The organism is Paraburkholderia sp. BL6665CI2N2, assembly GCF_004366535.1.
Taxonomy (GTDB): domain Bacteria; phylum Pseudomonadota; class Gammaproteobacteria; order Burkholderiales; family Burkholderiaceae; genus Paraburkholderia.
Window position 1 is genome coordinate 7867288 of record NZ_SORC01000001.1, and the last position, 114743, is coordinate 7982030.

At 64.1% G+C, this 114743-nt stretch carries 106 protein-coding genes and 3 pseudogenes (2 of these 109 only partly in view); 49 read left to right on the forward strand and 60 right to left on the reverse strand.

Features of this window, described 5'->3' with window-relative positions:
* The 7 genes in view from B0G81_RS35285 to dhaK are tightly spaced (at most 14 nt apart) and all read left to right on the forward strand, a layout consistent with a single transcriptional unit that may run on beyond the window.
* Nucleotides 1-807 carry the 3' portion of a sugar ABC transporter permease gene (locus tag B0G81_RS35285; RefSeq protein ID WP_106281371.1) on the forward strand. Its footprint begins 150 nt before the window's first position, so only the last 807 of its 957 coding nucleotides appear in the window; the start codon falls outside the window, past its left edge; the stop codon is at nt 805-807.
* Entirely contained in the window at nt 804-1757 is a 954-nt protein-coding gene (locus tag B0G81_RS35290; RefSeq protein ID WP_106281373.1) for a carbohydrate ABC transporter permease, read from the forward strand. The genes B0G81_RS35285 and B0G81_RS35290 overlap by 4 nt, the downstream gene beginning before the upstream one ends.
* Nucleotides 1754-1948 (forward strand): hypothetical protein, encoded by a 195-nt coding sequence (locus B0G81_RS35295; RefSeq protein ID WP_106281375.1) that lies wholly within the window; start codon nt 1754-1756, stop codon nt 1946-1948. Before B0G81_RS35290 ends, B0G81_RS35295 begins: the two co-directional genes overlap by 4 nt.
* A 4-nt stretch (nt 1949-1952) precedes the next feature.
* Nucleotides 1953-3056: an ABC transporter ATP-binding protein gene (locus B0G81_RS35300; protein ID WP_116117042.1), complete on the forward strand. Its 1104-nt coding sequence runs from the start codon at nt 1953-1955 to the stop codon at nt 3054-3056.
* Complete coding sequence (locus B0G81_RS35305; protein WP_116117043.1) at nt 3049-4086, forward strand: ABC transporter ATP-binding protein; 1038 nt, start codon at nt 3049-3051, stop codon at nt 4084-4086. The genes B0G81_RS35300 and B0G81_RS35305 overlap by 8 nt, the downstream gene beginning before the upstream one ends.
* A complete protein-coding gene (dhaL, locus tag B0G81_RS35310) occupies nt 4083-4715 on the forward strand; it encodes a dihydroxyacetone kinase subunit DhaL (protein ID WP_134142028.1) in 633 nt (210 codons plus the stop codon). Before B0G81_RS35305 ends, dhaL begins: the two co-directional genes overlap by 4 nt.
* Before the next feature lie 14 nt (nt 4716-4729).
* Nucleotides 4730-5719 carry a dihydroxyacetone kinase subunit DhaK gene (gene dhaK / locus B0G81_RS35315; protein WP_106281383.1) on the forward strand — a complete coding sequence of 330 codons (990 nt, stop codon included), beginning with the start codon at nt 4730-4732 and terminating at the stop codon, nt 5717-5719.
* Between the two features lie 13 nt (nt 5720-5732).
* Here the strand turns inward: dhaK and B0G81_RS35320 are convergent, their stop codons facing one another.
* On the reverse strand, nt 5733-6671 hold the full coding sequence (locus B0G81_RS35320; RefSeq protein WP_134142029.1) for a LysR family transcriptional regulator: 939 nt from the start codon (nt 6669-6671) through the stop codon (nt 5733-5735).
* A 131-nt stretch (nt 6672-6802) separates the two neighbouring features.
* On the opposite strand from B0G81_RS35320, the gene B0G81_RS35325 reads away from it, so the two are divergent.
* Genes B0G81_RS35325 through B0G81_RS35335 form a run of 3 tightly spaced genes read left to right on the forward strand, consistent with a single transcriptional unit; the run spans nt 6803 to nt 9043 of the window.
* Nucleotides 6803-7654 carry a class I SAM-dependent methyltransferase gene (locus B0G81_RS35325; protein ID WP_134142031.1) on the forward strand — a complete coding sequence of 284 codons (852 nt, stop codon included), beginning with the start codon at nt 6803-6805 and terminating at the stop codon, nt 7652-7654.
* Nucleotides 7654-8484, forward strand: a complete 831-nt coding sequence (locus B0G81_RS35330) for an MFS transporter (RefSeq protein ID WP_134142033.1) — start codon at nt 7654-7656, stop codon at nt 8482-8484. The genes B0G81_RS35325 and B0G81_RS35330 overlap by 1 nt, the downstream gene beginning before the upstream one ends.
* A 49-nt stretch (nt 8485-8533) precedes the next feature.
* Complete coding sequence (locus B0G81_RS35335; protein ID WP_134142034.1) at nt 8534-9043, forward strand: hypothetical protein; 510 nt, start codon at nt 8534-8536, stop codon at nt 9041-9043.
* On the opposite strand, the gene B0G81_RS35340 is transcribed toward B0G81_RS35335, so the two are convergent.
* Nucleotides 9028-9411, reverse strand: coding sequence for a nuclear transport factor 2 family protein (locus B0G81_RS35340; protein WP_106281391.1), 384 nt, complete (start codon nt 9409-9411; stop codon nt 9028-9030). The two genes, B0G81_RS35335 and B0G81_RS35340, sit on opposite strands and share 16 nt — an antisense overlap.
* A gap of 29 nt (nt 9412-9440) precedes the next feature.
* Nucleotides 9441-10382: an aldo/keto reductase gene (locus B0G81_RS35345; protein WP_134142036.1), complete on the reverse strand. Its 942-nt coding sequence runs from the start codon at nt 10380-10382 to the stop codon at nt 9441-9443.
* Between the two features lie 605 nt (nt 10383-10987).
* Between B0G81_RS35345 and B0G81_RS35350 the strand changes: the two are divergent.
* From B0G81_RS35350 to B0G81_RS35370, 5 genes and pseudogenes are all read left to right on the forward strand, one after another.
* Nucleotides 10988-11077 (forward strand): annotated as a pseudogene (locus tag B0G81_RS35350) (SDR family oxidoreductase); the annotation flags it as partial.
* 564 nt (nt 11078-11641) lie between these two features.
* Nucleotides 11642-13114 (forward strand): MFS transporter, encoded by a 1473-nt coding sequence (locus B0G81_RS35355; RefSeq protein WP_134143302.1) that lies wholly within the window; start codon nt 11642-11644, stop codon nt 13112-13114.
* Between the two features lie 12 nt (nt 13115-13126).
* The gene (locus tag B0G81_RS35360) at nt 13127-14203 is read left to right on the forward strand and encodes an HlyD family secretion protein (protein ID WP_134142038.1); all 1077 of its coding nucleotides are present in this window, start codon (nt 13127-13129) and stop codon (nt 14201-14203) included.
* Nucleotides 14200-15738 (forward strand): efflux transporter outer membrane subunit, encoded by a 1539-nt coding sequence (locus B0G81_RS35365; RefSeq protein ID WP_134142040.1) that lies wholly within the window; start codon nt 14200-14202, stop codon nt 15736-15738. Before B0G81_RS35360 ends, B0G81_RS35365 begins: the two co-directional genes overlap by 4 nt.
* A 258-nt stretch (nt 15739-15996) precedes the next feature.
* Nucleotides 15997-16878, forward strand: a complete 882-nt coding sequence (locus B0G81_RS35370) for a fructose bisphosphate aldolase (RefSeq protein ID WP_347877474.1) — start codon at nt 15997-15999, stop codon at nt 16876-16878.
* Nucleotides 16879-17145: 267 nt separating this feature from the next.
* On the opposite strand, the gene B0G81_RS35375 is transcribed toward B0G81_RS35370, so the two are convergent.
* Entirely contained in the window at nt 17146-17805 is a 660-nt protein-coding gene (locus tag B0G81_RS35375) for an NADPH-dependent F420 reductase (protein ID WP_134142051.1), read from the reverse strand.
* Nucleotides 17806-17939: 134 nt separating this feature from the next.
* Here B0G81_RS35375 and B0G81_RS35380 point away from each other — a divergent pair, with 134 nt between their 5' ends.
* The 4 genes from B0G81_RS35380 to B0G81_RS35395 all read left to right on the forward strand — a co-directional run bounded on the left by B0G81_RS35380 (nt 17940) and on the right by B0G81_RS35395 (nt 24466).
* Complete coding sequence (locus B0G81_RS35380) at nt 17940-18836, forward strand: LysR family transcriptional regulator (protein WP_134142055.1); 897 nt, start codon at nt 17940-17942, stop codon at nt 18834-18836.
* A gap of 319 nt (nt 18837-19155) precedes the next feature.
* The gene (locus B0G81_RS35385; RefSeq protein WP_134142060.1) at nt 19156-19725 is read left to right on the forward strand and encodes a DUF2760 domain-containing protein; all 570 of its coding nucleotides are present in this window, start codon (nt 19156-19158) and stop codon (nt 19723-19725) included.
* Nucleotides 19722-21581 (forward strand): Hsp70 family protein, encoded by a 1860-nt coding sequence (locus B0G81_RS35390; RefSeq protein ID WP_134142063.1) that lies wholly within the window; start codon nt 19722-19724, stop codon nt 21579-21581. The genes B0G81_RS35385 and B0G81_RS35390 overlap by 4 nt, the downstream gene beginning before the upstream one ends.
* Nucleotides 21578-24466 carry an Hsp70 family protein gene (locus B0G81_RS35395; protein ID WP_208328582.1) on the forward strand — a complete coding sequence of 963 codons (2889 nt, stop codon included), beginning with the start codon at nt 21578-21580 and terminating at the stop codon, nt 24464-24466. Before B0G81_RS35390 ends, B0G81_RS35395 begins: the two co-directional genes overlap by 4 nt.
* On the opposite strand, the gene B0G81_RS35400 is transcribed toward B0G81_RS35395, so the two are convergent.
* Complete coding sequence (locus B0G81_RS35400) at nt 24463-24732, reverse strand: hypothetical protein (protein WP_243856700.1); 270 nt, start codon at nt 24730-24732, stop codon at nt 24463-24465. The genes B0G81_RS35395 and B0G81_RS35400 overlap by 4 nt on opposite strands.
* A gap of 307 nt (nt 24733-25039) precedes the next feature.
* Complete coding sequence (locus B0G81_RS35405) at nt 25040-25822, reverse strand: glucose 1-dehydrogenase (RefSeq protein WP_134142066.1); 783 nt, start codon at nt 25820-25822, stop codon at nt 25040-25042.
* Between the two features lie 131 nt (nt 25823-25953).
* Here B0G81_RS35405 and B0G81_RS35410 point away from each other — a divergent pair, with 131 nt between their 5' ends.
* Nucleotides 25954-26862 (forward strand): LysR family transcriptional regulator, encoded by a 909-nt coding sequence (locus B0G81_RS35410; protein ID WP_134142068.1) that lies wholly within the window; start codon nt 25954-25956, stop codon nt 26860-26862.
* A gap of 13 nt (nt 26863-26875) precedes the next feature.
* On the opposite strand, the gene B0G81_RS35415 is transcribed toward B0G81_RS35410, so the two are convergent.
* On the reverse strand, nt 26876-27907 hold the full coding sequence (locus B0G81_RS35415) for a sensor domain-containing diguanylate cyclase (RefSeq protein WP_243856702.1): 1032 nt from the start codon (nt 27905-27907) through the stop codon (nt 26876-26878).
* 236 nt (nt 27908-28143) lie between these two features.
* Here B0G81_RS35415 and B0G81_RS35420 point away from each other — a divergent pair, with 236 nt between their 5' ends.
* Nucleotides 28144-29040, forward strand: coding sequence for a LysR family transcriptional regulator (locus B0G81_RS35420; RefSeq protein ID WP_106284379.1), 897 nt, complete (start codon nt 28144-28146; stop codon nt 29038-29040).
* A 39-nt stretch (nt 29041-29079) separates the two neighbouring features.
* Here B0G81_RS35420 and phnX read toward each other — a convergent pair whose 3' ends face one another.
* The gene (gene phnX / locus B0G81_RS35425) at nt 29080-29883 is read right to left on the reverse strand and encodes a phosphonoacetaldehyde hydrolase (RefSeq protein ID WP_134142070.1); all 804 of its coding nucleotides are present in this window, start codon (nt 29881-29883) and stop codon (nt 29080-29082) included.
* A gap of 56 nt (nt 29884-29939) precedes the next feature.
* A complete protein-coding gene (locus tag B0G81_RS35430; RefSeq protein ID WP_134142072.1) occupies nt 29940-31172 on the reverse strand; it encodes a 2-aminoethylphosphonate--pyruvate transaminase in 1233 nt (410 codons plus the stop codon).
* A 117-nt stretch (nt 31173-31289) separates the two neighbouring features.
* On the opposite strand from B0G81_RS35430, the gene B0G81_RS35435 reads away from it, so the two are divergent.
* The gene (locus B0G81_RS35435; RefSeq protein ID WP_134142075.1) at nt 31290-32180 is read left to right on the forward strand and encodes a LysR substrate-binding domain-containing protein; all 891 of its coding nucleotides are present in this window, start codon (nt 31290-31292) and stop codon (nt 32178-32180) included.
* Between the two features lie 142 nt (nt 32181-32322).
* On the opposite strand, the gene B0G81_RS35440 is transcribed toward B0G81_RS35435, so the two are convergent.
* The gene (locus tag B0G81_RS35440; protein ID WP_134142078.1) at nt 32323-33069 is read right to left on the reverse strand and encodes a glucose 1-dehydrogenase; all 747 of its coding nucleotides are present in this window, start codon (nt 33067-33069) and stop codon (nt 32323-32325) included.
* Nucleotides 33070-33503: 434 nt separating this feature from the next.
* Complete coding sequence (locus B0G81_RS35445) at nt 33504-34253, reverse strand: sulfite exporter TauE/SafE family protein (RefSeq protein ID WP_243856703.1); 750 nt, start codon at nt 34251-34253, stop codon at nt 33504-33506.
* 147 nt (nt 34254-34400) lie between these two features.
* On the opposite strand from B0G81_RS35445, the gene B0G81_RS35450 reads away from it, so the two are divergent.
* Nucleotides 34401-35285: a LysR family transcriptional regulator gene (locus B0G81_RS35450; RefSeq protein WP_134142081.1), complete on the forward strand. Its 885-nt coding sequence runs from the start codon at nt 34401-34403 to the stop codon at nt 35283-35285.
* A gap of 170 nt (nt 35286-35455) precedes the next feature.
* A complete protein-coding gene (locus tag B0G81_RS35455; RefSeq protein WP_134142085.1) occupies nt 35456-36433 on the forward strand; it encodes a PDR/VanB family oxidoreductase in 978 nt (325 codons plus the stop codon).
* Nucleotides 36434-36482: 49 nt separating this feature from the next.
* On the opposite strand, the gene catC is transcribed toward B0G81_RS35455, so the two are convergent.
* The 3 genes from catC to B0G81_RS35470 all read right to left on the reverse strand — a co-directional run bounded on the left by catC (nt 36483) and on the right by B0G81_RS35470 (nt 39043).
* Entirely contained in the window at nt 36483-36773 is a 291-nt protein-coding gene (gene catC / locus B0G81_RS35460) for a muconolactone Delta-isomerase (protein WP_106284372.1), read from the reverse strand.
* A gap of 140 nt (nt 36774-36913) precedes the next feature.
* The gene (gene catA, locus B0G81_RS35465) at nt 36914-37822 is read right to left on the reverse strand and encodes a catechol 1,2-dioxygenase (protein ID WP_134142089.1); all 909 of its coding nucleotides are present in this window, start codon (nt 37820-37822) and stop codon (nt 36914-36916) included.
* 63 nt (nt 37823-37885) lie between these two features.
* Complete coding sequence (locus B0G81_RS35470) at nt 37886-39043, reverse strand: muconate/chloromuconate family cycloisomerase (protein WP_134142095.1); 1158 nt, start codon at nt 39041-39043, stop codon at nt 37886-37888.
* Between the two features lie 103 nt (nt 39044-39146).
* On the opposite strand from B0G81_RS35470, the gene B0G81_RS35475 reads away from it, so the two are divergent.
* Nucleotides 39147-40034, forward strand: a complete 888-nt coding sequence (locus B0G81_RS35475; RefSeq protein ID WP_134142101.1) for a LysR family transcriptional regulator — start codon at nt 39147-39149, stop codon at nt 40032-40034.
* Nucleotides 40035-40055: 21 nt separating this feature from the next.
* Here B0G81_RS35475 and B0G81_RS35480 read toward each other — a convergent pair whose 3' ends face one another.
* Nucleotides 40056-40976 (reverse strand): LysR family transcriptional regulator, encoded by a 921-nt coding sequence (locus tag B0G81_RS35480; RefSeq protein ID WP_134142106.1) that lies wholly within the window; start codon nt 40974-40976, stop codon nt 40056-40058.
* A gap of 105 nt (nt 40977-41081) precedes the next feature.
* Between B0G81_RS35480 and B0G81_RS35485 the strand changes: the two are divergent.
* From B0G81_RS35485 to B0G81_RS35500, 4 genes and pseudogenes are all read left to right on the forward strand, one after another.
* A pseudogene (locus B0G81_RS35485) lies at nt 41082-42366 on the forward strand (aromatic ring-hydroxylating dioxygenase subunit alpha).
* A pseudogene (locus B0G81_RS35490) lies at nt 42363-42864 on the forward strand (aromatic-ring-hydroxylating dioxygenase subunit beta). The pseudogenes B0G81_RS35485 and B0G81_RS35490 overlap by 4 nt, the downstream one beginning before the upstream one ends.
* Before the next feature lie 40 nt (nt 42865-42904).
* Entirely contained in the window at nt 42905-43288 is a 384-nt protein-coding gene (locus B0G81_RS35495; protein ID WP_134142111.1) for a tautomerase family protein, read from the forward strand.
* Between the two features lie 40 nt (nt 43289-43328).
* A complete protein-coding gene (locus B0G81_RS35500; protein WP_134142113.1) occupies nt 43329-44645 on the forward strand; it encodes an MFS transporter in 1317 nt (438 codons plus the stop codon).
* A gap of 10 nt (nt 44646-44655) precedes the next feature.
* Here the strand turns inward: B0G81_RS35500 and B0G81_RS35505 are convergent, their stop codons facing one another.
* Nucleotides 44656-46152, reverse strand: coding sequence for an ATP-binding protein (locus tag B0G81_RS35505; protein ID WP_134142115.1), 1497 nt, complete (start codon nt 46150-46152; stop codon nt 44656-44658).
* 236 nt (nt 46153-46388) lie between these two features.
* Here B0G81_RS35505 and B0G81_RS35510 point away from each other — a divergent pair, with 236 nt between their 5' ends.
* The 5 genes from B0G81_RS35510 (at nt 46389) to B0G81_RS35530 (ending at nt 50463) form a co-directional block, all read left to right on the forward strand.
* A complete protein-coding gene (locus B0G81_RS35510) occupies nt 46389-47567 on the forward strand; it encodes an acyl-CoA dehydrogenase family protein (RefSeq protein WP_134142117.1) in 1179 nt (392 codons plus the stop codon).
* 56 nt (nt 47568-47623) lie between these two features.
* Nucleotides 47624-48001, forward strand: a complete 378-nt coding sequence (locus B0G81_RS35515) for a hypothetical protein (RefSeq protein ID WP_106284362.1) — start codon at nt 47624-47626, stop codon at nt 47999-48001.
* A gap of 20 nt (nt 48002-48021) precedes the next feature.
* Nucleotides 48022-48537, forward strand: a complete 516-nt coding sequence (locus B0G81_RS35520) for a nuclear transport factor 2 family protein (protein ID WP_134142119.1) — start codon at nt 48022-48024, stop codon at nt 48535-48537.
* Nucleotides 48534-49658: an amidase gene (locus B0G81_RS35525; protein ID WP_134142121.1), complete on the forward strand. Its 1125-nt coding sequence runs from the start codon at nt 48534-48536 to the stop codon at nt 49656-49658. The genes B0G81_RS35520 and B0G81_RS35525 overlap by 4 nt, the downstream gene beginning before the upstream one ends.
* A 61-nt stretch (nt 49659-49719) precedes the next feature.
* On the forward strand, nt 49720-50463 hold the full coding sequence (locus tag B0G81_RS35530) for an SDR family oxidoreductase (RefSeq protein ID WP_134142123.1): 744 nt from the start codon (nt 49720-49722) through the stop codon (nt 50461-50463).
* Nucleotides 50464-50530: 67 nt separating this feature from the next.
* Here the strand turns inward: B0G81_RS35530 and B0G81_RS35535 are convergent, their stop codons facing one another.
* Nucleotides 50531-51193, reverse strand: coding sequence for a response regulator (locus B0G81_RS35535; protein WP_134142126.1), 663 nt, complete (start codon nt 51191-51193; stop codon nt 50531-50533).
* 259 nt (nt 51194-51452) lie between these two features.
* Here B0G81_RS35535 and hpaC point away from each other — a divergent pair, with 259 nt between their 5' ends.
* Entirely contained in the window at nt 51453-51992 is a 540-nt protein-coding gene (gene hpaC, locus B0G81_RS35540) for a 4-hydroxyphenylacetate 3-monooxygenase, reductase component (RefSeq protein ID WP_134142128.1), read from the forward strand.
* Nucleotides 51993-52020: 28 nt separating this feature from the next.
* Here hpaC and B0G81_RS44190 read toward each other — a convergent pair whose 3' ends face one another.
* The 19 genes from B0G81_RS44190 to B0G81_RS35635 all read right to left on the reverse strand — a co-directional run bounded on the left by B0G81_RS44190 (nt 52021) and on the right by B0G81_RS35635 (nt 69691).
* Nucleotides 52021-52218, reverse strand: a complete 198-nt coding sequence (locus tag B0G81_RS44190) for a hypothetical protein (protein ID WP_208328583.1) — start codon at nt 52216-52218, stop codon at nt 52021-52023.
* Between the two features lie 66 nt (nt 52219-52284).
* On the reverse strand, nt 52285-53208 hold the full coding sequence (hypB, locus tag B0G81_RS35550) for a hydrogenase nickel incorporation protein HypB (protein ID WP_134142131.1): 924 nt from the start codon (nt 53206-53208) through the stop codon (nt 52285-52287).
* Entirely contained in the window at nt 53208-53537 is a 330-nt protein-coding gene (gene hypA / locus B0G81_RS35555; RefSeq protein WP_116117079.1) for a hydrogenase maturation nickel metallochaperone HypA, read from the reverse strand. Before hypA ends, hypB begins: the two co-directional genes overlap by 1 nt.
* A 20-nt stretch (nt 53538-53557) precedes the next feature.
* Entirely contained in the window at nt 53558-54640 is a 1083-nt protein-coding gene (gene hypE / locus B0G81_RS35560; RefSeq protein WP_134142135.1) for a hydrogenase expression/formation protein HypE, read from the reverse strand.
* Nucleotides 54637-55890: a hydrogenase formation protein HypD gene (gene hypD, locus B0G81_RS35565; protein WP_134142137.1), complete on the reverse strand. Its 1254-nt coding sequence runs from the start codon at nt 55888-55890 to the stop codon at nt 54637-54639. Before hypD ends, hypE begins: the two co-directional genes overlap by 4 nt.
* Nucleotides 55887-56594 (reverse strand): SIS domain-containing protein, encoded by a 708-nt coding sequence (locus B0G81_RS35570; protein ID WP_116141571.1) that lies wholly within the window; start codon nt 56592-56594, stop codon nt 55887-55889. Before B0G81_RS35570 ends, hypD begins: the two co-directional genes overlap by 4 nt.
* A 31-nt stretch (nt 56595-56625) precedes the next feature.
* Entirely contained in the window at nt 56626-56901 is a 276-nt protein-coding gene (locus B0G81_RS35575; RefSeq protein ID WP_116117083.1) for a HypC/HybG/HupF family hydrogenase formation chaperone, read from the reverse strand.
* A 30-nt stretch (nt 56902-56931) separates the two neighbouring features.
* Nucleotides 56932-59343, reverse strand: a complete 2412-nt coding sequence (gene hypF / locus B0G81_RS35580; protein WP_134142141.1) for a carbamoyltransferase HypF — start codon at nt 59341-59343, stop codon at nt 56932-56934.
* A gap of 186 nt (nt 59344-59529) precedes the next feature.
* Nucleotides 59530-60081 (reverse strand): hydrogenase maturation protease, encoded by a 552-nt coding sequence (locus B0G81_RS35585; RefSeq protein WP_134142145.1) that lies wholly within the window; start codon nt 60079-60081, stop codon nt 59530-59532.
* Nucleotides 60078-61490, reverse strand: a complete 1413-nt coding sequence (locus B0G81_RS35590) for a hypothetical protein (RefSeq protein WP_134142147.1) — start codon at nt 61488-61490, stop codon at nt 60078-60080. Before B0G81_RS35590 ends, B0G81_RS35585 begins: the two co-directional genes overlap by 4 nt.
* Nucleotides 61487-62146 carry a DUF6084 family protein gene (locus B0G81_RS35595; RefSeq protein WP_116117087.1) on the reverse strand — a complete coding sequence of 220 codons (660 nt, stop codon included), beginning with the start codon at nt 62144-62146 and terminating at the stop codon, nt 61487-61489. Before B0G81_RS35595 ends, B0G81_RS35590 begins: the two co-directional genes overlap by 4 nt.
* Nucleotides 62139-62777 carry a DUF5947 family protein gene (locus tag B0G81_RS35600; protein WP_134142149.1) on the reverse strand — a complete coding sequence of 213 codons (639 nt, stop codon included), beginning with the start codon at nt 62775-62777 and terminating at the stop codon, nt 62139-62141. Before B0G81_RS35600 ends, B0G81_RS35595 begins: the two co-directional genes overlap by 8 nt.
* The gene (locus B0G81_RS35605; protein ID WP_166679107.1) at nt 62774-63367 is read right to left on the reverse strand and encodes a NifU family protein; all 594 of its coding nucleotides are present in this window, start codon (nt 63365-63367) and stop codon (nt 62774-62776) included. The genes B0G81_RS35600 and B0G81_RS35605 overlap by 4 nt, the downstream gene beginning before the upstream one ends.
* Nucleotides 63364-65178, reverse strand: a complete 1815-nt coding sequence (locus B0G81_RS35610; protein ID WP_134142157.1) for a nickel-dependent hydrogenase large subunit — start codon at nt 65176-65178, stop codon at nt 63364-63366. The genes B0G81_RS35605 and B0G81_RS35610 overlap by 4 nt, the downstream gene beginning before the upstream one ends.
* Nucleotides 65179-65231: 53 nt before the next feature.
* Nucleotides 65232-66290 carry a hydrogenase expression protein HypE gene (locus tag B0G81_RS35615; RefSeq protein WP_116117091.1) on the reverse strand — a complete coding sequence of 353 codons (1059 nt, stop codon included), beginning with the start codon at nt 66288-66290 and terminating at the stop codon, nt 65232-65234.
* A gap of 335 nt (nt 66291-66625) precedes the next feature.
* The gene (locus B0G81_RS35620; protein WP_134142160.1) at nt 66626-67681 is read right to left on the reverse strand and encodes a HoxN/HupN/NixA family nickel/cobalt transporter; all 1056 of its coding nucleotides are present in this window, start codon (nt 67679-67681) and stop codon (nt 66626-66628) included.
* Nucleotides 67682-67815: 134 nt separating this feature from the next.
* Nucleotides 67816-68208 carry a copper resistance protein CopC gene (locus B0G81_RS35625; protein WP_116117093.1) on the reverse strand — a complete coding sequence of 131 codons (393 nt, stop codon included), beginning with the start codon at nt 68206-68208 and terminating at the stop codon, nt 67816-67818.
* A 15-nt stretch (nt 68209-68223) separates the two neighbouring features.
* Nucleotides 68224-69129 (reverse strand): hypothetical protein, encoded by a 906-nt coding sequence (locus tag B0G81_RS35630; RefSeq protein WP_134142165.1) that lies wholly within the window; start codon nt 69127-69129, stop codon nt 68224-68226.
* Between the two features lie 106 nt (nt 69130-69235).
* A complete protein-coding gene (locus tag B0G81_RS35635; RefSeq protein WP_166679162.1) occupies nt 69236-69691 on the reverse strand; it encodes a DUF2946 domain-containing protein in 456 nt (151 codons plus the stop codon).
* Nucleotides 69692-69817: 126 nt separating this feature from the next.
* Between B0G81_RS35635 and B0G81_RS35640 the strand changes: the two genes are divergently transcribed.
* Nucleotides 69818-71170, forward strand: a complete 1353-nt coding sequence (locus tag B0G81_RS35640) for a TAXI family TRAP transporter solute-binding subunit (RefSeq protein WP_134142174.1) — start codon at nt 69818-69820, stop codon at nt 71168-71170.
* A gap of 15 nt (nt 71171-71185) precedes the next feature.
* On the opposite strand, the gene B0G81_RS35645 is transcribed toward B0G81_RS35640, so the two are convergent.
* Nucleotides 71186-72007, reverse strand: a complete 822-nt coding sequence (locus B0G81_RS35645) for a ProQ/FinO family protein (protein ID WP_134142176.1) — start codon at nt 72005-72007, stop codon at nt 71186-71188.
* 201 nt (nt 72008-72208) lie between these two features.
* Here B0G81_RS35645 and B0G81_RS35650 point away from each other — a divergent pair, with 201 nt between their 5' ends.
* Entirely contained in the window at nt 72209-73132 is a 924-nt protein-coding gene (locus B0G81_RS35650) for a LysR family transcriptional regulator (RefSeq protein ID WP_134142180.1), read from the forward strand.
* On the opposite strand, the gene B0G81_RS35655 is transcribed toward B0G81_RS35650, so the two are convergent.
* The 9 genes from B0G81_RS35655 to B0G81_RS35695 form a co-directional block, all read right to left on the reverse strand.
* The gene (locus tag B0G81_RS35655) at nt 73129-74505 is read right to left on the reverse strand and encodes an MFS transporter (protein WP_134142193.1); all 1377 of its coding nucleotides are present in this window, start codon (nt 74503-74505) and stop codon (nt 73129-73131) included. The genes B0G81_RS35650 and B0G81_RS35655 overlap by 4 nt on opposite strands.
* Nucleotides 74506-74599: 94 nt before the next feature.
* Nucleotides 74600-76333, reverse strand: a complete 1734-nt coding sequence (locus B0G81_RS35660) for a GMC family oxidoreductase N-terminal domain-containing protein (protein WP_134142194.1) — start codon at nt 76331-76333, stop codon at nt 74600-74602.
* A 96-nt stretch (nt 76334-76429) separates the two neighbouring features.
* Nucleotides 76430-77236, reverse strand: a complete 807-nt coding sequence (locus tag B0G81_RS35665; protein ID WP_106284350.1) for an enoyl-CoA hydratase-related protein — start codon at nt 77234-77236, stop codon at nt 76430-76432.
* Between the two features lie 4 nt (nt 77237-77240).
* Nucleotides 77241-78818 (reverse strand): AMP-binding protein, encoded by a 1578-nt coding sequence (locus tag B0G81_RS35670; RefSeq protein ID WP_134142197.1) that lies wholly within the window; start codon nt 78816-78818, stop codon nt 77241-77243.
* Nucleotides 78811-79368 carry a (2Fe-2S)-binding protein gene (locus tag B0G81_RS35675; RefSeq protein ID WP_134142201.1) on the reverse strand — a complete coding sequence of 186 codons (558 nt, stop codon included), beginning with the start codon at nt 79366-79368 and terminating at the stop codon, nt 78811-78813. The genes B0G81_RS35670 and B0G81_RS35675 overlap by 8 nt, the downstream gene beginning before the upstream one ends.
* Entirely contained in the window at nt 79365-80186 is an 822-nt protein-coding gene (locus B0G81_RS35680) for an FAD binding domain-containing protein (RefSeq protein ID WP_134142206.1), read from the reverse strand. The genes B0G81_RS35675 and B0G81_RS35680 overlap by 4 nt, the downstream gene beginning before the upstream one ends.
* The gene (locus tag B0G81_RS35685; protein WP_134142209.1) at nt 80183-83221 is read right to left on the reverse strand and encodes a molybdopterin cofactor-binding domain-containing protein; all 3039 of its coding nucleotides are present in this window, start codon (nt 83219-83221) and stop codon (nt 80183-80185) included. The genes B0G81_RS35680 and B0G81_RS35685 overlap by 4 nt, the downstream gene beginning before the upstream one ends.
* Nucleotides 83218-83844, reverse strand: a complete 627-nt coding sequence (locus tag B0G81_RS35690) for a UbiX family flavin prenyltransferase (protein WP_106284395.1) — start codon at nt 83842-83844, stop codon at nt 83218-83220. Before B0G81_RS35690 ends, B0G81_RS35685 begins: the two co-directional genes overlap by 4 nt.
* A complete protein-coding gene (locus tag B0G81_RS35695) occupies nt 83837-85321 on the reverse strand; it encodes a UbiD family decarboxylase (protein WP_134142214.1) in 1485 nt (494 codons plus the stop codon). The genes B0G81_RS35690 and B0G81_RS35695 overlap by 8 nt, the downstream gene beginning before the upstream one ends.
* Nucleotides 85322-85628: 307 nt before the next feature.
* On the opposite strand from B0G81_RS35695, the gene B0G81_RS35700 reads away from it, so the two are divergent.
* Nucleotides 85629-86618 carry a LysR family transcriptional regulator gene (locus B0G81_RS35700; RefSeq protein WP_134142218.1) on the forward strand — a complete coding sequence of 330 codons (990 nt, stop codon included), beginning with the start codon at nt 85629-85631 and terminating at the stop codon, nt 86616-86618.
* 25 nt (nt 86619-86643) lie between these two features.
* On the opposite strand, the gene B0G81_RS35705 is transcribed toward B0G81_RS35700, so the two are convergent.
* Nucleotides 86644-88008 (reverse strand): ATP-binding protein, encoded by a 1365-nt coding sequence (locus B0G81_RS35705; RefSeq protein ID WP_134142221.1) that lies wholly within the window; start codon nt 88006-88008, stop codon nt 86644-86646.
* The gene (locus tag B0G81_RS35710; protein WP_134142223.1) at nt 88008-88667 is read right to left on the reverse strand and encodes a response regulator; all 660 of its coding nucleotides are present in this window, start codon (nt 88665-88667) and stop codon (nt 88008-88010) included. Before B0G81_RS35710 ends, B0G81_RS35705 begins: the two co-directional genes overlap by 1 nt.
* Before the next feature lie 218 nt (nt 88668-88885).
* On the opposite strand from B0G81_RS35710, the gene B0G81_RS35715 reads away from it, so the two are divergent.
* From B0G81_RS35715 to B0G81_RS35725, 3 genes are read left to right on the forward strand one after another with little or no spacing between them, the layout of a single operon-like run.
* Nucleotides 88886-90361 carry a TolC family protein gene (locus tag B0G81_RS35715; RefSeq protein WP_243856705.1) on the forward strand — a complete coding sequence of 492 codons (1476 nt, stop codon included), beginning with the start codon at nt 88886-88888 and terminating at the stop codon, nt 90359-90361.
* Nucleotides 90351-91469, forward strand: a complete 1119-nt coding sequence (locus B0G81_RS35720) for an efflux RND transporter periplasmic adaptor subunit (protein ID WP_134142224.1) — start codon at nt 90351-90353, stop codon at nt 91467-91469. Before B0G81_RS35715 ends, B0G81_RS35720 begins: the two co-directional genes overlap by 11 nt.
* Entirely contained in the window at nt 91466-94516 is a 3051-nt protein-coding gene (locus tag B0G81_RS35725) for an efflux RND transporter permease subunit (protein ID WP_134142227.1), read from the forward strand. Before B0G81_RS35720 ends, B0G81_RS35725 begins: the two co-directional genes overlap by 4 nt.
* Nucleotides 94517-94610: 94 nt before the next feature.
* On the opposite strand, the gene hpnK is transcribed toward B0G81_RS35725, so the two are convergent.
* Genes hpnK through B0G81_RS35740 form a run of 3 tightly spaced genes read right to left on the reverse strand, consistent with a single transcriptional unit; the run spans nt 94611 to nt 97062 of the window.
* Nucleotides 94611-95435, reverse strand: coding sequence for a hopanoid biosynthesis-associated protein HpnK (gene hpnK / locus B0G81_RS35730; RefSeq protein WP_134142229.1), 825 nt, complete (start codon nt 95433-95435; stop codon nt 94611-94613).
* Nucleotides 95425-96699, reverse strand: coding sequence for a bacteriohopanetetrol glucosamine biosynthesis glycosyltransferase HpnI (gene hpnI / locus B0G81_RS35735; protein ID WP_134142231.1), 1275 nt, complete (start codon nt 96697-96699; stop codon nt 95425-95427). The genes hpnK and hpnI (B0G81_RS35735) overlap by 11 nt, the downstream gene beginning before the upstream one ends.
* Nucleotides 96700-96711: 12 nt before the next feature.
* Nucleotides 96712-97062, reverse strand: coding sequence for a hypothetical protein (locus tag B0G81_RS35740; RefSeq protein ID WP_134142235.1), 351 nt, complete (start codon nt 97060-97062; stop codon nt 96712-96714).
* A 179-nt stretch (nt 97063-97241) separates the two neighbouring features.
* Between B0G81_RS35740 and B0G81_RS35745 the strand changes: the two genes are divergently transcribed.
* Together B0G81_RS35745 and B0G81_RS35750 are read left to right on the forward strand one after the other, a co-directional pair.
* A complete protein-coding gene (locus tag B0G81_RS35745) occupies nt 97242-97901 on the forward strand; it encodes a response regulator transcription factor (RefSeq protein ID WP_106284334.1) in 660 nt (219 codons plus the stop codon).
* The gene (locus B0G81_RS35750; protein WP_134142239.1) at nt 97898-99301 is read left to right on the forward strand and encodes an ATP-binding protein; all 1404 of its coding nucleotides are present in this window, start codon (nt 97898-97900) and stop codon (nt 99299-99301) included. Before B0G81_RS35745 ends, B0G81_RS35750 begins: the two co-directional genes overlap by 4 nt.
* 144 nt (nt 99302-99445) lie before the next feature.
* On the opposite strand, the gene B0G81_RS35755 is transcribed toward B0G81_RS35750, so the two are convergent.
* From B0G81_RS35755 to B0G81_RS35770, 4 genes are all read right to left on the reverse strand, one after another.
* A complete protein-coding gene (locus B0G81_RS35755) occupies nt 99446-100441 on the reverse strand; it encodes a flippase-like domain-containing protein (protein ID WP_134142243.1) in 996 nt (331 codons plus the stop codon).
* Between the two features lie 96 nt (nt 100442-100537).
* Entirely contained in the window at nt 100538-101698 is a 1161-nt protein-coding gene (hpnI, locus tag B0G81_RS35760; protein WP_134142246.1) for a bacteriohopanetetrol glucosamine biosynthesis glycosyltransferase HpnI, read from the reverse strand.
* Complete coding sequence (hpnJ, locus tag B0G81_RS35765; protein WP_134142248.1) at nt 101695-103116, reverse strand: hopanoid biosynthesis associated radical SAM protein HpnJ; 1422 nt, start codon at nt 103114-103116, stop codon at nt 101695-101697. The genes hpnI (B0G81_RS35760) and hpnJ overlap by 4 nt, the downstream gene beginning before the upstream one ends.
* A 330-nt stretch (nt 103117-103446) precedes the next feature.
* On the reverse strand, nt 103447-103650 hold the full coding sequence (locus tag B0G81_RS35770; RefSeq protein WP_007181784.1) for a cold-shock protein: 204 nt from the start codon (nt 103648-103650) through the stop codon (nt 103447-103449).
* 318 nt (nt 103651-103968) lie between these two features.
* Between B0G81_RS35770 and B0G81_RS35775 the strand changes: the two genes are divergently transcribed.
* Nucleotides 103969-105414, forward strand: coding sequence for an NAD-dependent succinate-semialdehyde dehydrogenase (locus B0G81_RS35775; RefSeq protein ID WP_134142250.1), 1446 nt, complete (start codon nt 103969-103971; stop codon nt 105412-105414).
* Nucleotides 105415-105673: 259 nt separating this feature from the next.
* Here the strand turns inward: B0G81_RS35775 and kdgT are convergent, their stop codons facing one another.
* Complete coding sequence (kdgT, locus tag B0G81_RS35785; RefSeq protein ID WP_134142253.1) at nt 105674-106699, reverse strand: 2-keto-3-deoxygluconate transporter; 1026 nt, start codon at nt 106697-106699, stop codon at nt 105674-105676.
* A gap of 270 nt (nt 106700-106969) precedes the next feature.
* Between kdgT and kduI the strand changes: the two genes are divergently transcribed.
* The 3 genes from kduI (at nt 106970) to kdgR (ending at nt 109604) form a co-directional block, all read left to right on the forward strand.
* Nucleotides 106970-107806, forward strand: coding sequence for a 5-dehydro-4-deoxy-D-glucuronate isomerase (kduI, locus tag B0G81_RS35790; RefSeq protein ID WP_134142256.1), 837 nt, complete (start codon nt 106970-106972; stop codon nt 107804-107806).
* 40 nt (nt 107807-107846) lie between these two features.
* Complete coding sequence (gene kduD / locus B0G81_RS35795; RefSeq protein WP_134142261.1) at nt 107847-108617, forward strand: 2-dehydro-3-deoxy-D-gluconate 5-dehydrogenase KduD; 771 nt, start codon at nt 107847-107849, stop codon at nt 108615-108617.
* Nucleotides 108618-108731: 114 nt separating this feature from the next.
* The gene (kdgR, locus tag B0G81_RS35800) at nt 108732-109604 is read left to right on the forward strand and encodes a DNA-binding transcriptional regulator KdgR (protein ID WP_121308073.1); all 873 of its coding nucleotides are present in this window, start codon (nt 108732-108734) and stop codon (nt 109602-109604) included.
* 19 nt (nt 109605-109623) lie between these two features.
* On the opposite strand, the gene B0G81_RS35805 is transcribed toward kdgR, so the two are convergent.
* Nucleotides 109624-110565: a TauD/TfdA family dioxygenase gene (locus B0G81_RS35805; RefSeq protein WP_134142267.1), complete on the reverse strand. Its 942-nt coding sequence runs from the start codon at nt 110563-110565 to the stop codon at nt 109624-109626.
* A gap of 813 nt (nt 110566-111378) precedes the next feature.
* Between B0G81_RS35805 and B0G81_RS35810 the strand changes: the two genes are divergently transcribed.
* Together B0G81_RS35810 and B0G81_RS35815 are read left to right on the forward strand one after the other, a co-directional pair.
* Nucleotides 111379-111783 (forward strand): hypothetical protein, encoded by a 405-nt coding sequence (locus B0G81_RS35810; RefSeq protein WP_106284323.1) that lies wholly within the window; start codon nt 111379-111381, stop codon nt 111781-111783.
* A gap of 78 nt (nt 111784-111861) precedes the next feature.
* Nucleotides 111862-112110, forward strand: coding sequence for a hypothetical protein (locus tag B0G81_RS35815; RefSeq protein WP_134142269.1), 249 nt, complete (start codon nt 111862-111864; stop codon nt 112108-112110).
* 57 nt (nt 112111-112167) lie between these two features.
* Here the strand turns inward: B0G81_RS35815 and B0G81_RS35820 are convergent, their stop codons facing one another.
* The 3 genes from B0G81_RS35820 to B0G81_RS35830 all read right to left on the reverse strand — a co-directional run.
* Nucleotides 112168-112410 carry a hypothetical protein gene (locus tag B0G81_RS35820; protein ID WP_106284322.1) on the reverse strand — a complete coding sequence of 81 codons (243 nt, stop codon included), beginning with the start codon at nt 112408-112410 and terminating at the stop codon, nt 112168-112170.
* Between the two features lie 325 nt (nt 112411-112735).
* Complete coding sequence (locus tag B0G81_RS35825) at nt 112736-113983, reverse strand: enolase C-terminal domain-like protein (protein ID WP_134142271.1); 1248 nt, start codon at nt 113981-113983, stop codon at nt 112736-112738.
* A 38-nt stretch (nt 113984-114021) separates the two neighbouring features.
* Nucleotides 114022-114743, reverse strand: the 3' portion of a protein-coding gene (locus B0G81_RS35830) for an MFS transporter (protein WP_134142273.1). The gene runs 577 nt beyond the window's last position; 722 of the gene's 1299 nt are visible here — the last part of the coding sequence; its start codon lies beyond the right edge, outside the window; it ends in the stop codon at nt 114022-114024.

Sequence of the window (114743 nt, forward strand, 5' to 3'; positions counted from 1 at the left end):
CCGTTGATCTGGGCGCTACGTCTGTCGTTCACGAACTTCAAGTCGAATATGCCGAGCGTGCCGGCGCGCTTTGTCGGTATCGACAACTACGTCGACATTCTCACCGACGAAGACATCTGGTACGCCATGCAGGTGACGGCGCGTTTCGTATTCTGGTCGGTCGGGCTCGAGGTTCTACTGGGTTTCGGCCTAGCGTTGCTGATCAACCGGCAGTTTCGCGGTCATAGTTTCTGGACCACGCTGATCCTGCTGCCGATGATGCTGTCGCCGGCGGTCGTGGGCAACTTCTGGACCTTTCTGCTGCAACCGCAAACGGGCCTCTTCAACGATATCGTCGGCTACTTCACCGGCATTGCGCCCGGCTCGTTCCAGATGATCGGCGATGTGTCACTCGCGCCGTGGACCATCGTGATGGTCGATACATGGATGTGGACCCCTTACGTGATGCTCATCTGCCTCGCCGGCCTGCGGTCGATTCCCGACTACATCTACGAAGCGGCCGAAGTGGATCGCGCCACGCCGTGGCGGCAGTTCTGGTCGATCACCTTGCCGATGACCTTGCCGTTCCTGATGCTCGCCGTGCTGTTTCGCGGCATCGAGAACTTCAAGATGTTCGACATGGTGAATCTGCTGACTTCGGGCGGCCCGGGTTCGGTTACCGAAACCGTGTCGATCACCTTAAAACGTGCCGCGTTCGAGAAATGGCAGACGGGCTATTCCTCGGCCCTGGCGATCATTCTGTTCGTGACGGTGTTCGGTGCGGCGAACATCTACGTCAAGGCGTTGAACCGGGTGAAACAGCGATGAGACCGACAGCTACCCAACACTCGGTGGTGGCGTCGTCGCCGCGCGGCAAGCGCTTCGCGGCGGCGGTTGTCATCACTTACGCGCTGCTTGCAACCTTGCCGATGGTATGGATCTTCCTGACGAGCTTCAAGACGCAGGAAGACGCGATTGCCTATCCGCCTGTCGTGCTGTTTCAGCCGTCGATGGAAGGCTATGTGAACCTGTTCACGATCCGTTCGCGGCAGACACCTGAGTTCATCGCCAGTCTGCCGCCCGCGCGCACCTGGTATGAGCGTGATGTGCGCAAGCGCGGCATGGTCATCGCGGGACCGTCGAAGGTCCTGCCGCGGTTCGTGAATTCGCTCGTGATCGGTTTCGGTTCGACCTTTCTCGCCGTGTTTCTCGGCACGCTGGCGGCGTATGCGTTCTCGCGCTTCAAGGTGCCGCTCGCCGACGACCTGCTCTTCTTCATCCTGTCGACCCGCATGATGCCGCCGATCGCGGTCGCCATTCCGATCTACCTGATGTACCGGGCACTGGGCTTGAGCGACAGCTATGTCGGCATGATCGTGCTGTATACGGCGGTGAATGTGTCGCTGGCGGTATGGTTGCTGAAGGGGTTCATGGACGAGATTCCGCGCGAATACGAGGAGGCGGCGCTCGTCGACGGGTACACGCGCCTGCAGGCTTTCGTCAAAGTGGTGCTGCCGCAGGCGATCACCGGTATCGCCGCGACCGCGATTTTCTGCCTGATCTTCGCGTGGAACGAGTACGCGTTCGCGTCACTGCTCACAAGCGGCGATGCGCAAACCATGCCGCCGTTCATTCCGTTCATCATCGGCGAAGGTGGCCAGGACTGGCCGGCCGTCGCGGCGGCGACGACGCTTTTCGTGCTGCCTATCCTTATCTTCACTGTGGTGCTGCGCAAGCATTTATTGCGCGGCATCACCTTCGGCGCGGTGCGTAAATGAAACGTGACTCCGTTTTTCCGCAAAGACACTCGCTGCGTCGCGGCTACGGCGAAGCAGCGTCGACTGCGCTGATTGGTTTCGGCATGGTGATGCTAGTGCAGCCGTTTTCACTGACGGCGTTCACATGGTCGTTTCCGGTCATCCTGGTAGGTGCGCTCGCATTTGTCGTGACCAGCCATTTCCCGGACTGACGCCATGTCCACGATCGTTCTTGCCAACCTTCACAAGCGCTTCGACGACTTCGTCGCGGTACGCGACACCAGTCTGACGATCGGCGCCGGGCGCTTTGTCGTATTGCTCGGTCCATCGGGTTGCGGCAAGACCACCACGTTGCGGATGATTGCCGGTCTGGAGTTGCCGACCTCCGGCCAGATTTTAATAGACGGCGAGGACGTGACGGCGTTGCGCGCGCGTCAGCGCGATATCGCGTTCGTCTTCCAGATGTTCGCGCTATATCCCCATATGACGGTGCGCAATAACATCGCCTTCCCGCTGAAAAACGAGCATGCGTCGCGCAAGGAGATTGCGGCACGAGTGGATGCGGCCGCGCACATGCTGCGTATCGAGAACATTCTCGATCGCAAAACCGGCGGGCTGTCAGGCGGCGATCGGCAGCGCGTGGCGCTGGGTCGCGCGATCGTGCGTCAGCCGAAGGCGTTTCTCATGGACGAACCGCTCGGCACGCTCGATGCGGATTTCCGCGAACTGATGTGTCTCGAGTTGCGCAAGCTGCACAACGCGCTCGCCGCCACGACGGTCTACGTTACGCACGATCAGAGCGAAGCGATGGCAATGGCTGACGACATCGTCGTGATGAACAAGGGTGAGTTGCTGCAGGCCGGCCCGCCGCACGAGATCTATCACTTTCCGGCCACGGTGTTCGTCGGCAACTTCATCGGCAGTCCGCCGATGAATTTCCTGCCAGTCGATGGCGGCGTGGACGTGGGCCACGAAGAAGTCCGCCTGCACGGCGCGCGGGTCCCGGTGTCCCACTGCGAAGCCGCCGCTGAACGCGTGCTGCTAGGCATTCGTCCCGAGCATGTGGCGATCGATCAACACGGCCCGCTGCGCGGCAAGGTAATTGCCGATGAATACCTCGGTTCGCATCAGGTGCTGGTGGTCGAGACCGCATTGGGCGTGGTGAGGGTACGGGTGGGAAAAGACGACGGCCTGCCTGCCGGATCACCGGTCGGTTTGTCGTTTCGCAAGGAGCGCACGCTGCTTTACGACGCGCAGAGCGGCCGGCTGTTGCCAGGTGCCGCTCACACGATTCCTGCACACGGAGAAGCTCATGGCTGAAATCCAGTTGCGCAATGTGTCGAAACGATTTGGCGATATCGTCGCGGTCGACGATCTGTCGATCGATGTGATGGACTGCGAGTTCGTGGTGCTGCTCGGGCCGAGCGGGGCAGGCAAGACCACGACGCTGCGTCTGATCGCCGGGCTGGAGCAGCCGGATGCGGGCGACGTGCTGATCGACGGAGCGATCGCGACCGGCGTGCATCCGTCCGAGCGCGACGTGGCGTTTATCTTCCAGCAATATTCGCTGTACCCGCATCTGACCGTGTTCGGCAACCTGGCGTTTCCGTTGCGCTCGCCAAGAAGGCGTAGTAGCGAGGCGGACGTGCGTGCGCGCGTTCACGCGGTCGCGGAGATGCTGCATATGGAATCAAAGCTCGACAACATGGCGACGCATCTGTCCGGGGGCGAAATGCAGCGCGTGGCGATCGGGCGCGCGCTCGTGCGGCAACCCAAGGTGTTTCTGATGGACGAGCCGCTGTCGTCGCTCGATGCGAAGCTGCGCGAAGAGTTGCGCATCGAACTCAAGCGCCTGCATCGTACGATCGGCGCGACGATCATCTACGTCACGCACGATCAGGTCGAAGCGACCACGCTCGCGGATCGAATCGGCATTCTCGATCATGGGCGTCTCGTGCAGATCGGCACGCCGCGCGAGGTGTACGGAAATCCGGTGTCGCTGAGCGCCGCGCAGCGGCTCGGCTCTCCGCCCATCAACCTGCTGCCGCCCACGCTGTTCGATTCGGCTCACATGCCGGCGGGAACGGCAACTGTCGCCATCCGTCCCGAGGATATCGTGCTGCATGACCCTGACGTGGGCGATGCGCGTGGCGCACAGGACGCACTGAATCTGACAGTGCTCGAATATTCGCCGCTGCGCCATCTGCTGATTCTCGATCGAGCGGGAACCGCCGTCGTGGCAACGACCATTGCGGAGCGCAATTTCTCGCCGGGGCAATCGGTCGGCGTGTCGCTGCCGGCGCGCAGCCTTTTATATTTCCGTGCCGACGGCAGGAGGATCCCGACATGAACGGCAAAACGGTCATGGCGTGCATCGACTCTGCCTATGCGGCGTTGAAGGAGCATACCGACGAGATCGCGTCACTCGACCAGCAGATCGGCGATGGCGATCACATCTTCAATCTGCTGCGCGGCATGGACGCCCTGCTCGCGGTGCGCGCGGAGATCGAGGCCGAAGCTTTCGGCCCTGCGCTGGACATCGCGGCGTCCAAGGTGCTGTCGACGGTGGGCGGATCGTCCGGGCCTTTATTCTTTTCGTTGCTGAACGGCATGGCGAAAGCGTCCGTGGCCAATGCAATGGATGTGACCGGCTTCGCTCATATCTTCGCGGCGGGTGTCGAGGCCGTCGGGCAACGCGGCAAGACCGGCCTCGGCAGCAAGACCATGATGGACGTGTTGATTCCGGTCGCGAAGCGCTTCGAGGAACTGGCCGCGGAAAGCGCCGCGGCGTGCGTGGTGCTCGACACGCTGCCGCGAATCGCCGAGGAAAACATGCTGGCGACCCGCGACATGCTGGCGACCAAGGGACGGGCGTCGTTTCTCGGCGAGCGTTCGCGCGGACATATCGATCCCGGCGCACGCTCCAGCCAGGTCATGATTGCTTCGGTATGCGCGCGGCTTGCGCAAGACAACGGATAAAGGAGCGGGAGATCATGAAGAAATTCATCAATCACGTGGACGACTTTCTCGCCGAGAGTCTGGCGGGATTCGCCGCAGCCCATGCCGATCTGATCGTGCTCAATCGGGAACCGGTGTTCGTGCGGCGCAAGCACCTGAAGCCTGGCAAGGTTGCGCTGATATCGGGCGGCGGCTCGGGGCACGAACCGCTCCATTCAGGGTTTGTCGGCTATGGCATGCTCGACGCCGCTTGCCCCGGCCAGATCTTCACGTCGCCGACGCCGGACCAGATGATGGCCGCCGCGAAGGCCGTCGATACCGGTGCGGGCGTGCTCTTCATCGTGAAGAACTACTCGGGCGATCTGATGAACTTCGAAATGGCGTCGGAGATGTCGGAGGCGCCCAATGCGATGGTCCTCATCAATGATGACGTCGCGGTGGAAAACTCCAGCTATACGACTGGACGGCGCGGCGTTGCGGGCGCGGTGATCGTCGAGAAGCTGGTGGGCAGCCTGGCTGAAAGCGGGGCAAACCTCGACGAATGCAAGATGTTTGGCGACCGGGTCAACAAGCACACGGCTTCGATGGGTGTTGCTTTCTCCAGTTGCACGGTGCCGGCAGCCGGCACGCGGACCTTCAAGATCGGCGACGATGAGATCGAAGTCGGCGTCGGCATTCATGGCGAACCAGGCAGGCGGCGCGCGAAGTTTGCGTCGGCCGATACGATTGCGGGGGAGCTGCTAACGGCTATCGTCGACGATCTCAAGCCGCCTGCGGGGGCCGGCTTGCTGGTGCTCGTGAACGGCCTTGGCGGTACGCCGCTTGGCGAGCTTTATCTGCTCTTCAACTCAACGCGCGTCTGGCTTGAAAAGCGCGATCTGAAAATTGCGCGCGTGCAGGTGGGCGCGCTGACCACTTCACTCGAGATGGCAGGCGCTTCGATCACACTTTGCATGCTCGACGAAGAGATGACGAAGCATTGGGACAGCGCGGTGCACACGCCGGCGCTAAGGTGGGGTGTATAGCACCGGGGCAACGTCATCCTGTACGCGGGACTTTGCCCTGGCTTGCCTGGCGGGTTTTCACATGATCGATGAAGGCGCGCAGCTTCGGCATGACTTGCCGGCGGCTCGGGTAGTACAGAAACACACCCGGTATCACCGGCGCTAACGGCTTCAGGACTTCTACGAGTTTTCCGGTCCGCAGTCCTTCGGCGACCATCGGCTCAGGTAACTGGGCAAGGCCCATACCTTCCATTGCCGCACCCAGCATGGTGGGAAAATCATGGGCGATGAAAGGACCGCTTACGGCGATCTCGATCGTGTTGCCGCCGTTGTCGAATGACCATAGCGCGAGCGCGCCGCTGGATTTGCGCCATCGCAAGCACGCGTGTTGCCGCAGATCGTCTGTGCGCTCAGGCCGGCTGCGCCCTGCGAAGTAGGCCGGAGTGCCGACGACGACGAAACGAAGCGGTGGCGTCAACGGCACCGCGACCATGTCGGCGTCGACGAACTGACCCATCCGGATGCCGGCATCGAACCCTTCAGTCGCAAGGTCGATCAGGTGGTTGCTTGCGGCGATCTCCACTTCGACCTCGGGATAAGCCTGGTGGAACGATGCAATCAGGGGATCCAGCAGGAGTGGCACTACCGCGCGCGGCACTGAAAGACGCAACAGCCCGCTGGGCCGCTGCCCGAGACCGCGCGCAACGTCGCTGGCGGCGACGAGCTCCTCGAAGGCAGGCTTTGCGCGCGAAAGAAACTGTTCGCCGGCTTCGGTCAGACCCACGCTACGCGTGGTGCGTATGAAGAGCGTTGCGCCAATGCGCTCTTCCAGCACACGCACCGCCTGGCTGATCGCCGACGGCGTCACACCGAGTTCCGCGGCTGCCCTGCGAAAACTGCGATGCCGGGCAACGCACAGGAACGCCTCAACGCCATCGAGCGCGCCCTGTCTGACTGTGAAGGTCTGCTTCATAACCCGTCAACATTGTGATGAATAGTCGCTCGCGAGAGACGATGGTACACCTATGCCTGTGGACGAGGAGTCGCGCCGATGTCGGCGCGCCAGCCCTGGACCATCCGCCAGGACCGTGGAGGAACCTTGCAATGAACGATGCACTTGACGACGTGCGCGATCACTATCGTGCGACCGGACTGACCGAGCGGCTGAAGAGCGCGCTCACGGTTTTTGGACCGGAGAACGAGCCGCTCACACCCCAGCAACTGGGCACCCTCGACCAGTTTCATACCCGTGGGCTTGCTGCCACGGCCGAGCTTGCCCGATTGGCCGGAATCACCGCTGACATGTCGGTGCTGGACGTCGGTTCCGGCGTTGGCGGCCCGGCCCGTTTTCTGGCTGCAACCTATGGCTGCCGGGTGACGGGTATCGACCTCAGCGAGCCGTTCGTGGATGCCGCGCGCTATCTCACCCAGCGCACGGGGCAGAGCGAACAGGTGTCGTTCCGTGCCGCCAGCGCGCTGGAAATTCCGTTCGCCGACGACCATTTCGACGCCGTGTTTCTGCAGCACGTGGCAATGAACATCGCCGAGCGCACTCGGCTTTACCGGGAAATCCAACGCGTGCTGAAGCCGGGCGGCAGGTTTGCGACGTTCGACGTCGTCGCAAACGGCGGCGAACCGCACTATCCCGTTCCTTGGGCGCGGACGCCGACAACGAGCTTTCTGCTCACGGCCGATGCGACGCACGCGGCGATCGAACAGGCAGGTTTCCGCACGCTGGTATCGCAAGACGACACCGAGACCGCAAAGGCCTGGTTTGCGCAGATGCGTGCGTCGGGACCGCCGCCCTCGCCCAATCTCGGCGTGGTGATGGGGCCGGACTTCGCCCAGTTCACGACCAACCTGGGCCGAAATCTCCTGGAAGGCAGACTCGGCATATTGGCCGCAGTGTTCGAAAACGATTCCCCGAAGGCTGGAAATCACCTGGAGAACCGCTGATGACCGCCGTCCCCGTCGCGGTTGAAATCGTCCCGCGGGGTCCCGCGTGGCGCAGCCTGCTTTGGCTCATCCCGTTGGTGACGCTGTGGATCCTGTTGATCTATTGGCAGCCGATTATCCCGACCAGCGGCGTTCCGACCACAGCTCATCAGTTGACGGCCCATGGACTGATCGCGGTTGGTTTGTGGCTCGGCCTCGAAAGCACGGATCTCACGCCGGGCGAACGCCGTACGACCTGGCTGGCGGTCATGATCCCAGACACGCTTTGGTTCGCGGTTGCCTGGAGCGCGGCGATCAATGGCGCCTTCCGCACAGGTGCCTCACCCTTGCCGTCGTTGCCGTTGGCGATCTTCATGCCGGTGATGATCGGCGCGCCGCTGCTGCTGTTGTCGAAACGGATGGGGCGGGTGCTCGACGCGATGCCTGCGAGCTGGCTTGTCGCTCTTCAGCTTTACCGGGTATTCGGCAGTTGGGCGCTCGCCGCCTGGCTGCATGGGCAGCTGCCGGCCGTGTTCGCGTTGCCGGCGGGAATTGGCGATGTGTTGACCGGCCTCTTCGCCGTGCCGGTCGCAATCGCGGTGGCGAGCGGTTCGGCTCAAGGCCGGAAGGCGGCGATCGCCTGGAACATCTTCGGCCTCGCGGACTTCGCCGTCGCGATTACGTTGGGGATGATCACCTCGCCCGGCCCGTTCCAGTTGATCGTTCCGAGCGTGCCGAGCATCGGCGCCGGCGCTTATCCCGATGCGCTGACTCCTGCGTTCGTGGTGCCAGGGTCGATCCTGCTGCACGCGCTGTCGCTGCGCCAGCTGATCCGGCGACGCGCCGGCTAATCCTCATCATGGCCTTTAATGCGCCAGACAACATCTGTCAGGAGGCAACATGTCACCGGAACTTGTCTTTCAATTGCAGCTCGTGCTGGGATATGTCGCGTGGCTGCTTGTCTTCCGTGCATACGTCTGGCCGAGGCTAAGGTCGATGGACCCATTTGAAGCGCAACGCGCCATCGCCACATTGCACAGCTTCCGTTTCTTCGGGCTGGTCTTTATTTTGCCCGGTGTGGTCAGTCCCGATCTGCCTGCCGGCTTCGCAGCGTTCGCCGCATACGGTGACTTCGCAACGGGCATTCTGGCGATGCTGGCACTACTCACAGCACGGGTGCGCCCACTGTTCTGGTTGTTCGTCGTAGCCTTCAATCTTGTGGGGGCGACCGACCTCATCGTCGACTACTATCACGCTATCCAGTCCGATCTTCCCGCGCGCGCGGGGGAGTTGGGCGCTACGTACGCGATTCCGATCATCTACGTGCCGGCACTGATGATTACGCATGTTGCTGCCTTCCTTTTGCTGCTGCGCCGTGAGTCCACCAGGCGGCGTCACGCGATCTGCTGAACCCAGCGACTCCGCCAAGCCGGCGCCTCGAACGGATCCGAAAAATACTGGGTCTCGTGAATGACCTTGTCGTCGCAGAACTCCATGATGCTTACCGTGTAAGCCGCCCGCCCCTGGTAATTGATGGTGTACTCCGTGACCCAGAGATTGCCTTCACCCTGAATTCGCCTGACATTGAAGCCGGATGGCTTCTCCGGATGATGACTCCGCAGTGCCTGCAAATTGCTTCGCCCAATGATCCGTTCCCCTGATTGGGGATAGTCGCAGATGGCATCATCATGGTAAATAGCGTGTTCCGCGTCGAGATCGCCGACCGCCGACGCTTGCCAGTGCGCATTCAATGCTTCACGTATTCTGTCTTCCTGCATGGCGTGCCTCCAATACCGTTCAGGTCTATCTATTGCGGACGCCGCGGAATAAACCCGGGGCTGCCTGTCTTGACGACTTCGTTGTACCTCTGCCTCGTCTCGATCCGGTTGATCTCGTCGAATGCCTCTGCCGGAAGCGCGGAGACGTCGAAATTCTCGCGCGCGCGGGCCGCCGTCCTGGGTGTGGTAAGCAACGCTCCGCCACGCTGTATCGCCCAGGCAAGCAGTACTTGTGCCGATGTCTTTCCAGTTCGTTCGGCAATCCGCACGATGACCGGATCTTCGAGCGGCCCCGGCCTGATTCCGTGACCCAATGGCGCAAAGGCCAGAAACACGATTCCTTTCTCCTTGCAGAACTCCAGAAGCTCCGTTTCCGGAAGATACGGATGTGCTTCGACCTGCACCACCGCCGGCTTGATTCGCGCCGATTCATAGAGAGGCCGTAACTCGTCCAGGCCAATGTCGGACAATCCGATAGCCCGGCATCTTCCACCGTCGACGAGGTCCTCCATCGCCTTCCACGTGTCTTGCAAAGTCACGCCCTTATCGTAGATGACGTCGCCGTTTTCGTCGCGCGGATCCTGCTCGTCGCCCGCCCGAAATGCGAACGGCGTATGGATCAGATAAAGATCGAGATAGTCGAGTCCGAGTCTTTCAAGGCTTGCATCGAACGCCGGTTCGACGCGCTCGGGCCGATGATTCGAATTCCACAGTTTTGTCGTCACAAAGATGTCTTCGCGCGCGATCCCTCCTGCAGCAAGCCCTGTCCGCAGAGCGTCGCCCACTTCGCGCTCGTTTCGATATCGCTCGGCACAATCGAAGTGTCGATAGCCGGCTTCCAGCGCGGCTGCGGTAGCACTGATCGTCGTAGCTGCATCGGGAATCAGCGTGCCGAATCCGAGCGCGGGCATGCGGCCGCCTCCGTGATTAAGCGCTAGCGTTCTGCTTCGGAAATCGGAAGACTCACTCATGGCGACACCTCTGCACTATTGCATGCTCTGTGATAAGGACCGACGTCAGGGCTCGCGATCGCGGCGCCAGCTCCATGAACGCAACAACGTCAACGTACCGGTGTCGGATCACCGCTTGATAGCGATTCCTGGCCGGCGAATTCGTGAACTGCTTACACGGGGTATCTTGACTCAGCCGTATGTGAAGTGCCGCTTCAGCGACAGGGCGCGACGTTGTAGCTTTGGCAGAGAAGTCGGCGTCGCTCGGCAACACAAGGGAGCATAACGGTGGCTCTAACGTCCTTCTCTCTTTCAGGCCGTAATGCTGTTGAATGTGCTGAAGGTGAAGCGATCGAATCGAGTCGCGAGAATCCGCAACTCAGTCGCAGTAGTCGGCGTCAACCAGATGTCATACAGGTCCGCGTCGTGATCAAGTGTAGCAAAGGAATCACCGGGCGGCAGCGTTGGATTCCAGCAGAGTACGGCTTGCATCCTGCGTCATTACCCGCCATGCAATAACACGTAGGTACTGTTCACTGCTGGTCAACTGTCGCGTGATCAAGGTCTGCAAAACACGCGCGTGCCACGAGGCCACTCCACCTTGCGAATGATGGGATTGCGGAAAAGCTCTGACAAAGGGTGGTTTGAACGCCGCCACGAAGTCGCTGGCAATCGGGTACGCGAGAAAAGGTATTCGCGTGAATGCCGTCGCACTGTGAATCATCAGGACGCCGATGCATGCGTCGAAAACCCATGAAGCACTGGGAGCCACCGATCATAAGTCGCTGCACCTTTACTGAGTTCTGTTCTGTAGCCGAATGGAAAAAGATCATTTCCAGGCAAGTGTGTTGTCCTTGTCACTGTGGTGACATTGGCTGGATTTGAGAGTGGAATGGACCGATGTGCGGCCTTTTTTGACCTCAGGAGAGCAGACCTGTCTTCTGGAAAGAAATGAACTCCTAGCGTGGCAGTAAGACGTGAGCGGCCCGGCTGGAACTAGCGTAGAAAAAACGATATGGTCAGCGAATCGGACCTCTTTGCGGAGCGTCCCGGGTCTTCTCAGACGTCGGCCGTGGCAGAGAGATATCCGACGTAATACCCCATTAAATACGGGTGGCTGGACTCTTATGAATAGCGCCAACTCACCGCTGCCTGGAACGGGAGAGCCGAAGATTTCGCCATCGTCGGCGCCTGTCTCCGTACCCGCGACATGGACGCCGACACAGCAAACGTCCACAGAAGCGCAGTTACCCCTACGCCTCGCCATCGGCCTGCTCGGCATGTTGCTGGCCTCTCTGCTGGCGATATTGAACGAACAGGTCACCGCGGTCGCGCTCGCTGATATTCGCGGCGCGTTCTCGATCGGACGGGACGACGGAACCTGGCTGACCACCCTGTTCGAAGCGACCAACGTCGCCACCATGGTATTCGCGCCATGGTTCGGCGTGACGTTCACGCTCAGGCGCTTCACGATCGGCGCCGTGCTCGCCGTGATGGTCCTTGGATTGCTCTGCCCGTTTGCACCGAACCTGCTGACGCTCTATGTATTGCGCGCGCTGCAGGGCGTCGCCGGCGGCTGTCTGCCGCCAATGCTGATCATCGTCGCGCTGCGTTATCTGCCGCCGAAGGTCAAGTTATACGGGCTCGCGGGCTATGCGCTGACCGCGACCTTCGGACCGGCGCTCGGCACGCCTCTCGCCGCGTTGTGGACGGAATATATCGGCTGGCAAATGGCCTTCTGGCAGATCGTGCCGCTGGGACTCGTCAGCTGCGTGGCAATCTATCAGGGACTGCCGGCGGATCCCGCCAGACTCGAACGGTTGCGTTCATTCAACTGGACCGGCTTCCTGCTCGGGTATCCCGCCATCGCCATGCTCGTGATCGGCCTGCTGCAGGGTGATCGCCTCGACTGGCTGAACTCCACCTTTATCTCCACGATGTTTTGCGGCGGGACGCTGTTGCTCGCGGCGTTTCTGGTCAACGAGTGGTTTCATCCTGTGCCGTTTTTCAGGCTTCAGCTGCTTGCCCGCAGGAACTTCGCGCATGGGCTGCTGACCCTGGTGGGCGCGGTAATCCTGCTGGTGGGCGTGGCCGCCATACCCAGTCAGTATCTCGCACAGATTCACGGTTACAGGCCGCTGCAAACCACGCCGCTGTTTTTGCTGGTGGCCATTCCCCTTCTGATTGCGCTGCCCGCGACCGCCGCGCTGCTCAATCTCCAGCAGGTCGACCACCGCTGGGTCATGGCCGCCGGACTTTGCCTGATGGCCATCTCCTGCTTTCTGGGGAGCTTCGTCACCTCCGACTGGATTCGCAATAACTTCTACTGGCTTCAGTCGTTACAGATCCTCGCGCAACCGATGGTCATCATGGGAATCCTGATGGGCGTCACCACCGGTTTGCCGCCAACGGAGGGTCCGTTTGCCTCGGCCATGTTCAACACAGTCAAGACATTTTCCGGCGCCGCCGCAAGCGGTCTCATTGAAGGTCTCGGCACGGCGCGCGAGCATTTTCATTCGGGCATGCTGGTCGACCACCTGGGCAATAACGCGCTGATCACAAGCCAGAGCCTCGATGCCGCTCACGGTCTCGGTGAACTCGCACACCGGATCCACGAGCAGGCCGTCGTGCTCACATCGGCGGATCTCTATCGCGTGATGGCGGGCATCGCCGTCGCCTTTCTTTTCGTTATCCCGGTGTTGCCCGTGCGGGTCTATCCGCCCTGGAGCACGACGCAGCCCTCCTCCCGTTAAGCGACGCTATCCATGTCATCCGCTACCCGATTTTCTCCCGGAACGATTCGTCTTGCCGCGTATGCGGTCATACTCGGCGCTGCCGTGCTGGCCTGTATAGCGCTGTTTTCCAGTTCATCCAGCGAGACCACGAACGATGCCTACGTGACGGCCGATTTCACGCTGGTCGCACCGCGTGTTGCGGGTCAGGTTTCGGAGGTGCTCGTCGAAGACAACCAGCAGGTCAAGGCCGGGCAATTGCTGGTTCGCATCGATGATCGCGACTTTCGCGCCGCGTTGATGAGCGCCGAGGCGGACGTGGTGGCCGCCAAAGCATCGGTGGCGAACTACGAGGCCGAAATCGCACGGCAGCCCGCGCTCGTCGATCAGGCCCGCGCCACGCTGCGCGCGGACGATGCGACGCTCGAATTCGCGCGCGCCAACGCCGCGCGCTACCGCAATCTCTCGGAGACCGGTGCGGGAACGACACAGGAGCAGCAGCATGCCGCGAGCGCGCTGGCCGAGGAACTCGCACAGCAGGCGCGCAACCGCGCCGCACTCGTGGCGACCGGGCAGAACCTCGACGTTCTGAAGACACAGCGCGACAAGGCAGCCGGTGCGTTGACCCACGCCGAAGCCATGCTCGAACAGGCGAAACTCAACCTGTCGTACACGGAGATTCATGCGCCCATCGACGGCAAGGTCGGACGGCGTTCGGCACGTGTCGGCGCATTCGTGACGACCGGTGCGCCGCTGCTTGCGATCGTCCCGCTGTCGGACGCCTATATCGTCGCCAACTACCAGGAGAACCAGCTCGCCCGGATGCGACCCGGCGACACGGTCCGTATCAAGGTCGACAGCATGCCTGATGTGACGATCCGCGGACACGTCGATAGTCTTGCACCCGCTACGGGGGTCAGCTTCGCGCCTATCGCGCCCGACAACGCAACGGGCAACTTCACCAAGATCGTGCAGCGCGTGCCGGTCAGGATCACCATCGATCACGGACAGCAGGCCGCGTCCGCATTGAGCGTCGGATTGTCGGTGGAAACGGAGGTCGCCGTCGGCAGGCATGCCGATGCACGGATCGCGGGAGCGGACGCGAAATGAACGCGAGCGACTTCTCCCTGCGCACGCCGGCGCTCGCGTTGCTGCTGTGCTCCCTGCTCACGGGCTGCCTGGTGGGTCCGAACTTCGAAGCTCCGCAGACGGCCACGCCCGATGTGTTCAACCGCACCCGGAGCGCGCAGGCTGCGAGCAGGGCCGTCGAATCCGGATTCACGCCGCAATGGTGGACGCTGTTCAACGATCCGGTACTGGACTCGCTGGAACAGCAGCTGACCGATGCAAACCTGGATGTCGCGGCGGCCTCGGCGCGTCTGCGGCAAAGCCGGGCGCAACAGCGCATTGCCGGCGCCGAAGAGTATCCGACGCTGACCGGCGCCGCCTCCTACAACCGCGAGCGCGGCAGTCCGAACGGCATCCTGTCGCTGCTTGGCGTCACGCCGACGGCAAGTCAGACGCAGTCGGCCTCGGGCAGCGCGCCGCTCGGTGTCGCGCCGCTGCCGGGCGCCAAGGGCTCGCCCGCGTACGATCTGTACCAGTTCGGCTTCGACGCGTCATGGGAGCTCGACTTCTGGGGCCGCGTGCGACGCGGTGTCGAGGCCGCCTCCGCGCTCTCCGATGCCTCGTACGAGGACCGTAACGCGATCCTGCTGTCCGCCCGCGCCGAACTCGCGCGCGACTACATCCAGTTGCGCGACACACAGGCGCTGCTGCAGATCGCCAAACAGAACCTCGACATCGCTCACGACGCCACGAAGCTCACGCAGAACCGCGTGCATGAAGGCGTCACGACCGACCTGGACGTGGCCAACGCGATGGCCCAGGCGGAGTCGATCGAAAGCCTGATCCCGACGCTCGAAGCGCGCAGCACGACCACGATCAATGCGATAGGCGTGCTGCTGGCGAAGGAGCCGGGCGCGTTGCAAGCGGTGCTCGCCGAGCCGCGCGATGTGCCGGCACTGCCCGCTCAGGTGCCGATCGGCGTTCCGTCGGAACTGGTGCAGCGCCGGCCCGACATCCGCAAAGCCGAGGCCCAGCTGCATGCGGCCACCGCGACGATCGGCATGGCGAAGGCCGACTTCTATCCGCGTATCTCGCTGAACGGCAGCGCCGGGTTCCAGAGCCTGCAACTGTCGAATCTGGCCGACTGGGCGTCCGGCCAGTTTGTCGTGGGACCGTCGATCACGCTGCCGATCTTCGAGGGCGGACGTCTCAAGGGCACGCTTCATCTGCGCGAGGCACAGCAGCAGGAGGCGGCGATTGTCTACCAGCATACCGTGCTTCAGGCATGGCGTGAGGTGGACGACGCGCTGGTCGTCTATGACGCCGAACAGCGCCGGCGCGACCGGTTGAAGACGGTTGTCGGTCTGAACCAGCGTGCGCTGTCGATTGCGCAGCAAAGGTACAAGGCGGGTGCGGTCGATTTCCTCGACGTGCTGAATGTGCAGAGACAACTGCTTGAAGCGCAGAGCAATCTGGAGCAAAGCAGGGCTGAAGCCGACGCGAACCTCATCACGCTGTGCAAGGTGCTGGGTGGCGGATGGGAGTCGACGTATGCCAGGCAGGACAGTGCTCGTTGACTGCACCTGTCGCGATCGAATGAGCGCGTAGTCCCGTTCGCGCCGATCCATCGATACCGTCGCGCGGCGCCTGAACGCCGTACCGAAAGAACGCCCGCGCCACGCGACTAGCCGCGCTTGCCACCGTTTTTTCGCCAAATCCGACATTTGCATTAACATCGTGACACTGAACGTATGCAACTCGACGCGTCGCGACCGGACGTGCTGGTTCGATATTCCACTGTGAAAGAGAGGGAGACGATCGTGGCTGATGAGAAGATGCTGGCGCAAGTTTGTGAAAAGCAGGGATTTTTTGCCGCCCTGGACCAGAGCGGCGGATCGACCCCTGGCGCACTGCGGCTATACGGCATTCCGGAGAGCGCCTACAACGGTGACGCCGAAATGTTCAAACTGATACACGAGATGCGCGTGCGTATCATCACGGCGCCCGCCTTTACGGGGGACAAAATCATCGGCGCCATTCTGTTCGAGGCGACCATGGACGGACAGGCTCAGGGCAAACCCGTTCCGCGCTTTCTGTGGGAAGAGCGCGGCGTCGTGCCCTTCCTGAAGGTCGACAAGGGCCTGCAAGCCGAAGCGGACGGCGTCCAGTTGATGAAGCCGATTCCGGGCCTGGACGATCTGCTCGCCCGGGCCGTGAAGCTCGGCATCTGCGGCACCAAGATGCGGTCCGTCATCAATCTGAATTCGCAAAGCGGGATCGCCGCGATCGTCAAGCAACAGTTCGAACTGGCGGCGCAGATCGATGCGCACGGCCTCCTGCCGATCCTCGAACCCGAGATTTCGATCAAGAGTCCCGACAAGCCCGGCGCGGAAGCCACCCTCCTCGCCGAACTGACCAAAGGTCTCGACGCGTTGCCGGCTAGCCGCCGCGTGATGCTCAAGCTGACCATACCCGATGCGGCCGACTTCTATCGTCCGCTGATCGAGCACCCGCGTGTCGCACGAGTGGTCGCGCTGTCCGGCGGCTACACGCGCGCCGACGCGTGCAAACGGCTCGCTTCGAATCACGGCATGATCGCCAGCTTTTCGAGGGCATTGATCAACGAGCTCAAGGAATCGATGAGCGACAGCGAGTTCGACGCGGCGCTCAAGAAGGCCGTCGACGAAATCTATCAGGCCTCCGTCGTCAAGGTTTGAAACGACTTTCGGGAAACGGTGCCCGGCGGATCGGGGCCCGAGTCCGTTGAAGGTGAACAGCTTGTTTTGTCCGGCCTCATGGCCGGACAAAGCTCGCGGCCTGGTGCTCCGCGAATTCTTCCTCGGTCGTTCGCGCAGAGAGCGGCATGGCCCGGCGCATCTCATCGTCTCGCGGGACCGTTTTCGAAGCGAGCTGCATTTACACAGCTGACGATGGCGGCCGACCCATGTGCCGTCGGCTCGAATGCGGCGGCACTCGCCCGTCACTCAATGCCGCCACGACCCATGCGCCATCTCCACATCCCGCCGTGCCGCGGCTAATCCTTCCAGCATGCCGGCTCGATCGAGCGCAATGCAATACACCGGCTTGGCGCGCTCAAAGCGCCAACTGTCCGCCAGCGCGCCGGCATCGACGGGATCGAAACCGAACTGATCCAGCAGTTCGCTTACGACGCGTTTGGCCGATTCATCGTCACCGGCGAACGGCAGCGCGCGACGCTTCGCCGTATGCGGCGCCGAGCCGTCGGTTTCGAGATCCCTCGCCAGAATCGCGTTGAAGGCTTTCACCACGCGAGCGCCGGGCAACGCGGCCGCGAGCAGCTGGCTGGTGGTCGTGGCGTGGCTGGCGAGCGCCTCGATCTCGCCGTCGCGCTCGGGATAATGATTGCAAGTGTCGATCACGATCTTGCCGTCTAGCGCCGTCGCCGGCAACGCGTCGATGCTGCTGAACGGCACGGCGACCACGACCACTTCGCCGAAGCTCGCCGCCTCCTGCGCGGTGCCCACCGCGCAACCTAGCGCCGCAGCGGTGCTGATCAAGGTCCGCGGATCGCGGGAATTGCTGATCATGACTTCGTGACCGTTCTGCTTCGCCAACGTCGCCATCGCGCGGCCGATAAAGCCGGCGCCGAGAATGCCTATCTTCATGTTTCACACTCCATGCATGTCCGAGGATCGCTCCGTTGAGCCCACGCTCGCCGGTGAGACCCACTATGATTCAAAACTTGAATGGGATAAACACGCGAAATTCGACGACTGTCGAAAGCAGGAATGGGGAAACCATGGATCGACTGACCAGCATGGCAATCTTCGTCAAAACGGCCGACAGCGGCTCGTTCGCCGCGGCGGCGCTCGCGTTCGGCATCTCGTCGCAGATGGCCGGCAAGCACGTGAGCACGCTCGAAGAGCGCGTCGGCGCCCGGCTGCTGAACCGCACCACGCGCCGCCAGAGCCTCACCGAAATCGGCCAGATCTTCTATGAGCGCTGCAAGGCGCTGCTCGCCGACGCGGCGGCGGCGGAGTCGGTCGCTCAGGAACTGTCGGCGTCGCCGCGCGGACGCCTGCGCATTACCGCGCCCGTCACGTTCGGCGCCTGCTGTCTCGCGCCGCTGATCACACGCTATCTGAAAGCGCATCCCGACGTGCGGGTCGAGTTGACATTGACGGACCGCTTTGTCGATCTGATCGACGAGGGTTACGAGGCGGCGATTCGCCTCGGCGCGCTGTCGGATTCGTCGCTGATCGCGCGGCCGTTGATGCCGTACCGGCTGGTCGCGTGCGCATCGCCCGGCTATCTGGCGGAACGCGGCGAACCACGCACGCCGCAGGAACTGACCGCACACGAGTGTCTGAGCTTCGTCTACACGAGCATGCCGGCCGCTACCGAATGGCGTTTCGCCGATGCTCAAGGCGAACAGGCGGTGCCGATTGCCGGCCGCTTCGAGGTCAACGACGTGAAGGCGCTGCTGGCCGCCGCGCTCAACGGCGGCGGCGTGATGCTCGCTCCCGAAGTGGCCGTGAAAGACGAACTCGCGGCGGGCCGCCTCGTGCGCCTGCTGACCGGCTACGAAGCGACCGCGCGGCCGATGCATCTGGTATTCCCCGCCAGCCGCGTCACGCCGAAACTGCGCGCGTTCATCGACCAGGTGGTGGCCGAATTCGGCCCGCACAAGGCGTGAACCCTGCGTGAACTTCGCGCGAACGAGCCGCACGGAAAGGCTCATCACACGCCCGTGACAAGCCGCCAATCTCGCCGCATTGCCCGCTAGAATGGCCGCCTTTGCCCGCTTCGGGCTCGCCGCAAGGCAAAATACGGGTTTTGCGCGCGCCGACCGCGCCGCGCAGCCCGGTAAATCAGACGCCGGCGGCACGCCTGCCGACGGACTTCGCAATCTCGCACGACGACCGCCCGCTCAAGCTCAATGGGGCTCCGGCGGCCGGCCGCGTGCGGCGCAGCCAGGACAGCTCGTGCTTTAACAGAGCACCTCAGGAGCATTTATGACCGATTCGAACCCATCCTTCCTCGGCAGGATTTCCCTGGCCGTGGGCACGTTCTTCCGCATCCTCGGCGATGGCGAATTCGCCGCCGGAGTTCTGCGCCTGCGTGACGGCGTTGCGGCCAGCGCCGCGCCCGCGCCGGCACCCGCGCCCTCACCCGCGCCGCAACCCGCGCCCGTGCTGAAGGAAGCCAGCCCCGACGCCGCCTTGCAACTGCTCGGCCTGCTGCAACGCGACGCGCGTTTCATCGATTTCGTCGAGGAAGACATCAAGAACTACAGCGACGCCGATATCGGCGCGGCCGCGCGCCTCGTGCACGACGGTTGTCGCGCGACGCTGCGCGAGCACTTCACGATCCGCCCGGTGCGCGACGAAGCCGAAGGCAGCCGCGTCACGCTGGCCGAAGGTTTCGACGCGGCTTCGATTCGCCTGACCGGCAATGTCGTCGGCAAGGCGCCGTTCAACGGCAGCATCAGCCATCGCGGCTGGCGCGTCGACGAAGTGCGTCTGCCGAAGCTCACGGACAGCCACAACGCGAAAGTGATCGCACCGGCCGAGGTGGAGCTATGAGCGACGCACGCCAGTCACGCTACGCCATCGGCATCGATCTGGGCACCACGCACTGCGCGCTGTCCTATGTGGACACCAGCGCCAGCGACGGCGAAAAAACCTCGCAAGGCGTGCTGCCGATCGCGCAGCTCACGGGCCCCGGCGCGATCGACAATCTCGATCTGCTGCCCTCGTTCCTGTATCTGCCGCACCCGGACGAACTCGCCTCGGGCGACCTTTATCTGCCGTGGACCGGCCAGCGCGAATTCGCGGTCGGCGAATTCGCCCGCAGTCGCGGCGCGGCCACGCCGATCCGGCTCGTGTCGAGCGCGAAGAGCTGGCTGTGCCATCCGGGCGTCGACCGGCGCGCGGCGATTTTGCCGAACGACGCACCGCCCGAAGTCGCGCGCGTCTCGCCGCTCGAAAGCTCGGTGCGGTATCTGACGCACTTGCGCGAAGCCTGGGACCACGCGCATCCCGACGCACCGTTCGGCGAGCAGGACATCACGGTGACGATCCCGGCATCGTTCGACCCGGCCGCGCGCGAACTGACCGCCGAAGCCGCCGAGGCGGCAGGCTTCGGCCGCATGACGCTGCTCGAAGAACCGCAGGCCGCGCTGTATAGCTGGATCCAGAAGAGCGGCGGCGACTGGCGCAAGCAGGTCAAGATCGGCGACATCATCCTCGTGGTCGATGTGGGCGGCGGCACGACCGACCTCTCGTTGATCGCCGTGATCGAGCGCGAAGGCAATCTCGAACTGCATCGCGTCGCGGTCGGCGAACACATTCTGCTCGGCGGCGACAACATGGACCTCGCGCTCGCGCACGTGGTCGCGCGCAAGCTGGCGGCTGCCGGCACCCAAGCCGACGCGTGGCAGTTGCGCGCCCTCACCTACGCGTGCCGCTCGGCCAAGGAAACGCTGCTCAGCGATCCGGCCACCGATACCGTGCCGCTCGTCGTGCCGAGCCGCGGCTCGAAGCTGATCGGCGGCTCGATCCGCACCGAGCTCACGCGCGCCGAATTGACCCAGACGATTCTCGAAGGCTTCTTCCCGCAGGTGGACAGCGCCGCGCGTCCGGTGAGCCGCGCGCGTGCCGGTCTGACGCAGCTCGGTCTGCCGTATGCGCAAGACGCCGGCATTACGCGCCATCTGGCGGCGTTCCTCGGCCGCCAGGTGGGCGCGCTCGCTGAACTGGCAGGAACGAGCGGCATTGCGGCTGCGGAGAATGCGAGCTTCCTGCATCCCACGGCGGTGCTGTTCAACGGCGGCGTGTTCAAGTCGCCGCTGCTGGTCGAACGCATCATGGGCACGCTGAACAACTGGCTCGCCGCCGAAGGCACAGCGCCGGCACGGCTGCTCGAAGGCGCCGATCTCGATCTCGCCGTCGCTCGCGGCGCGGCCTATTACGGCTACGTGCGACGCGGCCGCGGCGTGCGGATTCGCGGCGGCACGGCGCGTGCGTACTACATCGCGATCGAATCGGCGATGCCCGCCGTGCCCGGTCTCGAACCGCCGATCCAGGCGCTGTGCGTGGCGCCCTTCGGCATGGAGGAAGGCACCGAGGCCGAACTTCCCGCGCAGGAATTCGGCCTGGTGGTCGGGGAGCCGGTGCACTTCCGCTTCTTCGGGTCGTCGGTGCGTCGCCAGGATCAGGTCGGCACGCTGCTCGACTTCTGGGGTCCGGAGGAATTGCAGGAACTCGAAGAGATTCAGGCGACACTGCCCGCCTCCGGCCGCAACGCCGGTGAAGTCGTGCCGGTGAAGCTGCACGCGCGCGTCACCGAAGCGGGCACGCTCGAACTCGAAGCCGTGCCGCGTGGCACCGACGAGCGCTGGAAAGTCGAGTTCGACGTGCGCGGCAACGCGAATGCGTGAATGAGATGAAGCGGTATAGCGTCGGTATCGATCTCGGCACCAGCAACACGGTGCTCGCCTATGCGGAGGCGGGATCGCCGGGTGGGTCGCCGCTTATCAGCGTCTTCGAGATCGAACAGCTGGTGAGTCCCGGCGAAGTGGCGGCGCGGCCGCTTCTGCCCTCGGTGCGCTATCAGGCGGTGCAAGGCGAACTGAACCCCGGCGATCTGCAATTGCCGTGGTCCGGTGCGGATCAGAGCGGCGCGCGCAAAGATACACAGCAGGACGCGCAGCCGGTCGTGATCGGCCGGCTCGCTCGCGTGCTGGGCGCTCAGGTGCCCGGCCGGCTGGTGTCGAGCGCGAAGAGCTGGCTCTCGCATGCGTCGGTGGATCGCACCGCGCCGATCCTGCCGTGGGGCGCCGCCGACGACGTCCGCAAAGTCTCGCCGGTCGAAGCCAGCGCGAGCTATCTGGCGCATGTGCGCGCGGCCTGGAACCAGCGTTTTCCAGACGCGCCGCTCGAACTCCAGGATGTAGTGCTGACAGTGCCGGCATCATTCGACGAAGGCGCGCGAGCGTTGACCGTGGAAGCCGCCCGCATGGCCGGCTTGCCTGCTTTGAGGCTGCTGGAGGAGCCGCAAGCAGCGTTTTATGACTGGCTGTTTCATCACCGCGAGCAACTGGCAAGCGAACTCGCGGACACCCGTCTCGTGCTGATCTGCGACGTGGGCGGCGGCACCACCGACCTCACGCTGATCGAAGTCGGCCTGCGCGACGGCGAGCCGCAGCTCACGCGCATCGGCGTGGGTAATCATCTGATGCTCGGCGGCGACAACATGGACCTGGCGCTCGCGCATCTGGTGGAAGCGCGGCTGCCGGGCGGCTCGAACCAGCCGGGCGAGCGCGCGCGTTTGTCGGCGGCGAGCCTGTCGCAGCTTGTCGAGCGTTGCCGCAACGCCAAGGAACAGCTGCTCGGCGCGCAGGCGCCCGACTCCACCTCGATCACACTGCTCGGCGCGGGCTCGAAACTGATCGGCGGCGCGCGCACGGCGCAAGTCACGCGCGACGAGGTCGAGCGGATCATCGTCGACGGGTTCTTTCCGGCGGTGGCGTCGCATGAACGGCCTGGGCGGCCGCGTGGCGCGATCGTCGAATTCGGCCTGCCCTATGCGACCGATGCCGCCGTCACGCGTCATATCGCGGCGTTTCTGAGCCGTTTCGCGGCGCAGTCGCGCAAGGCGCTGGGCATCATCGACTCCTCCGGTTCACCGGACGAAGCAGCGCTGCCAGTGCCCGACACACTACTGCTCAACGGCGGCGTGTTCCGCGCCGAGGCGCTCACGCAGCGTCTGGCCAGCACCTTGGGCACGTGGCGCGGCGCAGCGCTCAACGTGCTGCACAACGACAATCCCGATGTGGCCGTGGCGCGCGGCGCGGTCGCCTATTCGCTCGCGCGCTCGGGCAACGCGCCGAAAATCGGCGGCGGCTCGCCGCGCAGCTACTTCCTCGTGCTCGACGAAACCGGCGACGGCAAAACCAATGGCGAGCCCGTGCAACGCGGCATCTGCCTGCTGCCGCGCGGCACGGAAGAAGGCCACGAGATTCTGATCGCGGATCGCACCTTCGCGCTGCGTCTCGGGCATCCGGTGCGGTTTCACCTTGTTTCGTCGAGCGCGGATACGGTGTATCGGCCCGGCGAACTGATCGATCTGGCCGACGGCGATTTTGTCCGCCTGCCGCCGCTCGCGACCATCGTGCAGCCGCGCGGCGCGAAGAGCGCGCGCGAGACCGCGGTGCGGATCGCGACGTCGCTCACCGAAGTGGGCACGCTCGACGTCCATTGCATTGAACTCGACAATCCCGCGCAGCGCTGGCTGCTCGAATTCCAGTTGCGTCGTGAAGACGCGCAAGCAAACCTGGCGGACGATGCCGCGCCGGCTCGCCATCCGGCGCTCGACCAGGCGATCGACCACATCGACCGCTGCTTCGGCTCGCGCGCGCAGAAAGTCGATCCCAAAGAAGTCAAACGCCTGCGCTCGCAACTCGAACAACTGCTGGGCCCGCGCGAAAGCTGGAACAGCGCATTGCTACGCGAACTGTTCGGCGCACTGTGGGAACGCGCGCGCCGCCGGCGCCGCTCGGCGGATCACGAACGCCTCTGGCTGAATCTGGCCGGCTATTGCGTGCGGCCCGGCTTCGGCTATCCACTCGACGAATGGCGCGTCGAACAACTCTGGTCGCTGTTCGACGACGGCATCCAGTACGTCAACGAAAGCCAGGTCTGGTCGGAATGGTGGACGCTCTGGCGGCGCGCCGCCGGCGGTCTCGACGAAAGCGCGCAACTGCGCGTGCTCGACGCCATGGCCTATCTGCAAGGCGCAGCGCTTGCGCGCCACAAGCTGCCGTTCGACGTGGCGAAAACCGGCTTCACCGACATGGTTCGGCTGAGCGCGTCGCTCGAACGGATTCCGGTGGAGCGCAAGATCGAGCTCGGCGAATCGGTGCTGACGCGTCTGAAGAAGCCTGCTGAAAATCATCAAAGCTGGTGGGCGGTCGGCCGTATCGGTGCGCGGCGGCCGTTTTACGGCAGTGCGCATAGCGTCGTGCCGCCGCAGACTGCCGGCGTATGGCTCAATGCGATCCTCGCGCTCGACTGGAAGAAGGTCGATCCCGCCGCGTTCGCCGCCGTGCAGATCGCCCGCCTGACCGGCGACCGCTCGCGCGACCTGCCCGAAGACCTGCGTCTTGCGGTAGTGCGCCGCCTCGAAGCGGCCAACGCGCCGCGCGCGTGGATCACCATGGTGAGCGAGAGCGTCGAACTCGATAACGCCGACGAAGGCCGCGTGTTCGGCGAGTCGCTGCCGGCGGGACTGAAGCTGATCGGGAGCGGAGGCTCGCGCGACTAGTGCAGCTCGAAATTCAGCACCGCTTCCGCCGCGAGCGCGTCTTTGCGATTCTTGAGGCTCTCGGCGAGCAGATCACGGAAGATGAGCGCGGTGTCGGCGCCGTACTGCTCGCGAAATCCGTTCAGCACTTCAGCAATGGCGGTTCGTTGCGTGATCGGTGTCAACGTGCTGGCGATATACGAACTGCCGCGCGCCAACTCCATCATGTAGGTGGATCTGCACAGCGCCTTGTCTGCCTCTCGAGCGGATTTTCGTCCGTTACGCATCGTTGTCTTTCTCGGTTATTTTTCGTTGCGCGTGCAACCAGCGGCTCCTTCCGCCGGCGAGGCGAAGCGCTCTCATGCTCCGCTCTGACGCAACCATCTCCTTCTATCTGAACAGTTGAAGCTTAAGAGAACCTTATGCGTAGCGGATAAAAGCTCACGCGGACGCGCGCCTGAGAAACGCAATCCATTCGCTCGATGACAATCGGAATGTTTTGCTGCATGCGTCGTGGCCTTTGGGGCTTCACATGCAAAAAAGGCCGGAAAAAACCGGCCTTCTCACATCAGGACCCGACGATTGCTTGTAGTGCTACACCTGCGCCATGCCGCCGTCGACAGCCATTTCGATCCCCGTGATGTAGCTCGCGTCGTCGGAAGCCAGGAAGGAGACGGCCTTGGCGATCTCGTCCGGTTCGCCCACGCGGCCAAGCGGCGTCGTTTCGCTGGCCTGCTGGATGAAAGCGGCGATCTGCTCGTCGCTCATGCCCAGTTCGGACTTGTAGGCCGGCGTCACCACCACGCCGGGCGCTACCACGTTGACGCGAATCCCTCGGCCTTTGAGATCGGTCGCCCATGTACGCGCGAACGAGCGCAGCGCGGCCTTGGTCGCCGCATACACGCCGAAGGCCGGCATGCCCTTGTTCCCGGCGATCGAACCGGTAATGACGATCGCGCTGCCGGGACGCATCAACGGCAAGGCTTTCTGCACCGTGAACAGCGTGCCTTTGACGTTGATGCCGAAGTACTTGTCGAACTGCGCCTCGGTGATCGCGCCGAGCGGCGAGAACTCGCCGCCGCCCGCGTTCGCGAACAGAATGTCGAGCCGGTCATGGGCGGCCTGCACCGTGCTGAACATCCGGTCGAGGTCGTCGGCTGAAGAAACGTCCGCGCGAATCGCAATGGCGCCGTGGCCGATGCGCGCCACGGCGTCGTCGAGTTCGGCCTGACGCCGGCCGGTGACGTAAACAGTCGCGCCTTCCTGAGCGAAACGCGTGGCGGCGGCGAAGCCGATGCCGCTGCTGCCGCCGGTCACCAGCACGATCTTGCCGGCGTGTTTGCGGGGATTGACGTTATTGAGTGTGGACGTGTTCATGATTTGCTCCTGGGTTTGTGAGGTCGGTTGACCATGACGACGAGCTTATTCCATGCGCGAATAGAGATAAATAGGTATTCTGTGACTTCTTTATCCACGTGCGTGGATAATCTTCGGGAAATGGAGTGGTTATGGATCATTTGCAGGCCATCCGCATTTTTGCGCGGGTGGTGGAAACCGGCGGCTTCGGCCGGGCAGCGCAGTCGCTGCAGATGCCGAACGCAACGGTCAGCAAGTGGGTGAAGTCGCTGGAAGATCATCTGGGCGTGAAACTGCTCGAACGCAGCACGCGCAGCGTCAGCGTCACAACAGACGGCGCGGCGTATTACGAGCGTACGCGGCATTTGCTCAGTGAACTCGACGATATCGAGGCGACCTTGGGCCGCGATCGCGCAAATCCGCGCGGCGTGTTGCGGGTCGACAGCGGCGGCTCGACCGCGAGCGGCATTCTGATTCCCGCGCTGCCCGAATTTTGCGCGCGCTACCCCGACATTCAGGTGCGCCTGAGCGTGACGGACCGGACCGCGGATCTGATCGCGGAGAACATCGACTGCGCGATTCGCAGCACGGGGGACGATCCCAATCTGGTCACGCACGCCATCGGCACGCTGCGCTGGACCACGTGTGCGAGCCCGGCGTATCTGGCCGAACATGGCACGCCTGTGCATCCGCGCCAGATCGTTGATGATCGGCACGCGGTGGCCGGCTATTTTTCAGCGAGCAGCGGACTCGCGCAGCCCTTGCATTTCCTGAAGGACGGCGAGCGTATCGTGCTCGACAAGGTTCGCAATACGGTGATGGTGAGCGAAAGCAATGCTCATCTGGCCACTGCGCTGGCGGGACTCGGCATCGTTCATACGCTGGATTTCATGGTGGGGCCGGCCGTGCAGCGCGGCGAGCTCGTGCCGATTCTGACGGACTGGCGGCCGGAGCCGCTGCAGGTTTATCTGGTCTATCCGCCGAGCCGCCGTTACAGCGCCAAACTCCGCGTGTTCGCCGACTGGGTGAGCCGGCTCTACGCGGAGCGTGAGACCGCCTGAACGCGCAGGCGCGTTACGCCATCGTCACCCGGTTTCGACCGCCATGTTTCGATCGATACAGCGCGCGATCCGCGCTCGCGAAACCGTCGCGATGCGCCGGCCGTGAATCCTCGCTGATGCGCGTCAACGACGCGCCCACGCTCACCGTCACCCTGCCAAGCGGCGACGCGCGATGCTCGATCGCCAGATCCTCCACGCCCTGGCGCAGCGTGGCGAGCGTGTCTTCGAGCGCCGCGCGCTCCGCGTGCAGCACCAGCAGGCCGAACTCCTCGCCGCCCATGCGCCCCACAATGATGCGTTCGCCATCGGCCGCGGCCTGCATCACCGAGGCCACTTTGCGCAGGCATTGATCGCCCGCCTGGTGGCCGTAGGTGTCGTTGTACTGCTTGAACCAGTCCACGTCGACCACGACCGAACCCATCACGTCGCCGTCCCGTGCCTCTTTCCAGCGGCGCGTGATGCTCTCCAGCAGGAAACGACGGTTGTACAACTGCGTCAGCGGATCGATCGCGGTGGCCGTGCGCATCTTCAGATCGTTCTCGATCATCGCGCGCAGGTGGTAGAACACGCCGCGCTGCCCCGCGTCGAGGCGGCCGGGCGCAGGGTCCATCGCGCACAAGGCGCCGACAATCTCGCCATTGGGCGCGCGCAGCGCGATCGCCGCGTAGAAACGCACGAACGGATGCCGCTGCACCAGCATGCATTCGCCGAAACGGGTGTCGTCGTGCGCATCCTCGATGACGAACAACTCCTCGTCGCGCACCGCATAGTCGGCGAGCGAACGGGCTCGCGTGACGAGCGGCATCGCCATGCCGACCTCGGCGCGGTAATGCTGGTATTCCTCGTCGAGCAGTGTGATCGCGGTGATCGCCGCGCCGGTCACGCTCTTGAGAATTTCCGCCGCGTGGGTGAAGCATTCGCGCATCACCTGATCGTCGTGCAACAGCCATTCAATGACCGACGACTCCACCTCGGGTTCACCGGCGCAGGACGAATCGAACTGCATGCGGCTGGACAGACGGTCGTTACTGAAGGCGAGTTGCACGGCTGGGTTCCAGAATGTGATTAGCTCGTGTCAACGGCACAATCACGCGAAACTTGAGCAGCCGCGAAGCTTGTCGGCGCGCAAAGCCAGGCACGGCGGCGCGGATCGACGCACGGCGCCAGGACGTACAATTCACCCGCCGGTCTCACACCGCCTGCGTCTGCTCAAGAAATGGGCAGCGCGTCCTTTTCAACAGACATTTGCACCCGCTCTCGCCGCGCGTATTCCGCATTCACATGATCAATCTCTTTCAGGCCATGCAGGCGTTCGTCAAGGTCGCCGACGCGGGCAGCTTCGCGCAGGCCGCCGAGCAACTCGGCGTCTCGACCTCGGTGGTCACGCGCCACGTGTCGAGCCTCGAAAAGCACCTCGGCATTCGCCTGTTCCAGCGCACCACGCGCAAGGTCGTGCTGACCGAAACCGGCGCCGAGTACGCCGACGGCTGCCGCCTCCTGATGACCGAACTCGAAGAAGTCGAATCGCGCGCAACCACCGCGTCGAAGGAAGTCGCCGGCGATCTGCGCATCGTCGCGCTGGGCAGCTTTTCGTTATTTCGCCTTACGCCGCTGTTCGCCGAGTATCAGGCAAAGTTTCCGCGTGTGAATCTGCGCGTCACGTTGACGGAGAAACGGGTCGATCTGCTCGAAGGCGGTTTCGACGTGGGGATCGTGACCGAGCATATGATCCGCTCGGAGTCGCTGGTGGTGCGTCGGCTGATCAACTCGCACGCGGTGCCGGTGGCGTCGGCGGCTTACCTCGCGCAGGCCGGTCATCCGAAAACGCCCGCCGATCTTACGCGGCACCGCGTAATCACCGCACCGCTCGACACGAGCCCGCAGACCTGGGTGTTCGACAACGGCGAAGGCGGCGAAGACAGCATCGCGCTCGATGCGTCGTTCACCGTCAACAGCATGATCATGCAGAAACAGGCGGCGCTCGGCGCGATGGGCATTGCGCTACTGCCGCTCGAGATGGTCGACGACGAATTGCGCGCGGGCACGCTGGTGCGCATCCTTGAAGATCACGCCGTGCTCAACGGCGACGTCGCGGTGTCGCTCGTGTATCCGAGCCGGGAGTTCGTACCGCGCAAGATCCGCGAGTTTATCGATCTGGCGGTGGGGTTCTTCGAGTGATTCCGCCGGAATAAAGAGGCTTTTCGCGCCCTCATCTCGTCAAGGCCGCTCGCCTCGCGCCAACCGCGCTTCGATGTCATACACCACCGGCATCAGATCCGCGACGCTGTCGATCACATAGTGCGCGCCCGCCGCCTGCAGCTTCTCGATTGCCGCCTTGCGACGCCATGCGAACTCATCGGGCGCCAGCGCCTTGACGTCGTCTTCGGCCATGCCGAACGCGTTGCCGCTCACCGCGACGCCGACCGCCCACGTGCCGCCGTTGATGCCCTCTTCGATGCCGACTTCGGTGTCGTCCACCTTGATCGCATCCTTCGCGCGCCACACGCCCAGTTCCGGCAACGTCCTGTAGATCATGTACGGCGACGGGCGGCCTTCCGGCGTATCGCCGGTGCACACGATGCTGTCCGGCGAGAACCCCTGCGCGGCCGCGCCCGGCACGATCTCGGCCATGATCTCGCGCGTATAGCCGGTGGTCGTGCCGATCCGGATGTCGTCGCTGCGCAGCGCGCTCGCCACGTCGGCCACGCCAGGAATCACCGAGCTGTAGCTCGCCGCCACGGCGATATTCTTCGGCACGAACACGTCGTACACGGCGTCGATATCCGCTTCGCCCGGCGCGTGGCCGTACTTGTCGGCCCAAGCCTGCGCGACACGCGGCAACGCCATCAGCGCCGCGATATGCGGACGCTTGGCCATGCCCATCGGACCGCGCGCTTCATCGATCGTAATCGGCACGCCGAACTGTTCGAAGGTCTCGACGAAGGCGCCCGTCGGGGCCAGTGAACCGTAATCGACCACTGTGCCGGCCCAATCGAAAATCACTGCTTTTACGTGTTTCATTTACTTCGATCCCATGGAATTCCCAAAGCTCGCGCGATGTGCCCGAGCTGTGTGCTTCAGGCCGCGTCGGCCAATCTCTTGCGCTCTTCGAGCGCAGCCGCCGGCGGAGCGGCCTGTTCGACGCCCATCGATTCGAGCGCGTTGCCGCACGCCGCCACGACGCGGCGCATCACCTGCTCATCCACCTGACCGATGCAGCCGATCCGGAAGCTGTCCGCCACCGTCAATTTGCCCGGATAGATGATGAAACCCTGCTGCTTCATCAATTCATAGAAGCGCTCGAATTTGAACGACGCATGCGCAGGCGAGAAGAACGTCACGATGATCGGCGAGCGCCAGCGCGCATTTAACAGCGGCTCGAAGCCAAGGTCGTGCATGCCGGCCACCAGCACGTCGCGATTGTTCGCGTAGCGCGCGAGACGTCCGGGCTGGCCGCCTTCCATTTTGTGCAGCCGCAGCGCCTCGATAAACGCGGCCACGGTGTGCGTGGGCGGCGTGAAACGCCACTGGCCGGTGCGGTTCATCACGTCCCATTGATCATGGACGTCGAGCGCGAGCGAGTGACTGCGTCCTTTCGCTTCCTGCAACGCGCCCTTGCGGGCGATCACGAACCCGAAGCCCGGCACGCCCTCGATACATTTATTCGCCGACGACACGAAGGCCTCGCAGGCAATCTCGCGCACGTCGAGCGGCACCGCGCCGAAGGCGCTCATCGAATCGATCAGCAGCTTGCGGCCCTTCTTGGCGGTGGCGGCGGCGATTTCCTCGAGCGGGTTCAGAATCCCCGAACTGGTTTCGCAATGCACGGCGACCACGTGCGTGATGCGTGGCTCGGCGTCCAGCATGCGCTCCACTTCCGCGCCGCGCGGCGGCAGGTAATCGCCCTTGTCGAGCAGCGTAAAGGCGCGGCCGAGATAACCGAGCGTGGTCGCGATGCGCTTGCCGTACGCGCCGTTGGCCAACACGAGCGCGTGGCCGTCGCGCGGAATCAGACTGCCGAGCATCGCTTCGACGCAATAGCTGCCGCTGCCTTGCAGCGGCACGCAGTCGTATTCTCCCGCCGTATCGCCGGCAATCTCCAGCAGGCTGCTGCGCAGCAGCGCCGTCATGGCGCGGAAATCGCCGTCCCACGAACCCCAGTCCCGCAGCATCGCTTCCTTGGTCGAGAACGCCGTGGTGAGCGGGCCGGGCGTCAACAGATACGGCTCGCCTTTGGCCGGTGCCGCGCACGTTACGGCGGAAGGTCCTGCGGCGTTCACGGCTGGGGAACGGTCGATCACGCTGTTCATGTCGGAATCTCCGATATCGCTGGTTCGGTACGCACACAGTACAGAAACGCGTGGCATCGGTAAAATCGATATAATCGATGTAGGTATCGTAATTACTTATGGCTTAGCGAGGCACACGTGCAATACGCGCAATTGCGGGCATTTCATGCGGTCGCGGAACATGGCGGGTTCTCCAAAGCGGCGCAGGCGCTCTCGCTCACGCAGCCGGCCGTGTCGGATCACGTGCGGAGGCTGGAGCAGGATCACGGCGTCAAACTGTTCGAGCGCGGGCCGCGCGGCGTCGAGACCACCGAACTCGGCCTGCGCCTTTTCAGCGTGACGCGGCAGATGCTCAGTTGCGAGCGCGACGCGCGGCAATTGCTCGAATCGGCGGGCGGGCTGGAATCGGGCTCGCTGTCGCTGGCCGCGGACGCGCCCGACCTGGCGGTCGCGCTGATCAGCGCGTTTCGCAAGCTGCATCCGGGCATCGTCGTGACGCTGTCCATCGCGAACGCCGCGGATTGCATGCAGCGCGTGCTCTCCAGCGCCGTCGACGCGGCCATTACCGCCGCGCCGCAAGTGCACAGCCGGCTGGAGGCGCGCGTATTGCGGCGCGATCCGCTGGTCGCGATGGTGCCGGCGAGCTATCCGGTGGCGAAGAAACGCAAGCTGAGCTACGCCGAACTGGTGCAGCAGCCGATGATTTTCCGCGAGTCGCAATCCGTCACGCAGCAGTTGCTGGAGATCGAACTGGTGCGCGAATCGCTGCAAGTGGAACCGGTGATGTACGTGGACGGCCGCGAAGCGCTCGAAGAAGCAGTCGCGCAAGGCATGGGGGTTGGGGTCATCGCGCGCGCCGAATTCAACGAATCGCGGCGGATCAGGATGGTTCCGCTGCAGGACTGCCGGGTGCAGATGACCGAATCGCTGACGCGGCTCGCCGAGCGGCCGGGGTCGAATCTGCTGGACGCGCTGTTCGCGGTGGACCTGGTGAAACCGGCTGCGGCCACGACTGCGCCGGCGGCGTGACACGATAAGCCAGCTCGCGCGGCTCCGGCGAATGAAACGACAAGCCGCCCGGCAGGCGCTGCCTGCGGGCGGCTTTTCTTCCTCGTGCTGCAATATGGCGTGGCGCTAGGCGGCCACGCTTGATCCCTTCACATCGAACCGCTTAACGCGAGCCACCGCTGGCAATCAGGCTTTCACCGGTCAGCCAGCGCGCGTCGTCGGAAGCGAGGAAGGCGACCACATCGGCGATATCGTCCGGCTGGCCGATACGGCCGAGCGGCGTCGTGCTTAACGCCCACGTTTCCAGGTCGGAGCCGACGATGCCGCCGGCGTGCGTGCCTTCGGTTGCGACCATGCCCGGATTCACCGAATTGACGCGAATCTTGCGCGGGCCGAGCTCACGTGCAAGCACGCCGGTGATACCGTCGACTGCGCCCTTGGTGGCGGTATAGACCGCGCTGCCCGGCGGCGTGATGCGGCTCACCACTGAACTGATATTGACAATGCTCGCACCCTCGCCGAGATGCTTGACCGCGGCCTGCGTGGTCAGGAGCAGACCCAGCACGTTCACGTTGAAGTGCTTATGAAAATGCTCTTCGGTGATCTCTTCGATCGCCGCGAATTCGTACACGCCCGAGTTGTTGACGAGAATGTCGAGACGGCCATACGTTTCCACGGCCGTATCGATAATGCCTTGCGCGTCCGCCGCTTTCGACACATCGCCTGCAACGGCCACGGCCTTGCCGCCGGCAGCGGTGATCGCGTCAACCACGCTGTCCGCGCCGGACTTGCTCGATGCATAGTTCACCACCACTGAAGCGCCTTGCGCGGCCAAAGCCTTGGCAATTGCCGCGCCGATACCTTTCGATGCACCGGTTACGACTGCAACCTTACCTGTGAGTTTGCTCATGATCGATTCCTGTAGATGGGATTGGCGCCGACGCTATCGCGAAGATTCGCGGGTTGCGGTGGAAATGCACTGGCGCTGACACTGGTGACAATGTAGGCACGTCGGCCGCGCGGATAAAGCGGCTGAAGGCGAATAGATACGTCGGTTGAGCCGAACAATCGGAAGACAGGTGACGCGAATAGCGCGAAGGCCGCCCGAATCAACCGCACGCTCTTCGAGCGCGAGTTCGATGACCGCGCACTGGCTCAGCTTCGACGGGGAACGCCGCTTTCCACCAATGCCGATGACGCGGACGACGACGCCATGAATTCAGCACTTAAGCAGCAGCATGATTTGCGCGGCCACGCTGGCCAGCACCGCCAGCGCGCCAAGCGTATCCAGAATAACGTGCCACACGATATCGCTCCTTCCACACTCGTTTCACCATTGCCTGATTAAACGAATGCTCGTGCCATCAATTGAATACCCAGCCCGAGCAGACAGATAAAGAACCAGCGTCTGAACGTGTCCGCGCCGATGCGTCCGCGCACGCGCTGTCCGATCCACATGCCGAACAGCGCCGGCACCACGGCGAATAGCGACTCGCCCAGATCGCCGGCGGCAAACGCGTGCTCTCTGGTGAGGCCGATCGCCAGCGCGATGGTCGACACCGTGAACGACAAGCCGAGCGCCTGCACCAGATCCTCTTTCTTCAACGCCAGCCCTTGCAGATACGGTACTGCCGGCACGACGAACACACCAGTGCCGCCGGTGACGAGGCCCGTCACCGCGCCGATTGCCGGCGACAACCAGCGCTCGTGCCGCGCCGGCACTGACACGCGCCACGCCAGCAAACCGGCCGCGGCGTAGAGCGTCAACGCGGCGCCGAGTCCGACCACCGCCCATTCGCCGCCCCCGCCCGCGATGAACGACGCGGCCGCGACCGTGCCGGCGACGATGCCGAGCAGCATCGGCCACAAGCGTTGGAGCAGCGCCCGCACGCTCGGCCCCGCGAACAGTTGCCAGACATTCGTCACGAACGACGGCAACAGCAGCATCGCGGCGGCCTGCGCCGGCAGCATCAGCGTGCCGAGCACGCCCATGGCGACGGTCGGCAGTCCCATGCCGGTCACTCCCTTGACGAAGCCGGCGACCACGAAAGTCGCGGCGACCACGCCCGCACGCATCGCAAACGAAGAGATCATTGGAAGTTTGTTATTGAAGTGATGCCGGCAATTTTCAATCGCCGCAAGGCCGGCCACAATGCGTAAGATACTTAGCGTGACTTAGGCTGGGGCTAAGGCTGTGACCCTGACTGAATCCCACCGCATCCACATAACGATCCGTCTTCCATGCGCTTCGACCTCATCGACCTCCGCCTGTTTCTGCTCATCCTCGAAACCGGCAGCATCACCCACGGCGCCGCGCGCGCGAACATGTCGCTGCCATCGGCAAGCGCGCGGCTACGCGGCATGGAAGACACGCTGGGCATGCCGCTGCTCGAACGCGGCCGCCGCGGTGTCGAATCCACGCCGACCGGGGACACGCTCGCGCATCACGCGCGGCTCGTGCTCGGGCAGATTGAACGCATGCAGGGTGAACTGGGCGAGCATCAGGAAGGCCGCAAAGCGTGCATCAGGCTGTGGACCAACACGGCGGCCATCACCGAGTTCCTGCCCTCCGCGATCGGCCTGTTTCTGCGCGATCATCCCAACGTGCAGATCGATCTGAAGGAGCGTCAAAGCAGCGAAACGGTCAAGGCGGTGCTGACCGGCGCGGCTGAAATCGGCATCATTTCCGATGCGGTCGATCACGGCGCGCTGCAGACCTTCCCCTTCGCCATCGACAAACTCGTGCTGATAGCGAGCCGCGACGATCCGCTTGCCGCACTGCGCCGCACGACGCTGGCGGAAGTGGCGGAGCGGGAATTCATCGGACTGAGCGCGGACAGCGCATTGCAGGCCTACCTCGGCGAGCGCGCGCTGCTGGCCGGCCAGCCGCTCAGCTTCCGCACCCACGTGCGGACCTTCGACGCCATCTGCTGCATGGTCGAACAAGGCGCCGGCCTCGGTATCGTGCCGGCTACCGCGGCGAAGCGCTATCGCGGCACGCCCGGCATCCGTACGATCGAGCTGACCGATAGCTGGGCCGCGCGCCAGTTGCTGATCTGCATGCGCGACCTGAACGAAATGGCGCGGCCGGAAAAGGCGCTGGTGCGGCATCTGGCCGGAATCTGAATGTTCCGTTTGTTCCGTTTGGAATGCACGCGTCGCACTATTATCAGTCCGGTTTATCTAACCGACCATTTTTAATCGATTTGCCTGATTTAGCGCGGTTTCTTATCCTTGACGCACAACCGCATGCAGTTCGATGCATGCGCCGTCCGCCACTTTTTGCCGGCAAGATCATGGAAAGAACCACCTTCAACGTGCGTGTCGATAGCGTCCGCGACGAAGCGCATGGCGTGCGCTCGTTCAGCGTGTCGCGACTGGACGGGCAACCGTTCGATCACTACGAACCCGGCGCGCACATCGACGTGACCGGACCATCGGGCGTCACGCGGCAATATTCATTGTGCGGCGACCCGGACCAGCGGGACGCGCACCTGTTCGCCGTGAAGCGCGAAGACACGTCACGCGGCGGCTCGCGTTCGCTGCATGAGGACGTCGCGGTCGGCAGCGAATTGACCATCGGCGCGCCGCGCAATCTGTTCCAGCTCGCGCCGGGCGCCGAGGAACATGTGCTGATCGCCGCGGGGATCGGTGTGACACCGCTGCTGAGCATGGCGTACCGTCTGCTCAAACAACAACAGCGCTTCGTGTTGCACTATTTCGCGCGCAGCGCGGAACACGCGGCGTTTTTGCCGCTGCTCTCACGCGCGCCGTTCAGTGATTATGTGAAGCTGCACTTCGGCGTCGCTCGCGAGCAACTCGATGCGGTGCTCGGCGATTGTCTCGCGGATGCGCGCGAAGGCACGCACGTTTATACCTGCGGGCCGGCACCTTTCATGGAACGCGTGGTGGCGATCGGCGAATCGCGCCTTGCCTCTGAAGCGATCCATCTCGAACGCTTCGCTGCTGAGCCGCCATCGATCACGAACGCCGAATCGGCCGCGCTCGATACCTTCGACGTGCAGATCGCGAGCAGCGGCGCGACCGTGCGGGTGGACAAGGACACCACCATTGTCGCGGCACTGGCGTCGATCGGCATCGAGGTGGATACGTCGTGCGGCGAAGGGGTGTGCGGCACGTGCATGGTCGACGTGGTCAGCGGCACGCCCGAGCATCGCGACCATTGCCTGAGCAAAGCGGAGCGCGCGAGCGGCAAGGTGATCTGCTGCTGCATTTCACGCGCTACGTCGCCTGTGCTGGTGCTGGATCTTTAAAGCATCAACAAGGTGCTGCATTGACAGCACCTTTCTCAAACGCCTTCTATTACCGGTCGTCGTCGCGAATCGACGACGCATGCCGGCACAGGGCGCGCACTTCGACATCCATATACGGAAACAGCGGCAACTGGCTCAGCACGTCGTGCAGATGCGCGGGGCTCTGCACGTCGAACACGCTGATATTCGCGTAGCGGCCGGCAATGCGCCACAGGTGCCGCCACACGCCCTCCTGTTGCAGCCTTTGCGACATCGCTTTCTCATCGGCCTTCAGGCGCGCGGCGCGTTCGGCATCCATATCGGCCGGAAGGTGGACGGTCATCTCAACGTGAAACAGCATGCTTGCTCTCCTCTCTGATCGGTAACTTAAAAGCCCTGGCGGCCCGGCCAATCGCGCCGCGCAACCAGGGCCGACAGATTCGTGCGATACGTGCGGGCCCTTTCTCTCAAACGCCCTGCTTCAGCGCTGCAAAAACGGCATCAGGCTTCAGCGCGCAAGCGCTCCACTTCGGCGTCCGGCAGGTTGTCGCGCTCCTTGAACAGCGTGAAGTCGAAATCGATCAGCGCGAAATTGCCGTCCACGCCATACGGTTTGCCTTCGGCGCCCTCAGCCTGCTTGACCGCCGGCACGAGGCCGTCGCGCGTGGCGAAGGCGAAGTCGTCCCACAGATACGGATCGCCGTCGATGTTGATCTGCGTGGTCAGCTTGCGGAACCCCGGCGCGGACACGAAGAAGTGAATATGCGCCGGACGATGCCCATGCCGGCCGAGTTGATCGAGCAGCAGTTGGGTTTGCCCTTGCGGCGGCACGCTATAGCCGACCGGCACGACGCTGCGGAAGCTGTATTTGCCTTCGGCGTCGGTACGGATCGAACGGCGCAGATTGAAGGCCGGTTGCGATTTGTCGAAGTACGAGTAGTTGCCCACATGGTTCGCGTGCCACACTTCGACGAGCGCATGAGCGAGCGGCTTGCCGTCTTCGCCGAGCACGCGGCCGCGCATGATCAGCGTCTGGCCCGGATCGGTGCCGTCGTCCAGTCGCGCGTGTCCGTCAGAGACCGGCGCACCGGCCACGTACAACGGGCCTTCGATCGTGCGCGGCGTGCCGCCTTCGATGCCGGCCTTCGCCTCCGCTTCATCCAGACGCAGATCAAGAAAATGCTCGAAACCCAGACCTGCGGCCAGCAAACCGAGTTCGCCGCTCTTGCCGGCGTCGCCGAGATAATTCAACGCGGTCCAGAATTCGGCCGGCTGCACGTCGAGGTCTTCGATCGTATAGAACAGATCCTGCACGATCCGGTTGACGATCTGCCTGGTGCGCGGATTGCCTTCGCTGGTGGCGCTGTCGTTGATCTTATTGAGAAGCGCGTCGATAGCTTGCTTGTTCATGGGGTATCTCCTTCGATTGATGTTCTGGATGGCTAACGGATGAGCCTTCAGTGCTTCAATGCTTCAGTTCCTGCTAACGCTGGCGCCTTTGCGCGTATCGCGCCGCAGGTGGTCGATCTTGTCCCAATCGAGCGTGATGCCAAGACCCGGACCTTGCGGCAGATGCAGCGCGAAATTCTCGTAGCACAGCGGTTCGGTGAGAATCTCCTCGGTCAGCAGCAAGGGGCCGAACAGTTCCGTGCCCCACTTCAACTCGCCAAAGGTGCTGAAGAGTTGCGCGGAAGCGATCGTGCCCACCGCGCCTTCGAGCATCGTGCCGCCGTACAGATCGATGTTCGCGGCCGACGCAATGGCCGCCACGTGCGCGGCGCCCACGAGGCCGCCCGATTGTGCGATTTTCACGGCGAACACATCGGCGGCGCGCGCGCTGGCAACGGCGAACGCATCGGCGGGACCGTGCAGCGCCTCGTCGGCCATGACCGGCACGAGAGAGAGGTCGGTCAGGCGCTTGAGGCCCGCGCGATTCTCCGCCGCGATGGGTTGCTCGATCAGCGTCACGCCCGCATCGGCAAAACGCCGCGCGGCCCAGATCGCGTCGGATTCACTCCACGCCTGGTTCACGTCGACGCGCACTTCGCCGCGTCCTTCCACCGCTTTCTGGATCGCGACGACATGCGCCACGTCCTCGGCCACGGCGCGCGTGCCGATCTTCAGCTTGAATACGCGATGGCGCTTCGTCTCGTACACCTGCTCGGCTTCGTCGATATCGCGTTGCGTGTCGCCGCTCGCGAGCGTCCACGCCACGTCCACGGAATCGCGCACCCGGCCGCCGAACAGTTCCGACAGCGGCACGCCGAGCCGCTGCGCCTGCGCATCGAACAACGCCGTTTCCAGCGCGGACTTCGCAAAGCGGTTGCCCTGAAACAGCTCGCGCAGTTTCGCCATCGCGGCGCCTGGACGCGTCGCGTCCATGCCTTTGAGCAATGGCGCGAAATAGGTGTCGATATTGACCTTGATACTTTCCGGGCTTTCCTCGCCGTACGCGAGGCCGCCGATCGTGGTGCCCTCGCCCACGCCGACCAACCCGTCGGCGCAACGGATGCGCACCAGCACCAGCGTCTGGCAGTTCATCGTTGCGACCGAGAGACGGTGCGGACGGATCGTCGGTACGTCGACGAGAATCGTCTCCACGCTCTCGATCTTCACGGGTGTTGCTATCATTCGTTGCCCTCCTGAACTGCTGAACCGGGAGCCCCAATAGTAGAAACAACCCGCGAAGCAGTCCAACACCGATTCCGACTACTTCCATACCGTAGGGGTATGCATGGAACTTCGCCAACTCCGCTATTTCATCGCGGTCGCCGAAGAAATGAACATCACGCGGGCCGCCCAACGCCTGCATATGACCCAGCCGCCGCTCAGCCGCCAGATCCAGCAGATCGAGGAAAGCGTCGGCCTGGCGCTGTTCGAGCGCGGCTCGCGACCGCTGCGGCTGACCGAAGCCGGGCGGATTTTCTATGCGCAAGCCAAGCGCCTCGTCGACGAAGCGGACGAACTCGCGCCGCTCACGCGCCGTCTTGCGCAGCTGGCCGAGCGCGTGGTGATCGGCTTCGTGCCGTCGACGTTGTATGGCGCGCTCCCCGCCGTGATCCGCGCGTTTCGCGAGGCCGCGCCGCATATCGAGCTGTCGCTGATCGAAATGTTCACCATCGAACAACTCGGGGCGCTCAAGGGCGGGCGCATCGACGTGGGCTTCGGCCGCCTGCGTTTCGACGACGCGCAACTCGCGCGCGAGGTGCTTCTGGAGGAAAGAATGATTGCCGCATTACCGCAAGACCATCCGCTCGCCCGGCAGAAGAAGCCGTTGACGCTGGCGGCGCTGGCACAGGAAACCTTGATCGTCTATCCGAGCACGCCGCGGCCGAGCTACGCCGATCAGCAGCTATCGGCCTTGCACGATCATGCGTTGGAGCCGAAGGCGATTCATGAAGTGCGCGAATTGCAGACCGCGTTGGGCCTGGTGGCGGCGCAAGTGGGCGTGTGTCTCGTGCCGGAAAGCGTGGAAGGTTTGCGCGCGCACGGTGTGGTGTACCGGCCGATTCCGGCGGCCAACGTCGCGTCGCCGATCATCATGAGCCGCCGCTTGCAGGACGAATCGCCGACCACCACGTTGCTGTGTTCGATCGCGCGAGACCTGTTCAAAAAAGTCTGAAGTACTGAGAGCCTGGCCTTGTCACTTCTCGTCGAAGCGCCTGACGATATCCGCCATCAGGTTGCGCAGCCACACGTTGCCCTCGTCCTGATCGAAATGCTCGTGCCAATGCATCGTGACCGCCGCGATCGGCAAGGTCACGGGCAAATCATAGATCTGAAAGGCGCCGTCGCGATTGAAAATGTGCGCGAGGCGGCGCGGCAGCGTAGCGAACAGATCGGTCACGGCCAATACGCTCGGCAAGGCCACGAAATGCGGTAGTTCCAGCGCGATATGACGGCCGACGCCTTGCGTGCGGAATTCGTCGTCGAGCGCGTGGTGGCTGTGCTCGACCGACGTGATCTGCACGTGCGACGCATCCAGAAAAGCTTTCAGGCTCAGTTCCTTCGTGCGCGGCAAGCCGCGCCGCTTCCTCGTCATACATACGTACGTCTCTTCGAACAGCGCCTGATGCCGCGTGCGCGCGGTCAGCATGGGCAGATTGCCGATGGCGAAATCGAGCCGGCTCGCGCGCAGTGCATCTTCCATTTCCTCGACCGGCAGCGGCTCGATACGCAGCCTCACACGCGGCGCTTGCCGGTGCAACGCCTCGCAGATCGGCGGCAGATAGGCCAGTTCGCCCGCGTCCGACAGTGACAGCCGGAACGTGCGCGTGCTCACCGCCGGGTCGAAATGCTCCGCGTAACGCAGCGCTTCGCGCACAGTGTCGAGCGCGCGGGACACGATGGTCGACAACTCCAGCGCGATCGGTGTGGGCTGCATGCCGGCGCGCGTGCGGATGAAGAGCGGATCGTCGAACAGCGTGCGCAAACGCCCCAGCGAATAGCTGATGGCAGGCTGCGACAGCGCCAGCCGCTCGCCCGCCCGAGTCAGGCTGCGCTCTTCGACGATCGCCTGAAAAACGCGCAGCAAATTGAGGTCGACGTGATCCAGCGAGTTCATCAAGATATCCATGTGGTTGATTTTCTATTTCATTTTAGATCAATTTGACGCATATCAAGCAGTCGACGAAACTTGCCTTCATCGACCACCCCACCTACACGAGCCATGAGCGAATCCTCATATCAGACCGTCGATACGAGCGCGTTGTATCAGCGCGCGCAGTCCGACCGCGTGGCCCCTTCGCTGTACTACGACCCGGCTGTCTTCGAAGCGGAACTCGAGCGCATTTTCTACAAGACGTGGATCTGGGTCGCGCACGAAAGCGAGCTGCCGAATCCGGGCGACTTCCGCACCACCACGATCGGTCGCCAGCCGGTGATCGTGGTGCGCGACAAGAGCGGCGCGGTCAACGTCTTGCAGAACCGTTGCCGTCATCGCGGCGCGACCGTCTGCGAACAGCACAAGGGCAACGCGAAAGGCTTCACGTGCCCGTATCACAGCTGGACCTACGGCCTCGACGGTGCCTTGCGCGCGCTGCCGTACGGCGACGGTTACGAAGGCGAGATCGACAAGACCGAACTGCCGCTCGCCAGTCTGCGCGTGGGCATCTATCAAGGCCTGATCTTCGCGAGCTTCAATCAGGAGATCGAGCCGCTGGAAGATTTCCTCGGCGGCGCCAGGCCGTGGATCGATCTGTTCATGAAGCAAGGCGCCGGCTATCCGATCAAGGCCAACGGCGAACACCGCTTCCGCTTTAACGGCAACTGGAAGATCCAGCTCGAGAACACCACCGACCTGTATCACTTCCCCGTGGTCCACAAATCGTGGATGAAATCGATCGACGACGAAACCGCCGCCGCGATCACCAGTTTCATGACGAGCGACCAGGCCTTTTGCCGCTCGCTCGGCAACGGCCACAGCCTCGCCGTGCTGGTGCCGGAAATCGTCGATCTCGACAAGGACGACGGCGCGCCGATTCCCGAGCGCTTCGAAGAACTCGCCGTCTCGCTCGCGAAGGACCACACGCCGGAGGAAGTGCGCCGCGTCGTGCGCTCGCTGATGGGCGTCGGCTTCAACCTGAATCTGTTTCCGAACCTCGCGCTGTCGATGGCGTTTTTTCCGCGTACTGCGGCCCATTTCCGCGAACGAGACCGAGATCCGTCACGTCGCGCTCGCCATGGACGGCGGCCCCGAAGAAGCGAACCGCGTGCGCCTGCGCATTCACGAACACTTCCAGGGCCCGTTCGGTTTCGGCAGCCCGGACGACGCCGAAGCATGGGAGCGCGTGCAACGCGGCTCGCATGCCGGCCCCGATCTGCCGATTCTCGTCAACCGAGGCCTGAATCGCGAGAGCACCGCGCCGAACGGCGAAAAGACCGCGCACGCCACCGACGAAACCGGCATGCGCGAAGCGTACGCGCAATGGCGCACGATGATGGAGCAGGCATGATGGACGACAGGAACACGCTGTTTTCGCAGAAGACTTTTGCCGGCGCAATCGAACTCATCTGGCGCGAAGCCGAGTTGCTGGACCGCAAGGACTATCGCGAGTGGCTCACGCTGTGGGACCCGGCGGGCTTCTACGTGGTGCCGATCGAGCACGACACCACCGACTTCGCCGCCACGCTGAACTACGCGTACGACGATCAGGACATGCGCGAAAAAACGCGTGCAACGCATGACGTCCGGCTATTCGGCATCGGCCACCGACGCTGCCCGCACCGTTCGCACCGTGTCGCGCTTCACGCTCACGAGCGACGCCAGCGACGAAGTCACGGTGAATTCGGCGCAAGTGATCGTCGCGTATAAACGCGGCAAGTCGACGCTGTTCGCGGCGGACCTCACGCATCGCATCGGTTTCGCGAGCGGCGAGCCGCGCATTGTGCAGAAGGTGATCCGCCTGATCGATTCGACCGACGCGTTGAGCGCGATCGGCTTTCTGCTCTGATCTTCTGGTCTTCTGGTCTTCAAAAACCGCGAGCGCAGCCATGCCTACACTAGAAGTTTATTTGCCGGACGGTCACTGGCCCGCGCGCAAGGCGCAATTGATCGCGGGCCTCACTCAGGCCACCGTGAAGGCCATCGGCGCGCCCGCCGAATCGGTGCGGATTCTGCTGAGTGAACTGCCGTCGCACGATTTCGGTTCGGGCGGCGTGAGCAACGCGAATGGTCGGGCGCCGCTGCTGACCATCGTGGCGATCCTGATCGCGGGCCGCACGCCCGCGCAGAAGGAAGCCCTGATCTCCGCGCTCAGCCTGACCGGCGCGGACGTGCTCGACACGCCGCTCGACGCCGCCCGCGTGATGATCAAGGACATTCCGAATACCGATTTCGGCATTGGCGGGCAGACCGCGAAATCACTGGGGCGCTAGCGCTCTTCCTTTTAGTCGACGCGAACCAACGGGCACGCAGATGCAAAACGACACGCTTTCTCCCACGGCCGGATCGCCAACTGTATCCACGGCACCGGCCACCTCGCAAACCTTGCGGCGGATCATTGTCGCCTCGGTGCTCGGCAATGCGCTCGAGTGGTACGACTTTTTTCTGTACGGCACGGCCGCCGCGCTGATCTTCGGACCATTGTTCTTCCCGCTGCACGGCGATCCGCTACTCGGCACGCTGGCCGCTTTCGCGGGCTTCGCGATCGGTTTCCTCGCGCGGCCGCTGGGCGGTATCGTGTTCGGCCATATCGGCGACCGGCATGGCCGCAAGCGCGCGCTCGTCATCACGCTGATGATGATGGGCGTGGCCACCTTCGGCATCGGCCTGTTGCCCACATTCTCGCAAGTCGGCTTTCTCGCGCCCGCCGCGCTCGTGTGTTTGCGAGTCGTGCAGGGCATTGCGTCAGGCGGCGAATGGGGCGGCGGTGTGCTGCTGATCAGCGAGAGCGCGCCGGCCAATCGTCGCGGCTACTATGCGGCGTTCAGCCAGTTGGGTGTGGCGGGTGGCTTCGTGTTGTCGGCGGCTGCGTTTTATCTGGTGCAGCGCTTGCCGGTGGAAAGCTTCATGTCGTGGGGCTGGCGTGTGCCGTTTCTGGCCAGCGTGCTGATCTTCGGCGTCGGCGTGTATATTCGCCGGCGCTTGCCGGAGAGCCGCGACTTCACCGCCGCCAAACCGAAGCACATGCCTGTGCTGACGGTGCTGCGCAATCATCCGAAGCAGGTGTTGCAAGCGATGGGGCTGCGCGTCGCCGAAAACGGCGGAACGTATATCTTTCTTTCGTTCGTGCTGGTGTACGGCAAGACGATCGGCGTGCCCGTTTCAGTGATGCTCGGCGGCGTGATGGCCGCCATGCTGCTCGAACTCGTGACGATCGTATTGTGGGGACGTCTATCGGATGTAATCGGACGGCGGCCCGTGTATATGATCGGAGCGCTCGGGCTGGTGGTGATCGCATTTCCCGCCTTCTGGCTGATCGACACGCATCAGCCGATGCTGGTGTTCCTCTCGCTCGTGCTCGGCCTGCCCTTCTGCCATGCGGCGATGATCGGCACACAACCCGCGTTGATGGGCGAACTATTCCCCACTGAAGTGCGTTACTCGGGCATGGCGCTCGGCCACGAAATCGCTTCGGTGTTTTCCGGCGGACTCGCGCCGCTCGTGGCGACCGCGCTGTATGCGCAAGTGCGCGCGCCGTGGCCGGTCGCGCTGATGCTGATCGGCTTCGGCGTGATTACCGCGCTCACGCTCGTGACGATTCCGCGCAACACCAGCACCACGCATGATTGATCTGTTGCACTCAACCGGCCGGCGCGGCGGCGAGCGGCAGCGAGAAGCTGCATTCGAGCCCGCCATGCCTAGCGGGTTTTGCCCAGATCTCGCCGCCGTGTCGCGTGACGATGTTCTTGCACAGCGAAAGCCCAATGCCGTTGCCGCCCGCTTTCGACGAAGAGAAGCCGTCGAACAGACGACCGTGAGCATCGGCGGGAACGCCTGGGCCGTTGTCGATGACCTGGGCAATCGCATATTTGCCGCGCAGGTGCGTGACGAGGCGAAGCTCACGGCTCTCCGGGATTGCGCTTTTGTTTGTCCCCTCTCCAAGCGCTTCAATCGCGTTGAAGGCCAGATTCAATACCACCTGGCCGATCAATACACGCTCAACGTATACGGGCAGCGGCTGCGTCGCCTGCTCGATCGTGAGCGTCACGCCCGCCTCGCGCGCGCGCAACTCGATAAAGTAGGCAACGTCCGCGAGCACCTCGCGCAGATCCGCATGCGTCTCGCTCGGCTCGCGCTTGACGATGTAATCGCGCACACTCTTGATGATCAATGCAGCATGCTCAGCCTGACGATCGGCGCTGCGCAAACCCCATACGGCGTCGTCGATCGCAGCGGGTTGCGCGAGCCGCCGGATCGAGCCTTCGATGAAGTTGCGCACGGCGGCAAGCGGCTGGCTCAGCTCATGAGCAATGGCGGTCGCCATTTCCCCCATCGCGTTGTAACGTCCCGCATATTCGAGCAAACGCGCTTCGTTGCGTCGCGCGTCTTCCACGGCGACTTCGTCCGTCACGTCGCGAAAGTGCAGCAGCCTTCCATTCAGGTCGTTTTCGATCTCGATACGGCGGCACGTAATACGCAGCCAGCGCGGCGTGCCGTCGCGCCGCGTGATGCGATAACGCTGCGGCGCCGACGGCTGAATCCGCGGCGCGTTCGCGAGCTGTTCCAGCAGACGCTCGCGGTCCGGCTCGCTGCAATAGTCGAGCACGGCGCCCATCGGCGCGCCCTCTTCCAGGCCGAGCACGCGGCGGCCGGATTCGCTGACGAATTCCACTTCGCCCGCGGGCGTCAGCACCGCGACGCCTTCGCCGAGATCCTGCATGAATTCGCGCAGCCGCGATTCGTAACGGCGCAGCGTTTGCTTGAGCGTGTCTTCAACGCTGATGTCGCGGAACTGCACCATCACCACCGCGCGCTCGCGCAGCGGCAAGTAAGTAGCGATCGCCTCGGACAACATGTCGGCGCCGGTGCGCGAGCGGTAACACCACTCGTAGACCTGCGGGCCTTCGGTGATCGAACGATCCATCGCGCCGACGCCGATCTCGCGGCGGTATTTCGGCACCGGCCGCGTCATGTCCTTCGCCTTGAGTGGCAGCAATTCGGCGAGCGTGAAGCCAAGCGCCTCACAGGCCGCGCGATTGGCCCACACGATCGCCTTGGTGTCTGCGTCGTGCAGCAGCACGCACAACGTGAGCGCGTCGAGCAGGCGGTGGAAGTCTTCTTCGGCGGGGAAATTCATCGGGGAATACGGCACGCAGGTTCGATTACGTATGGACGGAAACATAACACCAGTGCGCGTGGTGCGCGTCTGAAGATTTCTTTAGACGACCCCGGAGCATTACCTAAAACTGCGCCCCGCGTCCCAATTGAAGCGTTCTTTTTGCATTTCTAGACTGGTCTGAATCTGCGCGGCTCGTCGTTTCGGGCCCAACGTCATGCGTTTCAGTCAATAACGAATCAAGGAGAAGCCCCACCATGTCCGCCACCGCCGCCGTTGCTGCCGAACAGTCGAATACGTCGAACACGCCGAATACCACCCGCCTGCCGCTCGACGAAGTAATCGCCGAGATCGCCGCGCGCCGCGACGAATTCGACCGCCTTTCGCATGTGCCGCGTGACGTGATCGCGAAGCTCAAGCGTGCGGGTGTGTATCGCGCGGCCACGCCGCGGCGGTTCGGCGGCGACGCGCTGGCGCCTGCCCTGTTTCTCGACATGATCGAGCGCATCGCGATCGCGGACGGTTCGGCGGCGTGGGTCGCGAGCTTCGGCTCGGCCAACGTCTATCTGGCGGCGCTGCCGTTGCATACGCAAGCAGAAATCTATGCCGACGGCCCCGATCAGGTGTTCGCGGGCGGCCTCTTCCCGGTGCAGCCCGCACAACCCGCTGACGGCGGCTGGCGTGTGAACGGCACGTGGAAGTTCGCGAGCGGCTGCAAAGGCGCGGACTGGCTCGGCGTGGGCATTGGTGTCGGTGCTCCAGGTGCGGGCGGTAAGCCGCGCACGGCCGTGTTCCGTCCGCATCAGGTGGAAATCGTCGAGAACTGGGAGGTGGTCGGCATGCAGGGCACCGGCAGTCACGATCTGCGCGTCGCCGACCAGTTCGTCGCGGACGACTGGACCTTCGTGCGTGGCGGCGAACCGTGCGTGGACGAGCCGTTGTATCGCTACCCAACCATCGCCTACGCCGCGCAAGTGCTCGCCGTCGTCAATCTCGGCCTCGCCCGCGCCGCGCTCGACGTCGCCAACCACATGGCCGGCGGCCGCAAGACGACCACAGGCGCGCCGCAACTCGCCGACCGCGCGTACTACCGCATCGAACTCGCCAAAGCCGAGGCGCAATTGCGCTCGGCGCGCGCATTCTTCTACGACACCACTCACCAGGTCTGGCAATCGATCCTCGCCGGCAATCCCGTCACCGCGGATCAAGTGAGCCTGCTGCGTCTCGCGGCGACGCAGATCGCCCGCGAAGGCGCCGACGTCGTGCAACGCGCTTACCGGCTCGGCGGCACGATGGCGATTTATCGCTCGCATCCGCTGCAACGCCTGATGCGCGATTCGATGGTCGTGACCCAGCACGCGTTTCTCGGCGAAGGCAACTATGACGGCGCCGGTGCGGTGTTCGTCGGCGTGCCGCCGATTCCGGGCTACCTGTAAGCCATTTTCTGATCCATCACTATCCGCACAATCAGGATTGCAAGGAGCAACATTTCATGTCCGATACGTCAACGCTGCCACTACGTGTTCTGTTCTGCTGCGGCGTCACGCAGAATTTCTTCGACCTGCCGCGCGAACAGATCGGCGAAGTCTGGCAGGCTTACGGCAAGATGCTGGCCGCGATCGAGTCGATGGAAGGCGTCAAGGTGCTCGGCATCATGGACGACGACCGCCTCACCGTGGGCCATGCCGACAACTCGCCGTGGACCTTCTACATCATGGCCGACGTGCGCGATTTCGACACGACTGTCGCCGTGTGCAATCTGTATCGCACCACGCCGGTGGGCGAATACAATCTGTGGCGCTACGGCAAGATCGAAGCGCGTGTCGGACGCGCGCTGCAAGTGCCGCCGCAACACGCCAATGCCGCTTGAGCGTAACGGAGCGCACTGCAATGAACGCTAACCAGGATACGCTTGCCATGTTGACCGAACGGCTTGCCGCGCTCGAAGCCGAATCGGCCGTGCGCCGCACCATGGCGCGCTATATGGCGCTATGCGACGTGCCGTCCGGCGTGCTCGAAGGCGAGACGCTCGCGGCTCTCTTCTGCGCCGACGCGATCTGGGAGGGAATCGGCCCACAGTACGCGAGCAAGTTCGGCCGCCTGACGGGCCACGCTGAAATTCTCGCGATGCTCACACGCTACCTGCCGCCCTCGCCGCATTTCTCGGTGAATGTGCACTTCCTCACGTCGGAAAGCATCGACGTTCAGGAGGCGAGCGCGAAAGGCCGCTGGATCATGCTGCAGGCCTCGGGCTATGTCGATGCGCCGGCCGAACTGATCTCGGCGCGTCTCGAAGTGGATTTCGCGCCTGCCGATAACGGCCGCGACTGGCTCATCACGCACTTTCGCACGGAGCGCCTGTTCGACGCGCCGTGGCAAGTCAATGCAAGGAAACCGCACCCATGAACGAGTTTATCCAGACGCTGTCGTTAGGCGGCACCGGTCCGAGCATCACGATCAAGGACACGATCGATATCGCCGGTTACGCCACCACCGCCGCGAGCCGCGCGCTCGCCGATACGCCGCCCGCGCAACAGCATGCGGAAGTCGTCGAACGTTTGATCGCTTCCGGCTGGCACATCATCGGCAAAGCGAACATGCATGAGCTGGCGTTCGGCATGACCGGTATCAACGACTACACCGGCACGCCGCAGAATCCGCAGGACGCTGCGCGTATTCCAGGCGGATCGTCGAGCGGATCGGCGGCGGCAGTCGGTCTGAAACTCGCCGACGCCGCACTCGGCACCGATACCGGCGGCTCGATTCGCGGACCCGCCGCATGCTGCGGCGTGATCGGATTGAAGCCCACCTTCGGGCGCGTGTCGCGGCTCGGCGTGGCGCCGCGAGAATCCACGCTCGATTGTGTCGGACCGTTTGCTCGCGACATGCGCACGCTCGTTGCCGCGATGCAGACCATCACCGCTAACTTCAATACGAATGCCGCGCACACATGGCAAGGCGCGTGCAAGGTCGGCATCGTGCAGGCGGAGGCCACGGCCGAAATTCTCGACGCCGTGACGCGCGCGGCCGACAAGGCGGGTTGTGTCGCGCACAAGCTGTCGCTTGCCGGTCTCGCCGCCGCCTTCGACGCGGGCGTCGCCGTGATCAACGTCGAGACCTCGCGCGCGTTCGGCCATCTGGTGGCAAGCGGCAAACTCGGCGCGGATCTCGACGCGCGCCTGCGCGCCGCGGCCGACACCACCGCCGCGCAACTCGACGCGGCGGAACGGGTGCGCCGCGACTTCACTGCGGCGGTCGACCACGCGCTCGACAATGTCGACGTGCTGATTCTGCCCACGCTTCCCGCGCTGCCGATCACGCTTGAACAGGCGCGCAGCGGCACGTCGGTGATCGCCATGTCGTCGCTGATCCGGCCGTTCAATCTGAGCGGCCATCCCGCGCTGAGTTTGCCGTTGCCGATCCGCGGCTCGTCGCTCAAGGCAGGTTTGCAGATCGTCGGACGCAAGGGCCAGGACGAGCAGGTGTGCGCGATCGCGGCGCGTTTCGAAGCCGCCCTCGCCGCTTGATTCGCTTGGGCGATGCCTCGGGCTCGAACAGCGGCCGTTATTTCGAAGTGGAGTGAATGCAATGCAGAAGAGAGTCGTTCTTGTCACCGGCGCCGCGCGCGGTCTGGGCGCCGCGATCGCCACGCGCTTTCATGCGGCGGGTTACGCGGTCGCCATCGGCGATATCGCGTTCGATGCCGCACAAGCGCTCGCGCGCGATCTCAGCGCCGACGGTTCCACTGCGTTCGCGCTGAATCTCGACGTCACCGCGAAAGCCGCCTTCACTACGGCGCGCGACGCGATCCTGCAGCGCTGGGGGCGTATCGACGCGTTGGTAAACAACGCGGGGGCCTCCAAAGTCGTCTCCGTGATGGATATAACGGCCGAGCAATTCGATCAGGTCATCAACGTCAACTTGCGCAGCGTGCTGTTCGGCTGCCAGGTGTTCGGCCAGCATTTCGCCGACGTAGGCGCGGGCCGTATCGTCAATATCGCGTCGCTCGCGGGACAGAACGGCGGCTCCGCAACCGGCGCGCACTATGCGGCCGCGAAAGGCGGTGTGATTACGCTTACCAAGGTCTTCGCGCGCGATCTCGGCGCGGCGGGCGTGACCGTCAACGCCATTTCCCCCGGACCGATGGACCTGCCGATCGTGCATGAAAGCGTGGCGCCCGACAAACTGAAGGCGGTGATCGCGAACATTCCAGCGGGACGTCTGGGCTCCGCGGATTATGTCGCCGATGTCGCCGTGATGCTCGCCGCGGAACATGCCTACTTCGCGAACGGCGCGTGCTGGGATGTGAACGGCGGACTCTTCATGCGCTGATGCTGATGCTGATGCTGATGCTGATTCAGTTGCGGTTGCGCGCGAACGCCACAGCGGCATGCATGCATCAACGCGGAATGGCACCCACGTTCGCGTCCTGATCCCACACCGCCATCACCTCGCGCACCAGCATCGCGATCGACGCCGCGCCGAGCTTGTCCTTGATGCTCGCGCGATGCACGTCGACGGTCTTCACGCTGATCGACAGATCGCTGGCAATGCGTTTGCTACCTTTGCCGTCGATCACGCCACGCAAGACTTCTTTTTCACGCGCGGTCAGCGACTCGATCCGCTTGCGCAACTCGCGCTGCTTCTGGCCGGCCGCATGACGAAGCGCCGCGAGCTTCAATGCGCGTTGCACGCGGTCGAGCATCTGCTGCGAGTTATACGGTTTCTCGACGAAATCGATCGCGCCATTTTGCAGCGCGCGCACCGACATCGGAATATCGCCGTGGCCGCTCACGAAAATAATCGGCAACGTGACGCCCTGGCGATTCAATTCCGCTTGCACATCGAAGCCGCTTTGCTCCGGCATGCGCACGTCGAGCACGAGACAGGCGGGCACGTCCGCATTGAATGCGCCGAGAAACTCGCTCGCATTGGCGAAACCCGCCGACTTCACGCCAACTGATTCCAGCAGCCACGCGAGCGACGTGCGCATGCCGCTGTCGTCATCGACGATGTAGACGATCGGTGCGAGGGGCGTGGCGGATGGCGAGGACTGGGACATGGTGGTCGTTGTAGATGCGATTCGAAGCGTAATACCCGGTTCATCATAACCAGCGGGAAAAGCGCTGCAAAGCGATAGTTACCCTGAAAGACTCATTAATCGTGGTGCATGTGTCCAGTGTTCAACCACACATTGGGGAAAGCTTTAGATGCACCAGGAAACACGCCCGCCCACCTGCCGCTCGCGCGGATTTTTTTCTGCATGGCGATTGAGTACGCTTGAATCCAATCACTCGACACCTGCCCGAGGAATCCAAACGATGACGCCGACCCAACACGCGATGCCCGACGCCGAAGCACACATCGACGTCAAACAGCAATTCCGTCAAGCCATGGCGCACCTCAGTGCCGCCGTGAACGTCATCACGACAGCCGGCCCGCACGGACGTTGCGGCGTGACCGCGAGCGCCGTGTGCTCCGTCACGGATACGCCCCCCACACTGCTCGTCTGCCTGAACCGGTCGAGCGCGATGCATGCCACCTTCCAGAGCAACCGGCAGGTTTGCGTCAACGTGCTGCCCGGCGAGCACGAACTGCTCGCACGCCACTTCGCGGGCATGACCCAGGTGCCGATGGACGAACGCTTCGGCTGGCCGATCTGGGATGAAGGCGCGCACGGCGTGCCGGTCCTGCGCGACGCATTGGCGAGTCTGCAAGGCGAGATCGTCGACCTGAAGGAAGTCGGCTCGCACTCGGTGATGTTCGTGAAGACCACACGCATCAGCGTGCGCAGCGATGGCGACGGGTTGATCTACTTCGATCGCAACTTCCATCGCATCAAACGCGTGGCATCGCATTGATCACGCACAGTGGCGGTGTGTGTGGCAGTCAGAGCACATCGGCGCGAACGGTATCGAACTGGAAAACCGATGCCGACACGACGGCTTCGACGAAACAGTCGATCAGATAATCGCAGGCCGACCAATTTGCCCGTAGGTCGGCATGAAACAGGCGGTTGCCGCGATCAACGGGCCAACTGCTTCGGCGGATGATAAGCAGGCGGTGGTGCGGATTGGCATGCGCCATAAATTCTGACTCTGGCTCACAGAAGCGGTGGCTCACCGTGTATATGCGGTGGCCTCGCTCCTCACTCTACGCATGAATCGAGGTTGCTCTCGTCCGCAACCACCCATACCACCCATCCATTCCCTCCCCGCTCTGCGCCGACACCTGAAGAATCTCCATTTGCGGATTGACACGCTTCGCATACGCGACACAGCGCTCTACATCGAAGCGCAAATGCGGCAGCAAGTCGATCTTGTTCAGCAACAGCAGCGAACACGCCCGGAACATATGCGGATACTTGATCGGCTTATCCTCGCCTTCGGTCACCGAAAGAATCAAAACCTTGGCCGCTTCACCGAGATCGAATAACGCCGGGCACACCAGATTGCCGACGTTTTCGATCATCACCACCGAATGCAACGGCGGGTCGAGTTGTGTCAGCGCCCTCGACGCCATCTCCGCGTCGAGATGGCACCCAGTGCCGGTGTTGATCTGCACCACTCGCGCGCCGGTTGCGCGAATCCGCTCGGCGTCATTGAGCGTAGCCTGATCGCCTTCGATCACCGTCAGCGGGAACGCGTTACCCAGATCGCGGATCGTCCGTTCGAGTAAGGTCGTCTTGCCGGCGCCCGGCGAACTCATCAGGTTCAGCGCGAGTATCGAACGGCCGGCGAGCCAGCCGCGATTGCGTTCGGCCAGTAGCTGGTTTTTTGCCAGGATGTCGCGTTCGAGGTCGATCGAGGTGCTGTGTTCGTGTTCATGTTCGTGATGATGGTGTGGGACATCTCCATGCTCATGCTCGTGATCATCGCGTTGGCTGTGTGAGTGTGAATGTGAATGCGAATGGCCACCGACACCCGCATGCGGATGCTCGCCGACTCGCCGATAAGCGTTTGCAGCTGAACCCGCGCTGCTGCTTTCCGGCCGCGCCTGTGCACCACCCTCCACCGTCTCATCCAGATCGGTCACTGCCGCGCTCTGCGTATTCGAACATCCGCATGTCGTACACATCACACCACCTCCATCTGCCGGATCTTCAACTGCTGACCGGAAATCAGTTCGAGACTCTCGCTCCCGCAGGCGCACTGCCCGTACGGCACGTCGAGCGCGACCGTCGCACCGCACGTGAGACAGCGCGCCTCGCCCGGCATCACGACGATCTCGAGCGCCGCGCCTTCCACCGACGTATCCTTCGCGCACACGTCGAAGCAGAACCGGATCGCCTCCGGCATCACCGCCGACAGTTGCCCGATCTCCAGCGTCACGCGCCGCACGCGCGCGCCGTGCGCCTGTTCCGCGCAAATCTCGACGACGCTGTTCGCAATGCTCAACTCGTGCACGCCGCGCTCCCTTTGACCGCTCAGCAGATGCGCGGCAGTTGCTCGCCCACCAGCATATCGACGATGCGTTGTCCGCCGAACACCGTCTGCATGACGACAAGTCCGCTCGCCTCCGCCTCGCTGCGTTCGACCGTGCCGATCACCGCCGCCTCGCGTCCCTGCGGATGCGCGCGCATGGCCGCCAGCACGCGTTCGGCGGCATCGGCCGGCACGACGGCCACCAGCTTGCCTTCATTGGCGAGATACAGCGGGTCCAGGCCGAGAATCTCGCACGCGCCCTTCACCTGTTCACGCAAGGGCAGCGCGGCTTCATCGAGCCGTATCGTCACGTTCGAACTTTGCGCGAATTCATTGAGCACGGTCGCGACGCCGCCGCGCGTCGCATCGCGCAGACAGTGGATATGCGGGCACGCGTCGAGCATCGCTGCGATCAGGCCGTTGAGCGGACAGCAGTCGCTTCCCATGTCGGCTTCGAGGGCAAGCTGCTGACGCGCCACCAGAATCGCCGCGCCGTGATCGCCGAGATACCCGTTGACGATCACCACGTCGCCGAGACGCGCGTGGCGCGCCGAGATCGCGACATCGCGGCGCACCACACCAATTCCCGCGGTGTTGATGAACAGTTTGTCGGCGCAACCGCGCTCCACCACTTTCGTGTCGCCCGTGACGATCGCGACGCCGGCTTCGAGCGCGACACGCTGCATGCTCGCCGCCACGCGGCGCAGAAGATCGACGGAGAATCCCTCTTCGATCACCACCGCGCACGACAAATATAAAGGCGTCGCGCCGCACACCGCCAGGTCGTTCACCGTACCGGACACCGCCAGCGTGCCGATGTCGCCGCCCGGAAAGAACAGCGGATCGACCACATAGCTATCGGTCGTAAAGGCAAGCCGGTCGCCGTGCGCGGCGAGATCGGCGAGCGCGAAGACGGCCTGATCTTCCAGCGCCGCGAGCGTGGGATTGTCGAACGCCGACACGAACACGTCTTCGATCAGATCGCGCATTGCGCGGCCACCGCCACCGTGCGCGAGATTGACGGATGCGTCCCGCACGCGGCGTGGCGCGCTGGATTTGATCGAGGTGGCAGCGCGGTCATTCATGGGCCGCCTCGCACGGTGGAGGTGGCGAGCATCGCCGCAGCCGCATCGGCCACGCCGCCCGCGCCGAGACACGGCGCTACCTGAGTCGCCAACTCAGCCGCCGCTTGCCGCGCCGCGCGCCGTTCATCGATCCGCGACGTATCGATGCGCCCATAGTTGTAATACGCCGCGCACGCCCCTTCGCTCGAGACCATCAGCGCGCCGAGCGGCGACTCGGGCGTACACGCTGTGCCGAACACCTTGCATTGATGCGGCTTGATTACGCCCTTGAGCACCTCGCCACATTGACAGGCTTTCGGATCGGCGATCTTCAGATTCGGCACCGCGAACTTGCGCTCGGCGTCGAATGCCGCGAATGTCTCGCGCATCCGCACGCCGGAATGATCGATCGAGCCGAGTCCACGCCATTCGAAAAACTCACGCGTCTCAAACACCCGCGCCACGGCCGACAGCGCCTGCGCGTTGCCATCCTCCGGCACGATGCGTCCATACTGGTTCTCGACCTCGCAGCGGCCGTCCGCGATCTGCCTGAGCACCATCCACATCGACTGCAGCACGTCGAGCGGCTCGAAGCCGGCCACCGTGATCGGCTTGCGATAGTGCCGCGCGATGAAGTCATACGGGCGCGTGCCGATCACCATGCTGACATGTCCGGGGCCGAGAAAGCCGTCGAGGTGCAAGTCCGGCGAATCGAGAATCGCCTTGATGGTCGGAATGATGGTGATGTGATTGCAGAACAGCGAGAAATTCGCGAGCTTTTGCGCATGCGCCCGCAAGACGGTCATCGCGGTGCTCGGCATGGTCGTCTCGAAGCCAAGGCCGAAGAAGATCACCTCGCGGTGCGGATTGAGTTGCGCGATCTTCAATGCGTCGAGCGGCGAATAGACCATGCGCACGTCGGCGCCGTCGGCTTTCGCCTTGAGCAGGCTTTTCTTCGAACCGGGCACGCGCATCGCGTCGCCGAATGTCGTGAAAATCACTTCCGGACGCTCCGCCAGCGCGACACAATCGTCGACACGACCCATCGGCAGCACGCACACGGGACAGCCGGGACCGTGAACGAACTCTACGGTGTCGGGCAGCAGTTGCTGGATGCCGTAGCGGAAAATCGTGTGAGTGTGGCCGCCGCACACTTCCATGATTTGCAGCGGCCTTTGCTTCGCGCGCTCGATGCGCGACACCAGCGCGCGGATTTCTTTCGCGAGCGTTTTCGCCTTGTCCGGGTCGCGAAACTCATCGACGTATTTCATGGCGTGCCTCCCGCAGCAACCGTGGCCGAAGCGCCGAGACCGCCGCGATCGTCGGCGAGCAGCGTATGCACGAGATCCCACAGAATGTGATAAATCGCGACATGCGTCTCCTGCACGCGATGAATGCTGTCGCTTCTCACCACGAGGCAATGATCGAGCGCGGCGCTCGTGGCCATGCGTCCGCCGTCGTGACCGGAGAGTCCGATGGTCAGCAGTTCCATCTCTTTCGCCTTCGCGAATGCCGCCAGCAGGTTCTCCGAATTGCCGCTCGTCGACACGCCGATCAGCGCATCGCCGCGCCGTGCCTGCGCCACCAGTTGCCGGACGAAAATATGATTGAAGCCGACGTCGTTGCCGACCGCCGTCAACATGGCCATGTCGGCGACGAGATTGACGGCGGTGAGCGCGGGGCGTCCTGTCGTGACCGGATGAAGAAACTCGACCGCGATATGCGCCGCGTCGCAACTCGAACCGCCATTGCCCATCGCGAAGAGCCGTCCGCCACGGCGATACACATCGGCAATCGCGTGAGCCACGCGCACGACCTCGGGCGCGCTTTCCTCGAAGAAACGCGTTTTCGCGTCCACGCTGTCCTGCGCCTTGCGACGCACCGATTCGAGCAGGGCGGCGTCGAGCCGCTCCGCGTCCTGATGCGCGCCATGCAGGAACGGATACAACGCTTGCAGCGATTCGTGTTCGGGCATGACCGGTCTCCGTGTGCGGGTGCCGGCGCGCTCACGGCGCGCCGCGCAACTCATCCATCTCGCCCTGCGCGACGCCCAGTTCATGCAGCAGCGCAAGCGTGCGCGCCGCCTCCCGCTCGTCGACGCGGCTCATCGCAAAGCCGACATGCACCAGCACCCATTCGCCGACGCACGCGCTAGCCGGCCGGTCTTCGTCGATCACGAAGGCGATGTTGATCACGCGCCGCACACCGCCGACATTGACGAGCGCGAGATCGTTCGCCGCATCCGTCACTTCGACGATCTGCCCTGGAATGCCCAGACACATGTCGCTCTCCCCTCTACCCCGTGCAAACTATCAACCCTCGTCGCGCGGCCGTGCCGCCGCGATCACCGCCTGCCCGAGCGACAATCCGCCGTCGTTAGCCGGCACCTGGCGATGCGTCAGCACGCGAAAACCCCCTTCGTTGAGGCGCGTGGCGACCTGTTCGAACAGGATGCGGTTCTGGAACACGCCGCCCGAGAGCGCGACGCTGCGCGTGTCGGCCGGGCCCGTCAGCAGATCGGCAAGACACTCCACCATGCGCACGATCGCGATCGCCATGCCCTTGTGAAAACGCGCCGCGATCACCGGCACGGGCGTGCAGCGCAGCAGATCGTCGAGCAAGGCTTCCCACATTGGCCGGGGTTCGATGCAGCGCAACCCTCCTGGCATGGTGTTGGTCAGCTCGAACGGATACGCATGCGCGTCGCTGTCGTTGCGCAGTGTGTGCTGATCGACCAGCGCCTCCAGTTCGATCGCGGCCTGACCTTCGTAAAGCACGCGCTCACGGCACACGCCGAGCGTGGCGGCCACCGCGTCGAACAAACGGCCCGCCGAACTCGCGAGCGGGCTGTTCACGCGCTGCGCGATCATCGAATCGAGCGCCGCGCGCGGGCGGCTGCTCAGGAATTGCTGCATCTCCAGACCGCTGTAGTGCCGCGTGAATCCGTACCAGTCGAAAGCCGCCCGCAGATGCGCGTAGGCATTGCGCCACGGCTCGTCGATGGCGCGCGTGCCGCCCGGCATCGCCACCGGTTTGAAGCGGCCGAGCCGCGTATAGCCGCGATAGTCGGCCAGCATGAATTCGCCGCCCCACAGCGTGCCGTCGTCGCCGTAACCGAGACCGTCGAGCGCGACGCCTAGCATCGGCGACGCATCGAAGGGCACGCCGTTTTCGGCCATGCACGCGGCGAGATGGGCGTGATGATGCTGCACTTCGACCACTGGAATCTGCGAGGCTTGCGCGAGCTCGTAGCCGATCTTGCGCGACAGATACTCAGGATGAAGGTCGAGCGCGATTGCCTGCGGCTCATGCTCGAACAGACGCAGATACTGCGCCACCGCGCGGCGATAGTCCGCATACGTCAGCGCGTCTTCCAGATCGCCGATGTGATGCGAGACGATCGCCTGCGCACCTCGCGCAAGGCAGAAGGTGTTCTTGAGTTCGCCGCCCGTCGCCAGCACGGCCGGCGTATCGGCGAAACCTTTAGGCAACAGCAGCGGCGCCGGCGCATAGCCGCGCGCGCGCCGCACGATCCGCGCCGTTCCCCGCACCACGCGCGCGACCGAATCGTCGACCCGGCGCGAAATGTCGCGGTCGTGCATCAGGAAGACATCGGCGATACGGCCGAGACGCGCGCGGGCGTCCGCATTATCGATGCACGGCGGCTCGTCGCTGGTGTTGCCGCTCGTCACGACCAGCGCGGAATCGATCGACTCCATCAGCAGCCGATGCAGCGGCGTGGTCGGCAGCATGAAGCCCAATGTGCCGACGCCCGGTGCAACACTCGGCGCGACGCATTCGGCGCCATCGGCTGACAGAATCACGATAGGTCCGCCGGCGCTCGCGAGCAGCGCGCATTCGGCTTGATTCGGTGTGCAATACCGGTGCACCGCTTGCAGATCGCGCGCCATCAGCGCAAAGGGTTTGCGCTCGCGCCGTTTCAGCCGCCGCAGACGCGCGACCGCGGCTTCATCGTTCGCGCGGCAGGCCAGTTGAAAACCGCCTAAGCCCTTGATCGCGACGATCGCGCCATGCCGCAGCAACTGGCTTGCCGCGCGGCACGGATCGTCGCCGCGCACGCGCGCGCCATCGCGGCTCTCCAGCCAGACACGCGGGCCGCATGCGGGGCACGCGACCGGTTGCGCGTGAAAGCGCCGGTTGGCGGGATCGTCGTATTCCGCACGGCACGCGTCGCACATGACGAAGGCCGCCATGGTCGTATTGGCGCGATCGTAGGGAATGGCCTGCACGATCGACAGCCGGGGGCCGCAGTGCGTGCAGTTCGTAAAGGGGTAGCGATAGCGGCGGTTCGCCGGGTCGGCGGTATCCGCCGCGCAGTCGGCGCAGATGACCGCATCGGGCGTGACGCCGGTTTGCACCGGGCCGCGCACGCTCGGCACGATACGAAAGTCGCTTGCTCCGGTCGCCTCGTTCAACTCATGCCGCTCGATCGCGTCGATCCGCGCGAGCGGCGGACACTCGGCGCTCAGGCTGTCGATGAAACGCTGCAGCATCCACGCGTCGCCCCATGCGTGAATCAGCACGCCGTCGCTGTCGTTGCACACGTCGCCCACCACGCCGCAGGCATGCGCCAGCCGCCACACGGTCGGCCGGAAGCCGACGCCCTGCACCAGCCCGCGCACGCGGATCTCTTCACCCACCGGTCCCGCGACCGCCGGATGCTGCGTCGAACCCTGCCCGGCGGGCTGTGCATGCGTGCTCATCGCCATCTCCCTGACCGACGCCGCCTACATGTTGCGAATTCGGATATAGCGCTTGATGTCCTTCATATTTGCCAACACGCTCACCACCAATGCCGGCAATAAGAGGTACTTGAAAAAACCTTTCATGATGTCTCCCGCTTCAGTTATTCCACGCCGTATGCATGACGTGTCCGCACACCCCGCATATCAGGCCACGCGCGCGGCGCGCTGCGCGAGCCTCGCCGTCACGAGCCGCACCACTACGTCAGCGGCCAGTTCCACCGCAGCCGCCACGGGGCGGCTCAAACTCATTCGCCCCTCTTCGCCTTGTTCGCAACCGAAATCCTGCGGCTCGCAGCCGAGCACGACAATGTCCTCGCAGCAGCCGCCGAGCATGCGCACGGTATGCAATACCTTGGCGGGGTCCATCTCATGCGGCGACATCAGGATCGGCAGCGCGTACGGATCTTCGCTCGCTGTACCGTCCGACTCGTCGATGGACGGCTCGATCACGTACAGCGTGCCCGGCGCGCCGCCGCGCTGCGTGGCGTCGATCAGGATCGCGCTGTCCACGCCGTCGAGCAGCGCGTAACACAGATCGACGCCGCGAATGCCGAAGTCCGCGACGTCCACGTCCGCCGCGAATCCCGGCAAGTCGCCTGCGGCCAACTGTTGCTGCAAACGGCGCACCACTTCGACGCCGAAGCCGTCGTCGCCGAGAAACACGTTGCCGATGCCGGCCACCAGAATCGCGCTCATACGAGCCCCCGCCGTGCGCCGGCGGCCTGGCCGAGCGGCTCGATTTCGTCCGGCCCGAAGAAGAACCGGTGGCCCGGCATGCGCTGCACGCCGAAGTCCTTGCCCGGATCGTCGTCGATGGTCACGGCAACGTGCACGTGGTCGTCGAAATCGCGCTCGATCGATTCGATCGTCGCGACCATGCCGCTCAGCGCGATATCGAAGATGTCCGCGCGGCCGCGCGGGCGCAGACGCACCTGATCGCCGATGCGAATCTCCACGCCCGCGACCCGCACGCAGGCAAGATGCGGTCGCGCATCGAGTTCGGCCCACGGCGAAGCCGGCACGGCGCTCCGTGCCGGAGAAACCGGCGCGTCCACGCTCGCCGCATCGAGCGCGCGCACCTGCCGCAAGGTGCCGTGCAGCTTCTGCATCTGCTCGGCGCCCAGACCTTCGGTGCGCGCGAGCAAGGCGCGAGCGCGCTCGTCGGTGGCGACCATTTCGCGCTTTTCATCGTCGGTCATGGTGAGAATGCGCAGCGTGAGAATCTCGTCGATCTCCGTAGCGTCGAACAGATCGCCTGCGCTTTCGGGCGCGATCTGCGGGAAATCGTAGAGGATGATCGGCGAGGCGAGCATGGTGTCGGGCCGCTGTTCATCGCCGACCAGCACCGGCCACACGCCGATATTGCGGCACGCGGCCGAGGCCGCCGCGAGGTCGTCGGGCGGATCGATCGACGAGATCCATGTGCCGCGCTCGATGCTCAGCACGGTATGGCACGAGACCAGTGCATACAGCGACGCGGCATCGCGCGTGAGGTTGCGCGCCTGCTCGAGCGGCGTTTCATTGACGATGCGCACCTTCAGCCGATAGACGCCCGCCGCCACCCTCGCCGCACTGATTTCGACGCGCCCTTGCAGCGCCGCACGCGTGCGGCGCAACGCGCCACGCAGCGTGCCATGCCAGTCCGCCAGCGGTTCGAGTTCATGGCCGGCATCGAATGAAAAGGGAATCTCACGTGGGGCGTTCAGCAACTCGCCGAGCACCAGCACGGGCAGCGCGAGATGCCGTTCCGCCGCTTCCTGCCACGGCGTGTAGCGCTGTTCGTCGATATCGAGCCGGGATACCGTGCGCCATGCCGGCTCGCCCGACTCCGGCCGCACCGCGGCGCTCTCCGAGACGTCCAGCACCGTCCGCTCGATCACCTGCAAAAAGCCGGGCCGCACGGCCACGCGCGCGTGCTCGCCGCCGCGCAGCAGACACTCGCTTTGCGTCACCCACGGATCGCTGCCGGATACCTCCGCATAGGCGCGCGGATAAACGCCGCCGAAGGTCCAGCGTTGCCGGTTCTTCACCGAAGTCGGCCGGTACGGATACAGCATGTAGCCTTCGTACAGCACCGCCTGCACCACGCTCTCGACCGCGTTCACGATATGTCCTCCTCGAGCTTGTCGAGCAGACTCGTCACCGCCTGCTCCCAACTCGTCAGACCGCCACGGGTTTTAAAACGGGAGAGGCGATCGAACACGTCACGATGCAGGCATAGCCACGCGCCGTTCGGGTAATAGCGAGCCATCATGTCGCGCCATAACGCCACCGGAAGACGGTACGCTGCCTCCTTGTGCCATGGAATCGGCGCGGCCTGCAATGCGCCGTCGGGCTCGCGATAGAACACGGTGCCGCTGAACTGCAGCATCAGCGGAATCTCGCCCTCTTCCAGACCGTGAAAGTATTTGGTGGCGGCGACATTGAAGTCGTAGCTGCACGGTACGGTCAGATCGAGCGTGCATTCGCCGGTGAACGGTGGCGCGACCGCCGACGCATGCGTCCACAGCATCGTGCGTAACGTATCGCCCCAGCGCGGCGGAATACCGAACAGGTCTTCGAGCCCGTACTGCTCGGAGGGTGCGTAGCGACGTTTCGCGGCCTCGATCTGGATCTGGCATTGCAGCATGATGCTGGCGATCTCGAGCTGCGCCGACGGGTCAGCCGCCGTATCGACGATATGCAGCTTGAACATCAGCAGCGGCGCCACCGCAAACGGCACCACTTCCGCCGACTCGACGGTGAATGCGAGATCAGGCATGAAGCAAGCCCTCCGGTACGCGGCCATGAGTCTTCAACGCGGCGAAGAAACGATGGATCGCTTCCCAGGCCTGCCGGCCGCCCGAGACGCCGCGCCATCGCGCGCGAATCACGCCGGTCAGCGCATAACATTGGTCGATCGGCACACGGTAATACTCGCGCGCGCCTTCGCTGCGGTTCACGAGCAGCGCTTCGACGTCGGGCTCCAGTTGCGCGAGCCACGGGTTGTCGGCAACGAGTTCGGTCCACGCCTGCAGATCCAGCAGCGACTGCGTGCCGCCCGCCGGTCCGGGATACAGCGCGACGATATGTTGCGCCGAACTGTCGTAAAAGAAGAAAGCCATGTCGATGGGAATCGCCAGCGCGTCCCACTGCGCGTCGCTCATGCGAAAGCCGTCGAGATAACGCGCGTCGCGCGGCACCGGACGATAGCGCGCGTTCTGCTGATTGCCGAACAACAATGCGCAGGCACGGCAGCAGCAATGCAGTTGCCGTTTGGCAATCTCGAACAGATGAGGATGGTCGGCCAGCAGCAGCGCGCCGCACAACTCGCAGTGCGTGTCGTCGGCTTTGCGCACGAAATGGCGCACGGCCGCGACCCAGCCGCGCGTCGTGGCGACGGCGGACGTCATTGCGCGCCGGCCTCGGTCCGGCCGGCTACCCTGGTTTGCGTCTCAGTGCGCGTATTAGGCATGAAGCGCAGTTCATGCACGTTGACGTCCTGCAAACCCGCAATGTCGACACGCGTCGCCTCCGGCGCGGCTTCGAAAATCGCAAGCTCGATTTCCTGCCGCAATTCGCCGATCGAATTGTGCTTGCCTTGCAGACGCCCGGCCACTTTCACGCGTACCGCTTCTTCGGCGGCGTCGAGCAATTCGATCTGGATGCCCTGCACGCCGAGCAACGGCCGCATCTTCTCCACCGCTCGCGACACGCGCGTCGGCAGGTCTTGCGGATGCAAACCGTGCAACAGCAGCAGCGCCGATACGCCGGCGTCGCGTTCGAATGCTTCGAGCATGGCGTCGTCCATCGCCCCGACGGACGAAACGATTTCCAGCAGACGCGCGAGCCCGTTCGCATGCAGATCGAGCACCACCTGCAGCAGTTCCTGAGCGCTCTCGCGCGCCGCCGGATCGTCGAGCGTCTCCAGCGCCGCAATCAGTTCCTCGATGCGGCGTTGCTGGGCGGCGACCGGGCTTTGGTCGCTCGTCTGGGTGCTCACGTATGCGCTCCCTGCATCACACCGAAGGTCGGCGAGTGCGAGGTGTCGATGGTCTTGCCGTTGCCCACGTACATATGCACGCCGCACGGCAGGCATGGATCGAAGCTGCGCACCGCGCGCATGATGTCGATGCCCTTGAACTTGTCAGGGCCGTTCTCTTCGAAGATCGGCGTGTTCTGCACGGCGTCTTCATAAGGTCCGGGCGTGCCGTAGATATCGCGCGGATTGGCGTTCCATGGCGTGGGCGGATACGGATGGTAGTTGGCGATCTTGCCCTCGCGGATCACCAGGTGATGCGAGAGCACGCCGCGCACCGCCTCATGGAAGCCGCAGCCGAGCCCTTCTTCCGGCACCGTGAAGTCGCTGAACGTGCGGGTGCGGCCCGCGTGCAATTCGGCGAGCGCCTGCTCGGCGAAATACAGCGCCGCGGCTGCCGAATAAGCCTGAAAATACGTCCGGGCGCGATCGCGTTCGAGCGCATTGCTCCACTTCGGAATCTTCCATTCGAATTCGACCTCGGGCTTGAGCGCGGTCTTCGGCAAATAGATCTTCACGCTGTGACCGGTCGCCTTGATATAGCCGATATCCACCAGTCCCGCCAACGCCGTGGACCACAGTCGCGCAATCGGACCGCCGCCGGTATCGAGCGCGAGGTGGTCGCCCGTGCGCTTGTCGAGCCAGCGCGGCGACATTACCCACGTATAGTTGCCGTCGAATTTGCGCTTCTGCGGATGCGGCAGCGTGGTCTGATTCCACGGATGCTTGCGGTCCACTGGATTGCCGAGCGGGTCGTTCTTCACGAAGGTTTCTTCGTGATCCCAGTCGTCGTAATAGGAACTGCCGAGCAGAATGCGAATGTTCAGGTTGATGTCGACGAGATCGGTCGTGACCAGTTCTCCGTCCACCACCACGCCCGGCGTGACGAACATGCCGCGACCCCATTGCGTCATGGTGTTGTAGTTGTAGTCGCACACGTTCGGGTCCTGGAACGAGCCCCAGCAGCCGAGCAGAACACGGCGCCGGCCCACTTCTTCATAACCGGGTAATGCCTCGTAGAAGAAGTCGAACAGATCGTCGTGCAGCGGCACGACCTTCTTCATGAACTCCACGTATTTCATCAGGCGCGTGATGTAGTCGGTGAAGAGCTGAATGGTCGGCACGGTGCCCACACCGCCGGGATATAGCGTCGACGGATGCACGTGGCGCCCTTCCATCAGGCAGAACATTTCGCGCGTGTAGCGGCTCACCATCAGCGTCTCGCGGTAGAACTCGCCGGTAAACGGATTGAGCGCGGTCATGATCTCCGCGATGGTTTTATAGCCGTGCTTGTCCGCATGCGGAGCGGGTGTTTTTTGCGCCTTGGCCCACACGCCCGGATTCGTTTCCTTGACCATCGTCTCGCAGAAGTCCACGCCCACCAGGTTGTCCTGGAAGATGTTGTGGTCGAACATGTATTCGGCCGCTTCGCCGAGGTTGACGATCCACTCGGCGATCATCGGCGGCTTCACGCCGTAGGCCATGTTCTGCGCGTAGACCGAGCAGGTCGCGTGATTGTCGCCGCAAATGCCGCAGATCCGGCTCGTAATGAAATGCGCGTCGCGCGGGTCCTTGCCCTTCATGAAAATGCTATAGCCGCGAAAGATCGACGACGTGCTGTAGCATTCCGCCACCCGACGGTTCGCAAAATCGATCTTGGTGTAAATCCCCAGACTGCCGACGATCCGCGTAATCGGATCCCAGTTCATTTCGACCAGCTTGCCCGGCGCTGCCTGGGTGGTGCTGGTCGCTTCAGGTGCGGTGCTGACGGCCATGACCTTCTCCTGCTGACTATGCTGACGACACTGGCTGCGCGAAATCCGCCTGCTCAGCGACGGTAACCGGTGGTGAGTTCCGAACGGTTGTGACGCCATTTCGGCTCATCGTTGAGCGTGTTTCTGGTCAGTTTGCGCAAGCTGCGGATCAGCGGGCCATAGCTCCTGATCAGATTCGACGACAGCACCGCGCCGGGCGGCTCGTCCATGAACGGCATGAACTTGTCAGGAAAGCCCGGCATCGTGCAGCCGATGCAGATGCCGCCCACGTTCGGACAGCCGCCTATGCCCGCCATCCAGCCGCGTTTGGGCACGTTGCATTGCACGACCGGTCCCCAGCAACCGAGCTTGACGATGCAATTCGGGCTGCCGTATTCGGTCGCGAAGATCGCCTGCTCGTACGAACCGGCCCGGTCGCACCCGTCGTGCACGGTGCGCGTGAACAACCACTTCGGCCGCAATGCGTCGTCGAGTGGAATCATGGGTGCGAGGCCCGCGAGCTGATACAGCAGATACAGCAGCGTCTCCATGAAATTATCCGGCTGCACCGGACAGCCCGGCACGTTGACGATCGGCAGGCCTGCTTTCGACTTCCAGTCCCAGCCGAGATAATCGGCGAGGCCCATACAGCCGGTGGGGTTGCCTTGCATCGCGTGAATGCCGCCATACGTCGCGCAGGTTCCCGCGCCGACCACCGCCAGCGCGCGCGGCGCGAGCCGGTCGAGCCATTGCGGAATCGTGATCGGGTCGCCCGTGTCAGGGTCGGTGCCCAGGGCGGCCCAATAGCCCTCGCGATTGATACGCTCATTGGGAATCGAGCCTTCCATCACCAGCACGAAGTTATCCAGTTCGCCACGCGCCGCCTGATGAAACGGCTTGAGAAACTCGTCGCCGTTTTCGTACGCCAGTACGGGATTGTGGAGATGGACCTTCGGCAAGCCGGGAATCGCGCCGAGAATCACGTCCTCGATACTCGGTTGGGTGGCCGCGGTGATGGATACCGAATCGCCGTCGCAGCCGAGGCCCGCGGTAATCCAGATGATGTGCACTTCCTTGAGGGCCGGCGCGTGCTGAGTCTTGCGCCCATAGGGGACGTTGTCTGCTTCCGCCATGATGTGTCTCCACTACGTTCACGTTCTTTTTGGACAAGCAAAGATACGTGGCGAGCGCCGCACGGCAGTCACGTGTCCAGCAATCGATCAGGGGTCATTTCCGCGTGGGGAGCGGTCAAAAAGATCGGATTTGCTGCATGTTTTCGTTTGAATGGTGCTCATCGCAATGAGCCCGAAAAACTTGTTCGAGTATAGTTCAGCGATACGAAATACCCCAATTTTCATAGCTTTTCGTGAAACTTCGCGTGCCGCGATAACCGCATCCGTGCGCCTGTGCAATTCTCTGACGATAGCCCTTAAGGGTTCGGGCCACGCTTATTTTTCATGCGCGGTCATCAGGAACGGATTTCCATTTCGCCGATTCGCTGCCACTTATAAACCGCGGCGGACAATAACCAGGCGGCCGCGAAGACGCAAACGATCGCATAGCCGAGCATGCCGACGTGATCGTTAAGAAGCGCCACCATCTGCCAGAATCCGCCATTTAAATGCAGCTTGTCGGCCGCGAGCCCAAGTCCTTCGATGCTGCCGACCAGCAGTGCCACCAGCACCGAAATCGTCGTGATGGTGAGGTTGTAGTAGAGCTTGCGGACCGGCTTCACGAAGGCCCAGCCGTAGGCGCCCAGCATGAGGATGCTGTCGGTGGTGTCGATCAGCGTCATGCCCGCCGTAAACAGCATCGGGAACACGAGGATCGACCAGATCGACATGCCTTGCGCGGCGCCCGCCGCGGAAATGCCGAGCAAGCCGACTTCGGTCGCGGTATCGAAACCAAGGCCGAACAGAAAGCCGAGCGGGTACATATGCCAGCTTCGTGTGATCAGGCGAAACAGCGGACGGAAGAAGCGCGCGAGAAAGCCGCGATTGGCGAGCAGCATGTCGAGATCTTCGTCGACATACGGCTCGCCGCGGCGCACGCGCCGAAACGCGCGCAGCACGGAACGCAGCACGATGAGGTTCAGCAGCGCGATGGCAAACAGGAAAAACGTCGACACGAGCGTGCCGATCATCGCGCCCGTTTCCCTGAATCCGCCCAGCCGGGTTTGCAGGGCCATCGCGGTGACGGCAATGCCGAGCGTCGCCAGTACGACGATGGTGGAATGGCCCAGCGAGAACATCAGCCCTGCGCTCAGCGGACGCTGGCCGGCCTGCATGAGCTTGCGCGTGACGTTGTCGATGGCGGCGATGTGGTCCGAGTCCACGGCGTGCCGCAAGCCGAGCGAATAAGCCAGCAGGCAGGAACCCATCAGCAGCGGATAGCCGCGAAACGCCGCGAGGGCCGCAAGCCATGCGGCGAGATTGAAGGTCAATAGCGACGCGTAGAGCCAGGCGATCCGCCGGCGCTGGTGGCCCGGCGCCGCTGTCGGAAACGCCTTCACGGACTCCGTCATGTGTTCTTCTCCTCAGAGCGAAGGCGAAGACGGCTGCTTTGCACAGCCTGGCGCTCAAAGCGTCTTTTCGATAATAGACCTTTTCAGACGCTGCGCCATCGCCCGATGGATGACGCAGCGCATCACCGCTTCAGCTACTTCACATTGAACGCATAGTCGCCATGGGTGCGATGCCCGTCCGACGCCACGGCCACCCAGTGCACCGTGTAGTGACCGGCCGCGAGCGTCGGCAACGGCACGGTGATCAAGGCCCGCTGATGCTCATCGACCGTGGCCTTCTCCGTGTTGACCTGCTTGCCGCTCGCGTCGGTCACCGTCAGCGAACTGAACGCGGCTTCGAGCGGGCCGTCGAACATCACGCGCACCTGCGCGGGTGACGCCACCGTTGCGCCCGCGCCCGGCTCCTGCTTCTGCGGGAAGACATGCGCGAAAGCCGCGCTTGCCAATGCAAGTCCGGCGAACAACGACGCCAGTTTCGCCACGGTACGTGTGCCACGCAAACGTGGATGTTTCATCGTGTCATTCATCATCACTCTCCTGCGTTACTGAAACAGCGGTTTGCCGATCGTGGTCGGCGCGACATCGTCGAAGAAGATATGCGCCTGCACCAGAATGCCCACATGCGAGCCGCTTGCGCGATTGATCGGGATTTGCGCCTCCACACCGAACTGTCCATAACGGTTGATCCAGATGAAGCCCGGATTGACCGTGCCGGTCGTCTGCCCCTGGCTGCGCGACAACGGAATTTCCACCAGCGGAATCAGATTGGCGAACGGTTGCGGCAGGCCGACATCGCGCACGTGCTGCTGCAAATACGGCAAGCTGTACTGCACGGTGAACCCGTAATTGAACGCGTTCGGCTGTCCCGCGCCGGTGGTCAGCGCCGGCCCCGCTTCGCCCGTGATCGCGATCGGCCGCAGATACGCGAGCGAATCGGGCAGATCGCCCATGCCCTTGCCGACGTAGACGGTGGGCGAGATGGTCGAGAAGTTATCCGCGATCGCGCGGCTGCCCGTGCCGCCGAGTTCGGCATTCACGCCGATCGAGGTCATGAACTCGTGCGCGTCGTTGACGTACAGCAGGTACTTCAAGCCGACGCCGAAGTTGTCGAAGCCGCTCGCCCGCGGGTTGTTCTGCATCGCATACGTGCCGTCGACGGACACCGCGAGCCGCGACGTGATCAGCTTGTCGTACTCGAAGTCGAAGGTGTTGATGCTCTGGTCGCCGTTCTCGCCAGGCACGCGTTGATGGCCGAACTGGAGGTTGGCTTCGTCGCCGACGCCGGGGTCGTCGACGGCCAGCGTCGCTGGGAAAACGCGGTTGCCCGCAATGGCGTGGGCGCCGGCGAGCGTTGGCGCGCACAGCAAGGCGCCGGCAATGGCGGCAATGGTGGCGAGCAGCGCCGCCGAGCGCGGCGGCTGCGCTCGGGGCGTTGAGTGGATAAGCATGATTCATCCTGTTTCATGGGTCGTGACAATGCCGGCGCGCACAGTCGACAGGGACGTGCGGCGGCAGCCGCGATGCAGTCGATGCATCGCGCCGTGGTGACTCGAATCAGGATGCGAACGGAGGGGCGCGGGGTTGAGCGAACGTGAGCGGCTCGACGCGACGCACGCTTTCGAAGCGGGTCGCGACGGTGTGCTGCAGAGCGCGGACGGCGACGACGAACAGTGCCTCGACGCTCGGCACGGCGGGCATGTGAGCGAGCAGGCTGCAATAACCGCAGGCGTCGCCGTCGGACATGGCGGTGTGGTCTGTGTGGCCGGTGTCTTTGCCGGCGGCCTGACCGGACATGCCCGACACGACCGACGACGCGTCCGGCATGTCCTTTCGCATGGCGTCCATCGACCCCATGGACACCATTGACGGCATATCGCAATGCTCGTCCGACATGGCGCCTTCATCGGCGCGAGCGGCGAGCGTGTGCGAGATCGTCGGCGCGAGCGTGGCCATCAGGATCGCGAACAATCCCAGCCAACTGCCGATCTTCCGATAGAAACGACTCACGATGCGCCCGGCGACACGATGGGGAAGCTGTCGCGGATTATGCCACGGTCAATAGAGCAAACTGCCGACGGCAAGGCCGCCGCGGACAGTGGACAATGCGATCATCCCGGCTCCCAGCACGGAGTGTCCATGAAAGCGCAGCGCCCGCGTCCCCCGCACTTTCCCAGCGAAGAACCGCATGCCGAGTGGCGCGACCATACCCTGCTCTATGCCGTCGTGGCGACGGCCATCATTCTGACGGTCACGCTGGTCGTCTGGCTGATCGATCCGGCGCCGCCCAAGGCGATCACCTTGAGCGCCGGCCCGCGCGACAGCTCGTTTTTCATCGCCGCCGAGCAGTACCGGAAAATTCTCGCCCGCAACGGCATCAAGCTGAACGTGCTGGAGTCCGACGGCTCCGTGCAGAATCTGCAACGGCTGCTGGACCCGAAGCAGCACGTCGACGTCGCGCTCGTGCAAGGCGGCGTGGCCAACGGGCTCGACACCTCGTCGCTCATGTCGCTCGGCAGCGTTTTCTATATTCCGGTGGTGGTGTTCTATCGCGGCACGGGCTTGAGCCAGCTTTCTGAACTGGAAGGCAAGCGCATCGCGGTGGGTCGCGGAGGCAGCGGCACGCGCCTGCTCGCGCTGAAACTGCTGGAAGCGAACGGCATCGAGCCGGGCGGCGACACCACGCTGGTGCCGAGCGACGGCCTGCAGGCCGCCACCCAACTGGTGGCCGGCAATGTGGACGCGGCGATCCTGAACGGCGACTCGGCCACGCGCGGCCTGATGCTGCGCCTGCTCAAGGTGCCCGGCGTGTCGGTGATGAACTTCGACGAAGCGGGTGCCTATACGCGTCTTTTTCCCTATCTGGACCAGATCGATCTGCCGGCCGGCGTGCTGGATCTGAAGCGCCGGATTCCGCCGGAAACGGTGCATCTGATCAGCCCGACCGGCGAACTGGTGGCGCGCACCACTCTGCATCCGGCCATTTCCGATCTGCTGATCGAAGCGGCGCAGGAAGTGCACGGCATGCCGGGGCTGTTCCAGCGGGCGGGAGAATTTCCGAGTCCGGTCGCGCGTGAATATCAGATCAGCGAGGACGCGCAGCGCTACTACAAGACCGGCAAGAGCTTTCTGTACCGCACGCTGCCGTTCTGGCTGGCGAGCATCGGCGACCGTACGCTGGTTCTGCTGCTGCCGATGGCCGTGCTGCTGTTCCCGGCCATGCGCCTGATTCCGGCGCTGTACCGCTGGCGGGTGCGCTCGCGCATCTATCGCTACTATGGTTCGCTGATTGCGATCGAACGCGGCGCGCTCATCGGTTCGACCGACGAGGAGCGCAAGCGGCTCTTCGCGGAACTGGATCAGATCGAGGATTCGTTGAATCGGCTGCGCATGCCGCTCGCTTACGCCGACGCGTTCTATGTACTGCGCGAACACGTCGGCTTCGTGCGCAGCCGGCTGGCGGCTGCGTCGCGGCAAGGCAGCCACCCCTAGGCGGGGTGGCGGGTTTTACGCTTCGCGGGTGGCCGGCGAGTCGGACGGCTCGGCGGCCGCTTCGTGGGCGACCGGCGTAGCCGTCGAATCGGCCTGCGGCGTGCCTGCTTCGGCGGCTTGCGAGTCCGCAGCGGCTTCGGCCGGCGCAATGGCTGTGTCGGCCGACGCATTCGGCGTTTCGGCAGCGGCTTGAGCGCCCGCTTCCGTGCCTGCCTCGCCGGCCGCCGCATTTGCGTTCGCCGCGCCGGCTGCCGCCTTCGCCGCGCTCCTCCCCGCGCGATGCGCCTGCAGACGCTGCGCACCGGCGGCTTCCTGCGCCGTGACCTTGCCCGCCTCGGCGCCCGTCAGATCGACGCGCGCCGCGCCTTCCACGAGACATTTCCAATAGCGGCTGCCACGGCACCAGGTCTTGATGGCGTCGCGCAATTCGGCTTCGCTCAGCGACAGTTCCTTGGCGTGCACCACGAGGTCTTCGAAAATACCGACCTTGAGCGGCAGCTTGGGCGCCGGATTCTTGGGGAAAGCAATGGGGAAGCGTTTCTGCAGCCGCCCGATCGACTTCACCACCGGGTCCACCGGCTTCGCTTCCACCGCCGGTTTGGCGTCGGATGCGGCTGCGGGCGCGGCACGGCGCGGCGGCGCCGGCTTGCGGGCAGGCCTCGCGCCCGGCTTGGCGGCGTCCTTGGCAGCGGGCTTGGCAGCGGGCTTGGAAGCGTCCTTGGCCGGCTTGGATGCGTCCTTCGAAGCAGGCCTGGCGCCGGACTTCGCGGCAGGCGCAGCCTCGCGGCGAGCCGCGGCCAATTGCTTCTTCAGTTCAGCGAGTTGTTCGAAACCCATAGCGCACAGTCGATCGAGAAAGACGAGATTGTAGCAGTGTAAGGAAACAGGTTCGTGACGACGCGCACGCCGCGCCGCGCGGGCTTCCCCGCGGGCTTGCAAGCAGGCGCGGCGCGGCACGGTTAAACTCGGAGCTTCCGGTCCTTCCCGCCCTGTTTCCCCGCGTTTTTTACATCGGTTTCCGACCCGCTCCCGCGTTTCATGGACCTCAAGCAAATCCAGTATTTCATCACGCTGTTCGAAGACGGCTCCGTCACGCGCGCGGCGAAGCGGCTCAATATCGTCCAGCCCGCGCTCAGCATGCAGATTTCGAAGCTCGAAACCGAATTGCGCCAGAAACTCTTCGAGCGCGGTCCACACGGCATGACGCCGACCGACGCGGCGCGCCAGATGTACCGCCTGTACACGCCGATCATGCGCGATATCGAGCGGGCGCGCGACCAGTTGAGCCGCCAGGACGCGATCGTGACGGGGCGAGTGTCGCTCGGCATGGTGTCGTCCGAGGCGGAAAGCGTGCTGCCGGAGTCGCTCGCCAGGTTCAACGCGATGTTCCCGCAAGTCGAAGTGTCAGTCGCCGACGGGTTCAGCGCGCAGTTGATCGACGCGGTCGAAGCGGGCCGGCTGGATGCAGCCATCATCAACAAGCCGCGCGGGCGTCTCACGCTCGACGTGGTGCCGCTGGTCGACGAGGAAATGGTGCTGGTGACGAGCGCCGCGCTCGGCCCCGACCTGCCGCCGGCCGTCGATCCCGCGCAGCTGGCCGGCATCGAGCTGGTGCTGCCGACCCGCCGCAACGGCCTGCGCGGCGTACTGGACGCGGCGCTGCTGGCCGAAGACGTGGTCATCAAGCCGAAGTTCGAGATCGACCTGCTGAACACCATCGTGCAGTTCGTCGAACAGAGCAGCGTCGCGACAATCCTGCCGCGCGTGGTGGTTCAGCGCAAAGTCGACGAAGGCGTGCTGTGCGCGCGCACCATCACGTCACCGGCCATCGTGCGGCACATCATCCGCGTGAGCCATCCGAAGCGGCCGATCGGGCCCGCGGCGCACGCGCTGATCGAGATCATCGGCGAAGAGATCCGGCGCGTGACGACGGGCGCACCCGTCGACCCCTCCGCGAGCTAAACCGGCTCGCGCGCCGCGCCCTGTTCAAGCCGCCCGCGCGTTTCCGGCACGACGAACGCGCCGATCAGGAAAATCACGCTGATCGCCCCGACGAAGATCGCCAGCGTCATCGGCAACTCGCTCGCATCTTTCGCCACCAGCGAGACGGCGGTCGGCATCATCCCGCCGATGGCAAAGCCGATGTTCCAGGAAAGCCCGGTGCCGGTCGCTCGAATCGCGGTCGGGAACCGTTCGTTCAGGAAGATCAGGATCGGCGCATAGCCCGCGCTGCCGAGCGCGCTGAGAATCACCGCGTACACGCCGATCATGGTGACGCTTTGCGCCGTGGGCAGCAGCAGGAACAGTGCGGGCAACGCGAAGAGCCGGATCAGGCCGAGCCAGATGAAAGTGGACTTGCGGCCGATGAAGGTGCTCAGATGCCCCGCCGCCACCGACGCGATCACCACCGCCACGCTGCAGATCAGCAGGATCGCCGCCGCGGCGCCGTTCGGCGCGTGGCTGACTACCTTAAGGAAGGTGGGCAGATAGCCCGAGGTAAGGTAATAGCCGCTGCCGCCGCCGATAGTCAGCAACAGGTTCACGAACAGAATCGACCGATAGTCGCGGGAAAATAGCGTGCGCACGGGCGAGCGCACGATTTCGACCGGCGCGTCGTGCTTCTGTGCCGCGGCCTTGGCGGCCTTTTCGGCGGCGAGCTTTTTCCACAGCGGCGACTCTTCGAGACTGCTGAAGACGAACAGTCCGAGCACCGAGCTGATGATGCCGGTGAAAAACATGCAGCGCCAGCCCCACACCTCGAACGCCGCGCCGGGGAATAGCGCCGACATCGCCAGATACGTGAGCGAGGCGAGCAACGCGCCGAGCCCCGCTCCGCCGCCGCCGATCAGCCCCGACACCGCGCCGCGATATTTCGGCGCGACCGATTCGGTGCCGATGGTATGCGTCGATGCCACCACGCCGCCCACGAACACGCCCTGCACCAGCCGAAGCACGAGGAACAGGATCGGCGCGACGAGACCCACCTGCGCGACGGTCGGCAGCACGCCGAACGCGGCCGTGGAAAGCCCCACGCCGACCACCGCGATAATCATCGCGCCCTTGCGTCCATGCCGGTCCGCGTACGAGCCGAACCATGCCGAACCCAGCGGGCGCATCAGCAATGTCACGGCAAACGACGCATACACCGCCGCGAGCGAGAGCATCGCGTGCTCGGACGGAAAGAACAGCCGCCCGACCACCGGTGCGACGAACAGCAATACGAACAGATCGAACAGATCCAGTGCCCAGCCGAGGCACGAGGCCATTACCGCACCCATCACTTGCCGCTGGTCTACCGCGGGCAAGGCGGCGCCATTTTGCGCTGCTACAGACATCGTCATCTCCTTGACTATCAGCGGGCCGTCTCTCGATCGTCCCCGTTTGTAGGCACGTTTCTCTTGCGCGTGCTCTTGGTGGTGTTAAGAAACCTTATGGCGAGGCCGCGGTGAGCGGCGCCGTCTTCGATCCAGCATTGGCCTCGCGCCGCGCGAGCATCGCGTCGGCAATCTTTTCTGCCATCATGATGGTCGGGATATTCGTATTCGCCGAGGGCAGGCGCGGCATCAGCGAGGCGTCGACGACACGCAGACCGTGCGCGCCGTGCACACGGCCGGAAGTGTCGGTTACCGCCGTGGCGTCGTGCGCGTCGCCCATCCGGCAAGTACCGCTCGCGTGCCAGACGCCGAACACATTCGCGCGGACAAAGTCTTCGAGCGCGCCCGGCTCGGCCAGCAGCGCGGACATGCGCTGGCCTCGCGTGAAGAAACGCTCGATCAACAGACGCCGCAACGGCGCGGGCGTATCGAGCAGCATGCCGAGCAGCGAAGTCAGCGCGGCATTGCCCTTGCCGACGCGGCTCAGCGCTTTCACACGCGGTGAAAACGTAGCCGGGAAAAAGTCGCGCGGGTTGTCGCCGAGACCCGACGCCTCGACAATCTTCGCGAGTATCCGCACGCCGTGGACGAGGCGCGCGAGATCGCGCGGATCATCGAGCAGATTCAGATCGACGCGCGGCGCCACCGCTGGATCGGCGGACACGAGTTGCACACGGCCGCGCGAATAAGGCCGGTTGCACCAGAGGAAAAACAAGCCGAGCCGGTTGCCGAGCGCGTGCCAGGCGGCGCGCGTCGCACTCGACAGATACAGGTCGGACTCGTCGCAGCCCGCTATGCCCGAGGTAAAACGCGCGGCCGTCATGCTCGCGCGACGGCGCGAGAGCGGCATGCGAAAACGCCGCTCGAGAAAATGACAGAACGTGAGCGACGGATGATCCTGGAGATTGCGTCCCACGCCCGGCAGATCGACTCTGCACTCGATGCCGAGCGCGTCCAGTTCCGCCTTTGCGCCGATGCCGGCGCGCATCAGCAACGCGGGGGATTGCAACGCGCCCGCGCTCACTATGACTTCGTTGGCGTCGAAACGAATGCGCGCGCCGCTGCGTTCTACCGCGACCACGCCGCGCGCGACACGCCCTTCCATGAGGATCGACTCGACGCGCAGGTCCGCATAGATGCGCAGATTGCGGCGCTGACGCGTCGCTTCGTCCAGATAGGCCGTTGCGGTCGATACGCGCCGGTCGTCGAGATTCGAAAACGCGCCGGGAAAATAACCGTCGCCGAACTCGGCGTTCTGATCCTGCAAGGCCGCGAAACCGTTTTTCCGCATGCCGTCGGCGAAGGCATCGCAGAACGCCGGCCAGTACGCCGGCAGAATGCGGCGGATCGGCACCGGACCACCTCTGCCGTGCAACTCACCGGCTGGAAAATCTACATCGCGTTCGAGTTTGCGGAAATACGGCAGTACGTCCTGCCATGCCCAGCCGCTCGCACCGTTGGCGGCCCAGTCGTCGTAGTCGCGCGGCAGGCCGCGATTGGCTGACTGCACGTTGATGCTCGACCCGCCGCCCATCACCCGGCCCTGCTCGTAGACGCGAGGCGAGGCGGTGCGTGTGGCGCTTGCCTTCAGTTCCGGCCAGATGTATTTATCGCCGCAGAAAACCGGCATCGGATAGCTGTCGAGAATCGCCGCGGGCACCTTGCCGGGCGGCGTATCCGCGCCTGCTTCGATCAGCGCGACGCGCAGCGACGCGACTGCCGACAGACGATGCGCGAGCACGCACCCTGCCGATCCGCCGCCGACGATCACGTAATCGAAGCGTTCCATGCACCTGTCTCCTTTGTCGACCGGAGTTAGCGCTTCAGCGCTTACTCCGGTCCCATGCAAAGCATTCTTCCCATTTCCCGCTGCCCAACGTTCGCCTTAACTACCGCGAAACACCGGCTTGCGCTTACCGTGAAACGCCTCCACGCCTTCGCGGAAATCGTCCGAGGCGCGCAACCGGCTATAGCAGTGCCCTTCGAGTTCGATCGCGATCGACAGCGGTGCGTCCTCGGTATCGTTGAGCAGCTTCTTCGCGGTGCGTTGCGCGAGCGGTGAGAACGCGCGCAGTTCATCCACCAGCGCGTCGGTCGTCGCCTCGAGTTCCGAGTCGGCCACGCATTCGACTGCGATGCCCCACTCGTAAGCCTGCTTGCCCGGAATGCGGCGCGAGCGCATCACGATGTCCTTGGTGCGGCCGATGCCGACCATCTGCTGCAACCGCGCCGAGCCGCCCGAGCCCGGAATCTGCCCGAGTTTCTGTTCCGGCAGCGCGTAGAAACTGGTGTCGGTGGCAATGCGGAAATCGCACGCGAGCGACAGTTCGAAACCCACGCCGAAACAGAAGCCGCGATTGGCCGCGATCACCGGCTTCGAACAACGCGCGGGCGCCGCGATATTCCAGGCGAGCTTCGACACGGTTTCCGGCGATGCTTCCAGAAAGCCCTTGATGTCGCCGCCACTCGAAAAGTGTTCCCCCTTGGCGCGCACGACGATCACGCGCACACGCGGGTCGTCGTCGAGTGCCTCGAAGGCGGCGCGCAACTGATCGCGCGCATGCATCGAAATCACGTTGAACGGCGGCCGGTGCAGGACGATGTCGGCACGCTCGCGCTCCGCGTCGATCTCGATGGAAAAGCCGTCGAGATCCTGCAGCAGGCTCTGGCCGCGGTGAGTCAATTCGGTCATGGGTTCACTCCTTGGTAGTTTGCGTGTGAGATGCAATAGCTTCGCCGCGGGTGTCGGGCTCGTACTCGCCCGCGGACAGCTTGCGGCGCAGTATCTTGCCGACCGGCGACTTCGGTATGTCGTCCACGAACACGTATTCGCGCGGACGCTTGAAGTTGACGAGGTCGGAGGTGCGGCAGTGCGCGTCGAGCGCGTCGGCGTCGACGTACTCGCGGCGTTTCACGAAGGCGACCACACGCTGTCCCCAGCGTTCGTCTTTCACGCCGGCCACCGCGACCTCGTCGACCGCGGGATGCAGCGACAGCACCGACTCGATATCGACCGGCGAGATGTTCTCGCCGCCGCTGATGATCATGTCGTCGACGCGGCCGGATACGTACAGGTCGCCGTCGGCGTCGAAGAAACCTGTGTCGCCCGTGAAGTACCAGCCCTCACGCAACGATTTGGCGTTCGCATCCGGACGATTCCAGTAGCCTTCGAAGGCTTCGTCGCCGAGCAGGTCGGCGATGATCTGGCCTTCCTCGCCCACTTGCGCCAGGTCTTCGGGCGTGAGGGCGTCGAGCCTGACGACGCGCAAGCGCGTGTTGATGCCCGCGCGCCCCGCACTGCCCGGCTTGCGCGTGGCGTCCTGATCGATGCTGAAGGTGTAGACCTCGGACGAGCCGTAGTGATTGACGAACAGGTCCGGTTCGAACGCCGCTGAGAGGCGCTTGAGCAGACCATCGTTCATCGGCGCGCCGGCGAAACCGAGCTTGCTCACGGTCGATGTATCCGTCGACGCGAAAGCCGGATCGGCCAGCAGATCGTGGTACAGCGTCGGCACCAGATAGAGGCAGGTGAGCTTGTGTTGCTCGATCGCAGCGAGTGCGAAGCGCGCATTCCAGCGGCGCACGCAGACGAAGAGTCCATCCACCAGCGCCATCGAGAGCAGCGAGCGCACGCCCATGGTGTGATAAAGCGGCATCACGCCGAGCGTGCGTTCGCCGTGGCCGTACTGATTCTGCGCGACATGCGCGAGCGCCGCGGCGCGTTCATGGCGATGACGGCGCGGCACGCCTTTGGCCTTGCCGGTGGTGCCCGAGGTGTAGAGGATCAGCGAGTAGTCGTTGGCATCCGCGCGCGTTTGCGCGTCGTTCGACGCGTCCGGCGCGGCCTGCGCCAGCAGTGTGTCGAAGCTCGCGGTGCAGCCTTGCACGTCGTCCAGACCAATGCGTGGCAAGCGCTGCGCGGCGGGACTTTGCGCCACGGCATCGGCGCAGACCGGTTCGTACACGATGGCCTTCACACCGGCATCGGTTACGCAGTACTCGAGTTCATCGGGTTTCGCGCGCCAGTTCAGCGGCACGATCACCACGCCCGCGAACTGGCAGGCCCAATGCAGGGTCGCCATTTCCCAGCGGTTTTGTAGTACCACCAGCAAGCGGTCGCCATGCGCGAGACCCAGGCCGCGCAGACCTTCGGCCACCTTCACGATGAGGCCATGCCACTGCGCGTACGTCAGCGCCAGTTCACCGTCGACGAGAGCGAGCGCATTGGGGCTGCGTTCCACGCTCTGCAAAAAAGTTCGGCCGAGATCAAGCATGAGCGGCCTCCACGGTTTCGCTAGCCGCCTTGCCTTGCCGGCGCCGCGCCGCCACGTCGAGCACCGCGGCGACGATCGGCGTATAGCCCGTACAGCGGCACAGATGGCCCGAGAGCATGTCGCGCACCTGGGCTTCGCTCGGATCGGGCACGCGCTGCAGATAGTCCGCGCACGACATCAATATCCCGGCCGTACAGAAACCGCACTGCAACGCGTGATGACGCTGGAAGGCCTGCTGCAGATCGCCGAGCTTCAGGTCGGGCGCGAGTCCCTCCACCGTATCGATGCGGCGGCCATCGGCCTGCACCGCCAGCATCAGGCACGAGCGTCCCGCCACGCCGTCCACGTGCACCGTGCATGCGCCGCACACGCCGTGCTCGCAGCCGACGTGCGTGCCGGTCGCGCCCAGTTCGTGACGGATGAAATCCGACAGCAGCTCGCGCGGCTCGCAATAGCCGCTGCGTTCACGGCCGTTGAGCGTCAGCGTGACGCATTGCCGTTCGCCCTGCCGCACCACGTGCACGACGTTGCCGTTCGATGTGTTGCTCACTTCGCCTCCTCAATCACGCGCCATCCCAGTTGCCGGACCAGATGCCGGCGATACGCCGCGCTGATATGCGCGTCGTCCTGTGCGCCTAGTTTCCAGCTCAAATCGTTCAGTGCGCTGCGCAGATCCTCGTCACGCAGACACGGCCATTGCTCGACCACCGGCCGGTCCGCGACGCCACCCACCGCGAGGCGGATCGAATCGCTCGTCACGACAGCCGCGCACGCGGCCATCGCGAAGTCGCCGTGGCGCGCGGAGAACTCCGTGAAGCCATAGCGCTCGCCCGGCCGCTTCAGCGGAAAGCGCACGGCTTCGACCAGTTCGTCCGGCTCGCGCGCGGTCATCAACATGCCCTGGAAAAACTCGCCTGCAGGCACCACGCGGTGTTTCTTTTTCGAGCGCAGCATCACGTCGCCGCCGAGCGCGGCAAGTACTAGCGGCAGTTCCGCGCTCGGGTCGGCATGCGCTATCGAGCCGCACACCGTGCCGCGATTGCGGATCTGAAAGTGCGAGATATGCGGGAACGCCATCGCCAGCAACGGCACTTCGTCGCGCAGCGATTCGCGCCACTCGACGCTGCCTTGCGTCGCCGCCGCGCCCACCGCCAGCAAGCCGGCCTTCTGATCGACACGCACCGAGTTCAACTCGTCGGTGCGCGAGATATCGATCAACATGCGCGGCTGCGCGAGCCGCATGTTCAGAACCGCCATCAGCGATTGGCCGCCGGCCAGCACGCGGGCGTCCTCGCCGTGTTGCGCGAGGGCGTCGAGCGCATGCTGCGTCGTCATGGCGCGCAGATAATCGAACGGCGCGGGCTTCATGGCTGTCTCCTGAAACGGCCCAGCAGGCGCGAAAGCCATGAGCCGCCGGTGTGAACTGGTTTGCCCGCCGCCTGACGGCCGAGCGATTCGAACAGTTGGCGCAACACGACTTTGGCCGCGCCTTCGAGCATGCGTCCGCCCACTGCAGCGACCTTACCCGATACTTGCGCTTCGTAGTCGTAGGAAAGACGCGTGCCGTTTTCGATCGGCGTCAGTTCGACGAGGCCGCTGCCGCGTGCGCTGCCGAGCGACGACATGCCCGCGCCCGCCAGACGCAGCCGACGCGGCGCGTCGATTTCGGACAGGCCGATCTTCGCTTCGAAGCGCGCCTTGATCATGCCGACGCCGACCGTCACGTCGGCGCGATACTGGTTCGTGCCTTCGGCTTCGAGCGCATGGCAGCCGGGTATCACTTTGGCGAGCGCGTTCGGATCGAGCAGCACGGCAAAAATCGCTTCCGGCGACGCCGGCAAATCGACGCTGCCCTGCGCGGTGAGCGCCTTGCCGCCACCCGGCGTCGCCGGCTTGGCGGCGGGCGCTTCACGCAACTCGGGTCGCGACGGCTCCGGATCGTCGATGCCGATCAGCGCCATGACCTTCGAAGGCGTCAGCGGCAAACGGATATCGTCGACGCCGAGCGCGTCCGCCACCGCATTCGCGATGCACGGCGGCGTACTCATGTTGTTGCCCTCGCCGAGTCCTTTCGCGCCGAGCGGCGTGAACGGCGACGGTGTTTCCAGATGCACGATCACCGGATCGGGCACTTCGCAGGTGGTCGGCATCAGGTAGTCGGCGAGCGTGCCGGACTGGAAGCTGCCGTCCGCGCCGTAGCGGAATTCCTCCATCAACGCCGCGCCGAGTCCTTGCGCGAACGCGCCGCGAATCTGGCCGTCGGCGAGCGCCGGGTTCAGCAGCGTGCCGGCGTCGTGTGCGGTGACGTAGCGGTCGATCCGCACGCGGCCGGTGGCGTGATCCACTTCGACGCCGCACATGTCGAAAGCAAAACCGTAGGCGGCCGATGTGTTGACGCGATCGTTCTCATCCGGCGCGGCCATGTTCGGCGGATTCCAGAACACCGTCTCGCGCAAGCCGGGCTCTTCGCCTTCGGGCAGCAGCGCGGGCGCCCAATGCGGCGCATTGGCGGCGACGCGGCCGAACGGCTGCGCGCGATCCTCGGCGCCCTTTGCAAAAATCCTGCCTTCTTCGAAACGGATATCGTCCGGCGCGCAGCCCATCTGCTTCGACACGATGCGCGCGATCTTGTCGCGCACGCGCACGGCCGCGAGATGCACCGTGCCCGCCACCGCGCCGGCGAAACGGCTGGAATAATTACCCGCCGCCACCGACCACGCGTCCTTGTGCGTATCGAATTCGACATTGACAATGACGTCTTCCGGCGACACGCCGAGCACGTCCGCGACCACTTGCGCGCACACCGTCATATGCCCCTGGCCCGCGGGCGTCGACGCAATCGTCACCACGACGCCGCCGAGCAGATCAACGCTTACGGTCGCGCTCGCGATCGCGCCGCTCTTCGGCCCGGCTTTCTTGCGCGCCTCGGCGGGCATCACGGTCGTGATGTAGCCCATGTTCGACACCGACGGCTCGACGATCGCCGCGAAGCCGATCCCGTACAGCCGCCCTTCCTTGCGTGCCGCCGTGCGACGTGCAAGCAGCTCGTCATACCCGCCTTCGCTCAGCGCGCGGCGCAGCGCTTCCGGATAGTTGCCCGAGTCGAGCAGCGCACCCGCCGCGGCGCGATACGGGAACGCATCGGCGGCGACGAAATTGCGGCGGTACACGTCGAGCACATCGAGGTTCAGTTCGAGCGCGATGCGCTGCATCAGCCGTTCGAGCGCGAAGTACACCTGCGGACCGCCAAAGCCACGCACCAGACCTGTCGGCGTCTTGTTGGTCAGTACGACGCGGTTGCGCACCAGCAGATTGTCGATTGCGTATGCGCCGGTCAGGCAGCCGTGCATGCGATAGAACGTGGCCGGTTCCGGCGCGCGCAGATAGCCGCCGCAGTCTTCGAGTTGATCGTAGGAGAGCGCCGTAATGCGGCCGTCGCTTTCCACGGCGGCTTCGAGCGTCGAGACACGCGCGGTCGCGGAGGTCGCCGCGCTCAGATGTTCGAGCCGGTCCTCGACCCATTTCACCGGCGCGCCCGCCTTGCGCGAAGCGAGGCACATCAGCACCACGTACGGAAACACCGCCTGCTTCACGCCGAAGCTGCCGCCCGAATCGCGCGGCGCCTTGTGACGCAAACGGTTGGCGGGCACGTTCAGCGCCATTGCCATCACCGCGTGCAGCGAGAACGGCCCCATGAAATTGGACGTGACGTCGTAGCCTTCGTCGCCTGCCAGGTATTCGGCGATCACCACGCCGCATTCGATCGGCGCGCAGGTATTGCGCGGATAATGCGCCACCAGTTTCACGCGATGCGGCGCCTTGTCGAACGCGGCTTCCGGCTCGCCGTAGCGGAAATGCCGGTCGCTAATCACGTTGCTGCCCACTTTCTCGTGCAACACCGGCGATGCATCGCTCGCCGCCTGCTCGATCGAGGTGACCGGATCGAGCGTGGCGTATTCGACCTTAAGCAGATCGAGCCCGTCTTCGGCGATGGCGCGCGATTGCGCGAGCACCACCGCCACCGGTTCGCCGACATAGCGCACGCGGTCCATCGCCAGCGCCCACTGTTCCATCGGTGATTTCACGCCGACCACGAAAGGCCGCGACCAGGCGCGCAGGTCGTCGCGTGTCAGGATCGCGTGCACACCAGGCAGCTTCGACGCGGCATTGGTGTCGATCGACACCAACTCAGCATGCGCGTGCGGCGAGCGCAGGATCGCGGCGTGTAGCGTGCCCGGACGAACGCCGATGTCGTCGCCGTAACGGCCGCGGCCGGTGAGAATCGCGGGATCTTCCAGACGCTCCATCGGGCGGCCGAGATGACGTTGCGGGCGTTTATCCAGTTCTGGTTCGCGTTCACGCGTCGCGGTGTCGCCCGGGTGAAGCAAGTCGCGCTGATTCATTCGTCCACTCCCGAGCGGCGCTCCGTGAATTCGTCGGCGAGCCCGCTCCAGCGCTGCGCAATCTCACGATGCTCGATACCGAACAGATCGAGAATGCGCCCCACCGTGTGATCGACCACGTCCTCGATAGTCTTGGGATGCGCGTAGAAGGCGGGCACCGGCGGCATCACGATCCCGCCCATCTCCGTCACGGAAGTCATGTTGCGCAGATGCGCGAGATTGAGCGGCGTTTCGCGCGCGACCAGCACGAGCCGGCGGCGCTCCTTGAGCATCACATCGGCGGCGCGCGTGAGCAGGTTGTCGGCGAAACCGTTGGCCACGCCCGCGAGCGTCTTCATCGAGCACGGCGCTATCACCATGCCTGCCGTGATGAACGAACCGCTAGCCACCGCCGCGCCGATGTCGCGCACGTTGTAGACCACGTCGGCGAGACTGTCTAGGTCGCCGCGCGTCATGCCGAGTTCCTGCGCCGCCGTGACCGCACCGGAGGCCGACACGATCAGATGCGTTTCGTGCGTGCCGAGACGGCGCAAGGCCGCAAGCAGACGCACGCCGATCGACGCGCCGCTCGCGCCGGAAATGCCGACGACGATGCGCTGCGGCTTTTGTGCGAGCTCAGCCATGCGCGCCACCCAGATAGCTATCGAACGTGGCGTTGTCGGCGGCGACGAGTTCGTCCAGATTTACCGTGTCCTGGCCCGGAATGCGCACCCGCGTGAATACGTGCGACGCATACACCACCGGCCGCGTGGCGTCGAGTCCCATCTTCGCGCTCACGCCTTGCAGATGCGGCGGCGCGTCTTCCGGCTGACCGACGGTGGTGGACGGATCGAGCGGCGAACCTTGCGCGCCTTCGATCACGACCAGGTCGCGGTCGGCCTGGAAGCGCGTGGCGACGGCCCATTCGATTTCGGCCGGATCGTGCACGTCCACATCGGTGTCGACCACGACCACCTGCTTGATGTCGTAGTGCGCGCCGAACGCGCACAGAATCACGTTCTTCGCTTCGCCTTCGCGCTTCTTATCGAACTGCACCCACAGGTGATAGCGGCACACGCCGCCCACGGAGAGATGCACGTCCTTCACGTTAGGATGACTACGTTGCAGATGAGCGAGCAGCGTCGCTTCGCGCGGAATCGCGCCGAGCAACAGATGCTCCATTTCCGCGGGCACAATCGTATGAAAGATCGGCTTCTCGCGATGCGTGAGCGCGGTGACTTCGATCACTTCACGCGCTTCCTGCGCGCTGTAGTATTTCGGGAATTCGCCGAACGGGCCTTCCAGTTCGCGCACGTTGGGCAGAATGCGCCCTTCGATCACGATCTCGGCGAAGGCCGGTACATTGACGCCGTTGGTCACGCATTTGACGACCGGCAGCGGCGCGCCGTGCAGCGCGCCGGCGATTTCCAGTTCGTCGGAATCGATTGGGGAAATGGCTTGCGAGGCGAGCATCGTCAGCGGATCGACGCCGATCGCGATGGCGACGTCGAGCGCATCGCCGGCCTCTTCCGCGGCTTTCTGGAATGCGTACAAGTGGCGCGGCAGCAGCAGGATTGCCATGCGATCGGGCCCATGCACCTGAATGCGGTTGATCGACACGTTCTGCACGCCGGTACGCGGATTGCGCGCGATCACGAGACCCGCGGTGATATACGGCCCGTTGTCGTGTTCGCTGTGCGTGGGAATCGGCAGCAGCTTGTGAAGGTCGATGCCGCCGGTATGCACGACCTGCTGGCAGGCCGCTTCGGCGCGTGAAATTTCCTTCGAGGGAATCGGCTGATCGGCCGCGTCGCGAAAGCGCTTCAGCAGATCGGCCTCGGCCACACCCATCGCTTCGGCGATCCAGGCGCGGCGCGACATGAACCCGCTGACCACCGGCACGTCGTGGCCGCCCGGTTTCGTGAAGAACGCGGCTTGCGTGGCGTCGAGGCGCTTGGCAATCGCGGCAAGTTCGTGTTCGAGCGCCACCGGCCTGTCGATCGTGGCCAGCCGGCCCGTGCGCGCCAGATGCGCCAGCCAGTCGCGCAGCGTAAGCACGCCGGACGGGCGGCCCCAGGTCAGTTGGAAAGCACCGTGCGATGCGGTATCGCGAGTATTCATCTACGTCTCCATCCGTGCCCCGGCTTCATGTCCGAACCGGACTGCCAGTTGATGATGGAAGCGTAACGAGATCGGCGTATAACTTCTAATATTGATTATTGATGCGTTGAATCATTCCCGATGATATGCGCGTTAGCACCAATGACAGCCAATTGTAGGCAGGATATCAATAGACACCGTGCGGCTCGCGGCGCATTCTGCGGAGCTGGAGCCAGGGTTTAGGAGCATCCGTGGAACGCGGTTCCTGTCTTTATCTGATACCGCGCGTCTTTCTCATTACGTTTGCTGATGTTTTATTCATACCAACATGGACCTCAGGCAAATCCAGTATTTCATCGCGCTCTTCGAGGACGGTTCGGTCACGCGGGCGGCGAAACGCCTGAACATCGTGCAGCCAGCGCTCAGCATGCAAATCGCCAAACTCGAGGACGAACTGCACCAGCAGCTCTTCGAGCGCAACGCGCACGGCATGGCGCCGACCGCCGCCGGCCGGCTCATGTACCGGCTGTTTCTGCCGATCATGCGCGATCTCGCGCACGCGCGTCAGCAGCTCGTGCAGCGCGACGAGGTGGTGACCGGCCACGTGTCGATCGGGCTGATCGCGTCGGTCACGGAAAGCGTGCTGGCCGATGCACTGTCGCGTTTTCACGCGCGTTATCCGCATGTCGAAGTCACCGTGGCGGACGGCTACAGCGCGACCTTCATAGACTGGGTAACGGGCGGCCAGCTCGACGCGGCCTTGATCAACAAACCGCGCGCGCGCTTCTCACTCGACGCGCAGCCCTTGCTCGACGAGGAAATGGTGCTGGTGACGAGCGCCGAGCACGGCCCCGAGTTGCCGCACGCCATTGAACTCGCGCAACTGCCGGAACTGGAACTGGTGCTGCCGACCAAGCGTCACGGCTTGCGTGGCGTACTCGATACGGCGGCACAGCACGAAGACGTGCTGCTCGCGCCGCGCTTCGAAATCGACGTGTTGAGCACGATCGTGAAGCTGGTGGAGAGCACCCACTTCGCGACCATCCTGCCGCGGATCGCCGTGCAGCGCGCGGTGCGCCAGGGCAGCCTGCGCGCCTATCCGATTCTCGCGCCGCGCATCGTGCGGCATATCGTGTGCGTGAGCCATCCGCGACGCCCGTTGAGCGCCGCGGCGGATGCGCTGGTGTCGATCATCGCTGACGAGTTGCGCCAGGTGTCGAGCGCGCCGGAACTGGACGCGACGCTGAGCACCGAGTCCGGCGATGCGTCGAATGATCCGCCTCCGGCGCTTTCGTCCAGCAACGAACGCGGCGCTTGAACGTGGCGGCGTGAATCGAACACCGTCAGATTCTAAGGGCCACTGGCGCGCCGATCTCATGCGCCTTCAGACCGGACACTGACACCCGCAAGCCGGGCCGGCCTTCGTTGTTGCGCAGAGACAGATCCAACTGATGCCGCGCGGCAATGCGCGACACGATCGCGAGCCCAAGGCCGCTGCCTTCGCCTTGCGCCCCTTCGCCGCGATAGAAACGGTCGAAGACCCGTTCGCGTTCGGCCTCCGGAATCCCCGAGCCGGTATCGGCAACTTCGAAGCCAACGCGCGTGCCGTCACGCTTGAGGATCACGTCGACGCGTCCGCCGCGCGGCGTATGCCGGATCGCGTTGTTGATCAGATTGCCCAGCAGCACGCTCATGCCGTGCGGCTCGGCCAGCACGGTATAAGCGTCCCCCTCCGTGCGCGCGCCTTCGCACTCCAGGCCGATGTCGATCTCCCTGGTTTCCGCCAGCAGCGAAAAATCGCCCACGGCCTGTTCGCCGATGCGCCGCAGGCTGACCGGCACCATCGCCGTGACCGGATGCGTGTCTTCACGCGCGAGCGCCAGCAGTTGCTGCACCAGGTGAATGATGCGGTTCACGCGCCCCTCGACGCGTTCGAGCGTTTGGCCTTCGCCCTTTAACGAACCATCGCGCGACGCGGCCTGCAATTGCAGCTTCAACGCGGCGAGCGGTGAGCGCAACTCGTGCGCGGCATCGGCGATGAACGTGCGTTGCGCTTGCGACGCCGTGTGCAGCCGCTGCAGCAGATCGTTGAGCGCTTCGACCAGCGGCCTGATCTCGACCGGCACGCTGCCGTCCAGGCGCAGCGGTTCCAGCGAATCGATCGTACGGGTGGACAATGCGCGCGACAGCCCGCCAATCGGCGCCAGCCCGCGCGCCACCACCAGCAGGACCAGCACGATCGTCACCGGCACCAGCACGCCGAGCGGCCAGAGCGTATGCAGCGCAAGGCGCATCGCGAGGTCCTCGCGCACGGAGATGGGCTGCGCCACCTGAATATAGCGTTCCCCCTGCTGCACGGCGAACGTGCGCCAGTGATACTCGCCGCGCTCCACCGTGTCGTAGCCCGGGGGTTGGCGCGCGAACACCGGCGCCTGCAGCGAGTGATAGATCAGCTTGCCCGCGCCGTCCCAGATTTCGATGACGACCCGGTCGTCGGCCAGACCACCGAGGTCGGGGTCGCGATGTTCGCGGTCGCCCGTGCCGGCGAGATTCAACGGCAGCGACAGGGCGATCGTGCGCAACTCATAGTCGAAGAGTTCGCTCGCTTCCTCGCGCGCCGTATGAAAGATGCCGTAGCCGGCCACGCCCGAGGCGGCCGCCAGACCGAAGATCAGCCAGCCCAGCAGCCAGCGGCGAATCGACGTCATCAGCACCTCTTCAGACGGTAGCCCACACCGCGCACGGTCACCACCTGGTCCGCGCCGATCTTGCGCCGCAAACTGTGCACGTGCACTTCGATGGTATTGCTGCCCACTTCCTCGCCCCAGCCGTACAGTTTTTCTTCGAGCTCGGTCTTGGTGAACACGCGCGTCGGTTCTTCGATCAGCGCTTGCAACAACGCGAATTCGCGCGGCACGAGCGGCACTGGCTCGCCGGACTTGCTGACCTCGTGCGCCGCGGGGTCGAGCGTTATCTCGCCGTGCGCGTAGACCGGCTGCTTCTGGCCGGTGCGCCGCCTGAGCAGTGCGCGCACGCGCGCGGCCAGTTCGTCGAGATCGAATGGCTTGATCAGATAATCGTCGGCGCCGGCGTCGAGGCCGCGAATCCGTTCGTCGACGGCGTCGCGTGCCGTCAGGATGATGACCGGCGCGGCGCCGCCGTTCTTGCGATAGGCATTGAGGACGTCGATGCCGTCCTTCTTCGGCAGGCCGAGATCGAGCAGCACGAGGTCATACACGCCGTTGCCGAGCGACAGTTCCGCCGCGCGGCCGTCTTCCGCCCAGTCGATCGCGTAGCCCGAGCGGCGCATCGTGCCCAGAACCGTTTCCGCAATCATGTCGTCGTCTTCGACCAGTAGCAGACGCATGGCCTCTCCTCTCCCTTATTGGCTCCGGCATTGTCCCGCCCGGTAGCTTAACGCTTCCTTATGGCTTGCTTATGTTTTGCTGAAGGGACACTGAAGGGAGGCTGAAGGGCGGCTTAAATCGGCGTTAAGCATGTCTTAAGCAGTCCATCAGCAAAATCGCTTCTTTTTCCGTGGCCTTCCCGCGCGGATGCCCCGTTTTTTTGTTGAGGAGCCGGATTTTGCCCGTTCTCAATGCCGCGTCCGCGGCTATATCGGCGGCCGTGTCTGTGTTCGCCGCGGCCGGGCCCGTGGCCGGACACACACCGCGACCCTACGAACGGTTGCGCGCGCTGGTGCCGCTGTGCGCGCTGCTGATGGGCGGCTGCACGTGGTATCACCGCGAGCCGCTCGCGCCGCAGGATACGTCCACCTCCGCCCATTCGCTCGAGCGCATCCGCATCGATCCGGCGAGCATGCCGTTGCCGGAGCTGGCCGCGCATCATTTCGATCCGTCCGACGGACTCGATATCGACGAGGTCGCGATGCTCGCGGTCGCCAACAACCCAGACCTGAGGCTGGCCCGCGACGACCTCGGCATTGCCCGCGCTCAGGCCTATTCAGCGGGCCTGCTGCCGGACCCGCAACTGAGCATAGCGAGCGATTATCCCGGCCAGATCGGCACCGTGCGCGCGTTCAACTACGGCTTGAGCATGGACGTGATGGCGATCGTGCTGCGCAGCGCCAACAAACAATCCGCCGACGCCACGGTGGCGAAAACCGACCTCGGTCTGCTGTGGCAGGAATGGCAGATCGTCGCGCAAGCGCGGCAGTTGTTCATCAAGACGCGTTTTCAACAGGACACGCTGCCCCTCTTGCAGCGCCAGCGTGAGCTCACGCGCACGCGCTATGAACGCATGGCCGAAGCGCGCCGCGACGGCAACCTCACCGACGACACGTTGACGGCGGCGCTCCTCGCCTATGGCGACGCCCGCAAGCAATACACGGACACCGAACGCGCAGCCGAGCAAACGCACCATGATCTGAACGCGCTGCTCGGCATCTCGCCCGAGGTGCAACTGCAACTCACAGGCGGCGACAACATCGAGCCGCTCTCCGACACGACGCTCGATGCCGCGCTCGCCGGGCTGCCTCGGCGCCGCCCGGATCTGATCGCGCTGCAAGCAGGCTACGAGGCGCAGGAACAGAAATATCGCGCCGCGATTCTCAGCCAGTTCCCGAGTCTGTCGGTGGGCTTCGTGCGGGCGCGCGATACGTCGAACATCTACACAAGCGGCTTCCAGATCAACCTCAGCCTGCCGATCTTCAACCGCAATCAAGGCAACGTCGCAATCGAGCAGGCCAGCCGCCAGCGATTGCGCGACGAATATCAAACACGGCTGAACAGCGCTTACGGCGACGTCGCGCATCTGCGCGCGGACAACGCGGTCCTCACGCGGCAATTGCAGCAAACCGAAGCCGCGTTGCCCGAGGTCGACCTCGCCGCCCGGCACGCGGCCGCGGCCTATGGGGATCACAGCCTCGCGCTCGGCGCCTACACCGACGCGCAAAGCGCCGCGCTCACCAAACAGATCGACGTCGCGACCTTGCGCGAGTCGCTCGCCGAACAACGCGTCGGCTTGCAGGCGCTGCTCGGCAGCGCGATTCCCGACGCCTACTCCACCGCTCTCACCTTCACCGACACTCATGCGAAATAGCCTGACTTCAGCGCTGCGGCCGCGCATTGCCGCCGGTGCGATTTCGATCGCCTGCGCCACGCTGCTGTGCGCGGGCGTTCATACGGCCCGCGCGGCAAGCGCCGGCGACACCGCCGAGCAACCCGTGGTCGCCGTGCAAACCGTGCGCGTGCAGCGCGCCGAGATCGCGCAGCCGGTGCGCGCGTATGGCGTCGTCGCGGCGTCCGCGTCGAACCTCACCACCGTCAATCTGCCGTACACCGCGCGCATCGTGCAGATGCGCGTGCAGTCCGGGCAAACAGTGACGCGCGGCGCGCCGCTCTTCCTCGTGCAGGCCGACCCGGCCGCCGTGCTTGCCGCAACCCAGGCGAAAAGCGCCGTGACGCTCGCGCAAGGCGAGCTGGCGCGCACGCAATCGCTGTACGACAAAGGACTCGCCACGCAGTCGCAACTCGCCAGCGCCCGCAAGGCCGCCGACGACGCGCAGCAGGCGCTCGCCGCGCAGAACCAGACCGGCGTGGCGAGCGGCAACAAAATCATCACCGCGCCGAACGACGGCGTCGTGCTGCAGGTTTCGGCCGCTCAAGGCGATCAGGTGCAAGCCGGCACGGCGATCCTGCAACTCGCGGGCGGCAGCGGCAAGGACGCGCGCGCCAACGTGATGCTCGGCGTCGAGCCCGCCGATGCCGCCGCGATCCACACCGGCGACCTCGTCGCGTTGCACGGTCTGTCCACGTCGCTCGCGAAGACTTCGGCGAACGGCCACGTGGCACTGGTCGGCGCCTCGATCGATCAGCAGAGCCAGCTCGTCGACGTCGGCGCGAACGTGCCGCTCGGTCAGACGGCCTTTATTCCCGGCACGCGCGTGAGCGCGGACATCGCGACCCGCAGCGGCACGCACTGGATCGTGCCGCGTGCCGCTGTGCTGAAAGACGGCCAAGGCGCGTACGTGTTCCAGATCACGCCGCAGAACAAGGCGCGCCGCGTGGCGGTGACCACCCAGGTCGAGAACGGCGACCGTTACGGCGTGGATGGCCCGCTCGACGCCGCGCAAGGCCTCGTGGTCAGCGGCAACTATGAGTTGAAGGACGGCATGGCGGTGCGAACCAGTGCAGGCGCGCCGCGATGAATTTCGGTCAATGGATGCAGAAGCACCGCCGCTCGCTGCTGTTCGTGATCGCGTTGCTGGCGATCGCGGGCGCACTGACCGCGTTCCGCCTGCCGATCTCGCTGTTCCCGAACGTCGCGTTTCCGCGCGCGGTCGTTTCGCTCGACGCGGGCGACCGCCCCGCCGAACAGATGGCCACGCTCGTCACGATGCCGGTCGAAGAAGCGCTGCGGCGCGTGCCGAACGTGCGCGACGTGGAATCGAAAACAAGCCGCGGCGCGGCCGAAATCTCGATCAATTTCGACTGGGGCACCGACATGGCGCAAGCCACCTTGCAGGCACAGTCGGCCATCAGCGAGATTCTCGCGACGCTGCCGCAAGGCACCTCGATGCAGGTGCGGCGCATGGACCCGACCGTGTTTCCGGTGCTGGCGTATAGCCTCACTTCGCAGCAGCAGTCGCTCTCCACGCTGCACGATCTCGCGCAGTTCCAGATGCGGCCGTTGCTGTCTTCGGTGGAAGGCGTGGCGCGGGTCGACGTGACAGGCGGCGCGCAGGACGAGTTCGAAGTCGCGATCGATCCCGCGCGACTCGCCGCGTACAAGCTCTCGCTCTCCGATGTGTCGAAGGCGATCGGCGCGAGCAACGTGCTGATGGCGAACGGCCGCATCGAGGATCACTACAAGCTCTATCTCGTGATCGCCAACACCACCATTACGCGGCTCGACGAGTTGCGCAACGTCGTGGTGTCGGCCAGCGGCGCGACGCAGATCCGCCTCGGCGACGTCGCGATCGTACGCCAGGGCGTGGTGCCGCAATGGATGCGCGTCACCGCCGACGGGCAGGACGCGGTGCTCATCAACGTGTACCAGCAGCCGGGCGCGAACAGCGTGGCGATGGCCAGGGCGATCCGCGCGAAGCTCGCCGACTTCCAGCATCAGATGCCGGCCGGCGTGCATCTCTCGAACTGGTACGACCAGAGCGAACTGGTGATTGCCTCGGCCACCAGCGTGCGCGACGCGATCATGATCGGCGTGGTGCTGGCGGCGCTGACGTTGTTTGCGTTCCTGCGCAACTGGAAGATCACCGCGATCGCCGTCGCGCTGGTGCCGGTGGTGATGGCCGCGACCATCCTGTTGCTCGACGTGTTCGGCATGGGCTTCAACATTATGACGCTCGGCGGCATGGCCGCCGCCGTCGGTCTCGTCATCGACGACGCGATCGTGATGATCGAGCACATCGTGCGGCGCATGCGTGAAGGTGGCGCACGCGCTTTTCATGGCCGAGTAATGGCGGCGGCGCTCGAATTCACGCGGCCGCTGGCGGGCTCTTCGGCGGCGACGCTGATCATTTTCGTGCCGTTGGCGTTTTTATCCGGCGTGACGGGTGCGTTCTTCAAGGCGCTCTCCGTCACCATGGCGAGCGCGCTGTTCATTTCCTTTCTCGTCACGTGGCTCGCGGTGCCGATTCTGTGCGACCGCTGGCTGAAACCGAAAGACGCCGAGGAACACCAGGAAACCCGCTTCGCCTCGTGGATGAACCGGCGCTACGCGTTTCTGGTGGAGCGCGTCACCGCGCGGCCAGTGCTCGTGCTGCTCGGCCTGCTGCCGCTGATCGTGGTGGCCGCGTTCGCGTTCACGCGCGTAGGCAGCGGCTTCATGCCGAGCATGGACGAAGGCGGTTTCGTGCTCGATTACCACACCGAACCGGGCACGTCGGTGAGCGAGACTGATCGCTTGATGAAGCAGATCGAAGGCATTATTCGCGCGAACCCGAATGTCGCGACCTATTCGCGCCGTACCGGCGCCGGTCTCGGCGGCGATCTGAACGAGCCGAACAAGGGTGACTTCTTCGTGCGGCTGAAGTCCGGCAATCGCGAGCCGATCGCCACCGTCATGGAGGAAATCCGCTCGAAGGTCGAGACTCAGGTGCCCGGCGTGAGTGTCGAACTCGCGCAGTTGATGGAGGATCTGATCGGCGACCTGACGGCGGTGCCGCAACCGGTCCAGATCAAGATCTATTCCGACGACCCGAACACACTCGAGACGACCGCGCGCAAGGTGGCGGCGCAGATCGGCAAGATTCAGGGCGTGGTGGACGTGAACGACGGCATCAATCCCGCCGGCGACGCGCTCGAACTGCACATCCGCCCCGAAGCGGCAGCGGCCGAGGGCATGGACCCGCAATCGATCGCGCAGGCCGTGTCCGATATGGTGGAAGGCAATGTGGCCACGCAATTCCAGAGCGGCCCGAAAACGGTCGGCGTGCGCGTGCGCGTGGCCGGCGCAATGAAGCTCACGGATACGCAACTGGGACAGTTGCAGATCCGCGCGCCCGACGGCCATCTGTTCGCGCTCGATCGCGTCGCCGATCAGGTGACGGTGACCGGCCAGCCGGAGATCAGCCGCGACAATCTGAAACGGATGGTGGCGGTGACCGCGCGCATCGACGGCCGCGATCTGGGCTCGACAATCGCCGACGTGCAGAAGACGCTCAGCGATAAGAGCCTGTTGCCCACCGGCGTGTATTACGAGTTGGGCGGCCTGTATCAGCAGCAGCAGATTGCGTTCAAAGGACTGTTGAGCGTGTTCGGCGCGGCGATCGCGCTCGTGTTCGGCTTGCTGCTGTTTCTCTACGAGCGCTTTCGCGTCGCGCTGGCGGTCATGGCGATGCCGTTGCTTGCGGCGGGTGCGGTGTTTATCGGCTTATGGGTCACCGGCATCGAATTGAACATCTCCGCGATGATGGGGATGACAATGATCATCGGCATCGTGACCGAGGTGGCGATTTTTTATGTGTCGGAGTTGCAGGGACTCGTGCGGGACGACGAGATGCCATTTGAGGACGCGTTGCTGAGCGCCGGGCGCAATCGTCTGCGTCCCATCGCGATGACGACGATCGCCGCGATTCTGGCGCTGCTGCCGCTGGCTTTTGCACTTGGGCAAGGTTCGGCAATGCAGCAGCCGCTGGCGATTGCGATTATTTCCGGGTTGATTGTGCAGTTGCCGCTGGTGTTGCTGTTGCTGCCAGTGCTGTTGAAGTTGTTGATGAAGAAGGAGGCGATTTAAGCCGGCAATCGGCGGCCTACGCCGCATTTCGCTTCTGTGCGCCCGCGGCTCGCGGCGGGCGCACAGTCAGATCAGTCGGCGAGTTGAACCCAACCTACACCTTCAGCACATCCCCGAACCCGCCAACCCGCACGCCCGCCGCCCGGATCGCCATCGCCACTTTCGGCGACAACAACGCGCGCAGTTCATCCTCGTGCCGGTACATCTTCATTCCGTCGCTCAACGCCCGCTCCCCGGCCACCGCGGGATGGCAGTAAATCTCCCCTACCCCATTCGGCAGATCGGCGAGCGCCGCCAGCCACGCCGCCTCATCCATCCGGCCGCTATCCGCGATCCCCACCACATAATCGTTATGCGCAATGCCGGCGCGATCCAGACGCGCCTTGACTTGCGCGATCCACGGCCGCAACCATAGCGGCGCGTTCGCTTCGAACGGCAAGCGCATCGCCTTCATCCCATACTCCCGGCCGATCTCCAGAATCAGTCCGAGCACCGTCGGATGCAAATGAAAATGCTTGTGCGTGTTGACATGATCGAGCGTCAGGCCGGTCTGCGCGAAGGCATCGAACTGCGCGCGAATTTCCCGCGCAAGCTGCTTGCGCACGTGCGGCAAAAAGAAGAATCGCAGGCCGTCGCGCACCATGTTGTCGCCGAAGCGGCCATGCTCGTCGAGCAAGGCCGCAATCGCCGCGCGCGGCGCGAGCGGGTCGCCGTCGGCCAGCACCAGATGCAGGCCGACACGCAAGCGCGGCAACGCGCGGGCGCGCGCCACCGCGTCGCTGGCGGCCGGTGCGCCGATCATCAGGCTGGCGGCGCTCAGCACGCCCTCGCGATGCGCTCGCTCCACTGCCAGATTCACTCGCGCGTGCAGACCGAAATCGTCGGCGGTCACGATCAATGCGCGTGGCTTAGCCGCCATCCGACGCCTCCATCACGTCCATCACATTCAACGCGCCGTTGCGCGCGGCCTTCGACGTCGCAGCCTCGATGGGCACGCGCGCACCGCGCCACATCACATGCGAGCCGAACACGGCGGCGCACCACTGCAACGCCAGCAACGTATCACGCAGCGGCACGAGCGGCAAATCGCGCCAGAAGGTGCGCTCGCGACGCGCGGAGCGCAGATGCATCAACAGACGTGCGGCGAGACCCGCAGCCGCCCCGGCCCCGCTCGTGAACGCGGCCCACGCGTGCACCGCATCCGACGAAGCGGCCGCAAGGCCGGCACTCAGCCACGCGCCGGCCAATAGCCAGGGCGTGGGAAAGGTGATGAAGAGGAACGCGAAACCCGGCGCATTCACCGAGCGAATCGTGCGCAGCCAGCGCGTTTCGCGCTGCCACAAGGCGGAAAACGTCGGCTCGATCACGTCGGTGGCCACCATCACGCGCGAGAGCACGGTTTGCAGGCCAAGCGCGCGCACGTGTTCAGCCAGCCAGTAGTCGTCCGCGAGACAGTTTTTCAGCGCCTCGAAACCGCCGATGCGTTCAAGCGTCGCGCGCCGCAACGCAAGCGTCGCACCGAAGCCGAACCGGCGCGAGCCGGCCGCGTGCGCGACCCGCACCGACGGCGCGAACCATTCGTTGATGAAGAGCGCGCCCACGCGCGGCCAGAAGCCGCCGATGCCGCGCGCCACATAGAGGCACGTGACCACGCCCACGCGCGGATCCGCGAGCGGCGCGGCCACGCTGTCGAGATAATCGGCTTCGACGGCGATGTCGCTGTCGGCGATCACGATGACCTCATGGCGTGCCCGCGCGGCCATGTTGATCAGATTGCTGACCTTGAGATTGCTGCCGTGCACGCGCGCATCGATCGCGAGTTCGATATCGTGCGACGGATAGGCGGCCTGCAGACGGCGCACCACGGCAATCGCGGAATCGTCCGGCGAGGACACGCCGAGCACGAGCTGAAAATGCGCATGACGCTGCTCGCAAAAGGTCCGCAGATTGTCGTACAGACGCGGCTCCGCGCCGCACAGCGGCTTGAGCACGCTGACGCCGACCTGCGCGAAGCGCTGCTGCGGTTGCGAAATGTGCGAGGAAGAATGAGCGGTGCGACCCGCCGCACCGCGGCGCGAACTAAAAAACGGCATCGCGACTGCCGCCAGCAGCGCGTACAGGGACGCGCTCAAGCAGACGGCCAGCAGAACCCATTGACATGCCGTCACCGCGTGCGGCGCCATCGTCCGCTTCCGTCAGTGCTCGGCCAGCACGAACGCCCTGCCGGTCAGGCGCAAATGAAGAATCACAAGCCAGCGCCGCGGACAATTCGCGGCGATTGCGACCGGCCGCGAAGGCCGGCTCATGCCCGTGGCGAAACGCCCCTGCAACGCGAGTTCGAAGGCGGCATGCGCGAACTGGCGTGTCACGATCACGCCGCTGAAAATCACGGCAATGGCGAGCAGGCGGAACGACATGGAGCTGAAGGCGCTCTGCGAAACCGGCAGTACCAGCAGCGCGACGCAGGCGAGCACTTCGGCGCCCATGGCGGTGAGCGAGGCCACCATCAGGTGGGCGCGCAGCATGTCGACGGTGGCTGGCTTCATGGCTGGGTCTCGTGACCTGTTGAGGGGCGATAGTAGCGATCCAAGCTGAAGGAAACCTTAAGCAAGTAAGCGTATAAAGCGAGTGATGACAACATGGTTAAACTTCGGATTACAGTTGCAGGCTTGCTTAACTATTGCGGTTGCCTTGCAATGAAACATCGAATGGAAAAAACGGACTCATGCGCGTACTCCTCGTAGAAGACGACGATCTGATCGGCTGCGGCATCGAAGCGGGACTACGTCAGGCCGGCTTCACGGTCGACTGGGCGCGCGACGGCCACAAGGCCGGTCTCGCGCTCGACACCACCGCCTACGCCCTCGTGCTGCTCGACCTCGGCCTGCCCCGCGTGTCGGGTATGGAACTGCTGAAACGGCTGCGCGATTCGGGCAAGGACGTGCCGGTGCTGGTGCTGACCGCGCGGGGCACGGTGGTCGACCGTGTCGGCGGCCTCGAAGCGGGCGCCGACGACTATCTGGGCAAGCCCTTCGATCTGACCGAACTGGTCGCCCGTTGCCGGGCCTTGTTGCGCCGCGCGCAGGGTCGCAGCGTCGAGCAGATCCGCTATCAGCATTTGACGGTCAACCCGGCCGCGCAAACTGTCGAAGTGGGCACGACGCGCGTGCCGCTCACCTCGCGCGAATGGGCGATCCTGATGCAGTTGCTGACCAACCAGGGGATTCCCCAGTCGCGCTCGCGTCTCGAAGAAAGCCTGTACGGCTGGCAGGAAGAAATCGAGAGCAACGCGATCGAGGTGCACGTGTCCAATCTGCGCAAGAAACTCGGCGCCAAGCTGATCAAGACGGTGCGCAATATCGGCTACGTCGTGGAGAAAGAATGATGGGCGCGTCGATCCGCCGGCGTCTCGTGCTTCTGGTTCTCACCAGCATCGCGCTGGTCTGGGGCGTGGCGCTGGTGTCGAGTTATCGTCAGGCCACCCGCGAGGTCGCCGAATGGGAAGAGGCGCGTCTCGCGGAACTCGCGCAGATTCTCGCCCTGCTCGATCAGCGCAATCTCACCACGCTCGCCAACGCGCGCATCGACGTGCGCGAGGAAGAAAAAGGCGGCGAGCCCGGCGCCAACGACCGCGACGACGACGACGCGCTGCCGCGCGACGCGCTCTTCCAGGTCCGCGGCGCGAACGGCGAGGTGCTGGCGGGCAGCCCGCAATTGCGCGAGCTCAATGCCTGGGATCTGCCGGTGCCGGCGGTGAGCGGCACGCGGGACATCACGCTCGGCGGCCAGATGTATCACTCGTTCACCTTGCGCGACACCGCGCTCGGCCATACGGTGCGCGTGTTCGAACCGGCCAATACGCGCAGCGATCTGGTGAGCGGCGTTGCGAGCCGCATCGCCCGGCCTACGCTGGTCGCGCTGCCGGTGCTGGCGGTTATGGTGTGGTTCAGCATCGGCTGGAGTCTGGCGCCGCTCAGGCTGCTCTCGCGCGCCATCCGTTCGCGCGACGTCAACCGGTTGGAGCCGGTCGACATCGGCCGCGCGCCGACCGAGGTGCGCCCGCTCGTCGATGCGATCAATCTGCTGTTGTCGCGTCTGCTGCATTCGCTGGAGCGCGAACGCGCGTTTACCGCCGACGCCGCGCACGAACTGAAAACGCCGCTGGCCGCGATCAAGGTGCAGGCACAAGTCGCGCTGGCGGAAACGGACATGGCGCGGCAGCGGCTGGCCATGGAACGCGTGGTGCAAGGCGTCGATCGCAGCGCGCGGCTCGCGGAGCAGTTGCTGCTGCTCGCGCGTCTGGACGTGCATGAAAAAATTTCGACCGCGCCGCTCAAACCGGCAACGGTGGCGAAAGACGCGCTGCTCGCCAACGAGCGCAACGCGCAACAGAAAGACATTCACGTGACGCTGCTCGGCGACCTGCGCGCCGAGATCGACGCGGAGCCTGTGCTGATCGGCATCCTGCTCGACAATCTGCTCGATAACGCGATCAAGTACGGGCACGCCGGCGGCAGTATCGAAGTGGCGGTGCAGCACGCGCAAGACCGCGTGCAAGTGACCGTGCGCGACGACGGCCCCGGAGTCGAGGCGGGCGACCTCGACCGTCTGACGAATCGCTTTTTTCGCGCGACGGGCAATCAGGCCACTGGCAGCGGACTGGGTCTTTCGATCGTCGCGCGCATCGCGGAGCATTTTGGCGCGAGCCTGCGTCTGGGCAAAGGCATCGGCGAGCGCGGGCTCGCCGTCGAGGTGTCGTTTCCCGCTTATGCGCAGGCGAGTTGAGGAGAATGCAGAAGCGGTCTCGCATCGACGCGCCCGGCTTGCAAGGGTGTGCTTGCTTACGGTCATGCGCCCGCGCGCCGCAAACTGTGGCGCCCTCGTCCGGGTGCTGCCACGCCGCGCGACGTGCGCCTGCGACGTGCGCCCTTAAGGCGCGCGCTCGAACCCGCGCTCCGGTGCCCGGTTCGACGACTCCGCGAACTGCCACGCAACCAGGCCGGGCACGAACATCACCAGATCGCGAATCCGGCGCGCGCCGGCCAGCGCAAGACAGGTGGAAGGATCGAGGCCCAGCGCGCCGCCGATCAGGATGAAGCCGCCCTCCTGCACGCCGAGCCCGCCCGGCACGAAGAACGCCGCGCTGCTGATCGCCTGGATCAGCGATTCGATCACCACCGCTTCCACGAGCGTGACCTGCACACCGAGAAAGTGCAGCGCCAGCCAGATTTCCAGCGACGTGAGGAAGCACTGCAGCGGTTGCCAGAAGAACAGATAGCGCAGCACCGCGCCACGCCGCCGCCAGATCAGCCTGATGGCCTGATCGATCTGCGCCGACTGCCCGACCAGCGCGGCGAGCTTGCCGCTCGTCAGATGATTGAGCGCGCGCGTGATGCGCTCGAACGGGCTCGCGTGCTGCACCAGCGCGAACAGCACCAGTAGCGGCGTGAGCACCACCACGCCCCACGCCAGCTGTCCGGCGAGCCGCAGCGTGTCGGAATGCGCATGGGCGAACAGAAAGCCGATGCCGACCATCGTGAACAGCAACTGGCTGATCACCGTAAGCTGCATATCGACGACGATGCTGCCCACCGCCGTGGACGGCCGCACGCCCCAACGTCTGAGCATGCGGAACGACACCACCTCGCCGCCGATGCGCGCCACCGGCAGCATGCTATTCACCGATTCGCGCACCCACACGAGGTGCAGCATATTGATAAGACCCGGACGATTCGCGCCGCGAATTAGCGAACGCCAGTCGCAGGCATTCGCCAGCATGGGCAGCACGTGCGCGAGCGCGGCCAGCAGCAGTCCCGCGCCGGCCGCGCGCAGCGCGCCGAGCACGGCGCCGGGGTTGTCGTGCCAGACGAGCCAGAGTGATGCCAGCAAGCCGGCTAACGCGGCGATACGGCCGAGATGTTTCATCACGCGCGCACCTCGTGCGTGCGCTTCAGGCGCGTTGCCCTGCTTTTAGCCACTGCTTTAAAAACCTTCTGCATCATTGCCGATCCGTACCGCCGTTCATTCGTCCTGGGCCGCCGACAACAGGCCGTCGCCGTCCACCTTGAAGCTGATGCCTCGCCAGATCACGCGCGACGACCAGAAGCTCGCGACGAAAATCGCAAACGATACGATATCCCAGAACGGCAGCAGCCACAGGTCGCGATACGCCTGCTTCAACGCGCGATCCGACAGCAGTTTCAAGGCCAGCCGCGCGCCCATGGCGGCAAGCGCGAGCGACCAAGCCCACCACGCGCCGGCCGAGCACAGCACCGCGAGCAGCGCGAACGCGAACGGATGAACCAGCGCGGAGCCGAGATGGCCGAGCGGATCGATGCGGCGAATGGTGCGGCTCCAGCGCAGTTCATGCGCGATCAGTTGCGCCGCGCTCGATTCGACGCACGCATGCGAGATCGTGAACGGCGGAATCACCACCTTCTCGCCGAGCAGGCGCACCGCCTCGCCGATCGCATGATCCTCGGCCAGATGCCGCACGAACGGCGTAAAGCCACCGATTTTTTCGAGCGTATCGCGGCGCATCACGATGGTCTGCCCGAAGCACGGGCGCGCAAGCCCGAGCGCGAGACCGGTCACGACACCCGGCAGGAACTGATAGTTGGTTGCCTTGGCCGACAGGCGCGGCCAGAAGCCGGGATCGGGCTGTCCGCGATACGCGCAGGTGACGAGACCTACGCCCGGCATCTCCAGCTCGCCGATCACATTGCGCAGATAGTCCGGACCAACGCTGACGTCGCTGTCGGCGAACACGAGCACGTCATGCCGCGCTTGCGGCAGCATGTTGAGGATGTTGCTGATCTTGCGGTTCGGGCCGTACAGGCGCGCGTCGGCCACGACGGTGATGTCCGCGTCGGGATAGAGGCGGCGCAGGTCGTCGACGGTTTGCAGCGCGGGGTCGGCGGAGTCGTGAACGCCGAACAGGAATTGCACGGGTCCGGGATAATCCTGGCGGCAGAAGCTCGACAGATTGGCGAGCAACGCCCACTCGTTGCCGTGCAGCGGCTTGACGATCGTGACCGGCGGAAAGGCAGTCGGCTCGGATACCGCCCGCGCGAAGAACCGTCCGATCAACGCACCGGCGAGCACGGTATAGCCGACGCCGAAAACCGCGCACGCCGCGCACGCATAGGCCAGCGTGACGGCGAGCAGGTGCGCGGCGCTCACGCCTCGTGGGCGCGCAGGAAACGGAAGAATTCGACGCCCTCGCGCAAGCGCCGTTTCATCATGTCCCAGCTCGTCAGCATTTCACGCAGGATTTCCCAGATCTTCGACGGGCGGAAATAGAAACGCTTATAGAAGTTTTCGAGCTGATGGTAGATCTCCTCGCGCGACAGATGCGGATAGCCGATCGCCGCGAGCTGCACGCCCTCCTTGCTCACGAGATTGATCACCTTGTTCTCTTCGAGCCAGCCGTTCTCGACCGCCTGGTTGTAGAGCGTCGTGCCCGGATACGGCGCGGCGAGCGACACCTGGATCGTGTGCGGATTGATTTCCTTGGCGTACTCGATCGTCTTCTGGATCGTGTCCTGCGTTTCGCCCGGCAAGCCGAGAATGAAGGTGCCGTGAATCTTGATGCCGAGCTTGCGGCAATCGTCACTGAAACGGCGCGCGATGTCGGTGCGCAAGCCCTTCTTGATGTTCAGCAGGATCTGGTCGTCGCCGGATTCGTAGCCGACCAGCAGCAGGCGCAGGCCATTTTCCTTCATGATTTTGAGCGTCGCGTAGGGCACGTTCGCCTTGGCATTGCACGACCACGTCACGCCGAGCTTGCCGAGGCCGCGAGCGATTTCCTCGACGCGCGGCTTGAAGTCGGTGAAGGTGTCGTCGTCGAACATGATCTCCTTGACTTCAGGCATGTTGTCGCGAATCCACTTCACTTCTTCCAGCACGTTCTCGACCGAACGCGTGCGGTAGCGATGCCCGCCCACGGTTTGCGGCCACAGACAGAAGGTGCATTTCGAACGGCAGCCGCGGCCCGTGTAGATCGATACGTACGGATGCTTCAGATAGCCGATGAAATAGTTTTCGATCTTCAAATCGCGCTTGTACACGGGCGCCACGAACGGCAGCTCGTCCATGTCTTCGAGAATCGGGCGCGCTTCGTTGTGCTCGATCGAGCCGTCACGGTTGCGGTAGCTCAGGCCTTTGATCTGCGCTAACGGTTTGTCCTCGGCGACTTCCTGGCAGGTGAAGTCGAATTCCTCGCGGCATACGAAATCGATCGCTTCGCTCGCCGTCAGCGAATTGTGCGGATCGACCGCCACCTTGGCGCCGACCATGCCGACCAGCAGCGACGGCTTGCGCTTTTTCAGGTCTTCGGCGAATAGCGCGTCGGTGGGAAAGGACGGCGTGCTGGTGTGGATCACCACCAGATCGTAGTGCTGCGCGATGTCGAGCGTGGCCTCGACCGACACGCCGTCGGCGGGCGCGTCGAGCACGCGGCTATCGGGCACGAGTGCCGCGGGCTGCGCGAGCCACGTCGGATACCAGAACGAGCGGACTTCACGCTTGGCTTGATAGCGCGAACCCGCGCCACCATCGAAGCCGTCATACGACGGCGCCTGCAAGAACAGGGTTTTCATGGATGCTCCAGCAAGCCTTGAGTTGGCGCTTTCAGTTCTCTGTCGACAGACTATCGGAACTATTGTCCCGCCGGGAAGCGGGAGTCGCGCAAATACTACGGAGCAAAGCTGAAGGAAACCTTAAGGAAAATATGGGCGCTGACGATGCCGGCCACGCTGTTTCATGTGCTTCGAAACAGGCGTCGGATTAGATGTACTAGAGAGGATCGTGCGGGCGACTCCGCTCGCCGCGCTTCATGTCATGCGTGTGAACGAGACGCGCTTTTTTGTGTGGGTGACGCGCAATGATGGCCGGCGCGCACGCATTGCGCGTGCGCACCGGCCATGACCTCAGACCGGCTTGATATCCGCCGCCTGCTTGCCTTTTGGCCCCTGCTTGATTTCAAAGCTGACCTTCTGGTTTTCCTGCAAGGACTTGAAACCTTCGGAACGAATCTCCGAGAAGTGCGCGAACAGATCTTCGCCGCCGTCGTCGGGGGTGATGAAGCCAAAACCTTTCGCGTCGTTAAACCATTTCACTGTACCGGTTGGCATGTCGATTCCTCTGTGCATCTGGGTTGATTGGGCTGCTTTCGCCGAGCTTCGCCCGCCGCCGCGGGTGCGCCGGATTCTGCCTCCGCCGCTCGACTCTACGCTTCTTTGCGCGGCGTTGCTTTGCCCGTTTTCTCGACGCCGCGACAACGCCGTCGCAAGACGCGTGCCGCGCGCCATAGCCGGCGGCCCGCCGGTGCGATTCGATGCAATCAGATAAACTGTTTGGTTATCGGCAGTCCATCCAGGGCCCGCGCAGGTCCAGCCCAATTTTTCACGACCGCGCGGCCTTGTCGTTTTCCCCTACATAGGAACTTCAGCATGGCAACCTCGAACTACACCGATACCCGACTTCTGATCAACGGCGAGTGGTGCGATGCCGCCAGCGGCAAAACCCTCGACGTCATCAATCCTGCTACCGGCAAGGCCATCGGCAAAGTGGCACACGCCGGCATCGCCGATCTGGACCGCGCGCTGGCCGCCGCGCAACGCGGCTTCGAAGCCTGGCGCAAGGTGCCGGCCAACGAGCGCGCCACGACCATGCGCAAAGCCGCCGCGCTGGTGCGCGATCGGGCCTCGGACATCGGCCGCCTGATGACGCTGGAGCAAGGCAAGCCATTTGCCGAAGCACGCGTCGAAGTGCTGGCGGCCGCGGACATCATCGAGTGGTTCGCCGACGAAGGCCGCCGTGTCTACGGCCGCATCGTGCCGTCGCGCAACCTCGCGGCGCAGCAACTGGTGCTGAAGGAACCGATCGGCCCGGTCGCCGCCTTCACGCCGTGGAACTTCCCGGTCAACCAGGTCGTGCGCAAGCTGAGCGCGGCGCTCGCATGCGGCTGCTCGTTCCTCGTCAAGGCGCCGGAAGAAACCCCGGCGTCGCCGGCCGCACTGCTGCAGGCTTTCGTCGAAGCCGGCGTGCCGACGGGCACGGTCGGCCTGGTGTTCGGCGATCCCGCTGAAATTTCGGGCTACCTGATCCCGCATCCGGTGATCCGCAAGGTGACGTTCACCGGCTCGACGCCGGTCGGCAAGCAACTGGCGGCACTGGCCGGCGCCCACATGAAGCGCGCGACCATGGAACTCGGCGGTCACGCGCCGGTGATCGTGGCCGAAGACGCCGACGTGGCGCTCGCCGTGAAGGCCGCGGGCGGCGCGAAGTTCCGCAATGCCGGCCAGGTCTGCATCTCGCCGACGCGCTTCCTGGTGCACAACAGCATTCGCGAAGAATTCGCCGCTGCGCTGGTCAAGCACGCTGAAGGCCTGAAGCTGGGCGACGGCCTCGCCGAAGGCACCACACTTGGCCCGCTCGCCAACGCACGTCGTCTGACGGCGATGAGCAAGGTGCTCGACGATGCGCGCAAGACCGGCGCCAAGGTCGAGACGGGCGGCGAGCGCGTGGGCTCGGAAGGCAACTTCTTTGCGCCGACCGTGCTGACCAACGTGTCGCTCGAATCGGACGTGTTCAATAACGAGCCGTTCGGCCCGATCGCCGCGATCCGCGGCTTCGACAAGCTCGAGGAAGCCATCGCCGAAGCCAACCGTCTGCCGTACGGTCTGGCCGGCTACGCGTTCACGAAGTCGTTCACCAACGTGCACCTGCTGTCGCAGCAACTGGAAGTCGGCATGCTGTGGATCAACCAGCCGGCCACGCCATCGCCGGAAATGCCGTTCGGCGGCGTGAAGGATTCGGGCTACGGTTCGGAAGGCGGTCCGGAAGCAATGGAAGGCTATCTGGTCACCAAGGCGGTATCGGTGATGTCGGTTTAAGGCGGAACCGGGCGGCGTTATCGCCGCCTGTTTTTACACCACCGTACCGGGTCCGCGAGTCGTTGCTCGCGGACTTTTTTATTGCAATGAACGATACGACTTCAGGACTCATGCAACCCACGCTGACTGGCAAGACCGTGGAGCTGCGACCGCTTCAGCGGGAACACGCGCGAAGCAAACCTGGCGCGATAACAAACGCACCGGCGCACGGCCCGCTTACGCTTCTCGATTAGAGCGAAAGCGAGCCGCCTTTGCTGCGCTACACATGGACATCCCGTTCATTCAGGGGCGGCGCGTTACCAGCCGCTGCCCTTGCGAACTCCTCGCGTAACGCGTCGCGCGCATGATGCCGGCGTACCCACATCGCCGTGAGGATCGGCACCAGAATCGCAGTCACCAGACAGGCCGTCGCGACCATCGCCGTCGCGGCCGGCACCAGCGGCTTGAAGCTCGGAATCATCTCGCCGATGATCGCCGGATTCGCCACCGCGGCCCCTGCCGTCGACGAAGCCGCCAGTCCCGCCGCGCCATTGCCGCCCGCGATCCATCGGTCCGCGAGAATCAGCGGAATGCCCGTCACGACGATCACGCCGAGACCCAGCACGATGCCCGGCAAGCCGCTCTTCACGATCACGCTGAGGTCGATGCCGTTACCGAGCGCAAAGCCGAAGAACGGAATCAGCGGATGCACGCAACGGCCGAAGAACTCGCGCAGCTCGCCATCCAGGTTACCCAGCGTGAAGCCGACCAGAAACGGCAACACCGCGCCGACGAACAGGCGCGGCTCGAAGAACGCCACACCTGTCGCGCCGAGAATGATCATGCTGACGAGCGGGCCGGATTCGATCGACATCAGCACGAACGCGCCCGCCTCTTCCTTGGTGCCGTATTGCTGCATCACGGCCGCGTAGAGACCGCCGTTAGTCATGTCCATCGACGTCGTGATCGCCAGCACCGAGAGGCCGGCGAAGAGTCCGGCCTTGACGCCGTCGATTGGAATGAAGTGCGAGGCGATGATGGTTGCGATCCACGCCACGAGCATTTTCGTCACCAGCAGCGTGCCCGACTTGCGCAGTACCGTGCCGGTCGCCCGCAGATCGATGGTCGCGCCCATGCAGAAGAACCACACCGCCAGAATCGGCACGGTGCCGGAGATCAAGCCATTGGTGAACGAGCCGAAGTACTTGCCCGCGCCCGGCGCAAACGTGTGGACGCAGGCGCCGAGCAGCAACGGCACCAACATCAGGCCGCCAGGAATGCGGTCGATGGCCTTCTTGAGCTTCATGCCTCCTCCATGGACTTCGCGTCCAGTTATCGGGTAATTCACCCTGGGTAATGTCCCGCTCTCGCGCCGGGCTTGCTCCCTTTCGGCGCAATATAGCACCGTGAAAGGAACGCTGTTCCGTTTTCTTGATAAATCTAGCTCATCGTTTACCCGCGCGTTCTCCCAAAGCCTTGTCAGTCATGATGCGGTATCGCAATATTTTCGGACCGATGTTCCGAAACTGCATTTCTGCGCTACAGTCGAGCCCACAACCCCAGCGGAGACGGAACAATGGAAGCGAGACAGGCCATCAACAGTGAATACGCGAAGACGCTGGACACCGACGGGCTGCGCAAGGCGTTTCTGGTCGATCAGGTGTTCGAGCGCGATGCGCTGAAGCTGACCTATAGCCATATCGACCGGATCATCGTCGGCGGCGCGATGCCGGTGGCGCGCGCGGTCGAGGTGCCCGGCTCCGTCGGCCAGGCGATCGGCGTGAGCTATCTGCTGGAGCGGCGCGAACTCGGCGCGATCAACATCGGCGGCGACGGCTGGGTCGACGTGGACGGCACGCGCCACGAGGTGCGCAATGAAGAGGCGATCTACATCGGCCAGGGCACGCAGTCCATCGCCTTCGGCAGCGACGACGCCGCGCGCCCCGCGAAGTTTTATCTGAACTGCGCGCCCGCTCACACGTCGTATCCGACCCGCACCATCTCGCTCGCGCAAGCCTCGCCGCAAACGCTCGGCGACCCCGCCACGAGCAACCGCCGCACCATCTACAAGTTCATCGTTCCCGAAGTGCTGCCCACCTGCCAGCTTTCCATGGGCAGGACGAAACTCGAACCAGGCAGCCTGTGGAACACCATGCCGTGCCATACGCACGAACGCCGCATGGAGGTGTATTTCTACTTCAACGTCGCCGACGACGCCGCCGTTTTTCACATGATGGGCGAGGCGAACGAGACGCGGCATATTCTCGTGCACAACGAACAGGCGGTGATCTCGCCGAGCTGGTCGATTCACTCCGGCGTCGGCACGCGGGCGTACACGTTCATCTGGGGCATGGTCGGCGAAAACCAGGTGTTCAGCGATATGGATCACATCGCGGTGCGAGATTTGCGTTGATGGACCGCCCTTTTCAAATCAGCAACCACGACCGCGCGACATGGGCTCGAACATCGTGAATCCCTTTGATCTCAGCGGCCGCGTCGCCATCGTCACCGGCAGCAATACGGGGCTCGGCGCCGGCATGGCGGTCGCGCTTGCCGCGGCCGGTTGCGACATCGTCGGCGTGAGCCGCGCCGACGCCGGCGACACCGCCGCGCGTGTGCAAGCCTGCGGGCGACGCTTCGCGGACGTGCGCGCCGATCTCCGCTCGATCGCGCCGGTCGAGGACATCGTGCGCGCCGCTGTGGAAGCGTTCGGCCGCGTCGACGTGCTGGTGAACAACGCGGGCATCATCCGCCGCGAGGACGCGTTCGATTTCACCGAAGCCGACTGGGACGCCGTGGTGGACGTCAATCTGAAGAGCCTGTTCTTTCTCTCGCAGGCTGCCGCGCGGCAATTCGTGAAGCAGCAAAGCGGCGGCAAGATCATCAACGTCGCGTCGATGCTGTCGTTTCAGGGCGGCATCCGCGTTGCGTCATACACGGCGTCGAAAAGCGGCGTGCTCGGGCTCACGCGGCTGCTCGCGAACGAATGGGCGGCGCAAGGCATCAACGTCAATGCGATCGCGCCGGGCTACATGGCGACCGCCAACACGGCCGCGCTGCGCGACGACGCGCAGCGCAATGACGAGATTCTGAGCCGCATTCCCGCCGCCCGCTGGGGCACGCCGGACGATCTCGCGGGGCCGGTGGTATTCCTCGCGTCGGCGGCTTCGGACTACGTGCATGGGCATACACTGGCAGTGGACGGCGGCTGGCTCGCTCGCTGACTCGGCAGCGGGCGCAGGACGCGGTATGCTCCCGGCGCCGCGCGGGCGCACGCGCCGGGAAATACCAGCAACTTGCGGGAACGGCACTGGAACGGATAGACAGGGAATACGGAAATGGCATCAGCAGGCAAACAGCGCAAGGACGACGGCGCCCCACAAGCGCAAGACGCGGAGAACGCCGACTGCGGCGACAAGGGCGAATCGGCCTCGTCCATCGGCCGCGTCTTCGCGATTCTCGGCGCGATCGGCGACAGCGGACAGATCGGCATCAGCGAACTGTCGCAGCGGCTCGGCATGTCGAAGACCACCGTGCATCGCGTGATCCAGACACTAAAGGCGCTCGGCTACGTCACGCAGGAAGTGGAAACGGAGCGCTACCGGCTGACCATCCGCCTGTTCGAACTCGGCGCGAAGGCGTTGGAAAGTGTCGATCTGGTGCGCGAGGCGGACGTGGAAATGCGCCGCATCGGTGAAGCGACGCGCGAGGCGGTGCACCTCGGCGCGTTCGACGAAGACGCCATCATCTACATTCACAAGATCGACGCCGACTACGGGCTACGCATGCAGTCGCGCATCGGGCGGCGCAATCCGTTGCACAGCACGGCGATCGGCAAGGTGCTGCTTGCGTGGATGGACCCGGCCGACGCGCGCGAAGTGCTCTCGCACGTCGAATTCCGCAAGTCGACGCAGAAGACGCTCTCCTCCGCCGAGGCCGTGCTGAACATTCTGCCGCACGTGCGCGAGCAAGGTTACGGCGAGGACAACGAGGAACAGGAAGAAGGTCTGCGGTGCCTCGCGGTGCCGGTGTTCGACCGCTTCGGCCGCGTGATCGCCGGCCTGTCGATTTCGTTTCCGACCATGCGCTGCGGCGCCGACACGAAGTCGCATTATGTCGCGCTGCTCAGGAAGGCGGGCCTCGCGATCTCGGCGCGGCTCGGCTATCGGCAAGCGGCCGCGCCGCAACAGATCGCCGCCGAGCCGGGCTGAACGTTAGATCGACGGGCCGTCAGGCCGCCTTGGCCGCTTTCGCCGCCGGATTCGGCTGCACGCTGCGCGTGAAACTGCGGCGGCCGTCCACACTCACAGGCACATCGCCCTTCAGCGTCACGCGGCGCACCACGCGGTGCGCGTCGCCGTAGTCGTTGACCGCGTAGTGCTGGGTCGCGCGGTTGTCCCAGATCGCGACGTCGCCGGCCTGCCAGCGCCAGCGCACGATGTTCTCGAGACGCGTCACGTAACCTTGCAGCAGTTCCAGCAGATGCGCCGACGCGCTCGGCGCGAGACCCACGAAACTCTTCACGAAGTGCCCGAGAATCAGCGTCTTTTCGCCTGATTCCGGATGCACGCGCACGACCGGATGCTCGGTCTCGTAACGCGTCGACACGAACGCCTCGCGGTGACGCCTGATCGCCTCGGCATCGCGGCCACGCTCGCCGACGCTGGTGTGATTCGCGTAGTCGTAATCGTTGCTGTGCACGGCCCAGAGCTGATCGGCGAGCGCTTTGAGTGGCGGCGGCAGATCGTCGTAAGCCGTGGCCGTGTTGGCCCACACCGTGTCGCCACCCACCTCCGGAATCGTTACGCCGCGCAGGATCGACGCCTGCGGATAAGCGTCGACGAACGTCACGTCCGTGTGCCATGAATTGGCGCGGCCGCCGCGATGCGAGTCGAGTTCGAGCAGATAGTCCGTGCCGTCCACCACCGGCACCGTGGGATGCGAAACCGGCTCGCCGAGCAGCCTGGCGAAGGCTTCCTGATCGGCGTCCTGCAAATGCGTCTGGCCGCGGAAAAATATCACCTTGTGACGTACCAGCGCCGCGCGAATCGCTTCGACGGTGGCCGCTTCGAGTTGGCTCGACAGCCGCACGCCGCGAATTTCCGCGCCGATGCGAACAGTGACGGGATGAATGTCCAGTGCGTTGGACGTCGCGAGACTCAGATTCGACATGCTATGTCACTCCTGGGGTGGGACGGATTGAGGACGATTGAGGACGAGAAAGCTCAGCGCTAACCGCAAGATTGCGATCGAACTGAAGTGGCTGACGGTCAGCCGATCCAGCGATCTAACCAGTCCCGGCGACGCGCGTAAAACACTTGTTTTTCATGTCCTTATCACACGCGACGGAATGAGGATCGCGCGTAGACGCGATGGCGCCGGTATCGTCACGATGCTGTCGCTCATGTTTGCTATCGAGGCTCGCGTATCGCGCCAACGCATAGGCGCGCACTGCCGGTCCGATAAATCCGCCGGGAACACGGGTCTGCACAGTGCAGTCTGCAACCGAATGTATCCGCACCGCATAGCCGCTACGACATGCGCCGCGGCATAGCCAATGGCCGTCGATACACGCGCGGTTCGACGCGCGGCAAACGCGAGACGCCCGGCCACGCCGACCTTTCCATAATGCGTTCAATGGTTTGCGCGTCAGACTGCGCGCTGAGCCCCCTCTGCTCATTGCGTCTCGACGCACGCTATTCACGCGACGCACGGGTTGCCCGCATATATCGCAATCGACACGTCCTGTTACACACAAACACACCGGTAATGCCGCAGCTCAGTAGAGTTCGGGTCACAAGGAAACGGGAGCAATGTCATGAAAAGAATTTTCGCGCTGGTCATTCTGGCCGTCACACTCGGCAGTGCATTGGGCGGCTGCATCGTGGTTCCGGAAGGCGGCTACCACAACCACTATCACGATCGTTATTGAGCACGACACGCGCAAGACTTTCCACTCATCATCGTAGAAGCCGGAACTAAAATATGAAGCAATCACAAAACCGCTGGCTGTCCATGGCGATCGTCGCGGGTCTCGGAATCGGTGCGTCGTCGGTCGCGCTGGCCCACGTCGATGTGGGCGTGAACATCGGCGTTCCAGGCGTCGTTTATGCGCCCGAACCCGTGTATGCCCCGCCACCGCCGGTCTACGCTCCGGCTCCGCCGGTGGTCGTGGTGAGTCCGGGCTGGTACGGCGAACGGTATTACGACGGTCACCGCTACTGGGAACGGCGCGAATGGGAAGAGCGTCATCACGGCGGACGCGATTGGTATGAAGCGCGCGGTCCGCACGGCGACTGGCGCGGTCACGACAACGGCTGGCATGGTCATGGCGACGATCACGGCCATGGCGATGATCACGATCACGGTCATGGCCACGGCGATCATTGATGTAAAAGCCGCGGCCGCGTCGATGACGCGGCCGTGCCGCGCACGCATTCGCGCCACACGTTCTGCAGGAGCGACGACTTGCTACCCAGCGATCCACGACGAGTCACCGCGCGCATCGACGACACGCTGATCTGCGCCGAATACAGCGAACAGACCGGTCAATTGTGTTTGCGTCAGAACGGCACACTCTTGCGCGAATGGTTTCCACCTCACTCGTGGATCGCAATTGCGTCGGTAGCGGGCGCGCGGCATTGGGGCACGCGGCCTAGCGATGATGATTTGCTGGCGCTGCTGCACAACGAGATGACACTGTTGCGCGCGCCATGAAAGAAGAGATTCAGTTTCGCGCGCGGTGATGGGTTCGCCGCGCGCTTCGTGAAATGCTTAACGCGCGTTGTGAATCGGCGGCGAGTAGGAGCTAACCGTCGTATCGCTGCCTTGACCTGCCTGCCACGTGCCTGCGCTGGCTGAACCATATCCGCTGTTGCCAGCCTGAGCCGGGTCTTGATGACCCGCGGCTTGCGTCTGCGCACCTTGCGATACAGGTTCATTGGACGACTGAGCGAACGAAGCTACCGGCGCGGCAAGAACAACGGCGATCGCAACGGCTTGAATGAGCGACTTCATGAAACCACCTCCAGAGATTGTCTTTCTACGCGCTGCGGCAAGGGCTGTCGTTGCAGCGGTACATCGAGTGTAGGCGGCCAGCGCGGCGGGATAAATCCGCCAATCCTGAATTCACTGTTGCTGCTGCCACTACAATGAAAAACGGCTGTTCAGCGAGTGGTTTTCAAATTCATTTGCTCGGAATTCGCCGTTTGTCGTGCAGCAGTGGAGAGACTGTTCTGCATCGCCCGCATAGTTGCGTTTTGCGGCGCAACGTTGCGCGCGTCGACGCACGAATGCTTGCCAAGCCAAGATCCGTGCGCACCATTGCGTCAGAGTGGGTATGTCACGGCGTTTGTAGCGTGCCGTCTTTCAGACGCGTTTGCGTCCACATCGTTACGCTATTTTCGCAGGGATATTTTGCGGCCTCCGCTTCGTCGATATCGACACCGAGACCCGGCTTGTCGTTGGCGTAGACGTGACCCTGCCTGAACTCGGGCAGGCCGGGGAACACATCGAACAGCGCCGCTCGCGGACCCTTCAGGTCCTGGATCACGAAATTCGGCGGCTCGATGCCCGACCATTCCTGGACGCCGAAATTGCGCGCGGCCAGATCGATATGAATATTCGCCGCATGCGCCAACGGCGACATGTCACCGGGGCCGTGCCATGCCGTTCGAACGCCGAATTGCTCGGCAAAGATCTGCAGCTTGCGTCCCGCGGTAATCCCGCCGATCTGGCTGAGATGCACGCGGATAAAGTCGATCAGACGCTCGGTAATCAGGAAGCGCCATTCGTACGGGTTGTTGAATAGCTCGCCCTGCGCCAGCGGCGTGGTCGTTTTGGCACGCAACTGACGCATCCATTCCCCCTCCTCCAGCGCGATCGCGTCTTCGAGAAAGAACAGTTCGTACCGCTCCAGATCGCACGCAAAGCGGATCGCTTCGACCGGCTTCAAACGTTCATGCACGTCGTGACACAGCGCGACGTCGAAACCGATCTTGCTGCGAATGCCGTCAAACAGTTTGAGCGTGTCGCGCATGTATTTACGGCTGTCGAGATAGACGCCGTCCGCCGCGCCTTGCGGCGCGCTCGCCGGCGCCCTGCCGAAACCGCCTCCGCCATAGCCGCCGCTCTGACAGCGAATGTGCGTGATGCCCTGCTCGCGATACTTCTGAATGTTCTCGCACAATTCGTTCAGATCGCGGCCGTCCGCGTGGCGATAGATCGGCACGCCTTCGCGGCACTTGCCGCCGAACAGCTGGTAGAGCGGCATGTTCGCCAGTTTGCCCTTGATGTCCCACAGCGCCATGTCGACACCGGAGATCGCATTGTTCTCGATCGGTCCGTTGCGCCAGTACGCGTTCTGATGCATCAGTTGCCAGAGTTCCTCGATCGCGTCCGCATCGCGCCCGATCAGCAGCGGTCGCAGATATTCCTCGATCAGACACTGCACCGCCACATGCCGGTAAGCGAAAGTCGCGCATCCGAGCCCATACAGACCGGGCTGGTTCGTCTCCACCTTGACGACGATGAGGTTGATGCCTTCCGGCGCGGTCAGGATGACTTTTACATCGGTAATCAGGGTTGCCATGCTCTATCTGCCAGGTTTCAGCCAATCGGTTGGATCGACTAGTGTTGCGTGCGCTGCAGCGGCAGCGCGGCTTCGCGCCTCGCATGTTCGTCGGAATTCGCCGGCACGGTCATCATCAGGATCACAGACGACAGCAGGCCGCCCGCCATGAAAATATAAGAAGCCGCCGGGCTGCCGGTCGCGCCGTTCAGATAGCCCACCACCCATGAACCGGCGAACGCACCGAGCGCGCCGCACGCGTTGATCAGACCGATCGCGCCGCCCAGCACGTTGCCCGGGATCAACTCCGGCACCAGCGCGAAGAAAGGCCCGTAGGGTGCATACATCGTGGCGCCCGCCACGACCAGCAGCGCGAACGAGATCCAGAAATGCGAGCCGCCGATCAGGTAAGACGCTACGAACGCAATTGTGCCCACCAGCAGCAGCGGCCAGACGAACAGCTTGCGGTTGCGCGTCTTGTCCGAGAGCCACGACGCGAGCAGCATCAGGATGATCGCCGCGAGATACGGAACCGCGGCGAGCCAGCCGACCGAGACGATGTCGATCGTCGAGGCCGCCTTGAGGATCGACGGCAGCCACATGATGAAGCCGTACACGCCGATGCTCCACAACGCGTGAATCGCGCAAAACTTCAATACGATCGACGAGCGGAAGGCCGCCTTGTAGTCGCGCACTGGTGCGATATGCGCCTGCTCGGCTCTCAGGCGCGCGTCGAGTTCGGTCTTTTCGGCGGCGCTCATCCACGACGCGTCGGCCGGGC

Coding starts and splice junctions, on each gene's coding strand:
- B0G81_RS35290 (WP_106281373.1), top strand. CDS start 804: ATGAGACCGACAGCTACCCAACACTCGGTGGTGGCGTCGTCGCCGCGC.
- B0G81_RS35295 (WP_106281375.1), top strand. CDS start 1,754: ATGAAACGTGACTCCGTTTTTCCGCAAAGACACTCGCTGCGTCGCGGC.
- B0G81_RS35300 (WP_116117042.1), top strand. CDS start 1,953: ATGTCCACGATCGTTCTTGCCAACCTTCACAAGCGCTTCGACGACTTC.
- B0G81_RS35305 (WP_116117043.1), top strand. CDS start 3,049: ATGGCTGAAATCCAGTTGCGCAATGTGTCGAAACGATTTGGCGATATC.
- dhaL (WP_134142028.1), top strand. CDS start 4,083: ATGAACGGCAAAACGGTCATGGCGTGCATCGACTCTGCCTATGCGGCG.
- dhaK (WP_106281383.1), top strand. CDS start 4,730: ATGAAGAAATTCATCAATCACGTGGACGACTTTCTCGCCGAGAGTCTG.
- B0G81_RS35320 (WP_134142029.1), bottom strand. CDS start 6,671: ATGAAGCAGACCTTCACAGTCAGACAGGGCGCGCTCGATGGCGTTGAG.
- B0G81_RS35325 (WP_134142031.1), top strand. CDS start 6,803: ATGAACGATGCACTTGACGACGTGCGCGATCACTATCGTGCGACCGGA.
- B0G81_RS35330 (WP_134142033.1), top strand. CDS start 7,654: ATGACCGCCGTCCCCGTCGCGGTTGAAATCGTCCCGCGGGGTCCCGCG.
- B0G81_RS35335 (WP_134142034.1), top strand. CDS start 8,534: ATGTCACCGGAACTTGTCTTTCAATTGCAGCTCGTGCTGGGATATGTC.
- B0G81_RS35340 (WP_106281391.1), bottom strand. CDS start 9,411: ATGCAGGAAGACAGAATACGTGAAGCATTGAATGCGCACTGGCAAGCG.
- B0G81_RS35345 (WP_134142036.1), bottom strand. CDS start 10,382: ATGAGTGAGTCTTCCGATTTCCGAAGCAGAACGCTAGCGCTTAATCAC.
- B0G81_RS35355 (WP_134143302.1), top strand. CDS start 11,642: ATGTTGCTGGCCTCTCTGCTGGCGATATTGAACGAACAGGTCACCGCG.
- B0G81_RS35360 (WP_134142038.1), top strand. CDS start 13,127: ATGTCATCCGCTACCCGATTTTCTCCCGGAACGATTCGTCTTGCCGCG.
- B0G81_RS35365 (WP_134142040.1), top strand. CDS start 14,200: ATGAACGCGAGCGACTTCTCCCTGCGCACGCCGGCGCTCGCGTTGCTG.
- B0G81_RS35370 (WP_347877474.1), top strand. CDS start 15,997: ATGCTGGCGCAAGTTTGTGAAAAGCAGGGATTTTTTGCCGCCCTGGAC.
- B0G81_RS35375 (WP_134142051.1), bottom strand. CDS start 17,805: ATGAAGATAGGCATTCTCGGCGCCGGCTTTATCGGCCGCGCGATGGCG.
- B0G81_RS35380 (WP_134142055.1), top strand. CDS start 17,940: ATGGATCGACTGACCAGCATGGCAATCTTCGTCAAAACGGCCGACAGC.
- B0G81_RS35385 (WP_134142060.1), top strand. CDS start 19,156: ATGACCGATTCGAACCCATCCTTCCTCGGCAGGATTTCCCTGGCCGTG.
- B0G81_RS35390 (WP_134142063.1), top strand. CDS start 19,722: ATGAGCGACGCACGCCAGTCACGCTACGCCATCGGCATCGATCTGGGC.
- B0G81_RS35400 (WP_243856700.1), bottom strand. CDS start 24,732: ATGCGTAACGGACGAAAATCCGCTCGAGAGGCAGACAAGGCGCTGTGC.
- B0G81_RS35405 (WP_134142066.1), bottom strand. CDS start 25,822: ATGAACACGTCCACACTCAATAACGTCAATCCCCGCAAACACGCCGGC.
- B0G81_RS35410 (WP_134142068.1), top strand. CDS start 25,954: ATGGATCATTTGCAGGCCATCCGCATTTTTGCGCGGGTGGTGGAAACC.
- B0G81_RS35420 (WP_106284379.1), top strand. CDS start 28,144: ATGATCAATCTCTTTCAGGCCATGCAGGCGTTCGTCAAGGTCGCCGAC.
- phnX (WP_134142070.1), bottom strand. CDS start 29,883: ATGAAACACGTAAAAGCAGTGATTTTCGATTGGGCCGGCACAGTGGTC.
- B0G81_RS35430 (WP_134142072.1), bottom strand. CDS start 31,172: ATGAACAGCGTGATCGACCGTTCCCCAGCCGTGAACGCCGCAGGACCT.
- B0G81_RS35440 (WP_134142078.1), bottom strand. CDS start 33,069: ATGAGCAAACTCACAGGTAAGGTTGCAGTCGTAACCGGTGCATCGAAA.
- B0G81_RS35445 (WP_243856703.1), bottom strand. CDS start 34,253: ATGATCTCTTCGTTTGCGATGCGTGCGGGCGTGGTCGCCGCGACTTTC.
- B0G81_RS35450 (WP_134142081.1), top strand. CDS start 34,401: ATGCGCTTCGACCTCATCGACCTCCGCCTGTTTCTGCTCATCCTCGAA.
- B0G81_RS35455 (WP_134142085.1), top strand. CDS start 35,456: ATGGAAAGAACCACCTTCAACGTGCGTGTCGATAGCGTCCGCGACGAA.
- catC (WP_106284372.1), bottom strand. CDS start 36,773: ATGCTGTTTCACGTTGAGATGACCGTCCACCTTCCGGCCGATATGGAT.
- catA (WP_134142089.1), bottom strand. CDS start 37,822: ATGAACAAGCAAGCTATCGACGCGCTTCTCAATAAGATCAACGACAGC.
- B0G81_RS35470 (WP_134142095.1), bottom strand. CDS start 39,043: ATGATAGCAACACCCGTGAAGATCGAGAGCGTGGAGACGATTCTCGTC.
- B0G81_RS35475 (WP_134142101.1), top strand. CDS start 39,147: ATGGAACTTCGCCAACTCCGCTATTTCATCGCGGTCGCCGAAGAAATG.
- B0G81_RS35480 (WP_134142106.1), bottom strand. CDS start 40,976: ATGAACTCGCTGGATCACGTCGACCTCAATTTGCTGCGCGTTTTTCAG.
- B0G81_RS35495 (WP_134142111.1), top strand. CDS start 42,905: ATGCCTACACTAGAAGTTTATTTGCCGGACGGTCACTGGCCCGCGCGC.
- B0G81_RS35500 (WP_134142113.1), top strand. CDS start 43,329: ATGCAAAACGACACGCTTTCTCCCACGGCCGGATCGCCAACTGTATCC.
- B0G81_RS35505 (WP_134142115.1), bottom strand. CDS start 46,152: ATGAATTTCCCCGCCGAAGAAGACTTCCACCGCCTGCTCGACGCGCTC.
- B0G81_RS35510 (WP_134142117.1), top strand. CDS start 46,389: ATGTCCGCCACCGCCGCCGTTGCTGCCGAACAGTCGAATACGTCGAAC.
- B0G81_RS35515 (WP_106284362.1), top strand. CDS start 47,624: ATGTCCGATACGTCAACGCTGCCACTACGTGTTCTGTTCTGCTGCGGC.
- B0G81_RS35520 (WP_134142119.1), top strand. CDS start 48,022: ATGAACGCTAACCAGGATACGCTTGCCATGTTGACCGAACGGCTTGCC.
- B0G81_RS35525 (WP_134142121.1), top strand. CDS start 48,534: ATGAACGAGTTTATCCAGACGCTGTCGTTAGGCGGCACCGGTCCGAGC.
- B0G81_RS35530 (WP_134142123.1), top strand. CDS start 49,720: ATGCAGAAGAGAGTCGTTCTTGTCACCGGCGCCGCGCGCGGTCTGGGC.
- B0G81_RS35535 (WP_134142126.1), bottom strand. CDS start 51,193: ATGTCCCAGTCCTCGCCATCCGCCACGCCCCTCGCACCGATCGTCTAC.
- hpaC (WP_134142128.1), top strand. CDS start 51,453: ATGACGCCGACCCAACACGCGATGCCCGACGCCGAAGCACACATCGAC.
- B0G81_RS44190 (WP_208328583.1), bottom strand. CDS start 52,218: ATGGCGCATGCCAATCCGCACCACCGCCTGCTTATCATCCGCCGAAGC.
- hypB (WP_134142131.1), bottom strand. CDS start 53,208: ATGTGTACGACATGCGGATGTTCGAATACGCAGAGCGCGGCAGTGACC.
- hypE (WP_134142135.1), bottom strand. CDS start 54,640: ATGAATGACCGCGCTGCCACCTCGATCAAATCCAGCGCGCCACGCCGC.
- hypD (WP_134142137.1), bottom strand. CDS start 55,890: ATGAAATACGTCGATGAGTTTCGCGACCCGGACAAGGCGAAAACGCTC.
- B0G81_RS35570 (WP_116141571.1), bottom strand. CDS start 56,594: ATGCCCGAACACGAATCGCTGCAAGCGTTGTATCCGTTCCTGCATGGC.
- B0G81_RS35575 (WP_116117083.1), bottom strand. CDS start 56,901: ATGTGTCTGGGCATTCCAGGGCAGATCGTCGAAGTGACGGATGCGGCG.
- hypF (WP_134142141.1), bottom strand. CDS start 59,343: ATGAGCACGCATGCACAGCCCGCCGGGCAGGGTTCGACGCAGCATCCG.
- B0G81_RS35585 (WP_134142145.1), bottom strand. CDS start 60,081: ATGAGCGCGATTCTGGTGGCCGGCATCGGCAACGTGTTTCTCGGCGAC.
- B0G81_RS35595 (WP_116117087.1), bottom strand. CDS start 62,146: ATGCCTGATCTCGCATTCACCGTCGAGTCGGCGGAAGTGGTGCCGTTT.
- B0G81_RS35600 (WP_134142149.1), bottom strand. CDS start 62,777: ATGACGTCCGCCGTCGCCACGACGCGCGGCTGGGTCGCGGCCGTGCGC.
- B0G81_RS35610 (WP_134142157.1), bottom strand. CDS start 65,178: ATGGCCGTCAGCACCGCACCTGAAGCGACCAGCACCACCCAGGCAGCG.
- B0G81_RS35615 (WP_116117091.1), bottom strand. CDS start 66,290: ATGGCGGAAGCAGACAACGTCCCCTATGGGCGCAAGACTCAGCACGCG.
- B0G81_RS35620 (WP_134142160.1), bottom strand. CDS start 67,681: ATGACGGAGTCCGTGAAGGCGTTTCCGACAGCGGCGCCGGGCCACCAG.
- B0G81_RS35625 (WP_116117093.1), bottom strand. CDS start 68,208: ATGAATGACACGATGAAACATCCACGTTTGCGTGGCACACGTACCGTG.
- B0G81_RS35630 (WP_134142165.1), bottom strand. CDS start 69,129: ATGCTTATCCACTCAACGCCCCGAGCGCAGCCGCCGCGCTCGGCGGCG.
- B0G81_RS35640 (WP_134142174.1), top strand. CDS start 69,818: ATGAAAGCGCAGCGCCCGCGTCCCCCGCACTTTCCCAGCGAAGAACCG.
- B0G81_RS35645 (WP_134142176.1), bottom strand. CDS start 72,007: ATGGGTTTCGAACAACTCGCTGAACTGAAGAAGCAATTGGCCGCGGCT.
- B0G81_RS35650 (WP_134142180.1), top strand. CDS start 72,209: ATGGACCTCAAGCAAATCCAGTATTTCATCACGCTGTTCGAAGACGGC.
- B0G81_RS35655 (WP_134142193.1), bottom strand. CDS start 74,505: ATGTCTGTAGCAGCGCAAAATGGCGCCGCCTTGCCCGCGGTAGACCAG.
- B0G81_RS35660 (WP_134142194.1), bottom strand. CDS start 76,333: ATGGAACGCTTCGATTACGTGATCGTCGGCGGCGGATCGGCAGGGTGC.
- B0G81_RS35665 (WP_106284350.1), bottom strand. CDS start 77,236: ATGACCGAATTGACTCACCGCGGCCAGAGCCTGCTGCAGGATCTCGAC.
- B0G81_RS35670 (WP_134142197.1), bottom strand. CDS start 78,818: ATGCTTGATCTCGGCCGAACTTTTTTGCAGAGCGTGGAACGCAGCCCC.
- B0G81_RS35680 (WP_134142206.1), bottom strand. CDS start 80,186: ATGAAGCCCGCGCCGTTCGATTATCTGCGCGCCATGACGACGCAGCAT.
- B0G81_RS35685 (WP_134142209.1), bottom strand. CDS start 83,221: ATGAATCAGCGCGACTTGCTTCACCCGGGCGACACCGCGACGCGTGAA.
- B0G81_RS35690 (WP_106284395.1), bottom strand. CDS start 83,844: ATGGCTGAGCTCGCACAAAAGCCGCAGCGCATCGTCGTCGGCATTTCC.
- B0G81_RS35695 (WP_134142214.1), bottom strand. CDS start 85,321: ATGAATACTCGCGATACCGCATCGCACGGTGCTTTCCAACTGACCTGG.
- B0G81_RS35700 (WP_134142218.1), top strand. CDS start 85,629: ATGGACCTCAGGCAAATCCAGTATTTCATCGCGCTCTTCGAGGACGGT.
- B0G81_RS35705 (WP_134142221.1), bottom strand. CDS start 88,008: ATGACGTCGATTCGCCGCTGGCTGCTGGGCTGGCTGATCTTCGGTCTG.
- B0G81_RS35710 (WP_134142223.1), bottom strand. CDS start 88,667: ATGCGTCTGCTACTGGTCGAAGACGACGACATGATTGCGGAAACGGTT.
- B0G81_RS35720 (WP_134142224.1), top strand. CDS start 90,351: ATGCGAAATAGCCTGACTTCAGCGCTGCGGCCGCGCATTGCCGCCGGT.
- B0G81_RS35725 (WP_134142227.1), top strand. CDS start 91,466: ATGAATTTCGGTCAATGGATGCAGAAGCACCGCCGCTCGCTGCTGTTC.
- hpnK (WP_134142229.1), bottom strand. CDS start 95,435: ATGGCGGCTAAGCCACGCGCATTGATCGTGACCGCCGACGATTTCGGT.
- hpnI (WP_134142231.1), bottom strand. CDS start 96,699: ATGGCGCCGCACGCGGTGACGGCATGTCAATGGGTTCTGCTGGCCGTC.
- B0G81_RS35740 (WP_134142235.1), bottom strand. CDS start 97,062: ATGAAGCCAGCCACCGTCGACATGCTGCGCGCCCACCTGATGGTGGCC.
- B0G81_RS35745 (WP_106284334.1), top strand. CDS start 97,242: ATGCGCGTACTCCTCGTAGAAGACGACGATCTGATCGGCTGCGGCATC.
- B0G81_RS35750 (WP_134142239.1), top strand. CDS start 97,898: ATGATGGGCGCGTCGATCCGCCGGCGTCTCGTGCTTCTGGTTCTCACC.
- B0G81_RS35755 (WP_134142243.1), bottom strand. CDS start 100,441: ATGAAACATCTCGGCCGTATCGCCGCGTTAGCCGGCTTGCTGGCATCA.
- hpnJ (WP_134142248.1), bottom strand. CDS start 103,116: ATGAAAACCCTGTTCTTGCAGGCGCCGTCGTATGACGGCTTCGATGGT.
- B0G81_RS35770 (WP_007181784.1), bottom strand. CDS start 103,650: ATGCCAACCGGTACAGTGAAATGGTTTAACGACGCGAAAGGTTTTGGC.
- B0G81_RS35775 (WP_134142250.1), top strand. CDS start 103,969: ATGGCAACCTCGAACTACACCGATACCCGACTTCTGATCAACGGCGAG.
- kdgT (WP_134142253.1), bottom strand. CDS start 106,699: ATGAAGCTCAAGAAGGCCATCGACCGCATTCCTGGCGGCCTGATGTTG.
- kduI (WP_134142256.1), top strand. CDS start 106,970: ATGGAAGCGAGACAGGCCATCAACAGTGAATACGCGAAGACGCTGGAC.
- kduD (WP_134142261.1), top strand. CDS start 107,847: ATGGGCTCGAACATCGTGAATCCCTTTGATCTCAGCGGCCGCGTCGCC.
- kdgR (WP_121308073.1), top strand. CDS start 108,732: ATGGCATCAGCAGGCAAACAGCGCAAGGACGACGGCGCCCCACAAGCG.
- B0G81_RS35805 (WP_134142267.1), bottom strand. CDS start 110,565: ATGTCGAATCTGAGTCTCGCGACGTCCAACGCACTGGACATTCATCCC.
- B0G81_RS35810 (WP_106284323.1), top strand. CDS start 111,379: ATGAAGCAATCACAAAACCGCTGGCTGTCCATGGCGATCGTCGCGGGT.
- B0G81_RS35820 (WP_106284322.1), bottom strand. CDS start 112,410: ATGAAGTCGCTCATTCAAGCCGTTGCGATCGCCGTTGTTCTTGCCGCG.
- B0G81_RS35825 (WP_134142271.1), bottom strand. CDS start 113,983: ATGGCAACCCTGATTACCGATGTAAAAGTCATCCTGACCGCGCCGGAA.